Source organism: Pseudomonas sp. GZD-222 (assembly GCF_049310525.1).
Lineage (GTDB): Bacteria > Pseudomonadota > Gammaproteobacteria > Pseudomonadales > Pseudomonadaceae > Aquipseudomonas.
Genome location: NZ_JBMOWO010000080.1, coordinates 115,343 through 230,685, shown reverse-complemented (window position 1 = coordinate 230,685; position 115,343 = coordinate 115,343). Strand labels below are relative to the sequence as shown.

Below are 115,343 nucleotides of genomic sequence, written 5' to 3'. Positions count from 1 at the left end.
ATAGGCGCTTGAAATGTCAGTTGCACAAATGGGGTTGCGCGAAGTATTGGGTAAAAATGTTGAGTCGGCAATAGTCAATCGATCGGGTAGTGCAATTGAAAGTAAAGGCTCAAGTCAGCTTGTTATTATTGTTGAACGCAAGGAGGACTGGAGTAAGTACTTCCCCAGTGAAGATCTGGTAACCGCCCAGGAATACCTGGAGCGACCGCGGAACAACGAGTCGGGCAAGCGAGTGCAGGTCATTAACCTGTGTCGTAGCTACAAGTACCTCGGTCACGGTTATTATTGTTCGCTATTGGCCGAGGCGCGGGGCCATAAAGTAATTCCGTCGGTGAAGACCATCAGCGAACTTGCCCGCAAGTCACTCTATGGGTTGGCCCTGGATGATGTGGAAAAGACCCTGGAGAAAAGCTTAAATAATAATGTATATGCCAGTGCCGAAGGTTTTACCTTGAGTCTTTATTTTGGCTGGACTCATCTGGAACCGTTGCAGTCTATTGCCCGGCAGCTGTTTGAGGCTTTTCCCTGTCCGATACTTCTGGTCGAGTTTCGCAAAGCCGATGGCTGGCAGATTGCCGGGGTAAAAGCCGGGTCGCTGCACAAGTTGCGCGAAGATCAGGAAGATCAGTTCGCCAATGCGCTGGACGGATTCAGCCGAAAGATCTGGCGTGTGCCCCGATCCAGGCGCATGGCGCGCTACGACCTGGCCATCCTGCATGACCCCGAAGAAGTGCTACCACCCTCGAATGCCAAGGCACTGGAGAGTTTCGTGCGGGTCGGCAAGGGCATGGGCATCGATGTCGAAATGATCGAGAAGAAAGACTACTCGCGCCTGGCCGAATATGACGCGCTGCTGATTCGCGAAACCACCAGCGTCGACAATCACACCTACCGCTTCGCGAAAAAAGCCGAGAGCGAAGGGTTGGTGGTGATGGACGATCCCACCTCGATCCTGCGTTGCACCAACAAGGTCTACCTGACCGACCTGCTGCGCAGCAACAAACTGGCCATGCCGTCCAGCGAGATCCTCTACAAGGACAACCTTCAGGAACTGCAGCAAGTGGGGGAGCGCCTGGGCTTTCCGCTGGTAGTGAAAATCCCTGACGGTTGCTTCTCCCGCGGCGTGATCAAAGTGGAGAACCAGAAGCAATTGCTGCAGGCAACGGCGGAACTGTTCGAGCACTCGGTGCTGCTCCTGGCGCAGGAGTACCTCTACACCGAGTACGACTGGCGCATCGGCATCCTCAACCGCAAGCCGATCTTCGCCTGTCAGTACTTCATGTCCAAAGGCCATTGGCAGATCTTCAACCACAAGGCCAACGGCGCCGATGTCATTGGTGAATGCCGCACCTTACCGGTTCACGAAGCGCCGCGCGCCGTGGTCGAGCTGGCGGTAAAAACGGCCGGGCTGATTGGCGACGGTTTGTACGGGGTCGATCTCAAGCAGGCGGGTGACAAGGTGGTGGTCATCGAAGTGAACGATAACCCCAACCTCGACGCCGGTATCGAGGACGCTTACTTGCAGGACGACCTCTACACCCTGGTGCTGGAAGAGTTCGTGCGTCGGCTGGAACACAAGCGCCGTGGCCAGATCTGGTAGCTGGCCGGTATCGATCCAGGAGTGCTGCGATGATTAAAAGCTTTCTGCTTGCCCAAGGGGCGCTGCAGCCGAGTGAAAGCCTCGACAGCCAGGTATTGCTGTTCGTCGATCCGGACGCTGCCGAGCGCGAATTGCTCAAGCGCCGTTTCCGCATTGATGAGCATGCGCTGGCCTCAGCGCTTGACCCTGATGAGGTATCACGCATCGAGTTCCATCCCGATAGCCTGTTCCTGATCTGGAAGCGTCCGGAGAACTACTCGGGTGGTGACAGTTTCTCCTTTGAAGTGTCTTCCTTCGGCCTGTTGCTACACGCCGAGCGCCTGGTGCTCATCGCCCCGGATGACTCGCAAGTGCAAGGTCTGGGTTCCCGGCATAATTTGCAGACCCCGCTGGATGTGTTGCTCGACATGCTGTTCAGCAATATCCATCACTACCTGGGGCATCTGAAGGTGATCAAGATGGTCGCCCGCGAACTGCAACAGCGCTTCAACAGCTCAATGCACAACAACCACCTGATCCAGATGTTCAACCTCAGTGAAAGCCTGATCTATTACATCAACGCCATCCACAGCAATGGCACGGTGCTTTCGCGGCTGCGCAACCATGCGCAGAAAAACCACTTTGACGCCCAGCTCATCGAGTTGATCGACGATCTGATCATCGAAAATACCCAGTGCTACAAGCAAGCGGAGATTTACTCCACGGTGTTTGCCGGGTTGATGGATGCACGTGGCAACCTGGCCAACAACACCATGAATGAAATGCTGCGCAAGTTGACCTTGATCAACGTGGTGTTCCTGCCCCTGAACCTGATCGCCAGCATCGGCGGCATGTCCGAATTCAGCATGATGACCAGCGCTGTCCCGTGGTGGCTTGCCTATCCGGCGCTGGTCCTGGCGATGCTGCTGTTGGGTGGGGTGATGGTCTTGTTCCTCAAACGCATGGCCCGGGATTTTCGCGGGGAAAAGCGCGCAGGGGGCGTGGCTACAGCCCCGCGTCCAGGCTCTGCAAAGCGATTGTTTACCCGGGTTTTCTCGTGACCAAGGAGCTGTAGATGGATAATAACGTGATTGGTTTGCTCGTGGTCACCGCGATTCTGCTGGTTGGCGCTGTGGGTTTCTATCTCGATTTCATCAGGAACAAAGATAAGTCCAGTTGATATTCGCAGATAAAGCTGTGAACGCCGGCAGAGATTGCTGCTGGCTCGAATCTCTCGTCTATGACCGCCGTGAGGTGGCCGGTTGAGGTTAAAGCTTGAGCAGCAGGGTGGCTGCTAGCACCAGGACAAGCGTGATGCCAACTGGGACTGCAACGCAGATGATGAGTAGCATTCGGTTGGAAGCTTGCTGCTGTTTGATGATCGCTTCCAGGCTGCGATCAAGGGCTTTCAATTCTGAAGCGTGGGTATCTACCTTGTGGCACAGGCTTTCAAGAATCGGTTGAGCGTCCGACGCTTGTGCACCTCTAACTGACGAAGCGGTCTGCGGTTTGTGCAATGGGGCCTCAGTCGCAGTCCGGTCGCTTTCGACCGCAATCAGGCTACCACCGGCGCCAGCGCACGCAAGGTTGATGAAGTTCACGAGGACCTTAAACACTGACGCGCCCACCGACAAGGTGGCTGCTTGACTCCACCCCGTCCAAGACGATAACAATTCTGTATCTGATGGCACTTTGCCATAAACGGGGTCAAGGCAGAGCTCTTTAAAGGATAAAGTCAGTACTGCTATCCCCAAAAGGAAACCCCCTTTTTGCATCCGCTTAAGCGGCGCGATTATCACGAGAGCGAGGAGGACGGTAGAACTACCAATCAGCAGGCTCCCACCGATGATTGGTTGTAAGTGGTTTACGGAGACAGGGATAGTGGCCAGGAAGGCAACGGCGGCTAAGAACGCCGCGAATAGTTTACCCATATCGTTTTTAAACGGGCGGAGCATGGTCAACATTCAGTTCGTCCTTGAGATTCTAATTTAGGTAGGGATGTCGCGGCGGCGGTAAAGGCTGGCGTGGTGGAAATGATACCGCAAGGATGCGCTTATCTGTTTACCCTCCACGAGCGTGGTTAAGCTTCTCGAGTCGATGCCAAGTGACCTCTTGCCGCCTCCTTATCTCCGTTCCTAGACACGTGTAAACGCTCGTGTCGCCTTCGCGTTTTAACGTGATCGATGCAGCGTTCTGCCAAGTCAGGTTGCCCCGGATGTCGATCGCAAGATAGCCTTTTGCTATCACGCAAAACCTTCTAGAATCCGCCCGGCTTTACACGCAAAAGGCACCCCGCAACTATTCAAGGAATGCGACATGCAGTTAGGAAGAGTCCTGGGCCTGGCCCTGGTATTGAGTCTCGGTGGATGCGCCAGTTTCACCAAGGATGAAGTGGCGCCGGTAAATCTGCCATCGATGGCAAACTATGAGAACAAGCCGAACGTCTACGTCGACTTCGACTTCTATCAGGGTGACCCCAGCGATACCCAGGCCAACGAAGTCCCTCAGGCCCGCGACATGCTCAAGCCCGATCTCAAGCGTGCGTTCAATGAATCCGGCCTGTTCGGCCGCGTGACCTTCGATGAGTTCGAGAAGCAGCCGGGCGACTACAACCTGCGCCTGAAGGTCTACAACCATGCACCGGGTGGCGGACAAATGGTCCTGGCGTTCATCAGCGGCCTGACTTTCACGGTAATCCCCGCGCTGGCCACCGACCAGTACACCATGAGCCTGGAAACCTTCGACGAGCGCGGCCAGTCGCTGGGCAAGAACAGCAACCATGACGCGGTCAACACCTGGATGGGCATCCTGTTCCTGCCGTTGGTGGGCAATACCCCGAAAGAAGCGGTGCACGACACCTTCAACCGCCAGGTCAATGCGCTGTTGAAAACCTGGGTCGACAGCAATCGCACCAAATACTCGGTAATCGAAGCGCAAACTCCTCGCGCTTGAGCCGAAACAAAAAGAGCCGCAGTCGCGGCTCTTTTTCATTGCATTACTTCACTTCAATGCGCCAACGAACTGCGGGTCGCTGTACAGCGACTTGAGCAGCGCCTGCAGCATCGGGTTGTAGTTGTTCGCGGCCGCCGGAATGGCGATTGGTCCGAAGAAGCTGCTGCTCCACTCACGCTCGACGTCCTTGGTCGCTTCGTATAGCACCTGATCACCCTTGCGCAGGGTGAAGCGCGCCGCCAGTTCGCCGTGGCCGTTGATGATGCCGGTGTTGAGCTGGCTCTTGATCAGATGCACCTGCAACTGTCGATCCGCGCTGCTGTCGAGTAGCCCGGCATGGCGCAGCTCATCGTTGATAGCCGCTTGAATGTGCAGCGGGATGCTGCCGCTAGGGGAGGAGATCGGGTTCAGGCGCACCATCAGCGAGCCCTGACCGGCGTCGGACTGCACCTGCACTTCGCGCATCGATTGCATGGGCTCATGCTGCTTGAGCTGCTGGACATTCTGATAATCGGGTTCGTAACGGGCCATGGTGACACCACAACCTTGCAGCAGCAGGGCGAAGAACGGAATGGCCAGGTAGAGCTTGTTCACGGCAGATCCTTGCGTGAGTGAGTAAGGGGCGAGATTATCGGTAGATGGCTATGTGCCATCAAGCTTTTTGTGAGGCATGACTTTTCCCTTTCAAACGCAAAAAGGGGTTGACCTTCCTAACGTGGCAAGTCGGATAACCGCTTCGAAAGCTGATTCGTCTCAGCACATTCAAGTCGACTCCAGCCCAGGAAGGCTCAATGATGAAAGTCAAACGCGTAGTTCCGGCCCTTGCGACGTTAGGCGTCGCGCTCATTCTCGCGGGATGCAAGGAGACGGCGACGACTGCCGCTGCCGCACCACCACCGAGCGTCCCCGTGGCCGAGGTGGTGGTGCGTCCGGTGACCCCCTTTGTCGAGTTCACCGGCTCGTTGACCGCAGTCAAGCGGGTCGAGCTGCGCCCGCGCGTTGCTGGCTACATTCAGGATGTCAGCGTGCCGGAAGGGCGCCTGGTTGAAAAAGGCAGCAGGCTCTTTCTCATCGATCCACGGGTATTCCAGGCCGCGGTGGATGCCGCGACGGCGCGCCTGCGTGAGGCCGAGGCCGCTTCGATGCTGGCTCAGGCCGAACATGCACGAGCCGAGCAGCTGTTCGCGAAAAAGGTCGTTGCCCGCGATCGCCTGGACAGCGCAATCGCCTCGCGCAACGCCGGAAAGGCACAGGTCGACGCGGCCAAGGCGGCGTTGGAGGCTGCGCAGCTGGACCTGAGCTTCACCCGCGTGACTGCGCCAATCAGCGGCCGGGTGGGCCATGCCCAGGTGACCGAGGGCAACTACGTGACCAATGGCGTGACCGCACTCACGACCATCGTCTCGGTCGACCCGCTGCATGTCTATTTTGATGTCGACGAACGCACCTACCTGCGCTCACTCGCCCCTGGCAGAGCCAAAGGGGGGGCGCAGCAGGCGCCCAAGGTCCGGGTAGCGCTGCTCACCGACAGCACCCATTCACGGCTCAGCCGTCTCGACTTTCTTTCCAACGCCGCCGACCGCGGAACGGGGACGGTGAGGGTTCGCGCGGTGGTCGATAATCCCGATGGGCAATTGACCCCGGGCCTGTTTGCCAAGGTCAAACTGGAAACCGGCGCGGCCCAGGACCAGGTCATGGTCTCCGATCAATCCATAGGCACCGATCAGGGCAGCCGCTACGTGCTGGTGGTCGGCGAAGGTGACAAGACCCAATATCGCCCCGTCGAGCTTGGCCCGATGGTCGATGGCTTGCGCGTTATCAATCAAGGTCTGCAAGCCGGTGAACGCATCGTCGTCAAAGGCCTGGTGCGCCCGGACATGCAGATCACACCGAAGCTGGCTGCGATTGATGGAACGCCGCTCGACATGACCCACGCCCTGGGAGTCGCGCCATGAGCTTCCCACGTTTCTTTATCGATCGTCCGATCTTCGCCATCGTCCTTTCGGTGCTGATGGTGATCGCCGGCATCGTTGCTTTCTTCCAGTTACCGCTCAGTGAATACCCTTCGGTGACGCCGCCCACCGTGCAAGTGACCGCGGCCTATCCGGGGGCCAACCCCAAGGTCATCGCGGAAACCGTCGCCGCACCGCTTGAGCAGGCAATCACCGGCGTGGAGGGCATGTTGTACATGTCCTCGCAGTCGGCCACCGATGGCCGCATGATCCTGACCGTCACCTTCGCCCAGGGGACCAATGCCGACATGGCCCAGGTCCAGGTGCAAAACCGTGTCTCGCGGGTGCTGTCGCGGTTACCTGAGGAGGTGCAACGCCAAGGCGTAGTCACCCAGAAGACCTCGCCGGACATTCTGATGGTGGTTCATCTGCTGTCACCCGATAAACGCTACGACCCCCTGTATATCTCCAACTATGCCTATCTGCAGGTGCGTGACGAGCTGTCGCGTATCCAGGGGGTTAGCGACGTTCTGGTGTGGGGGGCGGGTGAATACAGCATGCGCCTGTGGCTCGATCCGCACCTGATCGCCGCGCGCGGACTGACCGCAGGCGACGTGATTGCTGCCGTGCGCGAACAGAACGTGCAGGTGGCGGCCGGCTCGGTTGGCCAGGCACCCGATTCCACTGCCGCCTTCCAGGTGACGGTGAATACCCTTGGGCGGCTGACCGACGAGGAGCAGTTCGCTGACATCATCATTCGCACCGGTGACAACGGCCAGGTGACCCGTTTGCGCGACGTCGCCCGCATCGAGATGGGCGGCGACGCCTACGCCTTGCGCAGTTTGCTGGACGGTGAACCAGCCGTGGCCTTGCAGATCATTCAGAGTCCAGGGGCCAACGCTCTCGATGTGGCCCAAGCGGTGCGCGAAACCGTTCAGCGACTTGAAGGCAACTTCCCAGCAGGCCTGACCTCACGAATTGCCTACGACCCTACGGTGTTTGTCCGCGCCTCGCTGGAGACTGTGGCAATCACCTTGCTGGAAGCGATTTTCCTGGTGGTCATCGTGGTCGTGGTGTTCCTGCGCAGCTGGCGCGCTTCGCTGATCCCGCTGATGGCGGTGCCGGTGTCGCTTATTGGTACCTTTGCAGTCATGCACCTGATGGGCTTTTCGCTCAACACCTTGTCGTTGTTTGGCCTGGTGCTTTCGATCGGCATCGTCGTGGATGATGCGATCGTCGTTGTCGAGAACGTCGAGCGCCATATCGAAAACGGCGAGCCACCTACCCAGGCCGCGCGGCGGGCGATGGACGAGGTGACCGGGCCGATCATCGCGATTACCTCCGTGCTCGCTGCAGTGTTTATCCCGACCGCGTTCCTCAGCGGTTTGCAGGGTGAGTTCTATCGCCAGTTTGCGCTGACCATCGCCATCTCGACCATTCTCTCGGCGGTCAACTCACTGACCCTCAGCCCGGCCCTCGCCGGACTCCTGCTGCGCCCGCGCAAGGCCGGCATCGCCCCCAACCCGCGCAGCGTGCTTGGTCGCGCCACACGATTGCTGCAGACACTTGGGCGGCCGTTCCAGCGCGCCCCGAATGCCTATGGCAACACGGTCCGCAAGGTGGTGCGGGTCAGCGGTGTGGCACTGGTGGTCTATGGCGGGCTGCTCGGGCTGACGTACTTCGGCTTCCAGGCGGTGCCGCCGGGCTTCGTACCGATGCAGGACAAATATTACCTGGTCGGTATCGCCCAGTTGCCGAATGGGGCCTCGCTGGACCGCACCGAAGCCGTGGTCAAGCAAATGTCCACGCTCGCGCTGGCAGAGCCCGGCGTTGAAAGCGTGGTTGCTTTCCCGGGGCTGTCGATCAACGGCTTCGTCAACGTACCGAACGCGGCGGTGATTTTCGTCATGCTCGACCCGTTCAAGGACCGTACGACGCCTGATCTGGGCGCGAACGCCATCGCCGGGCGCCTGCAAGCGCAGTTCGCCAGTATCCCCGATGGCTTCCTCGGCGTGTTCCCGCCGCCACCGGTGCCGGGCTTGGGCGCTACGGGGGGCTTCAAGCTGCAGGTCGAGGATCGCAACGGCGCCGGGCTCGAAGCGCTGATGCAGCACACCCAGGTCCTGATGATGAAAGCCACCGAGTCAGGGCAGGTCGCCGGGCTGATGACCAGTTTCGACATCAATGCACCGCAACTCGATGTGGTGATTGACCGTACCCAGGCAAAAAGCCAGGGGGTGAAGCTGGCGGATGTCTTCGAATCACTGCAGGTGTACCTGGGCTCGCTCTACATCAATGACTTCAACCGCTTCGGCCGCACCTACAAAGTGACCGCTCAGGCCGATGCCGATTACCGCATGCAGGCCGAAGCCATCGGCCGCTTGCAGGTACGCAATGAGGCCGGGGCGATGCTGCCGTTGTCGTCGTTTGTCACTGTTACGCCGAGTTCCGGGCCGGACCGGGTGATTCGCTACAACGGCTACCCGTCGGCCGATATCACCGGCGGGGCGATGGCGGGCGTCAGTTCCGGGCAGGCGGTTGCCGTCATGGAGCGTCTGGCCAAAGAGGTGCTGCCTGAAGGCATGAGTGTCGAATGGACTGACCTTACCTACCAGCAAAAACTCGCTGGCGATTCGGCGCTGTTCATCTTCCCTCTGTGTGTGCTGCTCGCCTATCTGATCCTCGCTGCGCAATACAACAGCTGGCTGCTGCCGTTGGCGGTGCTGTTGATCGTGCCGATGTGCCTGCTCAGCGCAATCATTGGGGTGTGGCTGGTGGACGGCGATAACAACGTCTTCGTCCAGATCGGCCTGGTGGTACTGGTCGGTCTGGCGGCGAAGAATGCCATTCTCATTGTCGAGTTCGCACGAACGCTTGAAGCCCAGGGACACAGCACGCTGGAGGCGGTGGTCGAGGCGTGCCGATTGCGTTTGCGGCCGATTCTGATGACCTCGCTTGCGTTCATCGCCGGCGTGGTGCCACTGGTACTGGCCAGTGGCGCCGGGGCTGAGATGCGCCAGGCCATGGGCGTTGCCGTGTTCGCCGGGATGCTCGGGGTGACCTTGTTCGGTTTGTTCCTGACCCCGGTGTTTTATGTGCTGGTCCGCGGTCTGGCGGCGCGCTTCGAGCGGCACAGTCCGGCTCTGGAGCTGGGTATGGAGGAGAGCAGGTCATGAAAGGTCTATTTCAAGCAGTTCTGTTGCCGTTGAGTGTGCTTTTCTTGCTGGCCGGATGCTCGGCAGTAGGGCCGGACTATGCACGGCCTGCGCCGGCGCATATCCCGACCAGCTTCGGCGCGGCTTCCGCAGGCTTCGGCGCAGGGGGCGTGGAGATCGAATGGTGGCGGGCTTTCGACGAGCCGGCGCTGACGACTTTGATCCAGCGCGCGCTGGCCGCCAACCATGACATTGCCATCGCGGCCGCGCGGCTCGACGAGGCCAAGGCCATACTGCGCGAGAACCGCCAGGACTTCCTGCCCCGCGGCGGGCCTGCCTTCGGTTACGAGCACGCGCAACGCAGCGAAGTCGAGACGCCGCCCGGGCAGACGCGTCATATCGAAACCTATCGCGGTGCGGTCGACGCCTCCTGGGAAATTGATCTGTTTGGCCGTGTGCGGCGCTCGGTGGAGTCCGCCCAGGCGCAAGCGGGCTCGCGCGAGGCACTGTTGCGCGGGGTGCAAGCGGGTGTTGCGGCCGAGGTGGCGGCGACCTGGTTCGAGTTACGCGGTCTTGAGGCCGAACTGGCCGTTGTATACGACATCAGCCAAAGTCAGCGTGACAGCCTGGAAATGGTCGAACGCCTGATCAGTGCCGGCTCGGCTCACGAGTTCGACCGGCTGCGTGCCGAAGCGTTGTTACGCAGTGTTGAAGCCGCCGCGCCAGAACTTGAGCGTCGCCGCGCGGCTTCCAGCAACGCCTTGGCGGTGCTGCTGGGGGAAACGCCGCAGACGTTCAGGCCACCGGTTGCCACGCCTGCTGGGGAAACATTGGCAGTGCGAAACATCGCGGTAGGCGACCCGGCAGGGCTGCTGTCACGGCGCGCCGATATTGCCGCCGCTGAACGCAACCTGGCGGCCGCGACGGCGCAAATTGGCGTAGAGACGGCCGGGCTGTATCCCGAGGTTCAGGTACGCGGTTCGCTCGGTCTGGTGGCCGGGAGTCTGGATGCCTTGGATGATGCCGGGGCACCGTCCAACTTCATCGCCCCGGTGATTCGCTGGTCGCTGCTTGACCGCGGCCGCGTGCGCGCGCGGATAGCCGCCAGCGAGGCACGCAGCCAGGAGGCGTTGATCCGCTACGACCAGACGCTGTTGCGTGCCTTGCAGGAAACCGATGATGCCTTCCACAGCTATGGCGCCGCAGGCAATACCCTTGGATTGCGCCTGCTGGAGTCGGCGGCGAATCGCGAGGCGGCGCGTCTGGCGCGGGAACGGTTTGCCGAAGGCGAGGGCCTTTACCTGGATGTGCTCGAAGCTGAACGCTCTGACTTTACCAGCCGGCGTGCGCTGACCATCGCGCGGACCAACCAGCGGCTGGCCATTGTCAGCATCTATAAGGCTCTGGGTGGCGGTTGGGAGATTTGTGCGCAGCCTGGCCAGGACTGCAGCGGCGCCGATGGCCTTGAAAACTGGCCTGCGACAAAACAAATCAGTTCAAGGTCTTGACCTTCCCCTCTTGGGAGGCTTCAAGCTTTGTTCAACAGACACTGAAAGGGGTAGTTCAATGGCTTCCGTTGCCGTCCAACCAGGCTCCAATCCGCCCTCGTCCGCAAGCAGTCGCTTGAGCCTGCCGGTCGAAGGCATGACCTGCGCGTCCTGCGTCGGTCGGGTCGAGCGCGCGCTGAAAGCGGTACCCGGCGTGCATTCGGCCGCCGTCAACCTCGCCACCGAACGTGCCGACATTACCTTTAGCGCCGAGGCTGATCCACAGGCCGCCGTACGGGCTATCGAAGGAGCCGGTTATAACGTTCGCGAAGAGGCTAGCGAACTTGCGATCGAGGGCATGACCTGCGCGTCGTGCGTTGGCCGGGTCGAGAAGGCACTGGCAAAGATCCCGGGTGTGATTGAAGCCAACGTCAACCTGGCCACCGAGCGCGCCCGGGTGCGCCACCTGGCCGGCGTTGTCTCCAGCGCCGACCTTGAAGCAGCGATCAAACAGGCGGGCTACAGCGCCCGTAGCCTGTCTGCGGAAAACGCCAACGCTGGTGATCAGGACAGCGAGCGCCGCGAAAGCGAGTCACGTTCGTTGCGGCGTGCATTGCTGATTGCCGCGATCCTGACCTTGCCGGTGTTCATCCTCGAGATGGGCTCGCACCTGATTCCCGGCATGCATCACTGGGTGATGGAAAATATTGGGCAACAGACCAACTGGTACCTGCAGTTCGCCCTCGCCACCCTGGTGCTGTTCGGTCCGGGGCTGCGTTTCTTCCAGAAGGGTGTACCGGCGTTGTTGCGCGGTGCCCCTGACATGAACTCGCTGGTCTCGGTCGGTACCGCGGCAGCCTACGGCTATTCGGTGGTCGCCACCTTCGCACCGCAAGTGCTGCCGCAAGGCACGGCGAACGTCTATTTCGAAGCAGCCGTGGTCATCGTCACCTTGATCTTGCTGGGCCGCACCCTAGAGGCGCGGGCCAAGGGCAAAACCTCGCAGGCGATCAAACGCCTGGTTGGGCTTCAGGCCAAGACTGCGCGCGTCGAGCGCAACGGCACCAGCATCGAGATTCCGCTCGATCAGGTCACCACCGGTGACATCGTCTTCGTGCGTCCGGGCGAGAAGATTCCGGTCGATGGCGAGGTCGTGGAAGGCGCCTCGTATGTTGACGAGAGCATGATCAGCGGCGAACCGGTGCCAGTGTCGAAAGGGGTGGGCGCCGAAGTCGTCGGCGGTACGCTGAACAAGACCGGTGCCTTCAGCTTCCGCGTGACCAAGATCGGCGCCAATACCGTACTCGCGCAGATCATCCGTCTGGTCGAAGAAGCGCAGGGCTCGAAACTGCCGATCCAGGCCCTGGTCGACAAAGTCACCATGTGGTTCGTCCCGGCGGTAATGGCCGCCGCCACACTGACCTTCCTGATCTGGCTGGTGTTCGGTCCGGACCCGGCGCTGACCTTCGCCCTGGTCAACGCCGTCGCCGTGCTGATTATCGCCTGCCCATGTGCCATGGGGCTGGCCACGCCGACCTCGATCATGGTTGGGACGGGCAGGGCGGCTGAGCTCGGCGTGCTGTTTCGCAAGGGCGAAGCCCTGCAAGCGCTGCGTGACGTGAGCGTTGTTGCGCTGGACAAGACCGGTACGCTGACCAAAGGCCGCCCCGAGCTGACCGACCTGATTACCGCTGATGACTTTGCCTACGATGAAGTCCTGGCGCTGGTCGCCGCTGTCGAGACGCGTTCGGAACACCCGATCGCCGAAGCGATCGTCGCCGCCGCACAGCAGCGTAACCTCACGATCGCAGCCGTCGAAGGCTTCGACGCAACCCCGGGCTTTGGCGTCTCGGCCAAGGTCGCCGGACGCACCGTCTCTGTCGGCGCGGACCGCTTCATGACGCAGCTGGGGCTTGATGTGGCCAGCTTCCTGTCGACCGCCAAGCGTCTTGGCGAGCAAGGCAAGAGCCCGCTCTATGCCGCGATTGACGGACGCCTGGCCGCAGTGATCGCGGTCGCCGACCCGATCAAGGAGTCGACGCCTGAGGCGATCAAGGCGCTACACGCCCTCGGCCTCAAGGTGGCGATGATCACCGGTGACAATGCGGCGACGGCGGCGGCGATTGCCAAACAGCTGGGCATCGATGAAGTGGCGGCCGAAGTGCTGCCCGATGGCAAGGTCGCGGCGCTGAAGAAGTTCCGCAGCGAGGGCGCGCGGGTGGCCTTCGTCGGAGACGGTATCAACGATGCGCCGGCGCTCGCCGAAGCGGATGTCGGTCTGGCCATTGGTACCGGTACCGATGTGGCGATCGAAGCGGCCGATGTGGTGTTGATGTCCGGCGACCTGCGTGGCGTGCCGAATGCCATTGCCCTGAGCCAGGCCACCATACGCAATATCAAGCAGAACCTGTTCTGGGCCTTTGCCTATAACGCGCTGTTGATCCCGGTCGCTGCGGGGGTGCTGTATCCACTGAACGGCAGCTTGCTGTCGCCAATCTTCGCCGCCGCCGCCATGGCACTCTCCAGCGTATTCGTGCTCGGCAACGCGCTGCGGCTCAAGCGCTTGCAGGCGCCCATGGCGATTGAATCGCGCGCCGAGGCACCGCGCAGTAACGTAGGGGCCGTCGCCTCTGCTGAATGATCGTTGAACCCGGCGCCTGGCCAGGCGCCGGTTCTTTACGCCCACACAAACCGTCGCGAGTCACTCAATACCAGTGTTTCGGTGGGCGTTCGTTCGCGCTTGAAAAGCGCGAATGGCTAACTATGCAAGGAGACATGGCATGAGAAAAATAGCCTCTACGTTGGTTGTCATCACACTGGCACTGGCCGCCACTGCGGTTTCGGCAAAAGGTGGTAACCCGAAAAACAACGGTAACTACGACCTGAATAATTTCAGTACTACGCCTTTGTATGTGTGGAGCAATGGCAAGTTGGTGAAAAATCCGCAGTTCGCCATCGAACGCAGCACTGTAAAAGAGCGTAACCAGGAAGTAATCAGTGCTACGGATGACGTTAAACACTACGAATAGTTAGTGTTAAAGCATTTGACCTTGCCACAGGGGCAGGCTCTATCTTTTCTGGACTTCATCATTGATCAGGAGATCGACATGTATAGTTTTACTATTCCGAACATGACCTGCGGTGGCTGCGCCCGATCGGTCACCAATGCACTACTGAGTGTCGATCCGGACGCGCGTATCAAGACCGATCCACCCTCCCGCAACGTGACGGTCGAGAGCAACCTGGACGAAGCTGCGTTCCTTACCGTGCTTAGCGAAGCCGGGTACCCTGGCAAGCAGTAAGCTGAAGCGCTGAAGCTTCTGTAAACCGCGGATGCCGTTGTTTTTCAATTTGTAACCAAGTGAAGACATCGGCATTCGTCGGGCGGCCTGATCCTGGCGTCGCAACCCCTTGCCGGGCGGGTTCGGGCCCGCATGAGCAGTACTAGTGCGTAATTTTTACCGATTGTGAATGTGCGCAAAAAAATTCAAATTCAAAGCTTGACCTTTCCACTATGGGAAGCTTTACGTTTCCCACACAACAACAAAGAAAGGGTAGTTACATGATTTCTCTTGAGTTTCAACAACCGCGCAATACCTCCTCTGACTTAGTTCTCCGCACTCACGGTGTGGACGCCAACGTTCTATTCCCCTGATCAAACTCATAACTTCGCACGCCTCGGCGTAGGCGAAGAGTGCGTCATGCTCACGATCAAGGAATCACCGTAACCTTGTTTGTGAGGTCGATGGTTAAAAGGAATGTTTTTGTAAGCAATGGAGATCGATATGGAAAAGATCAGCGCCTACCGCGATGCCGTTAACCCAGACACTTTTTTCGGCCAGACTCACGCGGCTGTTCCGTCAGTACCTGCGCTATTAACCGAGGCATTGAAGCCCGGTGCCAGCTACGCTCAGCTCACGTTTGCCCTGGAGGCCCTGCTTGCGCTCACCGAGAAAGGCCTGGCAGGGGATGCCACAGCCTACGCGCAGTACCAGGCGTCGCTCCTGGAACTGCATATTCCCGGTGACCCCCGTACCGAGCCGACCCGCCGCTGGATGGCGAGCCAGGTCTATCTGATCGAGGATAAATTCGCCCCCAAACTGCCAGACTTCAAGCTGCTGCCTGTGGACGAATTTCGCAAAAAAGTCGACGCTGAAATCGAGGCGCGCAGCCGTGTGACGCACCCGATGTCGGTTCACCTGTTTCACGGCACGCCGCCGCTTGAGGACGTGCGATTCTTCCTGGAACACCACTGGACGCGCTCCTACAATTTCTACAGCCTCCTGGCCGAGCTGGCGTTCCGCTTCGAAGCCATCGAGGATGCCTCGGTGTTTTATCGCAACCTGTATGGCGAAGCCGGGGCGGAGACTCCAGAGCGTTCGCATCCGGCGTTGCTGTCCCACCTCATGACCTACTTCGATATCCCCCTGTGTATCGATTTCCCGGCGCTACAGCCGCTGGAAAAGGCCTACCTGAACAATCGCATCCGTTGCGTGCGTCATACCGATGTCGCCTGGGGCCTGGCGCTGCTCTATGCGGTTGAGTCGGTCAGTTGCGTCAACCACCGGCGGATCTACGAAATGCTCCAACGCCTCGGCGTTCCGGAGCAACCCAGCGAGTTTCATCGCCTTCACGGTACTCAGGATGAGATCGATACCGAGGAGATGTGGGCACTGATCGCCAAGTTCGCCCCCAGCGAAGCCTTCCAGCGCACGTTCATGCAGGCGCTGGCGCGGCACTTCGAAATCAACAAGGCGTACTTCGACATGTTGTGGCAGCAGATGCAGGGTCAGTCCATCCACACCGCCTGAACCACCACCGTGCACGTAGAACAAAATAAGGAGCACACAGGATGAGTACTCGTAATTTTTCTCTGCAGCAACTCCAGAGCCTTCACTCCAGCGAAGCGCGCAGTGTCGCCGATGCGCTGGCAGCCAACGCAACCTCCAGCCAGATCGAAACTGCGGCGAACAGGCTGGCCGCGCTGACCGAAACGGCGCACAAGGGCGACGCCAAGGCCTTCGCCGAGTATCAGCAACTGCTCTATATCCTGTCGCTGAGCGATGACGTGGCAACCGCGCTGACCCGACGTTGGCTGGCCAATGCAATCTATCGCGTGGAAGAGCGTTTCATGCCTGCTGCCGACCTGTCCTCTGCGCTGTCCGAAGAGGCCTTCGAGCAGCGTCTGAAACAAGAGATTGCTGCGCAATCCCGCGAAAACCACCCGATGTCTCAGTACGTCTTCGCCGGCTCCGCCTCGCGCGCGCAGCTCCAGGTCTTTCTGCGCCACCAGTGGTTCCGTACCTTCCGCCTGTATCGGGACGCGGCGGATCTGCTGGTGAACTTGACCGATGTTGACGAGGCCGCAGCACTCAGCCGCTACCTGTACGGCGAACTGGGGGAAGAGGACGAACGCAGTTCGCATCCGCGCTTGCTGGCCAAGCTGCTCAACGCCATTGATCTGGAGGCCGACTTCGAGGCGATCTCGACGATGCCCGAAGAGATCGCCTACCTCAACAACCGCGCCCGTAGCTTCCGTAATCCCGACGTCGGCTGGGGCCTGGCGGTGTTCTACATCACTGAACTGGTGGTGCCGGGCAACCATGAGAAGCTCTATCGCGCGCTGCTTCAGGCCGGCCTCAGTGAGGACGCGGCGGAGTACTACAAGATACACATCAGTCTCGTGCCGCCTCGCGCCAAGCGGGAATGGCAGCTGATCGCTCGACGCATCCCTGATGTGGCGTTCCAGAACGCGTTCCTGACCTCATTGGCGCAGCACTTCCGTGTCGAGCGGGCCTATTACGACGCCGTCTGGCAACACCTGCAGAACGTCAAGTAACCGCCCCGGGACAACGCGAGCGAAACAACATGCCGAGTCACATAACAGAATCTCGTCTCCACGGGGGCGCTTACTCGTCCCCGGAATTTGCCGCGATCTTCTCTGATAGCAATCAGTTGCAGAAGTGGCTTGATGTCGAACGGGCGCTGGCGGCGACCCAGGCAGAGATGGGCATCATTCCACTTCAGGCCGCGCGCGAGATTGCCCGCGTAGCCAAGGTGGAGATGTTCGATCTCGACGCACTGGGTCGCGAGAGCATGGCCACCGGGCACATTCTGGTGCCCACCCTCCGTGCATTGGCATGGTCCTGCACAGGACGTTGGGGTGAATACGTGCATTACGGCGTAACCACCCAGGACATCCTCGATACAGGGCTGATGCTGCAGATCAAGGAGGCCTGGACGCTGGTGCTGAGCCGCTTGCAGTCGATTCGCGCTCATCTGCGGGTGCTTGCCCAGCGTTACCAGCACACCCCGATGGTGGCGCGAACCCATGGCCAGCAAGCTCTGCCGACGACGTTCGGCTACAAGGTGGCGGTCTGGATCGATGAGCTTGACCGTCACCTGGAGCGCTTTGACGAAGCCTATGCGCGGGTAATGGTGGGCAACTTGACCGGGGCCGTGGGCACCATGGCAGCGTTTGGCCAACAGGGCTTCGAGATCCAGCGCCGAACCCTGGCCAGACTCGGGCTCGCCGCCCCCTTGACCAGTTGGCACAGCGCCCGGGACCGGGTGCTGGAGGCCGCCTGGCTGCTGGTTCAGACCTCAGTAACCTTGGGCAGGGTGGCCAATGAGATCTATCACCTGCAACGCACCGAAATAGACGAGGTACGCGAGTACAGCCGGCCGGGGCAGGTCGGCAGCAGCACCATGCCGCACAAGCAGAACCCGTCGACGGTAGACCTGATCAGCGCGCTGTCGCGGCTGGTGCGGGCGCAGATGGTCGCGCTCACGGACGCTGCGTTTCAGTTGCACGAGCGAGATGGTACGACCTGGCGCATCGAGTGGGCGGCGTTGCCGGACCTGTTCATCTATGCCGGTGCGCTGCTCACCCGCATGGACGGCGTGCTGGCGGCCGGGCTTGAGGTCCGCGAGGAGCGCATGCGCAGCAATCTGGACATGCTTGGCGGCCTGATGCTGTCGGAGCGGATCATGCTCGCGCTGGCGGCGCAGTTTGGCAAGCAGACCGCCCATGAGCTGCTGCATGAGGTGTCCCAGGCATCACGGCGCAACAATGTCTCGTTCCGCTATGCACTGCTCAACGATGAACGCTTGCGCGACTGTTTCACCCCGCAAGCGCTCGAAGACCTGCTCGACCCCGCCACCTATACCGGGCTGGCGGCGGAGATGGTCGATCTGGTCGCTGGCAATTCGCTGTCCGACCCTTCAAGCGATGACCTTGAAAGGGCGATGTCAACGCAAGGAAATCCCAGTCAGTCTCAGCGCGTGATGGAGGATATGTGATGGATGCACAAACGCTTGAAATGGTTGCCCGTTCTTCCTGCAGCGCACCTTCGGGTGACATTGCTGCACTGCAGTCCGAGGCAAGTTGCCAGCACGAACACAGTCATATTGTCGACTCGAAAACCCACGGGGGAGGCTATGCCGGTCCGGTGAGCCGGCGGATTTTCTGCAGCCACTGCCGTCTGCAGCGTTGGCTTGATGTCGAAGCGGCGCTGGCACAGGCTCAGGCGGATGTCGGCATCATCCCCCGCCAGGCCGCGCTCGACATCGAGCAGGCTGCCCGGCTTTCGGCGATCAATTTGCGCCAGATTGCCGATGGCGTTGCCACCACCGGGCACTCGCTGATGCCGTTGCTCAGTGCCTTGCAGAACAACTGCAACCCGAGTTCCCGCGAGTACGTGCACTTTGGCGCTACCACCCAGGACATCCAGGACACCGCCCAGTCCCTGGAAATGCGCGATGTACTGGATGCGATGGAGCACGCGCTGGATATCCTCCTGGCCAGACTCACGGCGTTGGCGAACGCGCAACGCGACTCGCTGATGGTCGCAAGAACCCACTCGATTCCGGCATTGCCCACTACCTTCGCGCTTAAGGTAGCGGGGTGGATCGATGAACTGATGCGCCATCGCCAGCGCCTTGGCGAGGCACGCAAGCGGATTCTGGTGGTGCAGCTGTTCGGTGGCGTTGGCACGATGGCAGCCTTTGGCCCTGAGGCCATGGCCATGCTCGAGCGCTTTGCCCTCCGGCTGCAGCTGGATGCACCGCTGGCGGGCTGGCATGTGTCGCGCGATCGTGTTGCCGAGTTCGTCAGCACCCTGGCCATGGTCACCGCTTCGCTGGCCCGGGTTGCCGATGAGATCCGCACTCTCAACCGCTGGGAGATCGGCGAGCTGGAGGTCGGCTGGACGCAGCAGCAGATAGGCAGCAGCACCATGCCGCACAAGCGCAATCCCGAGGGTTGCGAGCAGGTGGTGGTGCTCGCGCGGCTGGCCAAGGCCCAGGTCATGCTCGCGCTCGATGCCATGATCCTGGAGCACGAACGCGACTACCGCGGGACGCGCCTGGAGTGGTGTGCGGTCGCGGATGTCTCGCACTATGCGTTGATGGCGTTGTCGTTGCTGACCGAGACGATCAGTAGCCTCACGGTCAACAACAAGACCATGGAAAACACTGCAAACGCCTACAGCGATGCCATCTGCACCGAGGCTTTCGTCTTTGAAATGGCGAAGAAACTCGGCAAAAGCAGCGCTTACGCAATCATCTTCGAGATCACTCAGGCCAGCCAGCGCAACCGCGTGTCGATGCGCGAGGCGATCGAATCCGACCCGCGGGTTACCGCGGTCATGGACGAGGACACACTGACGAGGCTGTTCGAGCCCAGAAGCCATCTGGGAATGGCCGGGACAATCGTTGACAACGTGCTGGACAAGGTTGCCAGCCATTACTGAGAACCCACCGCAGGCGACATGCGGTCATGCTGTAAAACAGGGAGAAACAAATGACAAAGGGTATTGAAACTGACATCGCCAAGGTCGAGCAATTTTCTGCACGGATCATGGAAGATTACGGCAACACACTGCGCGGCGCGATGCTCTACATCGGCGACCAGCTGGGCTTGTTCAAAACACTTGCGCACGGTGACTGGGTGACCCTGGAGGAGCTGGCCGAACAGTCCGGCTACAACGCCCGTTATCTGCGTGAGTGGCTGGGCAGCATGGTGACCGGCAGTTACCTCAGCTACGACCCGCAGACCCGGCGCTACCGCATGCCTGCCGAGTTTTTCCCGGTGCTTGCCGACGAGGATTCACCGTACTTCGCCGGTGGCATCATCCAGTTGAGCGTGCCGTTCGTGAGCATGGCGCCCAAGGTCATCGAGGCTTTCCGCAACGGTGGCGGTTGCGCCGAAGAAGCGTTCCCGCTGGAGACCTGGGAGGGCATGGAGCGCATGACCATGCCCTGGTACAAGCATTACCTGGTGCAGCACTGGATTCCGTCGCTGGACGGTGTCGAAGAAAAGCTGCGCGCAGGCGGCAGCGTCCTCGATTTTGGCTGCGGCAGTGGCCTGGCCGCGATCACCATGGCCAAGGCGTTTCCCGAGGCGCGGGTCTATGGCTGCGATTTCCACCCACCGTCAATTGAACGCGCACGGGCCAATGCCCGGGCCGCCGGGGTTGCGGACCGGGTGCAGTTCGAGGTCAGTGATTCCGATGCGCTGGTGGGCAAGAAATTCGACTTCGTCACCACCTTCGTGGTCATCCACGATGCCACCGACCCGCAGCAAATGCTCAAGGACTTGCGCGAGTCGACCGCCGACGACGGGACCTTCCTCATGGTTGAGCTCAACCTCTCGGAAGAGCTGCACGAGAACATGAACCTGTTCGGGCGGGTGATGTACCCGCAGAGCACGCTGTATTGCATGACCTGCTCGCTGTCGCACGGCGGAGAAGGGCTTGGCGCCTTCATGGGCGAAGGCCGTGCAAGGCAGATGGCCGAGAAGGCCGGGTTCAGCCGCTTCCGCAAGGTGCCTTCGGCGCGGCCGGCGATGCCTGCATTGTTCGAACTCAGACCTTGAGGTGAAACTGCCCGGGATTGCGCTCTGCGCGATCCCGGGCAGCGGCGAACGCTGAAGACAGATTTACGGTGCTACCGGGATTAGCCTTGTGAAACTACCCTCGAAGCTATCGGTGGTCGTTAGCGTGTGTGAGCAGCTACCCACTGTTTCATTCTTGAAGCATAAGAGGTCTGTTCAATGAACACGCCCACTTGGGTACTGCTGGCATTCGCCGCCTGGACACTGCTCATCCTGCTGGGAACGGTCGGTGTCTATCGCTGGTCGATGATCTTGACCGGTCGCGCAACCGTCCGTGAATGGCAGCCAGGCACGCCGCAAGGCAGCGCCTGGTATCAACGGGCGATGAATGCCCACCGCAACTGCATCGAGAACCTCCCGGTCTATGGCGCTATCGTCCTGGTGCTCAATGCCTCGGGCTTGACCAGCAGCACATTGGACATCCTCGCCCTGGTGCTGATCACCGCCCGCGTCCTGCAGAGCCTGGTTCATATCTGCTTTGAGCAAACTGAAGCGGTGGCGATCCTGAGGTTTGTGTTCTTCCTAATCCAGATCATCATGATGTTCTGGATGGGGCTGTGGATTGTGCAGGGCGTTTGAACGCGTCGGCGCTTGCGGCTGGGTCAGCCCGCCAAGGCCTGGGAGGTATCGTCAATGACCTCTCTGAGTGTCTGCACCAGTGCTTGCGCGGCAGGGGACAAGGTGACACCTGGAAGCCGCGAGATGCCAATCTGACCCAGCAACAACGGTTCGAACGCGGGAAGGCGAACGATCTCGGCGCTGTACACGGGATCGAACGCCACCGACTGCGGCAGTATTCCCAACAGATCGGTCTGCCTCAACAGCCAGAGAATATTGAACAGAGAAACCGTTTCGATGGTTGCATGCGGCGGGTCGATGCTCTGCCGATAAAACAGGTTGTCAAACTGCTTGCGCAAGGTGGTCTCTGCATGGGGCAGCATCCACGCCGCACCTGCAAGTGTTTCGAGGGTGGCGTCCGGTTGCTGCGCCAGTGGGTGATCGTGCCTGCCGACAATAATGGCGTTCTCGCTGAACAGCGCTTCCTGTGCAACCACCGGGCTGCTGCCGACATCGGATAGCCGACCGATCAGAAAGTCCAGTTCGCCCGCGATCAACCGCGGGATCAGTTCCGCGCTGACCCCATCGACAATCTTGATCCGTATGTCAGGCCGAGATGACCGGAGTCGGGCAATCGCGGCGGGCACCAGGTAACTGGAACCTGTCAACACACAGCCGACGGTGACCCGCCCGGAATAACCCCGGCCCAGTGCATCAATGGCGTGGGATACATGGTCGATCTGGGCAAGCACGCCATGACTGCGTTCGACAAAAGCCCGTCCGAGTTCGGTAGGCGTCACCCCGCGGCGGCTACGCATGAATAGCCGTGCGCCAACGGCCTCCTCGAGGTCCTGTAGCAGTTTGCTCGCAGTCGGTTGCGAGAGGTGCATTGAGCGCGCCGCATGCAGGATGCTGCCGTATTCAACCAGGGCGATGGCCAGCCTGAAATGTCGAACCGTGGCCCAGCGCTCGAGCCTGTCCAGCTTCATGTGGTATTCCATTTATTGATATCACCTTAAATATACTGGTGATTTACCGATAAAAATACCCTCCCTAGAATGCGCGCTACAGAGGCCGCTGCGCGGTGCTTCTGGAAACTCCAGCACTTCAAACTTGTGTTCACATTGATGAGGTAACTGTCATGGGTCTTAACAATCTCGAAACGGTAAAGCGCTATTTCAAATACTGTGTCGATGGCAAAGATATTGAGCGTGTAGATGAGTATTTTGATGCTGATGTAGTGGTGCACCGACCCGATTGTGCCGCGCCCATCGTTGGCGTCAGCAACTTCAAGCGCGCGTTGTCCGAGCATGTCCTGGATCGCTATGCGTCAATCGAAACGACGTTCAGCAAAGAGGTGGTAACCGACGATGTGGTTGTCGTTCATTTGACCCACCGTGCAACAGGTTCAAACACCTGGCATGGATTCGATGTGCAAGGCAAAGATGTGAACTGGACGGCATTGACCTATTTCCGTTTTAACCCGGCAGGCAAGGTCGTGGAGGAGATCGTTGAGCGCAATGAATTGTTCATGGCCAGGCAGCTTGGGATTATCTAATCCCATGGCCTGAGGTTTGTGTTCTTCCTTATCCAGATCATCATGATGGTCTGGATGGGCCTGTACATTGTGCTGGGCGGCTGGACTGCGCTCGCTTCAGCGCAGTCCGAAGGCGTAGAAGGCTGTGATTCAGGGCGCCGCCAACCACTGATTGACGATACCGTCGTACACCCCGGTGGCCCTGCTCAGGTGCAACCATTGGTCTACATAGCTTTTCCACGCAACATCACCGCGGGGCAGCAGGAAGGCTTTTTCGCTGTACTGCATTTCGCGCTCAGGGTTCACCGCGCACAAGCCCGGCTTGAGCTTCTGCTGATAACGCGCTTCGCTGGCGTCGGTGATCATCACGTCGGCCTTGCCCGCCAGCAGTTCATCGAAAATCGTTACGTTGTCGTGCAGTCGCAATTGCGCCTGGCCCAGGTGCGTACGGGCGAATACTTCGTTAGTGCCGCCGGCAGGCTCTATCACCCGCACCTGGGGCTGGTTGATCTGCTCGACCGTCTGATAGCGCTGCACATCGGCGCAACGTACCAGCGGGATCTTGCCGTCGACGCCCAAGGAGTGGCTGAAGAATGCCTTTTTCTGCCGCTCCAGGGATACCGAGATCCCACCGACCGCAATGTCGCAGCGTTGGGCGAGGAAGTCTGGCATCAGGGTTTTCCAGGTAGTGGGTACCCAGTGGATTTTCGCGTTGAGGCTCTTGGCCAGGGACTCGGCCATCGCAATGTCGATGCCTTCATAGCTGCCATCGCCGCGCAGGGAGGTGTAAGGCTTGTAGTCTCCGGTGGTGCAGACAGTCAGCGTGCCGCGCTGGAGTACGTCGTCGAGGCGCGAGGGGGCGCTGTCGGCCAGGGCGTTGCTTGCCAGACTTGTCAGTACACAGAGGGCGAGGGGAGCTTTCATGCGGTCGAGTCCTTGGGGGCATGGTCGGGACCACCATTATTTCCAGTGGGTGGCGGCTTGGCAAAACTTTGAGATGTCAGACAGTAATCACCGATTTCGAGCTCTTTTGCCCGGTAACTTTGAACTTGGCTGAAAGTTCGCCTACACCCTCTAACGAGGGCGCGTACTGTGCAACGGTTCGTTGTTCTGGCGTTGGCGTGTCTGTGACTTAATCCATTCAAAGGAATTCGAGCATGACAAGCAAACTGATTGGCAAAGTAATGTTACTTGGGCTCCTCAGCACTGCCGCGATTTCTGTGCAGGCAGCCCAAGCGGGAGGCAATGGGTGCGGTTGGGGCAACATGCTGTTTGAAGGAGACAGCGGTCTGGGGCCCCACCTGCTGGCCACTACCACCAACGGCACCTCTGGCAATGCCACCTTTGGCCTGACTTCCGGCACCAATGGCTGCGATTCAAAAGTGAAGCTGGGCTACGGCGGTCGCTCGATGCTGGCGATGAACAACATGCTTGAAGGCATTTCCGAAGACATGGCCAGGGGCGGTGGCGAATCGCTGAGCGCCTATGCCACGTTGCTGGGGGTCCCCAGCGATGATCGTCAACACTTTGCCAGCGTTACCCATAGCCATTTCGATGAGATCTTTGCCAATCAGGATGTCACCGCAGACCAGGTCTACAGCAATACCCTGGCCGTCATGAGTCGCGATCCCCGCCTGGCGCGCTATGTGCAACAACCTGGCTAACGACCGGTAACCAGTGGTTCAAGCCCTCTTTGGAGGGCTTTCTTATGCTCTAAATGTTATGTTATAACCTATTTTTGTCTTGAGCAGGCACCCTGACCATGTCCGTAGTACTTACCTCGGCCGAGCTGCTCGCCCAGCCGGCGGATGCCTATATGAATGCCGCGCAGCAGCAGTTTTTTCGCACCTTGCTGCTTGACCAGCGTGCCGAGCTGCAAGGGCGGATCGCCGAAGAGTTCGAAGCCCTGCGCGAACGCGATACCAGCAGTGATCCCGCAGATATCGGCAGCGCTGAAGAGCAGCGCGAGTGGCAATTGCGTGTGCTGGAGCGGGAGAAAAAGTTGCTCGACAAGATCGATGAAGCCCTTGAGCGCCTGGCCAGCGGCGAGTACGGCTGGTGCCGGGAGAGTGGTGAGCCGATCGGCCTGAAACGCCTGCTGCTCAGGCCGACCGCAAGCCTCGGCATCGAAGCCAAAGAGCGCCAGGAACAACGCGAAAAACACCTGCGACATGCCTGATGCTGACGGAGCCTGAAACCATGCATGATCGTCAGCCGTTACAGCAAATAGGCAGCGAGGAGATCAATGTACTCTGCGAGGTGCTGCGCGATGAGGTCAACCTGGCCGTCTGGCAGCGCCAGTTGCCGGCACAGATCAGTGATTTCGCCACGGCCTTGCTGGCACAGGGCGATTCGCTGGGACAATCCATCGTGCTGGAGCTGCCAAGCCCGGAGAGTCCGCCGAATTTGAGTGGTCTGGTCGAGGCTTATAGCGATCTGCCTGGGCAAGTCGCTTTTCTGCAGGACCTGAGCTGGCTGGTCAGCGCCTTTGCCTGCCTGTTCGACACCAAGCGCATCGGCCTGCGCTTGCGCATTCTCGACAAGGCCATGTGCCCACGTTTTCATGTTGATCATGTGCCGGTCAGGCTGATCACCAGTTACGCCGGGGTGGGCAGTGAATGGCTGCGGGAAGGGCGGATGGCGCGTGAGCGTTTGGGCGAACCGGCGGCCGAGCCTTGCGATGTGGCGTTGATAGAGCGCGCCGAGGCCGGCCATGTGCTGCTGGCAAAGGGCGAGAAGTGGATCGGCAATGAAGGCGGTGGGCTGATTCACCGCTCGCCGCAACCGCCAGCCGGGGAAAGGCGCTTATTGGTGACACTCGACTGGTTGGGCTGAGCCCGGGATGTAGGAGCGGATTTATCCGCGATGGGGGCGTAGCGGCCCCAAAGATGGGCCTGCTGAGCAGGCCATCGCGGATAAATCCGCTCCTACAGAGCTGAGGTCGCTCTCAAGGTTGTGTGTTTTTCAGATAGTTCTTACAGATCTCAGAGGGGATCAACGTTAGTTTTTACCCGCTCGCCCGATTCAAGGGATCTTTACCGACGCATGGAATGCAGGGCCTTTGCGTCGGGCGAGCACCTTCAGTCAATCGCTCATCTGCATCTGGAGTACCCCATGTTTCTCTTACCCATCGCCGCACCGCTCTACATGGCCTGGCTCATCTGCAAGGCACGAAAGTAATTCGGCCTTCTTGGACTTATTGGCGCTGATGTGCGAGCCGACTAGTGGGGTGTGAAGATCCGCTTCACGCCCACACCATCAAGCACGGCATCGATCAGCGCCCGCGCCGTCTCGATATGCTGGCCAGCGCCGCAGACCAGGGAGCGGTCGTTGAGTGTAAGGTGATCGACCGCGTCGCTCACCGTCGCCTCGGCACATTGCAGTAGATGGCAAGCATGCAGCAGCGCTTCTTCGGCGGGAACGCCGGCGCGGACCGTGAACATGCGATTGGTGCCGAACGGGGTGTTGGCGGTGGTTGCGTTGGAAAGGTCGAAACTGGGGGGATCGGGGACAAGCTTTTTCATGGTCAACCTCTGTCAGTGAAGCAACCACCCTTCGCTGCTAAACGAAGGTGGCAGCTGTACGCGGGTTAGCAGACCGGTGACAGAGAACCGGCGCACCCGAAGGTGCCCCACGTACAACCGCCATAACAGCGGTGCTCGTAGATCTCTGTCATATCCGGACTGCTAAATCCGATCGCTGGATTTTCCAACGACGGCAGCAGCCTAGAGCCATGAACGGCCCGGCACAACAGAGCAACGGCGGCGCAAGTATGAATCAGAACCGTCTGACAGAAAACGCCTACAACATCGCGATTTATCGCCGGTGGCTGTGGGAGAAACTGACTTGAAGCGGCGTCGGCGCTATTCTGAATTCATAGTCCCTTGGGGCAGTAATCATGCGCAGGTTAATGTTGTTACTTGCAGCCAGTGTCGTTGCGGGTTGTCAGGCGCCGATGCCAACCGCTGATCCGCAGATGGCCTGGGTCGATCTCTCTACGCCATTTCCCAACGACCGATTGCTGTTGGCCGAACGCCTGGACAAACAGCGCCTGCGCGACGGGCGCTTTTTTCAAGTCACCCCCGGCAGCCATGAGCTGATCGTCCGCTTCGACTTCGAAGTCGCCGGTGGTGGGGGTATGGGCGACCTGGGCGGGCCCACAGAACGCCTGTGCTACCTGACCCTGAACTATGAGCATTTCACCGCGGGCCAACGCTATGTACTCGAAGCCCGCTCGATGGCCTTGACGCCCGAGGCGCGCTTGTACAACGCCAAGCGCGAGATCGTTGCAGAAGTCAGCGATTTTTATTGCTTGATGTAAGGTGTTAACCAACGCAAAGCGCCGACATTATCGTCGGCGCTTCGGAAGTGGAAAGTACTCCGACTTACGCTTGCACAACCTCAATCCTGGCACTCGCAGCCGCCTCACGGAACTCGGCGATCTGGTCGAAGCTCAGGTAGCGGTAAACGTCGGCCGCCATGCTGTCGATGTTTTTCGCGTACTCCATGTATTCCTCGACGGTAGGCAGTTTGCCAAGGATCGAGGCAACAGCAGCCAGCTCGGCCGAAGCCAGGTAGACGTTGGCGCCATCACCCAGACGGTTGGGGAAGTTACGCGTCGAGGTCGACACCACCGTCGAGTTCGCCGCGACACGTGCCTGGTTCCCCATGCACAGCGAGCAGCCCGGCATTTCCATGCGTGCACCGGCCTTGCCGTAGATGCCGTAGTAGCCTTCTTCGGTCAGTTGGTGAGCGTCCATCTTGGTTGGCGGGGCCAGCCACAGACGGGTCGGCAACGAACCTTTGACCTTTTCCAGGAGCTTTCCGGCAGCGCGGAAGTGGCCGATGTTGGTCATGCACGAACCGATGAACACTTCGTCGATCTTCTCGCCCTGAACGGTGGTCAGCAGACGGGCGTCGTCCGGGTCGTTCGGCGCGCAAAGTACAGGCACGGTCACTTCGGCCAGGTCGATTTCGATGATCTCGGCGTATTCAGCATCCTTGTCGGCTTCCAGCAGTACCGGGTTGGCCAGCCAGGCTTCCATCGCCTGGGCGCGACGCTCCAGGGTACGGGCGTCGCCATAGCCTTCGCTGATCATCCAGCGCAGCAGGGTGATGTTCGAGCGCAGGTACTCGGCCACGGCCTTTTCAGGCAGTTTAATGGTGCAACCGGCAGCGGAGCGTTCGGCGGAGGCGTCGGACAGCTCGAAAGCCTGTTCGACGGTCAGTTCGTCGAGGCCTTCGATTTCCAGGATGCGGCCGGAGAAGGCGTTGATCTTGCCTTTCTTCTCGACGGTCAGCAGGCCTTGCTGGATGGCGTAGTAAGGGATGGCATGGACCAGGTCGCGCAGGGTGATGCCCGGTTGCAGTTTGCCTTTGAAGCGCACCAGTACTGACTCCGGCATGTCCAGCGGCATCACGCCGGTAGCCGCGGCGAAGGCGATCAGGCCGGAACCGGCCGGGAAGGAAATGCCGATCGGGAAGCGGGTGTGCGAGTCACCACCGGTACCGACGGAGTCCGGCAGCAGCATGCGGTTCAGCCAGCTGTGGATGATGCCGTCGCCAACCTTCAATGAAACACCGCCGCGGGTGCGGATGAAATCCGGCAGGGTGTGATGGGTTTTGACATCCACAGGCTTGGGGTAGGCCGCGGTGTGGCAGAACGACTGCATCACCAGATCAGCGGAGAAGCCCAGGCACGCCAGGTCTTTCAGCTCGTCACGGGTCATCGGCCCGGTGGTGTCCTGGGAGCCGACGGTGGTCATCTTCGGCTCGCAGTAGGTGCCTGGACGAACGCCAGTCACGCCGCAGGCTTTACCGACCATTTTCTGCGCCAGGCTGTAGCCTTTGCCGGTGTCGGCAGGCTGCTCCGGCTTCTGGAACAGCTCGGAAACCGGCAAGCCCAGCTCGGCGCGGGCCTTGTCGGTCAGGCCACGGCCGACGATCAGCGGGATACGGCCGCCGGCGCGGACTTCGTCGAGCAGCACCGGGGTCTTCAATTCGAAGGTGGTAATGACCTCGTCGCTGCCGTGTTTGCAGACTTTACCGGCGTGCGGGTAGACGTCGATAACGTCGCCCATGTTCAGGTTCGACACGTCGAACTCGATCGGCAGGGCGCCGGCGTCTTCCATGGTGTTGTAGAAGATCGGGGCGATCTTGTTACCGAAGCAGAAGCCGCCAGCGCGCTTGTTCGGAACATATGGGATGTCGTCGCCGAAGAACCACAGCACCGAGTTGGTGGCGGATTTGCGCGAAGAACCGGTACCGACCACGTCACCGACGTAGGCCACCGGGAAGCCTTTGGCTTTGACTTCTTCGATCTGCTTGAGCGGGCCGACGGCGCCGGGTTGCTCGGGATTGATGCCGTCACGGGCCATTTTCAGCATGGCCAGGGCGTGCAGCGGGATGTCAGGGCGCGACCAGGCGTCCGGGGCAGGGGACAGATCGTCGGTGTTGGTTTCGCCTGGGACCTTGAACACGGTCAGGCTGTATTTGTCAGCGATGGCCGGCTTGCTGGTGAACCACTCACCGGCGGCCCAGGACTCCAGCACAGCCTTGGCGTGGGCGTTGCCAGCCTTGGCTTTCTCGGCGACATCGTGGAAGGCGTCGAACATCAGCAAGGTGTGTTTCAGCTGTTCGGCGGCAACGGCGGCCAGCTCGGCGTCGTCCAGTAGCTCGACCAGGGTGGCGATGTTGTAGCCGCCCTGCATGGTGCCCAGCAGCTCTACCGCGCGCTGTTTGTCGATCAGCGGGGAAATGGCCTGGCCCTTGGCGACAGCGGAGAGAAAACCCGCTTTGACGTAGGCGGCTTCGTCCACGCCCGGTGGCACGCGGTGGGTGATCAGCTCGACGAGGGTGGCTTCTTCGCCGGCAGGAGGGTTCTTCAGCAGCTCGACCAGGCCTGCGGTTTGCTCGGCGTCCAGCGCGAGGGGTGGCAGGCCTTCTTCGGCGCGCGCTTGTAGGTGGCGGGCATAAGCTTCGAGCACGGTTTATCTCCTACGTGAGTAAAAAAGCAGGGGCAGATTCTTGGTAATTGAGAGTGACCACTGACAGACCACCAAAAAACAGCCTGCCCCTGCTGAAATTGTTTTTGTTGACACATTGGCAAGTAATGCGCGAAATCTAAAGGATAAAAATCGACAATACAACAGGATTGTCGACACATCGTTACCGGCTATCTATTCGTAGTGGGTTCGAAACGCTCTACGTCGGGCCATATCAGCCGTACCGCCTCTGCGTCGGTACGGGAGGCATGGCAAGTACCGATTACAGGGTGCGGGTGTCCACTTCGTGCTCATCTTCAAAGGCCATGAACCGTTGCAGATCGAGCACATCGAGTTTCACCCGGGCGATAAAGGCAGAGAAGGCGAGGTTGGCAGCGAGCCGCCGCAGGTCGCTGGCCCAGGCAGGAATATAGGTGGGACCCACCAGCCAGCCCGACTCGAACAGCGGCGCCAGGTGCAGGGTATCGCCCAGGCTCAGGCGCCCGGCAAACAAATGCCCGACCAACTCGGGGCGGTTGTCGCGGATCGCCACGCGCAGCAGGGTGTGCACACCGAGCAGGCCGGTGAGGTATGCGGCATCCTTGGTAAACGCCGATCCCCCGCGCACATCGGCGCCGCGGAAAATCCGCTGCGTTGAGCGAAAGGATTCTTCCGGCGACTGACCGGCCTTGTGAAAACCCTCAAACACCTGGATGAAGTCGGCGCCATCGAGTGCCTGCTGTACCGCCAGCACGCGCAAGGCGAGACGCCGCAAGCGGTTGATGTCCATGCTGCCGGTGAACAGCTCGGCCAGCGTGGCAATGCCTTCTTGTGTCTGGGTGGTGCGTGGCGCTCCCAGGGCCAGGCATTTGAGGTTGGGCTGGCGCGCACCGTTCTGCGCGGTGGCCACATGCACAAAGGCTTCGTGTTGCAGCAACTGCTGCTTGTCCAGTTCAGTAAACAAGGCGCTGGCCCGCAGGCGAATACGGCTTGTCCCGGCAATCGCCTTGGCGGCCAGGTCAGGTTCAAGCTTGATGCTGATCTGGCCTGCACCAAAAAAACGGTCCAGCTCGGGTTGCAGCCAGGCGGCAAACACCTCGGCCGGAATGTCGGCAGGGCTGGGAGCAATGCAGTCGCCACCGAGCAGGGCGTCGGTGGTTTTCAGAAAGAAATGGGCGGCATCGAGCATGCTCAGCTTTTGCTTGGGGTAGTAAAAGTCCGGGCGCCGGTACAGTGCTGACGAATACCGGGTAAATGCTGGGGTACCCATGGCGCCCAGCATGCGCCCTGCGGTGGCATAGCTGTGCGCAGTTCTGGCGAGAAACTGTCCGGCCGGATGGCCCTGGTCGCACTGCTCGACAAAGCTGTCCAGCACCGCGATGTCGGTGCTGTGGTCGTGCGGGCTGAACTTGACCTTGGGCAATTGCGCTTTGCCGCTGCGCCATTGGGCCAGGAAAACCTCTTCGACGCCCTCGGGCCACGCCAGCGCATCGAGTACGCGGATCTTGCGGGTCAAACCGGGCAGTGCGGCATCAAGCTCAGCCAACGACAGGGCACTCATGGCATTCACCTTGGGAGACGAAGATCCATCGCACCAGCTTAGTCCTTGCCGGGGAAGGGTGGTGAAGCCCGTCGTCCTTAGTAGAGCGCCTTAGAACTTTTCTTTATTTAGCGGTCTATGTGGATAGGCACATCAGCGCGATGGCCAAACACTCAATTGCCGATCAGAGGTCGACTTCGCTCATGAAATTCCATGTCCCCCGGATGGTGCTCTTCGGCCTGTTCGCGTTCGCGGCGATGGGCTCGGCATCCGCAACACAAATGCAAACGCCAACGCCTGCGTTGGCAACTGAAGTCGCCGCCGTTGAGGCGCCCGAGCGGGTTGCGGTCAACCCTTGGCCGACCGTGGCGAGTATTGCCGAGAAGCACAATGGCACCTTGCTAGCCCATGACGACCGCTACTGGCATGATCACCGAGACGATTGGCGCCGTGAGAACTGGCGCCGCGACCAATGGCGCAGAGAGCAGGCCCGCCGGGAAGCGGACCGTCGTCGTGACTGGGAACACCGTCGTGATTGGGAGCGCCGTCATGACCGGGCCATGCGCTACCGTTACGAAAACGACCACCGCTACTACCGCCGCTGAGGCGGTGCTGCGGCCATCGTGAGCAGGGTGCCTGTATTGATGGCCGCTGAGGCCTGGCGTCAGGGCGCCAGGTTCAATGCTTGTGTTTGTGCTTGTTCTTATGCTTGTGGCTGGACTTGTGGCTACCGTGATGGCCGTCGTCATCCGCCAGGCTATTACCGATAGCGCTACCAGCCGCACCACCCAGGCCGGCACCCACGGTACCGCCGGTAGTGCCGCCGACGCTGCGACCGACCACCTGGCCGCTTGCGGCGCCAAGCCCACCGCCAATCGCGGCTTCGGTTTTCTTGCCATCTTTCGCGCTCACCGCGCCACCGGCCGCACCCCCGACACCGGCGCCGATCGCCGCGCCGGTGCTACCGCCAACCGCCTGGCCGACGACACTGCCCAAGGCACCACCCAGGCCACCACCAACGGCGGTGGAGGCTGTTTCCCCGGCAAAAACGCCTGGTGCCACGGCCAGGGACAATGCTAATGCAGCGACTGTTTTTCGCATTTCGTTAACCTCAAAGGGTGTACAGCGTTTGAGTCTGGCAGATGCGAAAAGTGCGGGCAACGCGCTTTCCAGGGTTCTTAGACGTGAGTCAACAATCAGGCCCGCAAGCTTGCCCGCTTATCGTTACTTGCAGTTGCCAGCTTTGCGATAGCCCGCCGCCTGAGCTTCGGCCTCTGATGCAAACGAAACCTGATTTTTAGCAGACACCTGCGCATAGCCTGGGCATCCGGCGGGCAGATGATAGACGTGGCTTTTCTGGTTGCCGATGATCACACCGAAGGCCGTAGACGAACTTGCCAGGGTCGGCTTTGGTGTCGGTTGTGAGGCGCGCACAGGGACCGCAACACCGTCACCCACAGGCTTGTAACCGGTCGTCCAGCTACGTTGGCCGGTCACGAACGGGTTGGAGTGCCCCATGATTGCAGCGATACGGCGATCGCGCTCTTTTTCCCAGGCAGTGACGGGGTGCTGCTTGTCCCAGGCCATGAGCAGCTGTTGTTGCTGACGGGACATGCTCAGCTTGTAGCGATCGAACATGTAGAAGGTCGTGCGAGCCACCAGACCTTTCACCTCGTCGCGCGGTTCGGCCGTTTTTTGCTCGAAGTCGATTTTTGTCGTGCACTGACCGTACTGGCGGGTACCCCCCGTGTTCATGCCGTAGTTGAAGTTGCTGCGATCACCGTTCACTTCGCCAACGGACGGGTACAAGTTGAACAGATTGGCTTCCATGGCACGGAACACTGGATCTTCGTCAACGCAGTGCTCGCGCCCGCCGTTCTTCCAGCACTGGCGTTGGTGACCGAAAGTCCAGGCTGGAACGATGTGTTCCCATTCGGTTCGTTCCGCGCGGGTTTGCTGCTTGCGCGTTTCATAGCCGCAGGATTCGGGATCGACGCGGCCACCGGATTTGCCTACCCACGTCCATTTGCAGCCACAGTAGAGCTCGCCCATGGCGCTGTTGGCCTGGTCGAGATAGACCTTCTGTTTGGCGATAACCTTGGCTTCAGTAAATGTCGCAGGCGGTGAGGAGAGGGCGGGAGTTGTTACGCAAAACAGCAGCGCTACCACAGACAACAGCTTTTTCATGAATAAAATCATCGACTTAAGGATTGCGCATTATAACTGTACGCACTGCTGCCGCAGCAGGTTTCAGGCTATTCGCTTAGGCAGGGGAAGCTGAGGCAGGAAATAGCCAAATGATCAGTCGATCATTGGAGTGGCGGCGGCGAAATGCCTACGCTTGCATGAACACGTCATCACTCGGGTGACTAACGCCTTTTTCAAGGAGTTTCGATTATGTGCAACCGTAATCCTTACCATTGCATCATCCCACCCTGTATTACCGAGCATCTGGCGCGCTCCGATGATCCTGAAGTTCGGGCGCGGGCCATTGCTAACCTCAAAGCCGGTGCCACGTTTCGGGCTACTCGATTGAGTTCCAGGGCCATGCCAACCCTGATGGTCTCGATGTCACCCGATAGCAATCGCAACCGCCTGGTCTATAGCGCCAATGGCACGGCGGAGCTCCCCGGCAAGCTGGTCCGGTCAGAGGGGCAGGGTGAAACCACCGATGTTGCTGTGAATGAGGCTTACCACGGTGCAGGCGCTACTTACGATTTCTACGATGAACTGTTTGGCCGCAATTCACTCGACGATAACGGCATGTCGCTCGTTTCAACTGTGCATGTCGCAGAATGGAATTACCGCGATCAACGCTACGAACCCTTGGATAACGCCTTCTGGAACGGTGAACAGATGGCCTATGGCGACGGCGATGGTCTCTGGTCGCAGCGTTTTACGGGTTCTTTGGAAGTCATCGCGCATGAACTGACTCACGGCGTTCAGGCATTCACCAGCAACCTGACTTACTACGGTCAATCGGGCGCGCTCAACGAACACTTCGCCGATGTGCTTGGCATCCTGGTAAGGCAATGGAAAAACGCCGAGACTGCCGAGAGTGCAAACTGGGTCATCGGCGCTGAAGTGCTGGTGCCAGCAGCTACCCGGCGCGGCATTCGTGATATGGAGTTTCCAGGCTCGGCGTACAAGGACGATCCCTATATTGGCAGTGACCAACAGGTGGGTCACATGAGTCATTACAAAGACACAGATGAAGATAACGGTGGTGTTCACTACAACTCCGGGATCCCCAACAAGGCATTCGTACTGGTAGCCAAGGCACTCGGAGGCAATACCTGGGAGGTAGCGGGTCGGATCTGGTACCAGACCATGCTGCAGCTCAGCAGCAATAGCCGATTTGAAGATTGCGCACGGGTTAGCGTGCAGATTGCCGGCCAGTACGGGGCGAACGTGAAAAAAGTAGTCCGTGCGGCCTGGAAGCAAGTGGGGATTACGGTCTGACTACGGCGCAAACGAGGTCAACTGATGAAAGTTCAATTGCTGGTTTCTGGAGGCTTCGTCGGGGTCACGAAAAGGTGCGAACTCGACACTGATACGCTTGATCAACATGAGGCAAGTGAACTCGAGCGCCTGGTAAAGCAGAGTGGTGTCAGCATCTCGGGGACTCATTTGAAAGCAGGCGCGCGCGATGTTCGCCAGTACAAGATCGTTATCGACGATGGTGATCAGGTTTCAGTGACTTTTGATGACTTGAGCATCCCGCAGCCAGTGGGAGAGCTGGTTGATTTCTTGCAGAAATATACCCAGCCAAACGGTCGCAATTAGTCCTCTCACAATAGAACGTGGCTGCGTAGCCATCTGACAAGTCATCTTCGCTGAACTAGGCTGCGATCTGTACGTACTGTCCTCATACCTGTGGCGGAAGGAACCGATACATGCGAAGCGGGTTGCTCGCCGTCCTGTTTGTGCTTTTCAGCCTATCCTGGTCAGCGCTGTCGACGGCTGCGGACGAGGTGAAACCCAGTGATGATTTCGTCGAACTGAAAGTGGCCAACCGCAGCATCATGGTGTTCCGTGCCACGTTGCTGGGAGAGGCACCCGCCTCGCGGGTGAAGCGCGCAAAAGCCGTGATCAGTGAAGCACTGGACGAGTCGGATGCCCCCACGGTGACCGTTGAACCTACCCAGGACAATTACCTGGTGCTGTTGGGCGCCAAGCGTGCCTTTATCGTTTCGCCCAAGGATGCCGACGAACTCGAATACGCCTCCGTGCAGCAGGCCGCCCAGGGAGCGGCTGAAAAGCTGCGCCTGGTGGTGGCCGAAACCCGGGAAGCGCGCAGCCTGCAGCTGATGTCGCGTTCAGTCGGTGCGGCGGCACTCGCTACGGTCATTTACTTCACCTTGCTATGGGGGCTCGCCTGGCTGCGGCGCCGAATGCTCCAGCGATTACCCGAATTGATGCAGCGCCACACTCCTGCGTTGAAAGTGGGGCCGGTTCCGGTGATCGATGCCAACTACCTTTACCCGCTGGTGACGCGGGTGTTCTGGGTGCTGCGCTGGCTGGTCATCCTGTTGCTGAGCTATGAATGGCTAGGGTTTGTGCTGTCGAGGTTCCCTTACACGCGGCCCTGGGGTGAAAGCCTCAACAATTACTTGTTCGAAGTCGCCAGCTACTTGCTTGAGGCCATCGTCGGCGCGATCCCCGGACTGGGTGTGGCGCTGGTGATATTTTTCATCGCCCGTGGTGCATCGGCGTTCAGTCGCCGGGTGCTCCGGCGTATGGCAACACCCGGAACCTTCAGCTGGCTGAACCACGAAACGTTGCAGCCCACGCAGCGCCTGACGTCGCTGGCGATCTGGCTGTTTGCCTTGGCGATGGCCTATCCGTACCTGCCCGGTGCGGGCACCGACGCTTTCAAGGGCTTGTCGGTACTGATCGGCTTGATGATTTCGTTGGGTGCCACCAGCGTGGTGGGGCAGGCGGCTGCCGGGTTGATCCTGACCTACACCCGAACCTTGCGTCCCGGTGAGTTCGTGCGCATCGGCGAGTATGAAGGCACGGTGACCGAACTGGGTATGTTCACTACCAGCATCCGCACAGGGTTGGGTGAAGTGTTGACCCTGCCCAACTCGATGATCACCGGCACGGTCACCAAGAACTATTCGCGCACCGTGCAAGGCCCGGGTTATGTGGTCGATACGGTGGTGACCATTGGCTACGACACGCCGTGGCGCCAGGTGGAAGCGATGTTGCTGGAGGCGGCCAGGCGCACACCCGGTGTACTGCAGGAACCCCCTGCGCAGGTGTTCCAGACCGCGTTGTCCGACTTTTATCCCGAATATCGTTTGGTCGCACAGGCCATTCCCAGTTTGCCGCGTCCGCGCGCGGAGCTGCTCAGCGTGCTGCACGCGAACATTCAGGATGTGTTCAACGAGTACGGCGTGCAGATCATGTCGCCGCACTACCTGGGTGATCCCGAGGAAGAAAAGCGTGTGCCCAGGGACAACTGGTTTGCGGCACCGGCCAAAGAACCGAAGGATACATAGTGGGTGCAACTGTCTGTCACCTGGTTAACTGTGGGAGCAGGCGCATGATTTAGCGCCGGTTCAGGCCGTACAGCACTCAATGCATATGCGCATGTGAATGAATGGTCAGCGCCCCCGGTACCTTGGTGCGCTCAAGCCCCCCACGTTCCAGCCAGCGAAGCGTCTGCTCATAGGCTCGCTGCAGCAAAGACTCGGTCTGTTCAAAGTTGAACACCGAGACATCCACTGGGCACAAGGGCGGGACGATATGCAGGCTGGTGAGGGTGCGGAAGTGTTCGATGTCGCTGACCAGTTGACGCATGCTCATCAGATTGACGGTGTGCAGGGCCAGGGCGACCAGACCTCGGGGCGGTTGTGTCAGGGCGCAACTCACGCCGGTGGGAATGACTACGACGTTGGTGGCGCCCAAGGCTACGGCAGTCGAAATAGGGGTGTTGCTTGCCACGCCGCCGTCCACCAGAAAGCGATCGGCGATTTGTACGCAGGGGAACACCAGCGGGATGGCGGCACTGGCCAGTAACGCCTGTTCGAGTTCGCCACTGGACAGAACGGTCTCGGCACCACTGAGCAGATCGGTGGTGACGATGTGCAGGGGCAGCGCCGCCTCCTCGATGCGATGGATAGGCAGTGCCTTACCCAGCAGTCGGTTCAAGGCTGCTGGTTGCAATAGAAAACCACGGCGTTTGATCAGGCCTTTACAGGTATCGAGCCAGGAGAGGGGGAAGATGTCGGTTTTACTTAGCCCGCGCCAGAAACTTGCGAGCGCTTCGACGCCATCGGAATCGGGCCTCGCGGCAAAGTACGCGCCGTTGATAGCGCCTACCGAAGCGCCAACCACCATGTCGAAATGGACATTGGCCTCGACCAGGGCCCGTAACATGCCCACCTGCACCGCACCCAGGCTGCCGCCGCCAGCAAATACGATTGCGGTTTTGGTCGCCATGCTTGAAGTCTCTGTGCAGCAATGTATCGACGTAGTGTAGTTGAGCGGCCCGGCTGTGCCGGACATCGCCGGCAAGGCCAGCTCCTACAGGGGTTATGGCTATTTTTGATTTTCAGGCAGCGACAGGCACTTTCAAGGTTACCTGTGCCTCGAAGCGCAGATCGTCATCCTCTGCTATCACCAGATCGCCGTGCAGCAGAGCACTGATCTTGGTGGCCAAGGCCAAATAAATTACCGGTGTGCTCCGGTTCAGGTTCGGGGCGATACTGGCGCTTACCTGCAGTGTCCAGTCAAAGTGTCCGGCGTCGCGTTCTATCGCGCGGGCATGGATCGACACCTGATCCGCGCCTTCGTGCTTGAGGTGGAGCATCAAGGCCTTGAGCAGGCTGGCGTAAGGCGTGGCGTCTATCCAGCCCCGACGGTCCGGGGAAGCCTTGAGGAATACGCTGGAGGGCATGCTGTTGTCAGTCAGGGTGTTGAGGACAGTGTCGGTCAGCGCGTTCAAGTTCTGCGGGAACGGCGTGTACCTGACGTTCCCTTGTTCAAGGTCGACCATCTCGCTGACCATCCGCACGCTTTCGCTGATGCGCTCAAGGAGTCCGAGCAGGGCAAGGCTGTCGTCACTCTCCTGGTAGTGGGCGACAATTTTTCTGGCGGTGATGATGTAGTCCGTTACTTCTTGTCCTTGCTGTATCAGGTACGCACCCCGACGACTGTAGATGGACGACATATATGCCAGCTGGTCGCGCAGGGCCTGTATCTGGCCTTCCTCTTCACCGATGTCCATGAACGAGCAGAGCATCCCGATCAGTTCGCCATTTTCACCCAGCACAGGACAGCCACCATGCTTGATGACCCGGCGCTCGCCTCGCAGGCTGACGACAACCACCATCATGTAGGGAATGCGGTTTTCTACCGCAGCACTGTAGGTTTTGCGCGCGTAGTCCAGGTGTTCGGTCTCGATAACGCCGATATCGCATTGCCGGGCATTGATTACCGACTCCAGCGTCAACCCGAGATAGTCGAGAAACGCTTGATTCGCGGCCAGGATTCGGGCGTCCGGCGCTCTGAAGCAAACAGGAAAGGGGATCTTGTCGAGCAGGGTGTTGAAGTTCAGTTCTGCTGCTGACAATGAGGTGTCGATAGCAGTCGGCGTGTTCTTCTCCAGCAGTCCCCTGTTGGCAGCGACTTGAAGCAGGTCTACCAGTGAGTGGGTCCCGGTTTTTTCCAGCAGTCTCGACTTGTAGGTACTGACGGTGCGATCGCTGATCGCCAGTTCCCCGGCAATCTGCTTGACCCGGTAACCTTCCGCCAGATAGTGCAGTACCGTGATCTCTCTGGCCGTCAATTGGTGAGACAAGTTGTCGTCCGAAGCAGGCGAGGGGCTGTTGCGCAATGCCGAGACCTGGAAGTAGGTTTTGCCGCGCAACACCTTGTTTACCGCATCGCAGAACGCTGTCGGCGATTCTGTTTTATCGACGAATCCTGAGGCACCGGCAGCAATGCACAGCGGCTCGTAGACTTCTGCAGGCAGTGCGGTGAACACCAGCAAACGGGTGGCGGTTTTGCGCGCAACGATTCGCTTGATCAGATCCAGTCCACCGAGCCGGGGCACCTCCAGATCCAGGACAATCAGGTCTGGCGATGTGCTACGAACCAGATCTAGCCCCATAAGCCCGTTGTGAGCTACGCCCACAACACTGTGCCCGGCCTGGGTCAGGGCCGAGGCTATGCCCAGGGCATTGAGCGGGTGCGGATCGATGACAAGCACTGTGGCCATGTCCCTGGCTACCTCGATTAAAGGTTCACAGTGTTGATCATAGCCGCTCAGGCGTCGTGCACGTCTCCCCGGGCGTCGTTGGCTTTACCTTTGATTTCGAGTCCTCGGGCGGTCACGCACCTGCATGACCCAGCACAGGTTTTGTTCCTCGATTTGCTGCAGGGCTTCAGCCAGGCGGGCGTCTGCTTTGCGACCGCCATACCCGCAGATGCCGGCGCCGAAGGCGGCCTGGTAGGCACGTCGGGCTTTTTGAAAGATCTCTACGAAATACGTGTTCATGGGCATTCTCCTGGATCCGACGTTGTCATTTCCAAGGCCCATGATCGCGCCTCGCATGGCTGCGACAACATCAGGGAACCACGAAACTTCTGTAGTGGGTGCACTACAGAAGCGTGGGTTGCTGTTCAGAAGTGGGGCACGGCGGGCGTGGTTAGAGCATCTGCTGGTCGTCAGCCTGTTGCACGGCGGCTTTGCGGGCAACGCGTCTTGCTTTCACAAGCTTGGGCGTCTTGGTCTTGACGGCCTGAAGCGCCACGGCCTGCATTTCCTCGTAGGAATCCCTCAGGCACTGCGCGAGAAAGTCCGGATCGGGAACGACGTTCGGTGAGCTGGTCAACGAGATGAACATCTTCCCGCAGTAGCTGGTGGGGTTCCAGATCAACGACAGGCCATCGACCAGCGGACCAACACCGCACCAGTACACGAGCTTGGCGCCGAGCATGTACAGCGGCACATTGGGTCCCGGGACGTTGGTCACCATACAATTGTGCAACACCACCGGGCCTTTGCCGCCCATGCCCATCAGCGTCGCCAGGCGCCCGGCGAGCCCCAGGGTAGCCGGGGGCGCGAATTTCTGCAGATTGGTCAGGTCGTTGGCACCGACCGCATTCTGGATCGCTTTCGATTGCGACGTGGCGGCCTGCAGTGCTTGCAGCCGCTCCAGCGGATCCTCAATGTCGGTGCGCAGCGGGAAGGTGAGCATCGATACGGTGTTGCCGGCGGCGACGGATTCATTGCCCTGGCGGGTGTTGACCGGTGCCAGGGTCACCAGCGACTTCTCCGGCAGTTCATCTTTCGCCAGCAAGTAGCGACGCATCGCCCCACCGACCATGGCCAGCACCGCATCGTTGACGGTCGCCCCGGGCACCAGGTTTTTGATCTGTTTCACCACGCCCAGATCGAGGGTGACCGAATCCCAGACCCGGCTGGAGGTCACGTTGCTGTTGAAGCGTGTGCGCGGTGCGCCACCTTCAGCGCTCAGCACTGAACGCGCCACTTTTTGCAGGCTGGCTATGGCCAGCTTGGGCAGCACGCGGGCCAGCGGCAGGGCCATGCGTGCGGAGGCGGTGATGTTGTCGGTGAGCATCCGGCTTACGGTGTCGAGCATGCCCCAACGCTGCGCCACGCGGGAGGCCGCTGGCGCGTTATCAACCACCGCGACCGGTTTGCCCTGCGCGCCGGCCAGATCGTGCAAGGCCCAGGTCAGCTCGGCGGCCGCGGCGCCGTCCATGGCGGCGTGGTGCGACTTGGTCAGGATGGCAAAGCTGCCCTTGGGGATGCCTTCGATGTTGTCGAGTCCCTCGATCACATACATCTCCCAGGGTGCCCGGGAAAGATCCACGGAGCGGGCGTGGATGCGCGACACCAGGATGCAGAACTGGCGCCAGTCGCCGGGCTTGGGCAGGGCGAAATGGCGAACGTGGAAGTCGATGTCGAACAGGTCGTCTTCAACCCAGTAGGGATAACCGAGGCTAAAGGGCACCTGGATGATCTTGCGCTTGAACACGGGCGAAACGTCGAGGCGATCGGAGATATGGTTGACGATCTCCCGAAAGCCGAGTCGTTGCCCCTCTACCGTGGACTGATCGTAGATGTAGATCATGGTGCAGTGCGACGCGGCATGGGGACGATCGACTTTGAGGAACAGGGCATCTTGCCCGCTGAGTTTGCTCATCGTTAACGCTCTCGCAAGGTGGTGGCGCAGTAGGGGTGGCTCAAACACTTGAGCTGGCATGCAGGTGCTTTGCGTTTCATCAATACGACCAAGGTCGATGGAGGGCAGATTCATCGATCTGCCGTTGCATCGTCCCCCTGCAAAAGGGGGGGAGTGCGCGGTCGGTGCGGTCTTTATGCTGGAGGCTATCGGAGGGTCGTGTGCGCGCCGTCGGGGCGTACCTGCTGACCCCCGCCCGGGGAGGGGATCCTGCGTGTGGCGTAAAGAACAGTGCGTGAGTGAGGACGGGGCAGCTGATCCACAGCGGCCCTGGTGGGAACGTTTGTCCGCAGACTTCTGGCGGCAGGCCGATGGCACCGAGCTGGATGCCCGACACCGCCTGAAAATCCATGGCAGCGCTGCGATCGAGCGGGTGATGCGCACCTCCTTGTCGGCGACAGTGGCGGCGACCGCCCTTACCACGCTACGCAAGCCCGGCCGTTTGCAGCGCGAGTTCGAGGCGCTACACTTCTACGAACCGCTGGCGCGCGCGGGAGATGCCTCCCAGGTGTTTCTGCCACCGCCGAAGGACATCGTCATCTCAGAAAGCGCGTTGCCTGGCGACGACATCCGTCGTTTCCAGCTGCGTTTCGCCAGTCCGTTCAAACCGCTCAACCCTTTCGCACGCACGCAGTTCGAGGCCATGCAACGCAATGCCTTCGCCCATGCCCAGCACTGGTGTCATGGCGACCGGCCGCGACCGACGCTGATCGTCATCCACGGCTTCGCCGCCGACCCGCACTGGCTCAACGCCCACGCGTTGTCGCTGGCCGATTTCTATCAGCGGGGTTATGACATCCTGCTGTTCACGTTCCCGCACCATGGTCGGCGCGCAGAGCGCAGCGACTGGTTCAGCGGCCAGGGCTTGTTCGGCAGCGGGCTGGTGGCCTTCAACGAGGCGCCGCTGCATGCGATCCACGACCTGCGGGTGTTCATCGGCTACCTGCAGGAGCGCGGTGTCGAGCACATTGGGGTGACGGGCATTTCCCTTGGCGGCTACACCGCAGCATTGCTGGCGGCCGTTGATGAGCGCCTGGCCTATTGCGTCCCGATCGTACCCGCGGTCAGCCCTATCGACGCCTTCCTTGAGTGGCAGCCCACAGGGCTATTGCTCTCCCGGCTGATGCGCAACCAGGGCATTGGCGTGGCTGAAATGCGCGGCTTGCTTGCCGTACACAACCCGCTGACCTACGCCCCGTGCCTGGAGGGCGAACGCATGCTGATCATCGGTGGTGCCGGAGACCGAGTCACCATGCCACGCCACCTGCGGCTGCTGCACCAGCATTGGCCGGGCAGTGCGTTGCACTGGTTTCCCGGCAATCACATCTTGCACCTGGGGCGCAGTGAGTACCTGGCGTGCATGGGGGCGTTGATGGACAGGTACTCAGGTCTGTAGTCGATCAACTGCAGACCTGAATCATTACAGCACCTCAAACAAGCCCGCAGCCCCCATGCCACCGCCTACGCACATGGTCACCACCACGTACTTCACACCGCGTCGTTTACCTTCCAGCAGTGCGTGGCCGACCATCCGCGCACCGCTCATGCCGTACGGATGACCGATAGAAATAGCACCGCCGTTGACATTCAGTCTGTCCGGATCGATGCCCAGGGTATCGCGGCAATGCAGCACCTGGCACGCGAAGGCTTCGTTAAGCTCCCACAGACCGATCTCATCGACCCTCAGGCCATGCTGTTTTAGCAGCTTTGGTACTGCCAGAACGGGGCCGATACCCATTTCTTCCGGCGCCAGGCCGGCGACGGCAATGCCGCGATACAGCCCGAGCGGTTGCAGGTTGCGTTGTTCGGCCAGGCGCGCCTCCATCAGTACACAGGCGCTGGCACCATCGGACAGTTGGCTGGCATTGCCGGCGGTGATGCAGCCACCGTCGATCACCGGTTTGAGTTTGCTCAGGTCGGCAAGCACGGTATGGGGGCGATTGCCTTCGTCCTGATGCAAGGTGACCTGTTCGTAGGTGACGTTGCCCGTGGTTCTATCGAGCACTTGTTTGCTGGCTGTGATCGGTACGATTTCGTCGGCAAACAAACCGGCCTGCTGGGCGGCGGCAGTGCGCAACTGCGATTGCAGGGCGTAAAGGTCCTGGGCTTCGCGGCTTATGTGATAGCGCTGCGCGACGAACTCGGCGGTTTCCAGCATCGGCATATAGGCGTGGGCGGCATTACGGATGACCAGTTGATCGCGCTCGGCCATTGCCCATTCGACATTGCGCTTCTGCACCAGGCTGATCTGCTCCTGCCCCGCGCCAATCGTGACGCGCATGCCATCTACCATGATTTGCTTGGCGGCGGTGGCAATCGCCATCAGGCCGGAGGCGCACTGGCGGTCGAGCGTCTGGCTGCTGACCGACAGCGGCAAACCGCTGGCGAGCACGCTCATGCGGCCCAGGTTCCAGCCAGCGGTACCGGACGGCATGCCCGTGCCCATCACCAGGTCGTCGATTTCGTCGGCCTCGATGCCGGCGCGCTCGACTGCGGCCCTGATCGCAAAGGACGCCATGGTCGGTGACGTGGTGTTGTTGAACGCACCGCGAAACGCCTTGGCGATGGGGGTGCGTGCGGTGGAGAGAATTACGGCTTCTTTCATATGGGGAGTCCTATTGTTTGTAGCCGACCGCTATCGTGATCCGGTCCTTGAGCTCGCGTCGGCCTGCTGCGTGCCCCGGTAAACCGGTATTGCGGTCTTGGGTATTGGGGTGTAGATGACCCCAAAAAACACCGCTTACAAAGCCACTCGTGTTGAGGGGGGCGACTGTGGGTAACGGTGGCGCGCGGCCTGTTGAGCAATGTTTATCGGGGAACAACGGTCTAAACCAACCATGACGTAGCCCCCCCTCACCTGGAGGGGGGGAAGGGGCTGGCCCCGAGCCCGCACTATCACCCCCTGAGTCCGAAGGCGCGCGCAGTCCGAATTGACGCTGTCTGCTAAAATTCATCACCTGCCCGGTGCTTGCGATGCCCTCCCGCTCAGGCCGGTGAGGGGTGAGAACGTGACGCCTGAGGCCAGGCGTTGGACCAATCAAACCGCGCTGTTTTCATCAATGCCCCGGCCTGTACGGGCTTTCACAGGCTGCAGGGAACCGGAGATTCGGTTTGGAAATGCATACCGATAAAATGCTTGTATCCACCAAATTCGCGCCCCCGAGAATCGGCACACAAACGATTCCCCGGAGTCAGTTGATTGAGCAACTTCAGCGCATGGGGCGCTGCACGGTCGGTCTGGTCACTGGCAGTCCGGGCTTTGGCAAGACCACCTTGCTGGTGCAATGGCGCCAGACGATGATGGGCGCCGGGGCCGAGGTGGCCTGGTTGTCGCTCAGTGCGGATGACCAACACCTGTCGACCTTTTTCGCCTACTTGCGGGGCGCGCTCAATCGGCTGGGTGTCACGATTGACACGGGCACGCCCTTGGAGGGCGCCAGCAGCGAATCGATTGACGAAGTCGTTGCTGCCATCGTCGACGGCGCGTCAAACGTCAACAAAGAGTTGTTCCTGGTGCTCGACGATTATCATCATATTGCCGACCCACGTTCGCATCGGTTGATCCAGAAACTGCTCGATCACAGCCCGGCAAACCTGCATTTTGTCATCGCCGCCCGCGTTCAGCCGCCGCTCAGCCTGAGTCGCCTGCGCCTGATGGGGCAGGTGGTGGAACTGGACTGTGCGGCGTTGCCGTTCGACCTGGTGGAAACCCGTGCGTTTCTGGACATGAACCTCAGCGCCCTGAAGCTGAAAGAGGAAGAGATTCACCTGATCCACGAATTGACCAGCGGTTGGCCAGCCAGCCTGCAGTTGATCGTGATTCTGTTGCGCAGCAATCCGGGTGCCCGGGCGAGTTTGCGCGAACTGGGCTGGCGATCAGACGACCTGCAAAACTACCTGGCCGAAGATGTCATGGCACATTTGCCGCAGGAGCTGGTGGACTTCATGGAAGCCATCAGCATTTGCCGGCGCTTCAGTGCCACGTTGGCGGAGGCGGTGACCGGTAACAGCAACGCAGCGGCAATGCTCAACAAACTGGAAGAGGAAAACCTGCTGATCTTTCGGGTCGAAGCCGATGACCGCTTGCTCTGGTATCGCTTTCATCCTCTTTTCAGTGAATTTCTTGCGACACGGTTGATACGGCGCAACAAGCAAAACATCGCGCAATTGCATCGCCGTGCCTCACACTGGTTCGCTGAACGCAAACTGTTAGCCGAGGCCATGCGCCATGCGACATTGGGCGGTGATCTTGAATTCGCCGTCGAAGTCATTGAGCGCACGGCGCCGAAAACCTGGAGCCTGGACCAGTTGAGTCCGCTTCTGCGTTTGCTCGACCGGCTGCCGCAAGACGTGCTTTTTTCCCGGCCCCGCTTGTTTTTCCTCGGTTGCCTGGCCTATGCCTTGACTGCTCGACCGGCAAAGGCCGAAGCGTGGCTGGAACAGTTCCAGCGCAGTGGCGCCGCGCAACACGAGGACGTGGCGTTTCGTCTTCCGTTGGTTCAGGCGGCGATACTCATCCAACGCGACCGGACTGACCCGGTCATTGAGTTGCTCGAAGGCTTCAAGCCACCGCTCGACGACTATTCCATCGTTCGCTATGGAGCTTGGGCGTTGTTGGCGCTGGCCTATTCCGCAGCAGGAAGACACGCTGATGCGATTCGCTGTCTCGACGAACATCCAGTGCCGGAGCACGATCGCAATGACGAGCTGGCGTTGCTCGCGGAAGGCACACGCACCCTCTGTTGCTTGATGGAAGGCAAGATGGGCGAAGCTGAGCGAAGGGGCCTGGCGCAATTGACGCGTGCGGTCTCGGAGCATGGACATCGCTCAGCCAGTGCGTATGCTGGCGCGGCGATGCTGGCTGAAGTCTATTGCGAGCTGAACCGCATAGACGAGGCCAGCGAAGTCTTGGCCAATCGCAATGGTCTGCTGCAATGGACCATGCCCGACTCCATGATGCGGGCCAGCATTTGCCGGGCCCGGCTGGATCTGTTGCAAGAGTCGCCAGCGTGCGCCTTGGCTTTTCTCGAGCGGCAGGAGCGGCACTTTCGCAGCATTGGTCAGGACCGCGCCCTGGTGCATTGCCTGGCTGAGCAGGTGCGCATCGGCTTGCTCGACAACAATCGCACAATGGCCCAGGCACTCGTCGCTCAGCTCGATGTCCTGGGGCGGGCGTATCAGGGGGCGGGAGGATTCCAGGCGGAAATACCGGCAATGGTGGCGTTGGCCAAGGCGCGCTGGCTGTTGGCGAACAACGAACCGGACAAGGCCATCCAGGCGTTGGAGCACGTGCGCAACTATGCTCGACGTCACCTGCGTGGCCAGTTGGGTGTGACCGCACTGTTGCTGCTGGCCATTGCCCAATTCGCTTTGCACCAGGAGGACACAGCCAATGAATTGCTCCTGGAGGCGCTGGAAAACGGCAATCAGTTGGGCCTTGTGCGCACGTTCCTGGACGAGGGGGCGGCGCTGTATCCGCTGGTGGTTTTCGCGGCAGACAAGTTGGTGGCCGATAGCGATAGTCCAGTGAATGTTTATCTGACTGATCTGTTGTCCAGTCTGCAGCATGACAGGGATGGCGCGCCCTCGGGCGATACCGCACTGTCAACGACGCGCTCGACCTTGACCCCTCGAGAGGTGGCGATCCTGCAGTTGATCAGCCAGGCCATGTCGAATAAGCGAGTGGCCCTGACCTTGAACATTTCGCTGGAAACGGTGAAATGGAACTTGAAAAACGTCTTTCTCAAACTCGGTGTTTCCAGCCGCTACGACGCCGTGTCCTGGGCGCGCAAGCATGACTTTATCGAGTGATCGCAGGGTTGCCCACGGGCGTCGTTGACGCGCTGCGGTCCTAGCCTAAAGCAATCACCCTTGGCGCAACGCCTCCCCGTTTCAGGGAGGCTTGTCGCTGTTCGTCTTTGATTTCACCTCGCCCTTCAAAACCTGCAACTGAGTGGCCATTCCCCCTCACCGTGAGGGGTAGAGCGGCCTGAAGGCATTTCCCTATCGTGGCATCACCCAGCCGGAAATATCCGGCGCGTCGATGCCGATTCGAGGAGATGCTTGATGATTCCGCGCACCCTGTTTGACCAAGAGCATGAGGCGTTTCGCACCACCACGCGACGCTTTCTTGCCGACGAATGCATGCCCTTCCACGCGCAGTGGGAAGAGGCTCACCAGGTCCCGCGTGAGGTGTGGAGAAAGGCTGGCGAGCTGGGGCTGCTCAATGCCACCACCCCCGAGGCATATGGCGGCCTTGGCCTGGACCGACGCTTTTCGCTGATCGTTGGCGAAGAAGTCACCCGCGTCAGTGCCAACGGCCTGATCGGCTTCGGCGTGCATGACATCGTCGCCGGCTACTTGATCAACTTCGGTACTGAAGCGCAAAAACTCCAATGGCTGCCGAAAATGGCCACGGGCGAGGCCATCGCCGCCGTGGCGATGACCGAGCCAGGTACCGGTTCCGACCTGCAGGGGGTCAAGACCCGTGCCACGCTGGTCGGCGATGAGTATGTGATCAACGGCGCCAAGACATTCATCTCCAATGGCACCCACTGCGACCTGGTCGTAGTGGTCGCCAAGACCGGCAACAGCGGCAAGGGCTCCCAAGACATCTCGCTGATCATCGTCGAAGCGGATCGTCCGGGCCTGAGCAAATCCACACCGTTGCGCAAAGTCGGTCTGCATGCGCAGGACACCACCATGCTGTTCTTCGAAGACTTGCGGGTACCGAAAGAAAACGTGGTCGGCGGTATAGCCGGGCAGGGCTTTTTCCAGTTGATGAAAGAGCTGGCCTGGGAGCGCCTGGGCATCGCCGGCAACAGCATCGCCGGTGCCCGCGCGGTGCTCGAACACACGCTGGACTACACCCGTGGTCGCAGTGTGTTTGGCAAGCCGATCTTCGACTTCCAGAACAGCCGTTTCAAGCTGGCCGAGATGAAGATCAACATCGAAGTTGGCCAGAACTATGTCGACCGCTGCATGGCTCTGTGCCTGCAACACACCCTCACTCCAGAGGCTTCAGCTGCAGCCAAGCTGTGGTGCTCGGAGCTCTACTCCAAAGTCGTTGACGAATGCGTGCAGCTGCACGGCGGCAACGGCTACATGCTCGAGTACCCGGTGGCACGCCACTACCTCGATCACCGCGTCCTGCGTATTGCCGGCGGCGCCAACGACATCATGAAAGAACTGGTCGGGCGCACGCTCTGATCACCGCCGAATCGAGGAATTTGTCATGGACTATCTGATCCCCCGCACGTTGTTCAGCGCCGAACATGAAGACTATCGTCGGCTCGCCCGACGCTTCCTGGCCGATGAAGTACTGCCGTTTCACGCCCAATGGGAAAAGCAAAAGCGCGTCCCGCGCGAGATCTGGCGCCGTGCCGGTGAACTGGGCTTGCTGTTGCCTTGCATTGCACCAGAGTACGGCGGCCATGGCGCGGACCGCCTGTATGCAATGGTCATCGGTGAGGAATACATGGGCTCCGGCGCTTCGGGCTTGGGCATTGGCTTCGGCGTGCATGCGCTGGTAGCCGGCTACATCCTGCATTACGGCAATGAGCAGCAGAAACAGACCTGGTTGCCGAAGATGGTTTCTGGTGAAGCGATTGGCGCAATCGCCATGACCGAGCCTGACACCGGCTCCGACCTGCAAGCCGTCAAGACACGCGCCGTACGTGATGGCGACGAGTACGTGATCAACGGTTCCAAGACGTTCATTTCCAATGGTGTGCAGTCGGACCTGGTGGTGGTGGTGTGCAAGACCGGCACCACCGGCACCGCCCGGGACATCTCGCTGATCATTGTCGAGAGTGGCCGCGAGGGTTACGCCAAGTCCCAACCGCTGGAGAAAATCGGCCTGCATGCACAAGACACCTGCATGTTGTTCTTCGACAACGTGCGTGTGCCGTGCAGCAATCTGCTGGGCGCGGAGGAGGGCAAGGGTTTCGGCCAGTTGATGCGCGACCTCGCCTGGGAACGCATCAGCGGCGCCATTGGTTTCCAGGCCCAGGCCGAAGCCGCGTTGTGTCACACCATCGAGTACACCAAAGGCCGCACGGTGTTCGGCAAACCCGTGATCGATTTTCAGAACTCGCGCTTCACCCTCGCCCAATTGAAGACCGAAATCCAGATCGGTCGCTCCTGGGTCGACAGCTGTATGGAATTGGCCTTGCGCAATGAACTAACGCCCGAAGCGGCGGCGATGGCCAAGCATTGGACCGCCGAGCTGAGCCTGCGCGTGGTCGAGGAATGCCTGCAACTGCACGGCGGTAACGGCTACATGACCGAGTACCCGATCGCCCGCTTGTTCCTCGATACCCGCGGCAATCGCATCTGGGGAGGCAGCCGTGAAGTCATGAAAGAAATCATCGCCCGAACGCTGTAAGGCGGGAGAGCCCCTAGCGTCACAACCTGTTCTCGCGTCCACGCGAATGCGCTGTCAGCGGTGCCCGGCTCTGGAGAGTCGAGTCACCGTTTACCAATAAAAAAACCCTTTTGGGGAAGGAGAGTTATCGTGTCACAAGAACTTCGATTCGACGGTAAAGTTGCCATTGTCACGGGGGCCGGCAACGGTCTGGGTCGTGCCCACGCGTTGCTGCTGGGCGCGCGCGGGGCCAAGGTGGTAGTCAACGATCTGGGCGTGAATCTCGAAGGCCTGGGCGTTTCGTCAGCGGCCGCCGACGCAGTGGTTGCCGAGATCAGGGCCCTGGGTGGCGAAGCCGTGGCTGACTACCACTCGGTGGCCGAGGGCGAAAAAATCGTCGCTACCGCACTGCAAGCCTTCGGTACCGTCGACATCCTGATCAACAACGCCGGCATCCTGCGCGACATTTCGTTCGCCAAGATGACCGAAGAACAGTGGGACCTGATCCAGGAAATCCACGTCAAGGGCGCGTTCAAGCTGACGCATGCCGTCTGGCCGATCATGCGCGAGAAAGGCTACGGGCGCATCATCATGACGGCCTCCGGCGCCGGCATTTTCGGCAACTTCGGTCAGTGCAACTACTCCACCGCCAAGTCCGGGTTGATCGGCTTCGCCAAGTCCCTGGCTTTCGAAGGCGGCTCGAAGAACATTCGCGTCAATACCATCGCGCCGATCGCGGCCTCGCGCCTGGTCATCGCCAGCGGGATCCTGCCGGAAGACGTTCACGCCAAACTGGCTTCCGAGCACGTCGCGCCGTTGGTTGGCTGGTTGTGCCATGAAGACTGCCAGGACACCGGCGGCCTGTTCGAAGTCGGTGGCGGCTTCCACGCCAAATACCGTTGGGAGCGTTCCCAGGGGCGTGTGCTGCACACCGATACCCTGAGCCCGGAGCTGGTTCGCGAGAACTGGGAACGTATCAGCCAGTTCGACGAACACAGCGTGCACCACGTCAATGGCGGCGAAGGCTTCCAGGAACTGTTCGCGCGCCTGGATTCGACCGCCAAGGGCGGCAACCAGTATGTCGACATGGAAGTGGCCAGCAATGCCGTGTCGACGCTGGAAACCCAATACACCCAGACTGACGCCGCGCTCTACGCCTTGGCCGTAGGCGCTGCCAAGGATCCGCTGGACGAAACCGAGCTGCTTTACATCAACGAGTTCAAGGACGAAGAGTTCCGGGTGCTGCCGACCATGGCGGTGCTGCCGGCGACCCAGGTTTTCCTGCAAGCGATCAAGTCCGGTAAACCAAGCCTGGAAGGCCTGGAATTGCCATTTGCCAACGGCCTGCATGGTGAGCAATACACCGAGATGTACCGTCCATTGCCGCCGGCCGCCAAGCTCCAGCACACCATGCGCTTGAAGCAGGCGATCGACAAGGGCCGCAGTTCGGTGTCGATCCTGGCAATCGAGACCACCGACGAGAATGGCGTACCGCTGTTCTATAACGAGATCACCAGCTTCTACGCCGGCGTGCCCGGTGCAGGGCTGGAAAAAGTACCGAGCACGCCACTTCCCGAACTGCCCGCCCGTGCTCCGGATGCGCTGATCGCCGAGCAGACCGAAGTCAACAGGCCCTGCTGTATCGCCTGTGCGGTGACTGGAACCCGATGCACGTCGACCCGGACTACGCCAAGGCCGCAGGCTACGAGAAGCCGTTCCTGCACGGTCTGTGCACCTTTGGCTACGCTGGTCGTCATGTGATCAAGGCGTTCTGCAACAACGATTCGCGCCTGTTCAAGAGCATCCGTGTACGTTTCGCTGCCATCGTCATGCCTGGCGATACCCTGGAAACCCGCATGTGGCGTGAGTCGCCGACGCGTGTTCTGTTCGAGATGCGCGCAGTGGAGCGTGACGTTGTCGTGCTCAAGGGTGGCGTCGTGGAAATCTTCGACAAGGTCCCGGATATCACTTCCCTGACCAGTGCGTCGAAGGAAGAGCCCAAGACCCTGACCGCACATGACGTGTTCGGTGTGTTCAAGGCCCACTTGCAGTCTCACCCGGAAATCGCTGCCGAGTCGCAGATGATCATGCAGTTCGTGGTCAAGAACCGCGAATCCAACTGGGTACTCGACCTGAAAAATGGCCAGGGTGACCTGTACGAGGGCGTTGCCAGCAACGCGGACGTGACCATGACCATTCAGGAAGCGAACATGCCGGAACTGGCCTCGGGCGAGGAGCCACAGCTGCAAAAGCTGTTCTTCGCCGGCAAGCTGAAACTGAGCGGCGACACCATGGCCTCGAAGAAACTCGAAGCTTTCGCCGGTATCGACAAGCAGCTTTACGCCGTCGCCACTGCCGAGCGCCTTGCCAAAGCCGCCTCCGCTTCATAAGCACCGCTGCGCAACCCGATCGGCTTTCGCTGATCGCTGATGCGCGGCCCTGCCGCTTGCGTCTCAGGCGCTAGCGGCAGTCCCCTGTTTCGGGAGACCCACTACATGAATCGTCGCGTCAATGTGATTGGCGTAGGCATGACCAGGTTCACCGACCTCGGTGTCGGTGGTCGTTTCCATGACCTGGCTGGCGAGGCAGGCCGCCTGGCCTTGGAGGATGCCGGTATCGAGCGTTGCAGGGTTGAAGCCGCTTATGCGGGTTCTGCCTACGGCGACTACCTTTGCGGCCAGCGCGGTATTGCCGAGCTGGGCTTGAGCGCAATTGCGCTTTTCGCTGTCAGCAACCACAGTGCCAGTGGTTCGACGGCGCTTTACCGGGCGCGTCAGGCCATTGAAAACGGCATGGCCGACTGTGTGCTGGCAATTGGCATTGAGGCGCCGTTACCGGATTGGGCCAGAGACCGCTGGCAAGATCACCCGGAACTGGACCCCCTAGCTACCGGGCTATCCGTCAGCACGCAATTGTTCGCCAGGGCTGCACGTGAATACATGCAGCGCTACGGTGCCTGCAAGGAAACCTTCGCGATGGTCGCCGTGAAGTCACGCGAACATGCCGCGCCCAATCCCTACGCGCTGTACCGCCAGCCGTTAACGCTTGAAGCGGTGCTCGCAGAGCAGGTCTGTGAACCCTTGACGCGCTTGCAGTATTGTCGGCCTGCCTGTGGCGCGGCAGCGGTGCTGTTGTGTTCCGATGAATTCGCCAGAAAACACGCAATCGTCGATCCGGTTTACATTGCGGCGCAGGCCATGAGTACTGATTCGGCAAGCCTTTGCAACGATACGGCTATTTGCGCGGTCGGCTATGACATGGGATTTGCCGCCGCCCGTGATGTGTATGAACAGGCAGGCATCGGGCCGGAGGAGGTCGATGTGTGCGAGCTGCATGACTGTTCTACGGCCAATGAAATCCTGCTTTACGAAGCGCTCGGTTTCTGTCGCGAGGGCGATGCCGAGAAGCTTGTTGAAGATGGCGATAATACCTATGGCGGCAATCGGGTGATCAACCCCTCGGGCGGACTGTTGTCCATGGGGCATCCTCTGGGGGCGACCGGACTTTCCCAGTGTGTTGAACTGGTTTGGCAACTGCGCGGGGCGGCGGCGAATCGTCAGGTCCCACACGCCCGTATTGCCTTGCAACACAACATGAGCCTAGGTGAGGCCTGTGTGGTGACCATGTATCGCCGCGGCTAGGCAATATCAGCACAACAGCTGAAGGCCATGGGGTAACCCAATTACAATAATCAGGCGGGTGCACCGCCATCGAATCGTAGGACCTGTCATGAACAATGAACAAGAACAAATGACACTGCTGCACTGGTTTGACCACTGGATGCGCACCCGGCCCGACACTGTATACCTGACGCAACCGTTGGCCGATGGCACGGTGGTCGATTACACCTGGCGCCAGGTGGCTGACGAGGCCCGGCGCATGGCGGCGTATCTGAAGTCGCTGGAGCTGCCGGCCGGTTCGACCATCGCAATTCTGGGCAAGAACAGTGCGCACTGGATCATCGCCGACCTTGCCATCTGGATGAGCGGGAACATCAGCGTACCGCTGTACTCGACGGCCAGTGCCGAGACCATCACCTATGTGCTGGAGCACGCCGAGGCGCAACTGCTGTTCGTCGGCCGGCTCGACGGCGACGCGCTGGCCTGGCAAACCGCAAGCAAAGGCGTGCCTGCGCACCTGCCGACAATCAGTCTGCCGTTATCCGCCCGCCAACAGGGCCTGCAGTGGGATGACATCGTCGCAGCGACGGCTCCGCTGGCAACGGTTGACTTGCCTGGCGCCGATGAACTGGCAACGGTGATTTACACCTCAGGCAGTACCGGGCAACCCAAAGGGGTGATGCACAGCTTCGCCACCATGTGCCGGGCGGCGCAGATCAATGCTTCGGTGTTGTACAACGATGGTCAGGGACCCGGGTCCGAAGAGCGTCTGCTGTCGTACCTGCCACTGGCTCATGGTGCTGAGCGCCAAGGGGTCGAGTCGGCTTCCTTGCGTTACGGCATGCAGGTTTTTTTCAACGATTGTCTGCAAACCTTCAGCGCCGACCTGCGCCGGGCGCGCCCGACCTTTTTCATTTCGGTCCCGCGGTTATGGGTCAAGTTCTATCAAGGCGTCAGCGCGCAGATCCCCCCCAGCGTGCAGCAAGCAGCGTTCGCCGACCCGCTTGCAGCGGATGCCATGAAAATGAAGATTCTCGTCGCGCTCGGCCTTGACCAAACGCATACCGCGGTCACCGGCTCAGCAGCATTGCCGGTGCCGATCATCAACTGGTACCGCCAGCTCGGCCTGGAGCTGCTCGATGGCTACGGCATGTCGGAAAACTTCGCCTGTTCGCATTTCAGTCGCGTCGGACGCGTGCGCGCGGGGTATGTCGGTGAATGCCTTCCGGGCGTCGAGTGTCGAATTGCTGAAAACGGCGAGATCCTGGTGAAAAGTCCCGGGCAGATGCTGGGCTACTACAAGCAGCCGCAACTGACGGCCGAAAGCTACCTGGCCGATGGCTTCTTCATGACCGGTGACCGTGGTGAAGTCGATGATTCGGGACGGTTGCGTATCACCGGTCGGGTCAAGGAGTTGTTCAAGACCGCCAAGGGTAAATATGTTGCACCGGCCCCTATCGAGGCCAGGCTCAGCGGACATCCACGGATCGCTGAGGTCTGCGTGACGGGCGTCGGGCTGCCGCAACCTTTTGCGTTGGTAACGCTTTCGGAGGAAACCCGCCAGGCTCTGTCCAATGGGCTGCAGGGCAGTGACCTGGTGGCGGAACTCGAAGGTTTGCTGGCTCGGGTCAATGAGCAATTGGAAGACCATGAACGCCTGGACTGTCTGGTGGTAGTCAAGGATCCCTGGACCATCGAAAGCGGGCTGCTTACCCCGACCATGAAAATCCGTCGAGGTGCGATCGAAGAGCGCTATGTCGACAACGCCGAGGCCTGGTGCAGCAGTCATCAGAAGGTGATTTTCGAATAACGCACCCTGAACCGTGATGCTGGCGAGAGGACAATCTGCCTCGCCAATCGATAGTGATCGAGGAAATCCATGAAGCACTTTGAAGGCAAGGTAGCAGTGATCACCGGTGCCGCCTCAGGCTTGGGCAAGGCGTTCGCCGAGCACGCAGCCGAGCTGGGCATCAGGCTGGTTTTGGCCGATATTCAAAAAGACGCGCTCGAAGCTGCGGTGGCCGAGCTCAAGGGCCGGGGCGTGACAGTGATAGGCCTTTGCACCGATGTCAGCAAGGCCGAGCAAGTCCAGGCGCTGGCCGATACAGCGCTGGCGGCGTTCGGCCAGGTCAACCTGTTGTTCAACAATGCCGGCGTTGGCGCAGGCGGGCTGATCTGGGAAAACAGTGAGCAGGACTGGGACTGGGTCCTGGGCGTCAACCTGCGCAGCGTGATCCACGGGGTGCGCATTTTCACGCCGTTGATGCTAAACGCTGCCGCCAAAGACCCGACCTACGAGGGCCATATCGTCAATACCGCCTCCATGGCGGGGCTGGTCAATGCACCGGCGATGGGCGTGTACAACGTCACCAAACACGCTGTGGTCTCGTTGAGCGAAACGCTGTATCAGGACTTGAGCCTGGTCAGTGAGCAGGTGCATTGCTCGGTGTTGTGTCCGTTTTTCGTGCCAACCGGCTTCAGCGACTCGAGTCGCAACCGTCCTGCAGACCTTGCCGACAATACTCCGCCGACGCGTTCGCAATTGGTCGCGCAAGCCAATTCACACAAAGCCACCAGTGCGGGCAAGGTCAGCGCCGAAGGCATTGCCCGAATCACCTTCGACGGGATTGGCGAGCAGCACTTTTACATCTACTCGCACCCACAGGCACTGGCATTGGTACAGGAGCGTTTCGAGGCCATGCTTGGCCAGCACCACCCGGGTGATCCGTTTGCCGGCAAGCCACAGGTGCGCGCCAAGCTGATGAGCGATCTTCGCGGCTGAGCCGAAAAGCCGGGGCGGGTGGCTTGCTGGCGACCATCGTTGTATGGGTTACGGGATCACCAGTTCGATCAGGAATGGTCCCGTTTGGCGATTGGCCATGGCAAACAGCTCATTGAATTGCGCCATGCTCTCGGCCCGCGCTGCGGCCACGCCCATGCCGGTAGCGAGAGGCACCCAGGCCAGGTCCGGGTTGCCGATATCGAGCATATCCAGAGCGGTCTTGCCGGTGGTGGCGCCGACGCTGGCCAGTTCATGCTGAAGAATGGCGTACTTGCGGTTGGCCAGGACGACCACGGTGACATCGAGTTTTTCCCGGGCCATCGACCACAATGCCTGCAACGTATACATGCCAGAGCCGTCGGCCTGCAGGGCGATCACCCGTCGCTGGGGTGCGGCGATCGCCGCCCCGAGTGCCAGGGGCAGGCCGTCGCCAATCGCGCCGCCGGTGACCTGCAACCAGTCGTGCGCTGCAGCGTTGACCGTGCCAGGGTAAAAGGCGTGGCCGAAGCTGACGCTTTCATCGACCACTATCGCGCCTTCCGGCAACAGCGCATTGAGGCTTTGCGCCACTGCCGCAGAGGTGATAGCACCGCTACCGGGCTGCGGATTGACTAGTACGGCGGCAGGCGCTGGCAGATGCGGCGCATTCAGTTCGTCTGCCAGGCGCGCCAAGGCATCGGCCAGGTCTTCTTCGGCACGGGCCAGCACATGGACCGCGGCGTCTTGCGGATACGGCCGCGGCGATTTTCCCGGATAAGCGAAGAATGTCGCCGGCACCGGCGTACCGACCAGGATCACGTTGGCGATACCCGTCAGCAGTTCCCGCGCCTTGTCGCCGAAGTAGGGCAGGCGTTCGACGGCAAAGCGCCCGCGACCACGCGCCACCCGCGCGTTAGACGTTGTCGAGAGCAGGCGGGCATCGGTGGCTGCAGCGATGCGCTGGGCGCTGGCCAGGGCCTCCTGTTCCAGTGCGCGTCCTGCCAGTAGCAGCAAGGTCGGTTGACCGCTACGTAGCACCCGTGCCATTTGCGCCACCACATCGGGCGCGACCCTGGGCGTCGGCAGCGGCGCAAGAGGGGCGGCGACCAGGCCGCCAACGTCCCAACAGACGTCCGAGGGCAAGATCAGGCTGGCCACGCCGCCCGGCGCGGTGCAAGCAGCCTGTATTGCGGCAGCGGCTGCGCTGCCAACGGAACCTGCGGTGGTGGCAGTGCGCGTCCAGACCGACACCGGGCGGGCCCAGCCCTCGGTGTCGGCGGTCAGCGGTGCATCGAACGGGCGATGGTAGGTGGCCTGGTCACCGACTATGTTGATCACCGGTGTGTTGGCGCGGCGTGCGTTATGCAGGTTCGCCAGGCCATTGGCCAGGCCCGGGCCACAATGCAGCAGGGTCGCGGCAGGTTTACCTTTGATGCGTGCATAACCGTCGGCTGCACCGGTCACCACACCTTCGAACAGCCCCAGGACACAGCGCATACCGGGGATGCGATCGAGGGCCGCGACGAAGTGCATTTCGCTGGTGCCCGGGTTGGCGAAGCAGGTGTCCACGCCGCAATCGAGCAGAGTCTGCACCAGACTTTCGGCACCATTCATTGAGGTTTCGTTCATGCTTGTTCCTTGACTGTTAGGAGCGTTGATGGCGCGAACAGAGCCGCCGCCGCGTTGGGCGCCATGCGCGTTACGGCGGTGCTGGTAAAGCAGACTGAGTATGGGGACGATGAGCCGATTTTTATTCCGGATTCAGGCGTCTGCGGCTTTAGCCTAATGCATTGAAAAACATAGAAAAAACTAGTCTTGCAGACAGGAGCGCGTGGCACATTCTGCGTTTGCGCCGAGCGTGCCTGCTGGGTCGAAGGTGCTGGCTATCCCCACTCCGAACGAGGGGACGCCGAAATCCTCCCCGGTCATTAGTCTGATGTGGTTTGCGTTCACCCTTCGCTGACAGGCCGCACTGAGTGAAGCCACACCATGATCAAGCCAGACCGTGACAACAAGCAGGCCGGCAATGGCGGTCTTGTGTATGTGCAAGTTCCCGCTCAGCCGCGCAAGGAGCCGCGCCAGGCGCGTTCGATTGCGCTGGTGGCGGCCTTGAAGCAAACCGGGCGGCAGATTCTTCAACAGGAAGGGCGGGAGGCGCTGAGCGTCCTGCGCCTGGCCGAAGAGGCCGGGGTGTCGACCAGTTCCATCTATGAATACTTCCCGACCATTGCGGCGTTGATTGCCGCGATCTTCGAGGATTATCGGCGGCAGGTGCGTGCAGAGTTACTGGCCGGCATTGCCGCGTTGCCGGCCACAGCCTCCTTGCTGGACGGGATTGTGCTTACCCTGAGAATCGGCCTGCCCGTCCTTTACCAGAAAACCCTGTTCGATCCGCTGTTCAGCGTGCGTTCGACGCACTTTGACGAACTGGTGCGTCTGGATCTGGTCAAGGCCAAACAGCTGTGGAGCACCAGCGCGACTTCGGCCCTGATGAGCCGATTTGCCAGCGAAATCACGATCAAGGATCGAGAAAAGGTTGAGTTTCTGGCTTATCACATGCTACTGGCGCTCCCTCGGGCGATGCTATTGGAGCAGCCGGATTACCTGACCGATGAGCGCACGCCCGTGTTGATGGCGCGCATGCTGCATGCGCTGTTGGCCACTCCGGATCATTGAACCGGCTTGCGCCGGAGCAAACCTGGTCCGACAAACAGCGACGCCCCGCAAGCGGGGCGTCAGTGTTACAGGTCAATGATCAGCGTATGCCGGCGTTACGCAGCGCCGAAGGGGTGTAGTCAGCCATTTTCGACAGTTCACCGTAGGAAGGGCCTTGAGCGGACTCGTTGTACATACCGGATGCCACGTAACGTCCGGCCACCAGGTCGACCACAGTTTGTAGGGCATAACTGGCAACGCCGTGTGCGTAGTCGTTGACCAGGTAGCCTTCGGCGACACGCCACAGTTCACCACGGCCATCGTAATGGTCGATTTCCACCAGGGCCCAGGTGTCCTCATCGAAATACAGATCGCGCTTGGCGTAGATGTGGCGTTGGCCCGGTTTCAACGTTGCCTCCACGTGCCAGACACGGTGTAGCTCATAACGCGACAGGTCCTGGTTGATATGCCCGGCTTTGAGAATGTCGGCGTATTTCACACTAGGCGATTGCAGCTTGTAATTGTTATAGGGAATGTAGATTTCCTTTTTCCCGAGCAACTTCCAGTCGTAGCGATCCGGTGCACCGTTGAACATGTCGGCGTTGTCCGAGGTGCGCATGCCGTCAGAGGCCGAGCCCGGGCCGTCGTAGGCCAGTTGCGGTGCACGACGTACACGGCGCTGGCCGGCATTGTAGACCCAGGCCTGGCGTGGATCCTTGACCTGGTCGATGGTTTCATGGACCAGCGATACGGTACCTGCCAGGCGTGCCGGTCCGGTGATGGTGTTCTTGTAGAAGTACAGCGCGTTGGCCGCCTTGCCGGGGTCGACACCCTCCATTTGTTGCGGGAAGCCGGTTTCTTCGGAAATCTGAACCAGGGTATAGGAGCCGTTGGGTTGCGGTACTGCCTGCGCGGTCTGCTTTTTCACGTTGCCGCCGCGATAACGGCTCGCATGGTTGAAATACACCTCCACTCCGTTCTTCGGAATTGGAAAGGGGTAGTAATGGTTATCGGCAAAATTGGCCAGGCCATTGCCACCATTGACCAACTCCGTGGCGACCGCACTTTTTTTCACCGTGTCGTAAATCTGCTGTGGGAACGAACTGCTGCGATGGGTGGGGTATACCGGAATTTTGTAGCTGTCCGGAAAGCGCTTGAGCATCGCCATCTGGCCGGGGGTCAGCTTGTCTTTATATTGCTCGGCGTTTGCCTGGGTGATCACCAACAGCGGCTTTTCATTCGCGTACGGGTCACCCAGAAAGCCTTTTGTCACAGGCGCGGCATCGGTTTTCAGACCGCCAGTCCAGGCTGGAATGCTGCCGTTGGCATTGCCTTCCTTTTGCGCCCCCATCGGCGTCAGGGTAGTACCCAGTTGCGCGGCTTCCTGCGGGGACACGGCGGCCATCACGTGGGTGGTCAACAAGGTCAGCGCCAATGCGCCGGTTTGCATCATGGATGTGATTTTCATGCTGTATTTCCTCCTTCTGAGACCTGTCAGAAATTCACGCCGAAGCTGAGCGATACGAAGTCGCGATCGGTCTGGGTATTGAAATCACCGCCAAAGAAATTGGTGTAATTGAGGCTTGCGGTGTAGGTGCTTTGGTAGTCCGCATCCAGCCCCACGCTGATCGCCTTGGCACCTTCCTCGAAGGTCGGGCTGCGGCCATTGACGTCATGGGACCAGGCCAGGTTCGGTGTGAGGTTGACGCCGGCGATAGCGTTCGGGTAGTTCAGGCTGGCGCGGGCGCGGTAGCCCCAGGAACTGGAGCTGTAGAAGCCCTTGCCGTTACATTCCTGTTGCGGGTTGCTCGGTCGGGTTGTGCCTGCCGCAGCGCCAGGAACCTGCGATTGACTACCCGCGCAGGTGGCCGCTCCGGCAGTGCCGGGGAGAATGCCGGCACCGTAGGTGGTGCTACGACCGAAGCGCAGGTCGGTGCCGTCGGTCGCCCCCAGACCACCGATGTGGGTATAGCCCACATCGCCAATCAGGGTCAGGCGTTCACCGCCCAGGACCTGGTTGAAGAAGCGGGTGGCAGTCAACTGCGCCTGGGTCACCGGCATGCGCTTGTAGCCCGAGAGCTCGGCACCTGGCGAACGGCTGGCAAAGCCGGTGGTGAATACGGGCGTGAGCGGCGAAAGGCCGACCGCTGCGTAGTTGAGGTCGGCACCGTTGAGGCTCAACGGCATATTGGGGCGGTAGCTGACTTCACCACCCAGGGAAGTACCTTCGTAGTTGGTCGCGAAACTCAACCCGTAAAGCCGGATGTCTTCGGGGTATTCGACAAAGTAGCGGGTAGCGCGGATCTGCTGGGCGAGGCCCGGCACGGTCGAGGTGTTTTGCAGGAAACTGACCGAGGGGCTGCGACTGTGGTAGTTCAACGCATAGGCACCGAACTCGGTTTCGTTCAGTTCGGGCACGTTCCAGCGCAAGGCCAGGCCGAACTGACCACTGTCACGGGCATCCTTGTCCTTGGCGCGTGGCAGATAAACATTATCCAGCGCGCCGGCGTTGATCTGGGCGACGGTTGCCGTGTTGCTGGCCACACCAGGGGGCAGGTCCAGGCCGGCGAGGACGTTGCGGTCATTACACCCCTTGGCCACCGGGTCGACGCTGAAGAACGTGCCGCAGTTATCGACGACCGATTTTTTCCATTCCAACTGGTAGAAGAACTCGGCGTTGAGGTTCTCGCTCAGGCTTTGCGACACATACAACAGATTGACCGGGATCAGGCCTTCCTTGACCTCGGCGCCGGGGCGACGCAAAGCCGCCACATCGACCGGGTTGATCGCGTTGATGCCGTTGCTGATAAAGGTGCTCTCGCCCCAGCTCACTACCTGCTTGCCCAGGCGTACGTTGCCCGCCAGGTCGCCGATGGCATAGTTGTGGTAGATGAAGCTGTCGAGAAACATCGCACCCGACGACTTGGCGGCACGATCCCGGCCATGGTCGTCGATGTCATAGAAGGACTGGTGCTCATCCATCAGTTCGAAGTCGTACCAATACTTGCCGCGCACGAAGGCTCCACTCTCACCGTACTTCAGCTCCAGGTCGTGAACACCCTTGAAGATTTTCGAGAAGGTCTCGCCTTTCTTGAAATTGAGTCGGCCGTCGTCAGCGTTGCGCGCCGAAGAGTCGCCGTTTGCACCCACTGAGTTGAAGTTGGAGACGAACTTGGCGTCCGGATCGGCGGCGGCCCAACTGGCACCGATCGAAAGAGACGAATCAAACTGACCCTGAATCTCGCCAATATTGAACTCGACGGCGTGTGCCTGGGCGCTGGTGGCGAGGGCGACCGCCAGGGCGAGCAACTGTGGCTGGAATGCTTCGAATGTTCGTGTAGTCATATGGCGCTCCGATGACCTCTGGTTGTTTTTGTTGTTGTTCTTGAGCTGGAGGCCACGCTAATCGCTGCACCGCAAAACCATCACCCCCTCGGGGTGAGGGGTACCGCCTGTACGCTTGCGATCGTTGTGCAAACCCGCAATTCAGGGCATTCGGGCCTGAGCCGGGTGGGTAATCCCCCTCATCGGGAGGGGGCAGTCAAGCCGTTTGTTTTACGTAAACATCGATTCAAGGGTTGCTGTGATCGCCGCCAGTCAAAGCAGCGAGCGGAGCCTTTCAACTGTCCTTGGAGAAAATGATGTCGCAGAAAACTTACGTCGCCGGCGTCGGCATGATTCAGTTCACCAAGCCGGGTGCCAGCGCCAGTTACATCGAGATGGGCGCACAGGCCATTCGCCAGGCACTGAAGGATGCCAATCTGGATTACAAGCATGTGCAGCAGGCGTACGCCGGTTATGTGTATGGCGACTCCACCAGCGGCCAGTCGGCGCTCTATGAAGTGGGCCTGAGCGGTATTCCGGTGATCAACGTCAACAACAACTGCGGCAGCGGTTCCACGGCCCTGTACCTGGCTCGCCAGGCGGTGGAAAGCGGGGCGGTCGATTGCGCCCTGGCCTTTGGATTCGAGCAGATGCAGCCCGGTGCGTTGAAGGACCACTGGACCGATCGTCCGGGCACCTACGGCAAGGGCAATGACGTGGTCAACCGCATCTTCACCGAAGGCGACGGCATGCCGCCGGCGTTGCGCTTCTTTGGCGGCGCAGGCAAGGAGCACATGGAAAAGTACGGCACCAGGATGGAGACCTTCGCCGCCATTCGCGCCAAGGCCAGCCGCCATGCCGCCAACAACCCGCTGGCGGTGTTCAAAAAAGTCATCACCACCGAAGAGGTGATGGCTGACCAGGTGATCTTTCCGGGTGTAATGACCCGCCTGATGGCCTGCCCACCGACCTGTGGCGGCGCGGCGGCGATCATCGTTTCCGAGCGTTTTGCCAAGAAGCATGGCCTGCGTACCGACGTGACCATCCTCGCTCAATCGTTGGTCACCGACACCCCGGACGCATTCGAGCCGCCATCGCTGATCAGTGTGGTCGGCGTCGGCATGACCCAGCGCGCTTCGCAGGAAGTCTACGAAAAGGCCGGTGTAGGCCCTGATGAAATTCGCGTTTGCGAAATGCACGACTGCTTCGCCCAAAACGAACTGTTGACCTACGAAGGCCTGGGCTTCTGTCCAGTAGGTGGCGGCGAGAAGTTTGTCCTTGATGGCGACAACACCTACGGCGGCCAGGTGGTGGTCAACCCGTCGGGTGGTCTGCTATCGAAGGGGCACCCGCTGGGGGCCACCGGCCTGGCGCAATGCTACGAGCTGACCCACCAGCTGCGCGGCACTGCCGAAGCCCGTCAGGTCGAAGGCCTGCAGCATGCGTTGCAGCACAACCTCGGCCTCGGCGGCGCCGGCATTGTGACCCTGTTCGGACGCGGCTGATTCGCCGTACGCGCGCTCGAGGACAGCGCGCGTTTTCCCATTCACCTGAGAGGAACACAGTGCAATGGCAGACCACAGTCTGATCGGCTGCTCGCTCGGCGTGACCACGGCCGAAGTGGAAAAGGGCCGTTTGCGCTTCTTCGCCAAAGCCATCGGCGAAACCGACCCGGTGTACACCGACGAATCGGTGGCCAGGGCCGCCGGCTACAGATCGTTGCCGGTACCGCCGACCTTCCTGATGTGCCTGGAAAGCGAAGGGCGCGACACCGACCATATCGTCCAGCGCATTTTTGGTTTCGACCTGGGGCGCATCCTCCATGCCGAACAAGGCTTCGTTTATCACGGCATGGCGTTCGCCGGCGATGTGTTGACCTTCGATACCCGGGTTGTCGATGTGTATGAAAAAAAAGGCGGTGCGCTGACCTTCGTGGTTCAGCAAACCCGCGTCACTAACCAGGACGGCGAGCACATTGCCGACATCCGCTCATCCCTGGTTCAACGCTGAGGCAAGCTCGATGCACATTTACCCTGAAGGTGGCCCCCGTTACAGCGAGGTGGAGCCGGGCTTCGAGTTGCCAGCGTTGCAACTCGAACCGGTGAATCGCACCGTGCTCGCGCTCTACGCCGGTGCGTCCGGCGACCACAACCAAGTGCACATCGACCTCGATTTTGCCCGCCAGGCGCGACAGCCCGACGTGTTCGCCCATGGCATGTTGTCGGCTGCTTACCTCGGCCGCCTGTTGACGCAGTGGGTGCCGCAATCCCAGGTGCGGGCCTTGTCGACGCGCTTTGTCGGCATCACCCAGCTCGGTCATGTCCCGCATTTGAGCGCACGCGTCGTCGAGAAATTCGTAGCTGACGGCGAGAAACGCGTGCGCTTGCACATTCAATGCTTCAACCAGTACGGCGATCCCCGCCTGGTCGGTGAAGCCGTCATCGCCCTGGCTTGAGTTCTATCACCTAACAACAAAGGAGCACAGCAATGAAAAAGCTCGAAGGTAAAGTCGCCCTGGTCACGGGATCCGGCCGTGGCATTGGCCGTAGCGTGGCGCTGAAACTGGCCAGTGAAGGTGCCAGTGTGGTGGTCAATGACCTGGACGCCGGGCCGGCCGAAGAGGTTGTTGCCGCCATTCGCGCGGCAGGTGGTGAAGCGGTTGGCTGTGTCGGCAGCGTGACCGCCGTCGACTTTGCCGAACGCTTCGTCAAGACCGCGATAGACAGCTACGGCGCGATCGACATTATCGTCAACAACGCCGGCTACACCTGGGACAGCGTGATTCAGAAGATGACCGACGAGCAGTGGTACGCGATCATCGACTGCCACATCACCGCACCGTTTCGCATCCTGCGCGCGGCCCAGCCGATTATTAGCGCGGCGGCGAAGCAGGAAGCCGCCGAAGGCCGCGTCGTCAATCGCAAGATCGTCAATATCTCTTCGGTATCGGCCAGCGGTAACGCCGGTCAGGTCAACTATTCCACCGCCAAGGCGGGTGTCCTGGGCATGACCAAGGCCCTGGCCAAAGAATGGGGGCGCTACAAAGTCAACGTCAACGCCGTTGCCTTCGGTCACATCGAAACCCGTCAGACCCTGCCGGTCGAGGGCGATCCGAACTACATCAATATCGAAGGCCGGGAAATCAAGGTGGGGATCAGCGCGGCGACCGTAGAGGCCTCCAAGACCCTCATTCCACTGGGCCGTCCCGGCAGCCCGGACGAAGCCGCCAACGCCGTGTATCTGTTCTGCATTCCGGAGTCGGATTACCTGTCCGGGCAGGTATTGGTTTGCGGCGGAGGCCTGGGAACGGTCTGAGGTCGAGGCCGCTAGGACCTGTGCGGCCGGGTTATATCGGTCGCTTTTCTTTTTCTCAAGGCGAGACTGCTCGATGAACGAAGCCCCATCAACCTCGATCACACGGCAGTTGCTGCATACACGCAACGTCACCTGCACGGGGTATCTGCGCAGCGACGGTCTGTTCGAAATCGAAGGCCGGTTGCTGGACACCAAGGGCCGTGAAACCGACATGCCTTTCGCTACCCTGCAGGCCGGCGACGCACTGCATCAGATGCACATCGTGATGACGGTGGATGCCGACTTGGTGATCCAGCATGTCGAGGCTCGTTCAGAGGTGGTGCCGACGCCTTACTGCGCGCACATCAGTCAAGCCTATGCCGCGCTCAAGGGCTTGAAAGTCGGTATCGGTTTCAACAATCAGGTCGCCGAACGAGTCGGCGGTATACAGGGCTGCACCCATCTGACCGGTTTGCTCGGTTCCATGGCAACCACGCTAATCCAGACTACGGCACCCCTTCTTCGGGAACAGCGGCGCTTACACCAGGGCCGGGAAGGCGAGGTGAACACGCCCAGGCACTGGGTGATCGATACCTGTCACGCCTATCGCTCCGATGGCGAAGTGGTGCGCACGCTGTGGCCGGCGTATTACCAAGCGGAGCGTCAGGATGAGGGTGGCCAAGGTTGAGCGTGAGGGGTGCAACCGAACAACAATAGCCACCTGCTGGGTGGCTCTTCAGGGACAATAACAACAATGACGAACAATCTAAGGTTTCTCCAGACGACATTCACTGCCTTGGTTTACAGCGCCTTGCTGACCTTTACGGCAAATGCTGAGCAACTGACGCCGGACGAAGCTCGCGCCATTGCCAGGGACGCCTATATCTACGGTTTCCCGCTGGTCGATCACTACCGTATCCAGCATGCCTATTTCGAAGACCGCAGCGGCCCGGAATACAAGGCGCCGTGGAATCAACTGCACAGCGATGCGCGGGTCTACACGCCGGACGACAAGGCGATCCAGACACCCAATTCAGACACCCCTTACTCGCACCTTGGGGCCGATCTGCGTGCCGAGCCACTGGTGCTGAGCATGCCGGCGGTGGAGGAGGGGCGTTACTACACGGCGCAATTCATCGACGCCTATACGTTCAATTTTGCCTATGCCGGTAGCCGCACCACCGGTAATTCCGCGGCAAACTTCCTGCTCGCCGGGCCGGGCTGGAAGGGTGAAACGCCTGCCGGGATCAAGGCGGTGTATCGCGCCGAAACCGATTTCGTCTACGTGTTTTACCGCACTCAACTGTTTAACCCGGCCGATATCGAGAACGTCAAGAACATCCAGGCGGGCTTCAAGGCGCAACCATTGTCCGCCTACCTTGGCAAACCGGCGCCACCGGCAGCGCCACATATCGACTTCCCCACGCCGCTGAGCGTCGAGCAGGAGCGTACGTCCCTGGAGTTTTTCAATCTCCTGAATTTCGTCTTGAGCCACTGCCCGGTCCATCCCTCCGAGCGGGCGCTGATGGAGCGCTTCGCCAAACTGGGAATCGGGGCAGGGCAACGGTTTGATGCAGGGGCACTGTCGCCGCAATTGCGTAAAGCAGTGGAACAAGGCATGGCCGATGCCTGGCAGGCCAATAGCGAGCTGGATGCGCTGGCTGCCAGCGGCGCATTGACCAGCGGTGACTTGTTAGGTACTCGGGAACATTTGCAAAACAACTACCTCTACCGCATGCGGGCAGCGGCGTCCGGTATCTATGGCAACTCCAGGGAGGAGGCCATTTATCCGCCTTATTACCTCGACGCCGATGGCCAGCGGCTGAGCGGTGATGGCAACCGCTATGTGCTGCGCTTCGCACCAGGCCAACTGCCGCCGGTCAATGCCTTCTGGTCGCTGACGATGTACCAGTTGCCCTCGCGTCTGCTGGTGGCCAATCCGCTGAATCGTTACCTGATCAATGCGCCGATGCTGCCGGACATGACCCGCGATGCCGATGGCGGCCTGACGCTGTACATCCAGCACGATTCGCCGGGCAAGGACAAGCAAGCCAATTGGCTGCCTGCCCCGGATGGCGCGTTTGTCCTGGCCATGCGCTTGTTCTGGCCAAAGCCTGACGCGCTTAACGGCGTGTGGAAAAAACCTGCGCTGCAGCGCGTCAGCCAGGTCTCGGATACACAACAATAAAAAGGGAATGACCATGAACAGATCAACACGACGATGTACCGCAGTGGCACTGGCGTTAATGGCCCCGGCGATACTTCTGGCGCAAACATCCGTTGCCGATACGCTCGTCACCGTCGACAACTTCACCCGTGCCGAATCTGCAAGGTTCTTTAGTGGCGTCGTCAAGCGTGGTGGGTTTGGCCAGTTTGCCCACCATCGCCAGTTGCTGCCGATCGACAAACAGGGGGTCGTGCGGCCTAATCGAGACACCCTGTATTCGTCTGCGGTGTTCGACCTCGATGCCGGGCCGGTCACTGTGACCCTGCCCGATGCCGGTAACCGCTACTTCTCGATGATTGCCATCGATGAGAACCAGAACACCCCGGGCGTTGTGTACAAAGCGGGGAACTACACCTTCAGCAAAGAGCAACTCGGCTCGCGCTATGTGTTGTTGGGTGTGCGCACCCTGGTCGACCCGGCAAGTCCGGAGGATATGAACGCTGCCCATGCGCTGCAGGATGCGGTCAAGGCGCGGCAGGAAGGGGGACCAGGGCATTTCGCGATGCCTGCCTGGGACCCGGTCAGCCAGAACAAAGTCCGCGCCGCGTTACTGACGTTGGCGTCGACGGTGGCGGATTCCAGGGGCATGTTCGGCAGCGACAAACAGGTCGAACCGGTTCGGCACCTCATCGGCAGTGCCTCGGCCTGGGGCGGCAATCCCGAGCAGGATGCCTTCTACCTCAACATCACCCCACAGCGTAATGACGGCACGACCCTGTACCAACTCAAGGTCAAAGATGTGCCGGTGGACGCCTTCTGGTCAGTCAGCGTTTACAACGATGCGGGTTACTTTCAGCAGAATACGTACGGCGCATACACCCTCAACAACCTTACTGCGAAGAAGGCTGACGACGGTTCGGTCACGGTTCAGTTCGGCGGTTGCGACGGCAAGGTCGCCAACTGCCTGCCGACAGTACCGAACTGGAACTACATGATCAGGCTGTACAAGCCGCAACCCGAGATCCTTGACGGCAGCTGGAAATTCCCGGAGGCAAGTCCGCTGGGCTAATCCCTGTTACGCCAACAGGCCGGCTCCAGCAAGGCGTCAGCTTAAATCCCGCCAACCGAGCCGCACCGGTAATAGTCCCCCTCTCCCTGAGGGGGATTAAAAACCGCCTGCTTTTCCTATTGTGAGCTGGCCCGGCCAAGTGTGTTTGGCCCCAGTCCATTGAGGAAAAGCCATGATTCCCCGCGTGTTGTTCGAGCATGAACACGAAGAGTTCCGTAGTACCGTGCGCCGCTTTCTGAGTGAAGCGTGCATGCCGTTTCACGAGCAATGGGAACAGGACCGTTGCGTGCCGCGCGAGATCTGGCGGCGTGCCGGTGAGCTCGGCATGCTCAACGCAACAACCCCGGAAGCCTACGGTGGCATGGGGTTGGATCGGCGCTTTTCGATGATCGCCTCCGAAGAAATTGCCTTTGCCAACACCACCGGCCTGAACGGCTTCTCGGTACATGACATTTGTGCCGGTTACTTCATCAACTTCGGCACTGAAGCCCAGAAGCGTCAGTGGCTGCCGAAAATGGCCAGCGGTGAAGCCATTGCTGCCGTGGCAATGACCGAACCCAATACCGGTTCCGATTTGCAGGCGGTGAAGACCCGGGCGGTGCTCGAGGGGGACGAGTACGTCATCAACGGCGCCAAGACCTTCATCTCCAACGGTACTAACTGCGACATCATTGTTGTCGTGGCCAGGACCGGCAACACCGGCAAGGGGTCGCAGGACATCTCGCTGATACTGGTGGAGGCTGACCGGCCGGGGCTGAGCAAATCCAGGCCGCTGAAGAAGGTCGGGTTGCATGCACAGGACACCACCATGCTGTTCTTCGAGGATGTGCGTGTACCGCGAGCGAACGTGCTGGGCGACGTACCCGGGCAGGGTTTCATTCAGTTGATGAGGGAACTGGCCTGGGAACGCCTGGCCATTGCAGTCAGCAGTATTTCCGGTGCTCAAGCGGTCCTCGATCACACCATCGATTACACCCGTGGCCGCACCGTATTCGGTAAACCGATCATCGATCTGCAGAACTCTCGTTTCAAACTCGCCGACCTCAAAACCGAAATCACCGTCGGCCAGACCTACGTCGATCGCTGCATGGAGCTGTGCCTGAGCCACACACTGACCAGCGAGGCAGCGGCAGCCGCCAAGCTGTATTGCTCGGAACTGTATTCGAAAGTGGTTGATCAGTGCCTGCAACTGCATGGTGGCAACGGCTACATGCTCGAGTACCCGGTGGCCCGGCATTACCTGGATAGCCGTGTGACGCGCATCTATGGCGGTGCCAACGACATCATGCGGGAGTTGGTCGCGCGCACCCTGTGAGGTCGGTGTCTATCAACCGTAGTTGAGGTTGCAATCAGTGGGGCCCTGTAACGGGTCCCACTGTCTGGGGGAATTCGCGCGTGTTCAGCCAAGCCACTCGTGCAGTACTTCGTCAGTGTGCTCGCCACGCTCAGGCAGCGGGCCAGGCCGGCCTGCCGGGGTAGCGCTGAAACGAGGCGCAGGGTTGGCCTGGAGCATACCACTTTCGCGGTCGAATACCTTGCGTGCCTGCAGGTGAGGGTGGTCCGCCGCCTCGTCCAGGTTCAGCACGGGGGCGAAGCAGGCATCAGTCCCTTCCAGAATCGCACACCATTGTTCGCGGGTACGCTGGGCGAAAATCGAAGCGAACTTCTCGCGCAGTTGCGGCCAGGTGCGAGGGTTGTAGCCGTTAGCGGTTTCCGGATCGTCACCCAGGCCGATCAGTTGCCGCAGTACCGCGTAGAAACGCGGCTCCAGCGAGCCCACGGAAATATAGTTACCATCGGCACATAGATAGGTGTTGTACCAGTGCGGACCGTCGAGCCCGCTCTGACCGCGCTCGTTGGGCAACTGACCGCCAGCCTTGGCGCTCAGCAACAGATTCTGCATATGCGCGCAGCCATCGACAATGGCGGCATCGATGACCTGACCCTGGCCTGTGGCACGGGCGTTCATGACGCCCGCCAGCAAACCGATGGCCAGGTACAGCGCCCCGCCACCGACGTCGCCAACCAGGCTGGGCGGCGCAATGGGCGCCTGGCCTGGCTGGCCGGCGTACCACAGCGCGCCAGCCAGCGCGATGTAGTTCATGTCATGGCCGGCCGCTTGCGCCAGTGGCCCATCCTGACCCCAGCCGGTCATGCGGCCATAGACCAGCCGTGGATTGCGCTGCAGACAGACATCCGGTCCCAGGCCCAGGCGCTCCATGACTCCGGGACGCATACCTTCGATCAAGGCATCAGCGTGCTCGACCAGGCGCAGTACTGTCTGAATGCCTTGCGGACTTTTCAGATCCACGCCGACGGAGCGCTTGCCGCGTTTGTAGATAGCCCCTTTGCCCATGTCGATTTCGTCGGCAGTCTGCTCGCCGCGTTCGACCAGCACCACATCAGCGCCAAGATCAGCGAGCAGCATTCCACAAAACGGGCCAGGCCCCAGCCCTGCGATCTCAAGAATCTTGAGGCCGGACAGCGGCCCTTGTTTGGTCTGCATAGTGCGCTCCGGTATACGTTGTGTATTCGCCGATCATAGCGATCGGAGCAAATAACCAACCCCACTCATGGAAGGTGGGTGTGTGGCTTGAGAGGGTAGACGGCAGCCGACCACCACTGAGTTGTGACGTACCACACAGCGTCGCTTACGGTGCAGTTGAACACCTTTCCTGGCCTCTTCAAACTTTCCTTTGGCTAACCCAGCAAAGTTAACGTTTCATGGAAGGAATCGACCCCGCGGCCGGACGGCGAGCGCATGCTGATCATCGGCGGCGCCGGAGAACAGGTCACCCTGAATTCAGCTGTTAAAAGAGGCTGAACGGATAATCAACAAAGACGCGTATCTCGTTGCCGTCCTCGTTGTAGTCGCGAACATCATTCGAAACCCGCAGCCAGGAGCTGCGCAGCCTCAATTTCAGGTCTTTGGCCGGGCCGCCTTGTATGACGTATTGCAGCTGATTGAACAGTTCGCGCTCCGTGCCGCTTGCGTTGCCGACCTGGATATCGCTGCCGCGCAGGTAAGCAATCCGGTACGACAGCCCAGGTAGGCCGTAGGTTGCCAAGTCTATGCCATAGCCAAAGTGCCATGATCGTTCACCTTGTGCATTGAAGTCGGACCAATAGGAGTTGGAGAGAAAAATCGTGCCGCCGCCATCGCCCACGTACCCCGCGCTTTGGTAACCGCCGTAAACATACCCGGCGTCGCCAGTGCTGCGTTGCTGGGCCAGGGTGAACTGATGCGCACCCACTGCATAGGTCAATGCCGCGCTCCAGATCTTGTTGTCTGTACCGGTCCCGAGCGAATCGGCAAAGGTTCGGTCGATGTCGGTTTTGTAGCCATTGAAGTCGAGCGTCACGGATTGTCGAGCATCAAGGGCAATGACCTTGGAAGCCCCCAAGTAGTAGCGTTTAAGATGATCCTTCACGTCAGAGGCATAGACGCTGATCGATGACGACGCAGAGATGTCGTAGCGGCCACCGAGCACATTGATTTCCTGCAAGCCACCGTTGTCGCGGCCGTTGGCGCTTTTGCGCGCCTGCGCGGTGAAATGCCCGGCCGTGAGGGTGGTGTGCGCCAGCGCGTCGGAGGTGACCATCCACCCGGTAAAGCTTTCGGGCAACAGTCGTGAGTCATCCGTGTTCAGCACTGGCAGAGCGGGCTTCAGGTCACCATAGCGAAACACAGTGTTGGCAACCCGCACCTTTATTGAGGCGCCTGCCCGGGCAAGATCTGGTGCCGGGTGGCCAGCAGCATCCTGTTTGAAGAAGTCGATGCCATTGGCCCCGGAACGTCCAGCGCCGCCATCGAGTCGCACAGCATAGGTGGCGAAGCCATCGATACCGAAGCCAACGGGGCCGTTGCTGAATCCCGACTGCAAATCAGCGATTGCCGCCTGACCCCATTCAGCTTTGTCTTGCCGGCCATTTTTATAATCACGACTTATGTAGGCATTACGTAGCAGAACAGTGAGGTGACTGTCTTTTATCACGTCAAGGTCGGCGAATGAGTCCTGCGCATGCGTTTGAAGCGAGATCATTGCCACGCTCAACGCCCACAGCACACGGATTATTTTCATAACGCACCTGGTAGTTGTATTTATTGGAAGGTAACGCTGAAACAGGTAGCCCTCGCTGCCACTGCCTTGTGTCTGCACACAAGGCAGTGGCTACACGATCAAGGCTTGTCTTCGACGATCACGGTGGGCGATTGCACGCCGTTGAGCGGGTGCAGGCCGGAGATTTTCCGGTAGGCCAGGTAGAGACCTAGCAACCAGACGGGCAAGATCAGTACCGAGATTTGCACGGCGGGTATGAACGCCATGGTCAGCAGAATCCCCAGCACTGAAGCGATACAGAAGTAGTTGCTCAAGGGTGACAGCGGCGCAGCAAAGCACTGCTGTTGTACCGCACGCCGGGCTTTCTTGAATTTCAAGTGGGTGAGGCTAGTGAGCACCCAGTTGATCACCGTGATGGAGACGGCGAGGGCCATTAACAATTCAAGGGTGCCATTGGGGTAGAGGAAGTTGAGCCCGACGGCCACGACGGTGATGATCGCCGTGACGATCTGCGCGTTCACAGGAATGCCATGCTTGTTGAGCTTCAGCAGTTTCGCCGGGGCGCTGCCCTGTTGCGCCAGGCTGTGCAACTGGCGCGTGCTGCAATAAACCACTCCGTTGTAAACCGATAGCGCAGCCGTGAGCACCACGAAATTCAGAATGTCAGCAGCGTGGGTACTGCCGATCAGACTGAGGATTTTTACAAACGGGCTGGCGCTGTAGGCATCGCCGCCTGAGTTCAGCGCATCAACGAGACTGTTCCAGGGGGTGAGGGACAACAGCACGACCAGCACACCGATGTAGAAAATTGCAATCCTGAAAAGCACCTGGTTGACGGCACGGGGAATGGTTTTTCTTGGATTCTCGGTTTCTCCAGCAGCAAACCCGACCATCTCCAGCCCACCAAAGGCGAACATGATGAACGGCAACGCCAGCACGATCCCGGAAATGCCATGGGGCATGAACCCGCCATGAGACACGAGGTTGTTCACGCTGGCACCGGGCACCGAGCCTGTACTGAGCAAGTACACGCCGAAACCGATCATCAACACGATGGCCACGACTTTGACCAGGGAGAAGGCGAATTCCACTTCCCCAAAGACTCTGACATGGAGCGTGTTGAGGAGGTTGATGAACAAGAAGAATCCGGCGGCACTCATCCAGAGCGGGATATCCGGGAACCAGTAATGGATGTATTTACCCAATGCCGTCAGTTCGGCCATGCCGACCAACAGGTACATCGCCGCATAGTTCCAACCGGCGAGAAAGCCAAAGAAGCGCCCGCAGTATTTGTCTGAAAAGTGGCTCAGGGAACCGGACACCGGTTCATCAACGAGCATTTCGCCCAATTGCCGCATCATCAGGAATGCGATCAGACCGGCGAACGCATAGCCCAGTATCGCAGCTGGGCCAGCCGCTTGGATCACGCCGGCGCTACCGAGGAATAGCCCGGTACCGATTGCACCACCGAGGCCGATCATCTGGATGTGACGTCCAGAGAGGTTGCGGCGAAGCTGTTGCTCTGGTTGTTGTGGTCCGCTCATGTTTCCTCACTATATTTGTTATATCGCGAACGCAGGTCACCCCTGCGCCGCAAAGGTTGAGGGCAGCGTAAAAGTGCGTTGGTGTGTTCAGTAGGCGCCGGACAGCAACTCGCCGAAGCCGTCAATACGGGTCGGCAAACCCAGTTTCTTCAACATCTGGTAAGTGGTAGCGATCGAGGACGACAGCACCGGGATCTTTTCCCGGTCTTCAATGATCTGCACCGATTGCAGCGAGGGCATCTGCACACAGGCAGAGGCAATGATTGCGTCGACGTTGTGGGTGATGAGCTTCTTGGTGATCTCCGCCGGGGCCAAGGGTGACCGGTTGGCGACCTCAAGGTTGTCGGCAATCTCCAGGGAGATGCTGTCGACAACCTCGATCCCTTCGTTTTCGATGTAGTCGATGACCAGCCGGGTCAAGGGTTTCATGTAGGGCGTGAGCAGGGAAACCTTCTTCGCCCCCAAGGCTTTGATGCCTTCGACCAGGGCGCCGGCGCTGGTAACCACCGGGGCGGCTGCATTGTTCTCTACGGTGCGACTGTGCAGGCGCTGCTCTGATACGCGGTGATAGCCCAAGCCCATGCTCATGATTGCGACCAGGCAGGCATAGCCGAGCACGTCGACTCGGGCATCCGAGAGCTCCAGGGCGCAGCGATCACTGTCGCTGTCCATGCGCTTGAGTTCTTGCGCGGTCACGTGCTTCATGCGCATGCGGCTTGAGTGAAAGGTGAAGCGCTCCGGATAAACGCTTTCCCGAACACGCAGCATCTGCGGGATCTCGGTCTCCATGGTGGTGTTGGAACTGGGGACAATCTGGCCAATACGGATAATCTTGCTAGCTTCCACGCGTGTTACTCCTCTGCAATAACCGATGGCTCGAAGCCTTCAGCGCCGGGCCGGGGGGATTGCTCGACGAACTGCACGGGGCTCAAGGCGCGGCGGTTGACGGTGAGCCCGAATATGTCGAAGCGGTTGTAGTGTCCGGTGATGTCATGCATTTGCCGGGGCTGGATGCACCGGGCCAGATCAATGTCGGCGTAGGCGATACCCTCGCGGTCAATGAGTGGCTCGCCCAGCACCCGCCCGTCTGGGCCCAGAAAGCCGCTGAAGGCACTGTTGGGACGGCTCAGCAGCTGGCGGGCAGCGGGATTGAGCGTCTCCATGTGCTCGATGATTTCCTCGGAGATCGTTGAGCAGGAAACGATGGTGAAGACCTTGCCTTCGAAGGAGTGGGCGGCGGCCCGTACCTTGATTGCATCCGCCATGTCATAGTCAGGCGGTGCGACCGGCAAGGCGATGTAGCTGGCGACATGAACCATCTCGCCCTGGGCGAGCAGCGCGAAGCGCGCAAGCGTGTTGGTGTTTTCACCGCAGGCCAGCGACCCCAGTGCACCGACACTGGTGCGATGAACCTGCAGGGCAGAAGCATCGCCTGCGGCCCAGGTAAGTTTCTCTGCCCAGGTAGGCACCAGTTTTCTGTGCGCGCCCAGTACCACGCCCTGATCGGAAATGGTCACAAGGGTGTTGTAGAGCGTGCCGACACTGTGCGCCGCGCGCTCGTTCACGCCGATTACCACGTTAATCTTGTAACGGGCTGCGGCGGTGGCCAGCTTGGCGATTTCCGGCCCCGGGATCTGGATCGCCGTCCTCACCAGTTTTTCAAACCAGGGGCTTGCTTGTAGCGGGTTGGCAATCCAGCTCCAGTAGGGGTACCCGGCAACGAACACTTCAGGGAAGGCAATCAGCTTTGCACCGTTGTCTGCGGCCTGTTTCATCAGCTCGACAGCTTTATCCAGGGTCGCTTGCACATCCAGGAACACGGGGGATGTCTGCACCGTTGCGGCGCGAAACTCATGAAAATCAGACACAGCTACCTCCGGTAGGAAAAAGGGCCACGAGGCCCGCTCGGTCAGCGATCGCGGCCTGCACGCGGGTCGTTACCCACGGCAACCACCGGGTTGCGCAAGTAGCCAATCTGCTCGATCTGCGCCTCAATGATGTCACCGGGCCAAACCCACTCCTGGGGCGTGCGGCCTGCGCCAACGCCTTCAGGCGTGCCCGTGGCGATGATGTCGCCGGGTTCGAGGGTGATGCCCTTGGAGATATCGGCAATCAGCGTTGCGACATCGAACAGCATGTGGCGGGTGTTGGAGCTCTGCTTGATGACGCCATTGACCTTGAGGCTCAAGTCGAGTGATTGAGGGTTGTCGATTTCGTCCGCCGTCACGATTACCGGCCCGAATGGCGCGTAGGTATCCTGGCCTTTTGAATAGATCCATTGGCCTGCGCGGCGGCAATCCCGGGCGCTCATGTCGATCATCAGGCTGTAGCCGAAGACATGCTTGAGCGCGTGCTCAGCGTGCGTGCGCTTGGCGGTCGTGCCAATGATCACCGCCAGCTCCACTTCCCAGTCCAGTTGATGGGTGATTGCCGCGTTATGCTCGATGGCATCGCCAGGCCCGATGACCGTGGTTGGCGGTTTGGAAAAGATCACCGGTTCCTTGGGCAGCTCCTTGGCGGTATCCAGCGATTCGCTCGACTCCGCGACATGCTCCACGTAGTTCAGGCCGATACCGAAGATGTTCTTGCGCGGCCGAGGGATCGGCGCCAGCAGTTTTACCGTCGACAGCCCATGACTGACACCGGCAGGCAGGTCGTGTTCATAGCGGGCCAGCAACCTGTATGCGGCCTGAAGGCCGGGACGGCCCAGGTCAATGAACGCCAGCATGGAGTCTGGCAGTGGCTCGCCGGCGTGAGTGGACAGCGCGTGCAGGTCAATGACCTGATCGCCAACAAGAACGCCCAGGATGGCGGGCGCGGATACGTCAGTTCTATAGGTAACCAGTCGCATGACTAACCTCTTAACGGCAATTGACGAAAATCAAACCAGGGGTTGCTGACCGTGGTTGTCGAGCAGACCTTCCTCCCGGTACAGCCCCAGAGCGGTGATGACGGGCAGATCGTTGAAGCAGAACAGGCAGGCGTCTTCGCTCGCACTCAGGTTGACGTGCTCGTGCCAGGCCCAGGATGGAACACAGAAAATGTCGCGCGCTTGCCAGTCGAAACGCTGGCCGTTGATGACCGAGTAGCCGTTGCCCTTGGCGACCTGGTACAGGAAGCTGCCGGTATGCCGGTGGGCTTTGCCAACGAAGCCAGGCCGCAACAACTGCATGCTCGCGCCGATCGTGGGCATGACCGGGCCGCCGGTTACCGGGTTGGTGTAATGCATCAGGGCGTCGTCATAGACGCTGCCTGGCGTGCTTTGCGAAAAGCGTCGCAAGGCGTCGTACGTGCTCTGCCACTCGTACTTGAACAGGGGGGAGTAGGGCTTGCTCCAGCCGACGTTATCCGGCCTCAGGCTGTTCGCCCCCCAAATCGCCGAGGAGTCGTTGAGTGGAAAGCCAACGGCTTGCGCCAATTGCGGATGGACCTCATAAAAACCAGCCTCCAGGGCATTGACCAGGGGGATATCAAGCCCGTCCTGCCAGATGCAAACCTCGCCATCGGCCTCGACTCCGTGCTCATGCCACGTGCCGTTGGGCGTGAGCACAAAGTCATTTGCACCCAAGGTCATCTTGTGACCGTCAACAATGGTGTAAGCGCCGCGCCCTTCCATGATGAAACGCAGGGCCGATGCAGAATGCCGGTGTGCCGAGGCCGCTTCGCCGGGGTGCATGACCTGCAAGCCTGCATACAGCCAGCCCACCGCAGCAGAAACCTGCTGGCGCCCGGGGTTGTTCAGATAGATCACCCGCCGCCCGGCTTTTTCGGGTGTGACCAGCTCCACGGAGCGCAACACTTGGGGCCGCAGTTGCTGATAGCGCCAGAGCACGGGAATCGACTCCGAGCGCGGTTGCCAGGGCTCGATCTTGTTAGCCACTGTCCATAACGCCCCGGTGTTCAATGTCTCGAGCGCCTGGTAATAGGCCACGAGCTCAGGCGTTACATCGACATCAGCGCGACCGGCAACCGCTTCGCGGTGCTGTCCGTAATCAATGTTTTCCATTGCTTTCTCCATTCGCTTAATACTTCACGTTGCTCGCTGACAGGCGCGATCAGCCAAACGCCGGGCAGCAGAAACCCATCGCCTCGTAATCAGGGACGAGGCGTCGAGCGAAGGTAATGACGGTGCTAGGAGTTAGGTAAAGTCGCGGCGCTGTTGATGGGCAGGTTTATCCCAGGCGCGGGTGTCCATGATCAGTTTGATTTCGCTGATCAACTCGCGCACATCCTGTTCATTGTTATACAAGGGAGCGAAGCCAAAACGCATGTAGTCAGGTGTGCGGAAATCACCGATGTAACCGCGCAACGCCAGTTCCTGCATGATCCCGTAGCCCTGGTCATGCCGCAGCGAGACATGGCTGCCGCGTTTTTCGGCCTCGCGGGGCGAGGCCAGGTGAAAACCAAAGCTGTCGAGTTCGCTGTCGACGCCGTCGATGAACTGCTCGCTCAGGACTACGCTACGCGCGCGGATTTCTTCCATATCAACGCCATCGAACTCATCAAGCGCCTTGGACAGGGCCGACAGACCGATGACCGGGTTGGTGCCGCAGAGGAAGCGGGCCACACCTTCAGCCGGTTTGTATTCCTGGCTGAAATCGAACGGACGAGCGTGTCCGAACCAGCCTGCCAGGGGTTGCTCGCAGCTGTCGAGATGCCTGGCCGCGGCGTAAAGGTAGGCGGGGGCACCTGGACCGCCGTTGAGATACTTGTAGCCACATCCCACGGCGAAGTCGACATCGTCTGCCTCAAGGTTGCAGGGCACGCCGCCGGCCGTGTGGGAGAGATCCCAGACAATAAGCGCACCGACATCGTGCGCCAGTCGGGTGTACTGGCCCATGTCATAGATCTCGGCACTGCGGTAATCGACATGGGTCAAGACGACGGTTGCGACTTGCACATCCAGGTGTGCAGGAATCTGCGCCGCAGGAACCGCAACCACGTTGAGGTCAAACAGCCTGGCAACTTGATAGACGATGTACAGGTCTGTGGGGAACGCGTCAGCGTCGGTGACGATGGTGCTGCGCCCGGGGCGCAGCCGCACTGCGCTGACCAGCACTTTAAAGAGGTTTGCCGAGGTCGAGTCGCACGCCACTACGTGGGCGGGATTGGCGCCGATCAGCCGCGCGACCTTTTGCCCGACAGTCTGCGGCAGCAAGCGCCAATCGGCCTGGTGCCACGAACGAATCAACCCCTCGGCCCATTGCTTTGTCACCACGTCGTTGACATAAGGTGCAACAGCGTCAGGCATCAAACCGAGGGAGTTACCGTCGAAATAATGGACGCCTTCAGGAACATGAAAGCGTGCCCGTGTGTGTTCGAATTTGTTCATACCCATTCCCCAATAAACAGCCGTTTTTACGCGCCCAACACCGTTCTGATCGTCCACAGCTCGGGAAAGAAACGATGCTCCACGACCTGTTTCAGCCAGCCGACACCCGCCGAGCCACCGGTCCCGGGTTTGAAGCCCAGAATGCGTTCGACCGAGGTGAAGTGCCTCCAACGGTACTGCGCGAAAAGATCGGAGAACTCGATCAGGCATTCGCCGAGTGCGTAGAGTCTGTTTTCCGGGCGGGGCGTCTCATAGACCTGTAGCCAGGCCTGTTCCACGCCTTCATTGAGCGTGTAAGTTTCACTCCAGTCGCGCTCCAGCGCTGAAAGCGGAACGGCGATCCCCTGGCGATGAAGCAGGGCCAGAACATCGTCGTACAAACTCGGTTCGTTCAACGCCTTGAGCAACTGCGGATAGACATCCGGGTTGTTCTCGTGGGCCTTGGCCAAAGTGATCGACTTGTTACCGAGGATGAACTCAACGTGGCGGTACATGTACGACTGTTGCCCGGAGGAGACGCCCAGACAGTTGCGAAATTCATTAAAGCCCTCGGTTGTAATGGTGGACAACACATCCCAGGACTTGATCAGGTACTCAAATAACTTTTTGATTCGAGGAGCCAGTTCCAGAGCACCTTCAATATCGTCATTCTTGATCCGTTGTTGCAGGTTGTAGGCTTCATAGTGGATCGCCTTGAAAATGAGTTCCTTGGTTTGCGTCATGATGATGAACACCATCTCATCATGGCCCTCGCTGCGCATGTTTTGCAGGCTCAGCAGCAGGTCATTGCGGTGGTAATCGATGTACGGATTGCTCTTGCCGGCAAATGCAGTCAGCGGCTCACCGTCAGTGGACTTGACCGTCTCATTGCGTGAGGCGTTGGTTGAAATACTGATGTTTCGCACCAGGCTGAGCTCCAGCTCAGGCGCGCGGACCTCGGGGATGATTCGTTTGCGTTGAATGCTCATTTCAATTTCAGGCTCGCTAAAGTGACACTCAGTAATTGGCTGTCTGGTTTGTCAAACTCAAACAGAATGTCGAAATGATCGACGTCGTTAATTTGATAGCAACCGATACTCACACCTTGCTCGAGAAGGTAATTCGAATAGGTTTCGCTCTGGAGTTTGAACGCCTCGGTTTCGTGCTCGCCGTAGCAGACCGTCACCGGGAATGGCGTCGTGGCCCGCTGTAGCCCCGGGCTGAGCCCGGTGGCCGAGCGCACATCCAGGTGCAGCGGTTCATTGATGTAGGTCTCCACCAACGGGCGCAGGTCGTAAATACCGGAGATCAGCAAGCCCGCGTGTATGGGGCAGGAGGGGGTGCCGAGGCCTTTCCAGTCGACGTGCATCATCATTGCGCACAGGTGGGCACCGGCTGAACTGCCGGCCACCACGATGGGCAGGCCCGGGTGCTGTTGGTGGATTGCCAGGATCGCCGCAGCGCACTGCGTGATCATCTCGGCAATGCTGGCGCGGGGGGCGAGGGTATAGTTGACCGCGGCATAGGCCCAATCGTGCTGCAGGAATGGTCCGGCCATGAAACAGGCGTCAAACGCGGACAATGCCTGCCAATATCCGCCATGAATGAACACCAGGACGGCTTTCGGCGCGCCATGGCCAGGCTCAAACAGCAGGACATACTCCTCGTCCGTCAGGCCGTAGGCGATCTGTCGATTCGGGTAGCGGTGCAGTGCCTGTTCGCTTTGCGATGCGTACAGCTGAACGGTACGCTCGTAACACCTCGCGGCAGTACTGGGCGAGTAGGCTTGTTCAAGGTCGCTGGATTTATTATTTGTGTTCATGACACCTCCCTTGTTGTGCCCAGTTTATGCCTGGTGCGCAGAACGTTTTTTTCTATTTCTGCCTGATAGAGATGCCTGCCGGAAATGATTTTGCTGATCGGAGGCTTCTGGCGTAAATTCATCTCTTTGCCAACCAGCGCATCCGAATTTGTCCATCGAGGCCTGTCATGAGCGAGACGTTATCCCCGTTTGACCTCAGCATTCTGGCGAACCTGCAGACCGATCCGAGAATGTCGATGACCACCCTGGCCGAGCGTATGAACAGCTCGGTATCGCCTTGCTGGCGACGGGTCAAGCGTATGGAAGAGCAGGGGATTATCCGCGGATACACCCTGCAACTGGACAGAAAGGCGCTGGGCCTGGGAATCGAGGCATTTGTCTTCGTCAACATCACCTCGCACCTTGAAAAGGACGCGGCCGAGTTTGAAGCATCGCTGCACTCGATCGATGAAATCCTCGAGTGTTATATCCTCTCGGGTAACGAGGACTATTTGTTGAAGATTGTCGCGGCGGACCTGGATGCATTTGCAAGTTTCAGCCGCAAGGTCCTCGCAGCTCTTCCTCATGTCGAAGAAGTGCGTAGCGCCTTTGTCATGCACAAAATCAAACAGAGCAACAGGTTGCCGCTACCGCGCAGCTGACTTTAACCACGAACTCGAAAGGCGTGCACTGCCTCGCCCCTTTCTGGGGCGTCGACACTGGCAAGTGCACTATCAGCGACCACTGAATGCGAGCCCGGCATCACCTCGATGTCGCTGAGGTACGCGTTGAATCACATCGAACAGCCGAATCTCTACACCGGAACCATTGGCATGCATCCTGCCTAGAGGTTCAGCCGTTCGATGTCATTTCACTTTGCATCGACCGCCGTTCAAGGATGTGACCGGCACATCCTTTTTCCTGCAAGGAGGCAGGCCGATGACGTTGGTAATGGAAAATCTGACCCGCTTTGAGCGAATTGAATGCTCGAGGGTCAATGCCAGTGGTGCCCGCTACCCCAAGCATACCCATGAAGAATATGTACTCAGCGCGAACCTTCGCGGAGTTGAGCGGATCTGGTTCAACGGCAAGCAGCAAGCCGTGTCAGCGGGCGAGGTGACGCTGTATAACCCGATGACCGTACAGGCGTCGGAGTTCTGCGGCGAGGGCGCGCAGTTCATCAGCGTGCATCTGGATGGCCAGCAGGTGCGCAGCATTCTCGACCAGACCGCGAGCAGCAATGGCCTGCCCACGTTCCAGGAGGGCGTGATCCACGACAGTGCGCTGTTCGGTTCTATTCTCGACCTGCATGAGCAGCTGGACGCCAGCGGCCGCGACGAGGCGTTGCTGGTGCTGTTCAGTGAACTGGCGAGGTTTCGCAGCACGCCCGAGAACGCCGATGAGCCACTGCGGGTGGCACACTTGATCCGTTTCATGAAGGCCAACCTGTACGAAACGATCGAACTTGAAGACCTGTGCGCCGAAGCCAATCTGTCCAGGTTCCATCTGGTGCGAAGTTTCAAGACCCTGAAAAACCTTCCCCCGATGCAATATTTCAAGCAGTTGCGCCTGATCGAAGCGCGTCGGCGTCTGCGCCTTGGCGATGCACCGGCACGCATTGCAGTGGACCTGGGTTTCTTCGACCAGGCCCACCTGAGCAATGCGTTTCGCAAAGTGATGGGCGCCTCGCCGTCGAGCTACAGCTCAATGCTTGGCGCAGTCGGGTTGCCGACAAACTCGGCATAGCCGGTCACCACCACATAGACCGCGAAGTAAGCAAAGATCAACGCCGAAGCGATGTAGGTATACCTGATCAGATTTTGCCCAAGCAGCCGTCCACCCTGGGACGCCAGCAGGCACAGGACAAAAGCCCAGAACACCCCGGCGGCGAAAAAGCCGCTGAGAAATAGCCCGGCGCTGGCGATGTCCGAACCTTGCCGGGCAATGATCGCGCCACCCACCGCCGCGAACCAGAGGATGGCCGTGGGGGAGGACATCGCCAGCATGATGCCGCGGGAAAACAGCGCCAGGTTGCTGTCGCCCCATTGTTTGCCGGCGGCGTCAGGATCGCTGGTCCTGGCTTTGAGGGCACTGAGCAGCATCTTCAGGGTGAGATAACAGAGCACCGCCGACCCGCCAATCCACAGCACCCAGCGCACCCACTCGATCTGTAGCAGGATGGCCATGCCGGCCATGGCCAGGATGGCATAGATCAGATCGCCAACGCAGGTCCCGAGCCCCAACCAGACGCCCTGCGCCACACCGCGGTGCATCGCCAGGGTAATCATCGCCATATTGGCCAGGCCGATCTCCAGGCACAGTGAAAGGCTCAGCAGAAAACCGTTAGTGAACTGCATTGCAGGATCCTTCGAGAATGTGTTGTGTGTAGCCGAGCGTGATGTCGCAGGTGCCCAGGCCGAACTGCAGGTCGCCTTCGATGCGATGCGGGCAATACTGCCCGATGAAGCGCTCGAACTGCTCCAGATCAGCGGTCAACGCGGCGTTGATCAGGTCCTGGGCAATGGCGCGCATGGCCACAACAAAGCCGTCGGTGTCGACCGTCAGACCACTACTGGGCGTACCACCGATCACCCCGGCGTCCTGCAGAAGGCGTAACTGGATGTAGGCCGACCCGGCATCGGGGAACTGCCGCGGCCCGCGGCGCAGGTAACGGAGCAACTCCAGCACATACATGCGGATCAATTTCGCCGGTTCCAGCGCCAGGCTACTGGCAATACGCTCATCGACACTGAGCAGAAAACCGAAAACGTCGGCCAGCGCTTCCTGAATCACCATCGAGCCCCAGCGGTCATGCTTGCTCAACTGACCGAAACGGGTTTGTGCCAAGACGACGGAGTGGCCAAGATCATGGCCCCGGAACCAGGTGATCAGGTAGCGCTCAACCTCATCCGGGGCGGGCAGATCCGAGGCCTGCCAGTTGAACAGCGGGGCTTGCTCCAAGGCGATCTTGTCGTAGAGATTACGGTAGGTATTACTGAACACGATGGTGCGCTTGACGGGTGAGTACTTGACCCCTTGGTCTTCGGGCATGAAGTAGGCGAAATGCTTGGGAAAGTAGTTCGCCTCGCCGGCAATCCCGAACAGGTCGACAATCTTGTAGGCGCAATGTGGCAGCGCCTGCAAAGGCGCGTGCAGCGTACTGGCCAGGCGCTGCAGGGCTTCGCTGAAATGCTCGTCGACACAATCCGACACGCGCTGCAGGGGCCTGTTGGGCGTGCCGAAAAAAGCTGAGTAGAACATCGCTCGCGACTTGCCCAGCCAGGTCGACAGCGGCCCCACATGACAGACCAGTTCCTGTTCATCCAGCCCCGCCAGTGCCTGGCTCATGGTCGCAAACGCATCACCACCCATCAGCCCTTCGGCAATGAAACCAACCGCCTGGCTTGAATCGACGTCTTGCAGGTGTGCGGAAACCGCGCCTAAACGGCTAGCGATGGACTTTTTCAGTTCATTCTCCACGCGCTGTTGCGGATCGCTGCAGTTTTGTACGCTGCGCAATGCATCTACCTGAATCAGGATGTTGCCGATCTGCTCAATCAGCGCGGGGGGCAGGGTGCCAGGCACGGGTAATTCAACCGTGCGAATGACATGCTGCCGACGAGGGGGCCAGAAAATTCCGTTCATTGTGGTACTCCTTGGAAAGGAGTCCATCAAAGCAGTTGGCCATCATCGGTTATTGGAAAAAATTGCTCATTGTTCGACATCGGGACTGCACATTTCTCGCCTCAGCGCAGCTCACAACAAAGGTCCGGGAATAGGTTAGAGTGCGCCTCAGTTATCAATCGTTGTTTGAACAATGAATCGTCCGCTGTTTGTTTCGCTAGACGGGCCCAAGGGCACCGGCAAAACCACACTGTTGGAAGCCATTACCAAAGTACTGAGGGCCGACAACAAAAAAGTGATCCGGCTTTGCGAGAAAAAAAGCGATCCCTACCGGGGTGAAACAATGGTCCTCGTGAACCAATTCGTCAGAAACCCCAGTCGGGATCTGGAGTTGGGCGTTTGTGAGCGCTTTGCCGATAGCCGTACCTGGATTTCCCGGCACGTGCTGACTAAACAGCCAGCTGACAGCATCATCCTGATCGATCGCTGGTACCCGTCGGATGCCGCGTTTCGCCGGATGGTGCCGTTTGCAGAAATTCTTCAACTGAACATGGATCGCAACGTGCAAGTGCCCGACCTGCATGTCGGGGTTGTCACCGACCCTGAAATTTCCTGGGCGAGGGCAGCGGCACGCACGCGCGGGTTGAGCAGTACGGTGATGCACAGGCTGGAAGAACATGTCGCTTCTACCAGGGCGTTCGAGCGCGCGGTTGCAGATCACGGCTGGGTGCTATGCCGTAATGAGGGAACGGTCGAAGAGGCTACGATGCAGGTGGTTTCCGAGATCTATAAAGTCCTTCCAGCACTGCAGCGGCAATCTTATTTGCTTTAAATGTAAAACATTCGCATTTATACTGCGCGGCCACGCCTTCCCCATGGCATCCGTTTCGCGCAGGTCATCGTGCAGGTCGAGCCTCCCAAACCCACACTCCTGGCAGCACTGGTTCGGCATTATGACGAGCTGGTGGATCATGTTCGCCGACGTTTCGGTGAGCGGGTCTTCGCCCGTGAGGTGGTACACGACTTGTGTGTGCAGTTGCTTGAACAGGATGAAAAACAAGGTGTGCGCACGCCAGTGGCCTTGTTGCGCAAGATCGCCCACGATATCGCGATCAGCCGCTACCGGAGCGAGCGTCGACGCCAGGCTTGGGTTGTCGGCGTGCCGACATTGCCTGACGTCGTCAGTGGCGCTCCGAGCCAGGCGCGTCACATTGACGGCGAACGCACCTTGGCGCTGCTGACGGAGGCGATTGCCAATCTGCCGCCGCGCTGTCAGATGGTGTTCGTGATGCACAAACTGCATGAGCTGCCACAAGCAGAAGTGGCCGAACGCCTGGGCATTTCCCTCAAAACCGTAGAAAAGCACCTGCGCCTCGGCATGAGCGCTTGCCGCGCACACCTGGGTACGGAGCTACTGCCATGAGTCGCAATTCAAACAGATCCAAGGATTACAGCCAGGAAGACGAGGCCATTGCCCGGTTTCGCGAGGACCTCAAGCAGCGCTTTCCGCTACCCCCTGCAACGCCAGCCAAGAACAAGCGCGGAACAGGCAAAGTGCTTGGGGCGCTACTGTTGGCAATCGCTGCTGGCGTGGTCTGGTTCGACCCCGCATATAGCACACAAGACCTGATCAGCCAGATCGGTCAACGCCAGGCGCTGCAGTTGGCCGATGGCAGTGAGGTGCTGCTCGACAGCGACAGCGAGATGACCATCAGTTGGCACCTGCGCTCGCGTCAGGTTGTGCTGAAACGAGGGCAGGCACTGTTCCAGATCTCGCCGATGGTGTATCGCCCGTTCCTGGTCGATGCCGGGGGGGCAGGGGTGCGCGTGGTCGGCACCCGCTTCAACGTCAATCGGTATGAACAGGATGTGCAGGTCACCGTGGCTGAGGGTAAGGTAGCTGTCCGAGGGGGCGTCAGCGACACGGTTGCGTTGCTCGAAGCGGGCCAGCAATTGCGCGTGCGAGAGGGTATCCCGGGTCAGGTGACGCGGGTCAACGCCGATGATGTCAGCGCCTGGAAAGACAGCCGCCTGGTGTTTGAAAGTACCCCGCTGGCCGAGGTCATCGCCACGCTGCAGCGCTACCACCGCCAGCCGATCACGCTCATGGACCCGAGTATTGCCCGCTTGCCGGTGTCCGGTGTGTTCGACAGCGACCATGTCGACCGCCTGCTGGCGCTGTTGCCCGACATCCTGCCGGTGAGTGTTTCCACCGCAGCCGATGGTGTGGTGCTGATCAAATCGCGCAACACGAAAAAATAATCGTCGACCGAGGTAGGGTTACGCGGCTGTGCTGGCGGCTATCTCCATGCAACCTTACTTTGTGGAGAATAAAAACGTGAGTCAGCCCTTCCTGCGCCTGTCTTTGCTGACCAGCAGCCTGCTGCTCAGCCAATGGTCGTTGGCGCAATCCGCACCGGTCGATTTCGATGTACCGGCCACCTCGCTGGAGAAGTCCCTCAACGCCGTCGCGCGCCAAGCGTCGGCACAGATCCTGTTCGCCAGTGACATCACTGCCAACAAGACTGCACCCGCGCTGCGGGGCCGCTATACCGTGCAGGAAGCGCTTGAGCGGTTACTGGGCAAGAGCGGGCTGACCGCCCAGGAGCGTGACGAGCACACTTATCTGGTAGTACCGGGCACGTCTGGGGATGTCACCGAAGCTGGTGCTGGCGGAGCTGAAGCGGTGGAGCTGGCGAGCCTGGAGATCAGCTCGTCGCGCCTGAACAGCGATCTGGTGCCGCAAGCCCGGCAGGTCAATGTCATCGAGCGCGAGCAACTGCAGCAGTTGCGCCAGGGTTCCGATGGGCTGGCCACCTTGCTGGCCAAAAGCATTCCCGGTATGGCCGACTCCAGCCGCACCATCACAGATTACGGCCAGACCCTGCGCGGACGTACCATGCTCGTGCTGGTCGATGGCGTTCCGCTCAACACCAACCGCGATTCCTCACGCAACCTGGCGAACATCGACCCGGCGCTGATCGAGCGCATCGAAGTGATCCGTGGCAGCAGCGCTATTTATGGTGCCGGTGCAACCGGTGGCATCATTTCCATCACCACGCGTCCGGCCGGTGGTGAACCGCGTGCGCAGACCACCTTGACCGCCGTATCGCCCCTGAGTGAACTGGACAGTGATGGTCTTGGCGGCCAGTTGCAGCATCACCTGTCCGGCTCTCAGGGCCAGGTCGATTACGCCATGGACTTCGGCGCGCGACACATTGGCGCCTCCTACGACGCCAACGGGCACCGCATCGCGCCAGAGCCCAGCCAGGGCGATCTGTTTGACTCCAATACGTACAACATCGGCGGCAAACTGGGGCTGCGCATCGATGATGTCCAGCGCATCCAGCTGTCTGCCAGCCACTACAACGCCGAGCAGAATTCCGACTATACCTCCGACCCGTCTGTTGCCAAGCTGCCGCCAGGCACGGTGCCAGCGAAGCCGATGTCCGGCCTGTCGCTGGACGAGCAGAACCAGATCAAGAACACGCTGCTCAACCTTGAATACGCGCACTCCGACATTCTCGGCGGCTCCTTGAATGCGCAGCTTTACTACCGGGACTACTTCACCCGTTTCACGCCGTTTGATGCACGGGCGGTGGCTACCCGTGGCCGCAATGTCGATCAGGTGATGCAGAACAGCGAGGTGTACGGTAGCCGGATCACCCTGCGTACTCCGCTCGGCAACGAGGGCAGTACCGAGCTGCTATGGGGTGCCGACTTCAACCAGGAGCGCAGCGACATGCCGATCGACATCTTCGATCCGCGCATCTACGACGCGAGCGGGGGCAGGGTGTTCGACAAGATCGGCAAGCTGACCTACATGCCCGACCTGACCTCACGCAGTGTCGGTGGCTTTGCCCAGCTTCAGCACAAGTTCAATGATCACTGGTCGATGGAAGGCGGCGTGCGTTACGAGTACGCGACCGCCGAATACGATGACTTCATCCCGCTGTCGGAGTCGACCGCCGCGCAGCCGGCCACCGTCCAGGGCGGCGAGGTGCATTACGATTCAGTGCTGTCCAACCTCAGCGTGACCTACTCACCGGTGGCGGGCCAGGAAATCTATGCCGCGTTCAGCCAGGGCTTCCAGTTACCCGATATTGGCGTGCAGCTACGTAATGCCCGCCGCGGGTTCGATATTGACTCTTCGAACCTGGAACCGGTGAAAACCAACAATTACGAGCTGGGCTGGCGCGGCGCAGTGGGTGAGCAGACGCTGGCGTCGCTGGCGCTGTTCTACACCACCTCGAAACTGGGGGATGTGCAGAGCTTCAACAACGGCTTGATCCTGACCCGCACCAAAGAGCGGATCTATGGCGTCGAAGGCAGCGCCGACTGGCTGACCAACGATGAGCGCTGGGGCGCCGGTGGCACCTTTACCTGGATGAAGGGCCGGGAACAGCCGGACGGCGGTGACTGGCAGGACATGACCGGGTATCGCATCCCACCACTCAAGCTGACTGCCTACGTACAGTTCAAACCTAGCGACGCTTGGAGCAACCGCTTACAAGCCACCTATTTCGACGGTGAAGATTATCGTCTGAATGGCGTTGCCAGTTTCGGTCGGCGCGAGGTCGATAGCTACACCACCGTAGACCTGATCAGTCAGTACCAGCTGAGTGAAGACGACCAGGTTAGCGTGGGGGTTCAGAACCTGTTTAACCGGAGTTACTACCCGCTATACAGTCAATTGATGCGCAGCAGTACCAACACCAGTCATTTGCCGGCACCTGGGGCTGTGTTGACGGCGACTTATACGCATCAGTGGTAAAAGGCAGCGAAGCCAGGGATGGCTCTATTCAATCATGCTCAAGTTGAACGTATTCCAGCATTTTCTGACTGCCATCAAGAATGTCACTACAGATCGCTTTGCGAGCTTGCGCGCCATCGCGTTTCTTGAGCGCGTCGAGTACATCCCAGTGATGGTCGATCGCCATGCGCTCGTTGAAGCTTCCATAGGCTCGAGCAATGAGCGGCCCGGTACGCATCCACAAGCCGTCGAGCAGGTTGGCAAGGACCGGCATGTCAGCGATTTGCGTCAAGCTGAAGTGAAACTCGTGATTGAAGGTCAGTGCTGACGCCAGGTCATTGTCTTTAATCGCTGCGAGGTTGTTTTCGATGCAGGTTTCCAGCCGCATCAATTGCTGCGGGGTCGCCAGCGATGCGGCGGTCTCGGCTGCCAATCCTTCGAGCGAGAGACGGATGCTTCTGATCTCCAGGTACTGCTTGGAGGTCAGTACCGGCACACGAATGTCTCTGGGTGTCTTGAGAACCAGCGCCTGCTCCTTGGCCAATTGCAGGATGGCGTCCCGTACAGGCGTGACACTCGTACCCAATTGTTCAGCAAGGTCGCGTATGCGCAGCCGGTCGTTAGGCTGGAAGCGGCCGGTGATCAAAGCTTCCCGGAGCAAGTCATAGATACCGCTGCCAAGGTATGAGTGTTTCAGGTTCTCAATGGGGTAATTCATCGCGTACTCGTGTGCGGCACATGCCCGGCTGGAGAGGGGAGGCTACCGCTAGCGATTATCGAGTAACTCAAACATGTTGCCCACCGTTTACGTGGATTTCTGCGCCATTGATATACGAAGCGCCGTGGGTGCAAAGGAAATGCACCAGTGCGGCGACTTCCTCGGGCTTGCCCATGCGTTTCATCGGGATCGAACGCTCGACTATCAGCTCGGTGCCGGCGGAGAGGATGGAGGTGTCGATTTCCCCCGGAGCGATCGCGTTTACGCGAACACCGTGAGGCCCGAAGTCATGCGCCATTTCGCGAGTCAGGGCGGAAAGCGCCGCTTTCGAACAGGCGTAAGCGACACCTGCAAACGGGTGGACGCGTGACCCGGCAATGGAGGTGACGTTAATAACCGAGCCTCGCGCCGTCTTCAGCTCCTCGAAAAGCCCCCGAGCCAGCAGTGCTGTCGAGAAGATGTTCACATTGAAGACGTTCAGCCATGTCGAATAGTCGGACTCCAGGACCCCTAGTCGCAGCCCATCTGAGCCCTTCGGTGACATGCCGGCGTTGTTCACCAGTGCATCCAGTCGGCCACCGAGCTTTTCCCTGATTTCTGGAAGTCTGCTCTGTACCTCCTCGACGTTCCCGAGGTCGAGGTGAATGTGGTTGGCCAGCCCCTCGGCCCATGGGCAGCCTTCGCCCAGATCCTGTCTTGAAGCGGTAAACACTCTCCAACCCGCGGCGCTGAAATGTTTCACGGTCGCGTGGCCAATGCCCCGACTGGCACCGGTGAGAAGCAAAGTACGTTGATCGGTCATGACGAGATCCCTTTCAGTGGTGAGGATGAGTGTAGATCAAAATATGATGCATCATATTTATTATGTGTTTTAATGGATTTTGTCCCCACCGGGGAAGCGTCACATTTCGATCGATTGCTGCCACTACAAGAAAACTGCCATCCCTTTAAAGCTGCCCACGACCCGTAGCTGACCTGGAGAGACGCATGAATAAGAAAATCGCAGCTGTACTTTTGCTTGGAACACTTGCAGGCCCGCTCAATGCCGCGGAAAAGCTGACCGTGGTGTCCTTTGGCGGAAACAATCGCCAGGCTCAGGAAAAGGCCTTCTACAAACCCTTCACAGCCCAGCACGCCACGACCATCACGGCCGATGACTACAATGGCGAAATGGCCAAGATCAAGGTGATGGCCGACACCGGCAAAACCAGTTGGGATGTTGTCGAGGTCGAATCTCCCGAGCTTATCCGTGGTTGCAGCGAAGGGTTGTTCGAGCCCCTGGACTGGAGCCGGATAGGCAAGAAGGAGGATTTCATTCCGGCTGCAGTGAGCGACTGTGGCGTCGGCATTTTCATCTGGTCGACTGTGCTTACCTACGATCCCAAGAAGCTCGCCGAAAGCCCGCAAGGTTGGGCCGATTTCTGGGACATGAAAAAATATCCCGGTAAGCGCGGCCTTCGTCGCGGAGCGAAATTCACCCTGGAGTTCGCGCTGCTTGCGGACGGAGTAAGCAACCAGGATGTCTACACGCTTCTCGGCACTGAAGCGGGTATTCAGCGCGCTTTCAAAAAGCTCGACGAGATCAAACCCAACATCCAGTGGTGGGATTCCGGCGCGCAGCCGCTGCAATGGCTGGTAGCCGGTGACGTGGTCATGACTTCCGCTTATAACGGTCGTGTCACCTCTGCCCAGGAGGAGGGCCAGTCATTTGCAATGCAATGGAATGGCAGCCTTTACGACCTTGACCACTGGGCGATCGTCAAAGGCTCCAAGAAAAAAGAACTGGCAGAAAGCTTCATCGCATTTGCCAGCGAGCCTGTTCAACAGAAGAATTTCGTCGAAGCCATCCCGTATGGGCCCAGCAACACAAATGCGATGAGCCTGGTAGATAAGCAAGTGGGCGAAAAACTCCCGACTGCACCGGAAAATCTGAAAAACGCCCGGGCTACCGACGCCGAGTTCTGGATCGACCATGGTGAAGATCTGGAGGAGCGATTCAACGCTTGGGTCAATAAGTGATAAATGGCGCCCTGGGAAACCGGGGCGCCATTAGCAAGCCGGATGAGGACGTGAGACATGCCACTTGAAAATTTAGCGGTTGATGACAGCTTACTGGAAGCTGCTCCAGCGCTGGTCACCGATGCGCAAGCGGGCGCGGTGCTCCAGCAGCAATTTGGTTTAAGCGGCAAGCTGGAAAAATTGGGTGGAGAGCGAGACCTGAATTTCCGCGTGATCCTTGAAGACGGCTCATCTCGTTTGTTCAAGCTCTCCCATCCGCTTGAGAACCCCGATGTGGTCGACTTCCACAACCAGGCGATGCGCAGGATCGAGCTTCGAGATCCCGATCTTCCGGTTCAACGCGTGCATCCGTCGCTTGCAGGCCAGTACGCCACCTTTGTCGAGATTGATGGGCAGCGCATGCTGGCCCGGCTCCTGTCTTTTGCAGACGGTATGCCCCTTCACTGCGTGAGTCGCACCACCACGGTGTTTCGCCGAGTCATTGGGCAGTCCATTGCCCGGCTTGATGTAGCGCTGCAAGGTTTCACTCATCCAGCCGCCGGGCATGCGCTGCTCTGGGACATGCAGCATGCCGCGCAGCTGCGACCGCTGCTGATTCACATCGAGCCAGGTCAGGGGCGAAGCCTGGTCGAACAAAGTCTCGAGCTGTACGAATCCGTCGTCTTGCCGCGGATCCCTCAGTTGCGCAAGCAGGTGATTCACAATGACACGAACCCGCACAATATTATCGTCGATGCCAAGCGCCCTGATGTCCTGCGCAGCATCCTGGATTTCGGTGACATGGTGTACGCCCCCTTGGTCAACGAAGTCGCGGTGGCCGCTTCATACCAACTTGGGCAAGACGGCGATGTCCTGGAGCCGGCACTGGATGTCATTGGCGCGTACCACCAACACAATCCGCTTACCCATGACGAGTTGGCGCTGCTGCCGGAGCTGCTGGCTACGCGGTTGGCATTAGCCCTGTGCATCAACTCATGGCGCGCCGAGCTGCATCCTGAGAATCGTCAGTACATCCTGCGAAACGCCCAGCGCGCGTGGGCAAATTTGAATGCAATGGCGTCGCTGTCTCGATCTGAAATTGAAGATCGAATTTCTTCAGCGTGCCTGCGAGAGGTGAAAGCATGAGCATGACCAACGGTTTCACTTCAGAGGACGCAAACCGGCTTTCGCAAACGGAACGACGCTTGATCGAGCGCCGCGAGCGCCTGTTGGGCCCGGCGTACCGTCTTTTCTACGAACGACCGCTGCATACCGTTCGGGGGGAGGGCGTTTGGCTCTTCGATGAGCAGGGGCGTCGTTATCTGGATGCCTACAACAACGTCGCTTCCATCGGTCACTGCCATCCCCGCGTGGTTGAGGCAATGTATCGGCAATCGCTTGTGCTGAACACGCATACCCGCTACCTGCAGGAAGGCATTCTCGACTATGCCGAGCAGTTGTTGGGCACATTCACGGGTGACCTGGATCGCGTCATGTTCACCTGTACCGGCAGCGAAGCGAATGACCTGGCGCTGCGGATCGCCAAGCAGTACACCGGCGGTACCGGCGTGATCATCACCCAGTTTGCCTACCACGGTGTAACGGGAGACATCGCCGAGCTTTCGCCGTCGCTCGGTCGCGCCATGGTGCTCCCGGCGCATGTCCGTACCGTTCGCGCACCTGACGCTTACCGTCTGGGGGCCGAGAACGTTGCGTCGACGTTCGCCGCAGACGTACGTGCCGCGATCGATGACTTGCAAGCCCACGGCATCCGTCCCGCGGCTATTTTGCTGGATGGCATTTTCTCCAGCGACGGCGTCCTGCCTGGGCCGGCGGGCTTTCTCGCTGAAGGTGTGGCGTTGGCCCAGGCAGAAGGCATGCTGTACATCGCAGACGAGGTACAGCCAGGCTTTGCCCGTACCGGTCTGAACATGTGGGGTTTTTCGCGGCATAACGTGCGTCCGGACATTGTCACGCTCGGTAAGCCCATGGGTAATGGCCAGCCGATTGCCGGTATTGTGGGACGCTCCGAGGTAGTCGATGAGTTCGGAAAGAACATGCGCTACTTCAATACGTTTGGCGGCAACCCGGTCTCGTGTGCAGCAGGCCAGGCTGTGCTGGACGTCATAAGGGACGAACATCTGCAGCAGCGATCGCATGACATTGGCGGTTATCTGCTGGATGGCCTGACCAAGCTTGCGCAGCGCCATGAAATGATCGGTGACGTCAGGGGCGCTGGCATGTTCCTCGGTGTTGAGCTGGTCACTGACCGTGCGACGAAGAGCCCCGCAGCCGAGCAGGCGCGCAAGGTGGTCAACGCAATGCGTGAACATGGCGTGCTGATCAGTGCCGCAGGCCCGCTTGAAAACGTGCTGAAGATACGACCGTTATTGGCGTTCACTGAAGAACATGCGGACATTCTTATCGGGGCGGTCGATGTCGCACTGCAGGAAGTTCATTGATGCTCGTTTGTTAGGGGCATAGTCGCGCCAAGCGCTTCCAGCTAAGCTGGGGGCATGGTTCTCCGAGAATGGATTCGATGATGCATCTACCGCTCGCTCTGGGTCTGTTACTTGCCGCTGCCTTGGTCGAAGCGGCTCCGCTGCAGGTGCCCACGCCGACCGAACTCAGGGCCAGGCTCGACAGTCTCAAGCCTGGCCAGTTTCTCTGGTATCCACAGGTCTCGCCGGTGGGACCGGTAACCGTGGTAGTCAGCCTCACCGAGCAACGTGCCTACGTCTATCGCAACGGCATCGCCATCGGCGTCAGCACCGTGAGCAGCGGCAAGGAAGGGCGCGAAACCCCCACCGGGGTATTCAGCATTCTGCAGAAAAAGGTCGAGCATAAATCCAGCCTCTACAACAGCGCGCCGATGCCCTACATGGAGCGTCTGACGTGGGACGGCATTGCCCTGCACGCTGGCCATCTACCTGGCTACCCCGCCTCACATGGTTGCGTGCGCCTACCGCTGGCGTTCGCCAAGAGTCTCTACGAAGTCACCGGTTTCAGCTCGACCACCGTCATCGTTTCCGACACCCATAGTGCACCGGTGGAGGTCTATCACCCCGGTGTGCTCGCGCCTACGGTCAGCGAGGGCAAGGCCCAAGGCCCGCTGGTATTGAGCAACCAACAGTTCTGGAACGATCCGGACCCGACGGCGGGGCCGTTGTCGATCCTGATCAGTCGCGCCGACCTGCGTGCCTACGTGTACCGTGGTGGCCAGTTGATCGGCTCGGCGCCAGCCTCGTCGCTTGAAAGCAGCCAGCATCGCAGTGGCATGGCGGTGTATTCCCTGTTGCAAAAGCCATCCGCTTTGGCACTCGACGCCGCGCTACCATTACGCTGGTCGGTGGTGGGGATGAGCAATCCGGAGTACGGGGATACACCCTATGAACAATTGGGCCAATTGAACATGAATCCGGAATTCCGTCGTCATTTACGCGCGGCGATGGACATCGGTACGACGCTGGTGATCACCGACTGGGCGTCCACCCGGGATACCCGCAGCAATGGAGAATTCACCGTGGTCAGCACCGAAGACAGTGAAGAACCTAAACCATTGGTCAAGAAATGATCGGCAATTCTGGAAAAATCAAGCAGAGTAGTGGACTTTGACTTCGATCCAGCTGATGTTTTCGCTCGGAGAGCGAGCCATAACAACGCCAAGCAACACCGACCACTAGGACTTAACGCCTGTTGACGGCTTCACGAGCGCAGACAGGTCTTTAACAGGATAATCCATGTCGCTGTTCGAACCATTGCGGGGAGCCATCCGGCTTTCAGTGGCCAGTGTTGGCCTGTTTTTCCTGAGCGCCTGGCACACCGCCCAGGCCCAGACGCTGCCTAGCGCTGCCGATCTGCAGCAATTGGCGCCGAACGCCAATCTTTCGACCCTGACCCTGGCACTCACCGCCTACGAGTGCGCCAGTCACAGCGACGCGGATAAATTGCTCACCGTGATCGACTACTCCAAGGCATCGCGTGACAAGCGTCTGTGGGTATTCGACCTGCGCTCGAAGAAACTGTTGTTCGAAGAATGGGTCGCCCATGGCAAGAACAGCGGCGCCGATGTACCGACGACGTTCTCCAACACCCCGAACAGCTACCAATCCTCCATCGGCCTGTATGAAACCGGTCAGACCTACAGCGGCAAGCACGGCCGCTCGCTGCGCCTGCAAGGGCTGGAGCCGGGGTTCAACGACAACAGCATGTCGCGGGCGATTGTCATGCATGCCGCCGCGTATGCCGATCCCAAGGTCGTTGCCGGTCTCGGGCGCCTGGGTCGCAGCCAGGGTTGTCCTGCCGTTCGGCCGGCAATTGCCGGCAAGCTGATCGATTCGCTGCGACGCGGTAGCTATGTGTTCGCCTATTACCCGCAGCAGGACTGGCTGAAAAAATCGCGCTTCCTTAACACGCAGAGCTGTTCGCTGGCCAATCAAGCGCTCGCTCGCAAGTAGTAGCAGTGCCACGTCCCCACCTGCGGCCGGGTGTCGACGCAAGAGAAGGAGGCTGAAGCATTCTCTTGGCCAACTCAGCGCCTGCGGGGGGCTTGCGCGTCCAATCAGCCGCGAACGAACTTCAACAGCTCCTGGTTGATCACCTCGCTATGCGTTGCGCACATCCCGTGCGGGTATTTCTCGAACACTTTGAGGGTGGCATTTTTCAGCAACTTGCTTGATAGCAGCGCGGAGGCGGCAATCGGAACGACCTGGTCGTCGTCTCCGTGCATGACCAGGGTCGGCACGCCGATCGCCCGCAGGTCCTCGGTAAAATCGGTCTGCGAGAAGGCCTTGATGCAGTCATAGTGGGCGTTGGCCGCGCCGGCCATGCCTTGTCGCCACCAGTTGTGGATCAGTCCCTGTGAAACCACAGCGCCCGGGCGGTTGAAGCCGTAGAACGGGCCGCTGGCAACCTCCAGATAGAATTGCGCTCGGTTGGCAGCCAGTTTCCTGCGGAAACCGTCAAAGACCTCGAGGGGAATACCGCCCGGATTCGCCGCGGTCTTCACCATGATCGGCGGCACCGCACCAATCAGCACCAGCTTGGCCACGCGCTTCTGTACTTGTCCATACCGGGCTACATAGCGCGCCGCCTCGCCGCCACCGGTCGAATGACCGATATGCACCGCGTTGCGCAGGTCCAGCTGTTGCACCAGTTCCGCGACGTCCGCCGCGTAGTGGTCCATGTCGTGGCCGTCGCTTACCTGGGAAGAGCGGCCGTGACCGCGCCGGTCATGGGCGATGACCCTATAGCCATGGGCAACGAAGAACAGCGCCTGGCTGTCCCAATCGTCACTGCTCAGGGGCCAGCCATGGTGGAACACGATTGGCTGGGCGCTCTTCGGCCCCCAGTCCTTGTAGAAGATTTCAACGCCCTCTCGGGTGGTCACTTTGCTCATGGTCATGATTCCGTGGTCAGGGGGGGATGAGAGTGCAGCGAAGATCGTCGAGGGTATGGCGGCGAGGGCCGCGACTCCCACGCCGAGCAACAGGAAATCCCGCCTGTCTGGGCTGTGGGGCCCAAGGTTCGTGGTATCGCTCATGGGTAACTCCGCGTCAGTCAGCGGGCTCAGGCGCCATTGAGGCTCCCGTGTCCGCTCAGTAGATGGGGCGGTCCGGTGATCAGCGACCTTCCAGCTTTTTCACCACCTCGTCGGTGGTCACCAGGCCGTTGGCGATGTAGCGGAAGTTGATCAGCGCACTGCCGTAACCGTCGCCGTCAGGCAGCTTCGGCCCGGCGATGGCGTCACGTACGACGACCACCTCGAAACCGCGCTCGAGGAACTCGCGAAGGTGCGACTCGACGCACAGGTTGGCGGCCATGCCGGCCAGCACAATCTTGTCGATCCGTTGCTTGCGCAGCTGCAGCATCAGGTCGTTGCTCTGCGGGCCATACAACTTGTGCGGCGACGCCACGAGCGTCTTGCCGTCTTCGATGAAAGGCTTGAACTCCGGCATGAAATCGGCGCCCGAGTTGCGGAAACCGTCCAGCGTCAGCGCGCCCTTGCGATCGAAGAGGCCAAGCCTGTGCTGTACGGTCTCGGCTGGTGCCTCGAACGCCCACTTGTGGTCGTGGGGATAGTAGTAGTGCGGCGAGATGGCTACGGTTGCACCGGCTTTCTTGAAGGCCGCGAAAAGTCGTCCCAGGTTCGGGACCAGGTGCTGCTCGGTAACGCTCTCGCCGAAGACCGCCCAGCCCGCGCCCTTTGAACTCATGAAGTCGATCTGCGGGTCGATCACGACCAATGCGGTCCGGCCCATGTCCCATTGGTAGGTTGAGGCCGGAAGCGACGGTTTGACCGGATCGGCGTAGGGCGTCCCGCTGCAGTAGCCGATGCCGGGTGCCATAAGGAGGGCGCCCAGCAGGGTGGCGTAGAGCATGGTTGCGCGATGGGGGCTGTTGAAGGTCATCTGCATATCCTCGTGAAGGGTCGCCGAGCGCAATCAGGCCACCGGGATGGCCGGATCTGCCGCAGCCAGGGCAGTGGCACGGTCGGCGGCCGGTGGGTAGATCCAGACCGTGTTGATTTGGCTCTTGAGTGCCTTGGCTTCGTGCTTGACCAGCTTGAGCTGGCGATCCCAACCCTCGGTGAAGGCCGCTCCCCAGGTACCAAGGTCCAGGCAGGTCACGTACTTCGGCTGGCGGTACGGTGTCGGGTCGATGCCCAGCAGGTCGGCGGCGGCGTTATTGCCGGCATGCCGGCCCAGGGCGATGGCGTGCTGGCAGGACATCACCGAGAAGTTGCCAAGATCATCGGTCGCAGCGTTGGCTACATCGCCAGCCGCGAACACGTAGTCCTGCTGGCAGACCTTGAGGTTGCCATCGACGTGCAGTCGTCCTTGCGGGTCGCGCACGCCGCTCAGGCGCTCGGTAAGCGGGCTGGCACGGAAACCGACCGTCCAGATAACGGTACTGGCCTCGATCCGGGTACCGTCCTCAAGGGTCACGCCGTCGGCATCCACGGAGGACACGCTGGCATCGACGATCCATTCGACGCCCAGGTGTTTCGAGGCCTCGAGGATGGGACCGCGAATTTCGTCACCCAGAACGGCGGCCACCTGGGCGCCACGATCGACGATGACGACCCGGACCTGACTGTCGGCACCCAACACTGCACGCAGGCGCTCGGGCATCTCTGTGGCCGTTTCGATGCCGGTGAAGCCTCCACCGGCGACCACCACTGTATTGCGCGCCGGTGTGAACGGGCGGTTCTTGAGGGACTTGAGATGGTTTTCCAGGCGAACCGCGCCTTCGATCTGGTCCACGTCGAAGGTGTGTTGCTCGATACCGTCCAGGTTCGGGCGATGCAGCTGGCTGCCCGCCGCCAGCACCAGGCGATCATAGCCCAGCGCGACCAGGTCGCCGGCTTCGTCATGGTAGGTAACGGTGCGGTACTGTTCGTTGATGGCCTGGGCAGTGCCCTTGATGAAGCGGATACCTACGGCGTCGAACAGGTCACCCAGCGGGGCGAACATCTTGTGCACATCAGGCTCGTAGAAGCGCGGGCGCATCCGCAGTTCCGCCTGCGGAGCGAGCACGCTGATCTTCACGTCGTTGCGATCATGCATGTCCAGCAGGCGGGCGGCGCTCAAGGCACTCCAGACACCGCCAAAACCCGCGCCGATGATCAGAATATGCTGTTTCATAACGTGCTCCCCGAATAAGAATGATTGAACTTGGAGACTGTCCTTCAAGTCAGTCGCTACGGAAAAATCTTATTCGAGAGTCTTTTTTCGGGCACTTCTACATGAGGATTGAACAACCGCGCCTAGGTCTCGTGGATATATACCAAAGTCTTTTCAGGCGCAGTCGTCATGCAATCCGAGCGCTTGCCCCATGCGTACCAGATCGGCAAAGGTGCGCGCATTCATCTTGCGCATGGCTTGGCCGCGATGGGTCTTCACCGTGATTTCACTCAGCCCCAGGACCCCGGCGATCTGTTTGTTCATTAGCCCGGACACGGCGAGCGCCATGACTGTCCGCTCCCGGCTACTGAGCATTTCATAGCAACTGCGCAGTGCCTGTCTGCCCTGTTCCGTCTCGCGACGTTGGCGGTCTTTGGCAATGGCAAAGGCAACGGCGTCGATCAGGTCCTGGTCACGGAAGGGCTTGGTGAGGAAGTCGATGGCGCCGGCCTTCATGGCGCGCACAGTCATCGCGATATCGCCGTAGCCGGTCATGAAGATGATCGGCACGTGGATGTCGGCCGCGGCGAGGTAACCCTGGAAGTCCAGGCCGCTGGCGCCTTGGAGGCGTACATCGAGGACCATGCAGCCAGGTACATCGGGGCGGGGGAAGGACATGAAGTCGTCCACGCTGGCGAACAACCCGACCCGCAGGCCGATGGAACGCAACAGGCTGCCCACGGACTCTCGGATCATGCTGTCGTCGTCCATGACATAGATGAAGGGTTCGGCGCCGGCGGTACTGCTGTTCATGGGGGGACGGTGTTCCTTGTTGATAGGGGCCGATGGCAGCTCGGTTGGGCAAATCCTAGGGGCAATGCATTCGACCGCCAATGCCAAATACCCCTTGGTTATTGCCAGCACACCGGTGCGGGCGTCCCCATGTTCAACTGGCGCGGGAGAAGCGGCTGCGGTAATCCCGCGGAGAGATGGAGAGATTGCGCTGGAAGGTAGTGCGCATGCGCTCCTCGTCACCGAAGCCACAGAGATAGGCGATCCGGTCGATATTTCGGCGTGAGTTCTCCAGCATCCGCCGAGCCGCCTCCAGACGAAACAGTTCCAGCGCCTTGCCGGGGGTACGGCCGGTTTTCAGCTTGTAGACCCGGGAGAAGTTGCGCGGGCTCATCTGCACCTGCTGGGCAAGGTCCTCCACCGTAAGCTTTTCATCGCCCAGGTTTTCCATCATCCACAGGTGCAGGCCATCGAACACGGCCGCATCGCGAGACTGGCTCTGCAGCAGCGTGCTGTACTGGGCCTGGCCGCCGGGGCGCTTGAGGTACACCACCAGTTGCCGGGCCACATACATGGACACCTCCCGACCGCAATCACCCTCGACCATGGCCAGGGCCAGGTCGATCCCGGCGGTCACCCCGGCGGAGGTCCATATCTGGTCCTGCTGGATGAAGATGGCATCGTCGTCCACCTCGACTTCGGGAAACCGTGCGCGCAGGTCTTCGCACATGGCCCAGTGGGTGGCAGCACGGCGGCCGTCGAGCAGGCCGGCCTTGGCCAGCAGGAAGGCGCCGCTACAGACCGAGGCAATTCGCCGTGCCCGGCCAGCGGCACCGCGAAGCCAGTCCACCAGCGGCTGGTAGTCGTCGAGGGTCTTGCAGATATCGGGAGCGCCGGGAACGATGAGCGTGTCCACCGGTTGGTCTGGCGACTGCTCGAGGGGGAGTGTATCCACGAACATGCCTTCCACCGTCTCGATCAACCCGCCTTCCAGGCTGCAGGTGTGCAACCGGTAGCCTGGCAGCCCCCGTTTCACCATGGCCCTGGAAGCCGCCCAAAACACGGTTTGGGCACCGCTGAGGTCCAGTAGTGCCATTTTCGGATAGACCACGCAGACCACCAGTCGAGGCTGGTTCGCGGGCTGAAGCGAAGACTCGAGGCTGGGCATGTTCATAGGCCTGCCATGGTCGGACTCGCGAAGAGAACTGCAATTTTATCATTGATCGGCGACACCGACAGCCGCGCTTGCGAATTCGGCATCGGGGGCCAGCACATGACGTATCCTCGCAACCAGCAGCCGGCAGGCCTCTCGGGTGTCCTCCAGCCGAAGGCTATCGGGCCATTCGCCAGTGATCGAAGCGCCCTCCAGCAACCGGTTGAGGCAATCTGCCAAACGCTCCAGTTCTTCGAGATCCCGTAGTACCTGGGCAATACAATCGGAGAATCCAAGGGACGCGATGTTGTCGAAAACCAGCGTGTTGGCACAAGGCAGATAGCCGCCCAGCCCGGTAATGGGATGGGCAAGCCGGGAAAGCTGGCTGGCCGCCATGAGTGCCATGCTACGCAGTACTTTGCGCAGGGCTCTAAAGCTGAAGCGGCGCAAAAGCCATTGGGCCAGCTGCAGATTACAGTGCAGCTGGGCAGTGAGCATGTACTGCTGCTGAAGCAGCACCACCAGCTCTATCCGGGTGGCGACCGACATCGCCCCGGCGAGACTGTCAATGGCATGGTTCATGACGTTCATTCCTCTGCACCCGTTGACCGACGCCCCTCCACAGGCAGGGCGAGCGTTGCTCAGTGAAGACACTCCAGCGCTCGGCAATCACGATAAGCCTTCGGATACTCAGGAGCACTTCTACCTGAAGTTGGTGAGTTCATACCCTCGCCTGGTGTCTTGATACTTTGGTTCAACGTCGTCGAAGGGCGGACTCAACACAGATAAGAAGCTTGTCGGCCTCGAACGGCTTGGGCAGCAGGCAGGCGACCAGCGCCGGACAAAGATTACCGATGAGCGACGGTGCCTCGGGGTATGCGGTGATGAATACCGTTGGCAGGCGTAACCCCAGCAGCACCAGCCGGTCATGGAGTTCAAAACCGCTCATACCTGGCATTTGGATATCCGAAATCAGACAGTGGGCTTGGCAAGGGCCATCGGAACTCAGGAAGTCCTGGGCATCGCTATAGGTTCGCGCGCGGTATCCGCTGGATCTCAATAAGGTAGCCAATGCCGCACGAAAAGATTCGTCGTCATCCACGATTGCAATAACGGCCGAGTTGCGGGTTTTAGTTTCCGGCATTTTGCGGGGCTCACGACGGCGTCTTCGTTCCTTTCACGATACGCGCTCCTGTCCGCTGGCAAATGACACCTAGGTATTGCTGGCGCATGGGTCGACGCGAACAGGACGCCCACGGTTCGTGGCAGAAATTCCGGGATGGTTGTCCTAGCCGCTGACTTCCCAGGCGCGATAGCCTCACCGCAGACCTTGCCGACGCCCTGAAAGGCTGCGCAGACAAGCAACCACAGGGGGTACTTGCAACGATGGGTAATAGGCTGCAGACACTGTGGGACGATGGAGAGCGCGCGTTATCTCGAGAGCAGGGAATGGGGCAAGGGGCTGCCGTGATCGACATCCGCTGCCTGATGAATACCAATATCATTGGCATCGTGCTGTGGCGCAACGATGGCGAGATCACCGAGGCCAATGATGCGTTCCTGCGCATGGTGGGTTATCGGAGGGAGGATGTAGCCTTCGGCAGCATGAGCTGGCGGGATCTGACACCCGCGGAACTGTTCGAGGAGACCGAGCAGGCCATGCTAGAGGCGGTCAGGGTCGGCTGGGCGCAGCCTTTCGAGAAGGAGTACGTGCGCAAGGGTGGCGGTCGGTTGCCGGTGATTGTCGGTGTAGCCACCCTCGATGCCAGCCGCCGGGAGGGTGTGGCGTGCGTCCTTGATCTTACCGAGCGAAAGCAGGCCGAAGAGAAGGTGCGTGAAGGCGAGCGGCGTTATCGTGAAGTGCAGACGGAACTGGCTCATGCCAATCGCGTAGCCACCATGGGGCAACTCGCCGCCTCAATTGCCCATGAAGTCAACCAGCCCATCGGCGCTACCGTCACCAACGCCCATGCCGCGCAGCGCTGGCTGGCGGCCCAGCCACCTAACCTGGAGGAGGTGGGACTGGTGCTCGGCAACATCATTCGGGACGCCAACCGCGCGGCAGATGTGCTGGGCCGGATTCGCGGAATGATCCGCAAGACGCCGCAGCAGAAAGAGCCGGTGGACATCAACGAGGCAATCCGCGAAATGGTCGAGTTCACCCATTGCGCAACCTGCAAGCATGGTGCTCAGGTGCATATGCAACTGGCGGATGCCTTACCCCTGGTAGAGGGTGATCGGGTGGAGCTGCAGCAGGTGCTGCTCAACCTCATCCTCAATGCGTTGGAAGCAATGGATGACGTTGAGGAAGGGGGTAGGGTGTTGTGGATCGGTACAGCGCTGAATAGCGAGGGCTGTGTGCAGGTGAGGGTGGTCGACTCGGGGCCGGGGTTCGCCTCGGGGTCGGCCGATCAAGCACTTGAGCCATTCTATAGCACCAAACCGTCTGGCTTGGGCATGGGGTTGTCTATCTGTCGAACCATCATCGAGAGCCATTGTGGACGGTTGTGGGTCAGCGCCAATGAACCGAGGGGGGCGGTAGTGCAATTTACGCTGCCGACACTGTAGGACCTGCCTTTATCACGGGATGCAAGACCTGCGAGAGGGGCTTCATTTCTGCGACACCTGCACTTTCGGCGCACACGCCGGGGTGTACGGCGAATAGCGGAAGGGGAAATTTCCTCTTCGTCGTTATTTATTTAGGAAAAATAATGGCACCGGTGGTCCGGTATAAGCTTCGTTCAAACTTATGACGCGCATACTCCAAGCAGCTCAGAAACTCTGAGCAATTGAGAGGTAGGTATGACCATCGAAAAGAATGGAAATGGAAATATTCCTCAAGGCACTGAAAAACAGGATGAGAAGGAGCTTTCATCTAGTGCCAAAGGCCATCAGTTAAAACATCAACCTGAAGAGCAGGACGACAACCTCGGCTACACGCCTGACGAGCCTGAAAAGACTCATGGAAATAACCGTATCACGTTCATCGCTGCCTCAAATGCGGAGCGATACAGTTACGAGAGGGCTCCATCGCCCAAGCGGCGTGATCATTAGGCAACTTAGCCATATTCCTGATCTTAGTTCACTGCAGCTTTGAATAGTGTCGTGTTCCAAGGATATGACGCCTGAGTCAGCGTCACACTGACAAAGCGCTGTAGCACAAGCACGAAACCGCCTCCAGCCCCTTGCGGTCGACGATTGTAATCTCACCTCTGGTGTAGTGAATCAGCCCCTGATGCTGCAGCAACCCGGCCGCTAGCGTCACGCCGCTGCGACGTACCCCCAACATGTTTGCCAAACATTCGTGGGTGAAGTGGAAGTGGTCGCAATGGACGCGGTCGTGGGTCATCAACAACCAGCGCGCCAAGCGTTGTTCAATGTCGTGAAAATGAATGCACGCCGCAGACTGGGCCAACTGCATGACCTGCAGATGCAGATAGTGATTGAGGGTGGTGCGTAGCTCGGGAATTTCACTCAGCGCGGCTTGCAACTGCACACGGCTCAGGCGTAAGCAACTGCCGGGACTATGCACCGAAGCCTGCATTGGCGCGCTCGACACACCCAGAACCAGGCTGGCACCCAGCATACCTTCGTTGCCAACAAGGCTCATCTCCAGAGGCTGGTGGTCGGGTAGGGTCGCCATCAGGCAGATGACAGCACTGCGTGGGAAGTAGGCGTGTTCAATCGCGTGCCCGGATACATACAACACACTACCGTGCGACAGTTCAATGCAATCGCTTTGAGCGCCGATCCTGTCGCGCTCCGTTGGCGACAGGCGCAGAAGCAATTGGTTTTCTATCGTGCTAGGTCGGTTGACTGACACGTGCAATTCCTGTGGCACCGAGAACTTTGGGCTGGGTGACGACAAGTACCTTGCCGCCCTTTAGCAATAGTGTGAAGGCTGCAGGGTCATGAGTCTGTTCGCTAGAGCACCTAGTTGGCCAGTCCGCCAGAGGAGGGGCGTGGGGGTAAATAGGGCAGCAGACGCTCGGTTTCCTTCTTCACAACGGCATAGCATTCGCAACTGAGTTGTTCCAGGTGGGCCCTGTCCAGCACCTTGATATGTCCGCGACTGTATTCGATCACACCCAGGCGCTGCAGCTTGCCTGCCGCGTCGGTTACCCCTTCGCGGCGAACTCCGAGCATGTTGGCGATCAGTTCCTGGGTCATGCACAGTTGATCGCCTTGCAGACGGTCCAATGACAACAGCAACCAACGACACAGTTGCTGGTCGATGGAGTGATGGCGGTTGCAGACCGCGGTCTGCGCCATTTGGGTGATCAGCGCCTGGGTGTAGCGCAACATCAACAGCAGCATCTCGCCATGACGATTGAACTCGTCCTTGAGGCGTTGCCCCGGCAAGCGGTAGGCATATCCGGCACTTTGCACAATGGCGCGACTTGGCGTGCTTTCACCGCCCATGAACACCGCGATGCCGATCAGCCCCTCATTGCCCACCACGGAGATCTCCGCTGAAGCACCGTTTTCCATGACATACAGCAGAGAGACGATGGAGTCGGTAGGAAAGTAGACGTGGCGTAAGGCATCGCCGGACTCGTAGAGCACTTTGCCCAAAGGCAGGGGCGCCAGCTCCAGGTGCGGTCGCAGGCGCTCCAGCGCTGGCAGGGAGAGGGCTGCCAGCAGGTGGTTGTGGCGTGGCTCAGGTGCAGCAGACATATTCACCACCCTGCGAGATTCAGTTGGCTGACAGCCCAAGACTACTCCAATGCCGGTAGTGACGTTATCGCGTCGGACGGATCGTTCCCCCTAAGCGGTCTGGCGCACCGACTCGCAGGCACCGATCAACGATGATCCAGAGGATACGTAACCTTTGTTGCGGTGAGCTCTGGAGATCATCATGAACAGACACAATGACCCGAATCTGGTCCAGGGGCCAGGCAAACCGCTTGCCCGCCACCCCCAATCCCTGCCGATTCCCGGCGAGCATGTATTCAATCGCGGGCAATCGGCCAATGAGGCGCTGCGCTCCACCCAGAGCGGCAATGAACCACCTCGTCGTGAGCGGCCACGGCCATGAGCCACGATTGGGACACGCCGATGAACCCATACTATTTCGTCATCGCTAGGGACACCGGTAATGTGATTCGGGTGATCCAGCGCGACAGCCGCCCGGCCAACACCCGCACGCTGATCCACCGTAGCGCATCGATATGGCACCGTGACCGTTACGCGGACTTCTTTGCCTCCGGAAAAAATCTTATCCACGCCTCCCAGGTGCTGGAGGATTTCAACAGCAGTGAGCTACAGACCTAAGGCACCGGTAACGCGCACCCCTCATACTGGGCAATCACCCGATGTTGCTGGCCATCATCCTGCAACTGCAGGCATGGCTCGGTGAGCATTATTCCATCAAGGCTCAGCCTCAGATCGTCGCCTTCGCCGTTGATTACCTCGATGTGATAGTACGCAGTGCCGAAGCGGTAATGGAGGGTGTAGCCAGGCCAGTCAGCCGGCAACAGCGGCTGAATACGCAAGGAATCGCCAGTACGCTGTAGTCCGAGCAGATCCTCCACGATCAGTCGGTACATCCAGCCTGCCGAACCCGTGTACCAGCTCCAGCCACCTCGCCCTGCGTGCGGTGGCACGGCATAGACATCGGCGGCCATCACGTAGGGCTCGACCTTATAGGTGTCGATCAACCCTGCAGTGCCCTGGCGAACCGGATTGATCAGGCGCAACAGCTCCCAGGCCTTGGCCCTGTCGCCCAGACGGGCGAAGGCCATGCTGGCCCACACCGCGGCGTGGCTGTATTGCCCGCCATTCTCGCGGACACCCGGTACATAGCCCTTGATGTAACCTGGGTCGAGCGTGCCACTGTCGAAGGGCGGATCCAGTAGTTGCACAATACCGATATCGCGGCGTACCAGGTAACGGTCCACGGCGCTCATGGCCATGCGGCTGCGTTGCACCGGGGCGGCGCGGGACAGCACAGCCCAGCTTTGGGCGATGGAGTCGATCCGGCATTCCTCGTTGCTCGCCGAGCCCAGCAGCTGGCCGTCATCGAACCAGGCGCGGCGGTACCAACCGCCATCCCAGGCATGCGTTTCGAGGTTGCTGGCCAGGCTTGCCGCCTGCCGGGTGCAGTGCATTGCGAATTCACTGTCACCGTGGCGCTGGGCGGCACCGGCGAATTGCTGCAGTACCTCTATGCCGAAGAATCCCAGCCAGACACTTTCGCCCAGCCCTTGTTCACCCACCCGATTCATGCCGTCGTTCCAGTCGCCACTGCCAATCAGCGGCAAGCCATGGCGCCCGCATTTGAGCCCCTGGCCCAGGGCGCGCTGACAATGTTGGTAGAGGCTCTCGACTAACGGCGAGCGCCCGGGCAAATCGTAGTAGGACTCTTCGCCAGCATTGAGCAAACGGCCTTCGAGATAGCTCACCTGTTCGTCCAGCACGCTGCTGTCGCCGGTAATCTGCAGGTAACGGCTGGTGGCCAGCGGCAGCCACAGCAGGTCATCGGAGCAGCGGGTGCGCACCCCGCGCTGCAGCGGTGGATGCCACCAGTGCTGCACGTCGCCTTCGGCATACTGATGGGCGGCGCACACCAGCAAGTGCTGACGCGCGCTAGCAGGATCGGCGTAGAGCATGGCCATGCTGTCTTGCAACTGGTCACGAAAGCCGATGGCGCCACCCGATTGATAGAAGCCACTGCGTGCCTGGAAGCGGCAGGCAATCACCTGGTACATCAACCAGCCGTTGGTGAGGACGTCCAGCGCTGGCTCCGGCGTTTCGATGCGCACGCGGTCCAGGGTATGGCGCCAGTGTGCGCGTACCCGTTCCAGTTCCACAGTTGCCGCTCTTAGCCCGCGGTACTGCTGGACACGGCGGGTGGCGGCGGTAGCGTCCTGTTCGGCACCTAGACGGAACACCACTTCACGGCATTCGCCATCTTCCAGCATCAGGCCGACCTGCAGTGCTGCGCAGGGGTCCAACCCGCCACCGGTACGGCCAGACAAGCGCGCCCGGCGCAAGGCGGCTGGCGAATGCAACGTGCCGTTGCGTCCCAGGAACTCACTGCGGTCGCAGGTGATACTGCGGTAGGGCAAATCGCTGTCGAGAAACGCCACTCGCTCGGAAAACTCGATGGAATAGGCGTTGCGTGCAAACAGGGCACCGCTGAAAGGGTCCGCTTCGCTGACCACGTGCATGGCCGACTTGCTGCGCAGGTCGCCCAGTACCCACTCGACAAAGCAGGTTGCCGACAGCCGCCGTGGCCGCCCGCTGCTGTTGGTGACCTTGAGTCGGGAGAATTTGACCGGCGCGTCCAGCGCGACAAAAACCCACAGCTCGCAGCTCAAACCGTCGTCGACATATTCGAAGACGCTGTAGCCAAAGCCGTGACGGGTGCGATAAGTGCCCGGGCCCGGGCAGGGTTGCGGGGTGGGTGACCAGTATTGACCGCTGTCCTCGTCACGCAGGTACAAGGCTTCACCACTGGGATCGCTTACCGGGTCGTTGTGCCAGGGCGTGAGTCGGAACTCGTGGGCATTCTCGCTCCACGTGTAGGCACTGCCAGCCTCCGACACGATGCTGCCGAACTGCGGATTGGCCAGCACATTGATCCACGGCGCTGGCGTTGGCCGACCGGGGATGTGGGACATGATGTACTCGCTGCCATCGGCACTGAAACCGCCATAGGGATTGGCGAGTTGCAGGGCCGGCTGGCGTACTTGTCCGGGCATTGTATTGGGTGGCGCACTGTAGGTGGGGCTGGGTTCGAACGCCGCCAGCGAGGGTTCGGCGCGGTGCCGGTGCAATTGTTCGGCAAGGCTGCCGTGGCTGTCGCTGAGCACCAGCCGCGCCGCCGCGAGCATCAAGGTGCGGTCTTCGCTGGACAACTGCTGTGCCGGGCGTACGAACAAGCCGCCGGGGCGGTCGAGCAGGCCGGCTTCGCTGCCAGAGGTCACTACGCCCATGATCAGCTCCTGCAGTTGCTGGCGGTAGCCGGCCTGGTCTTCGTTCCAGATCACCAGGTCGACCACCAGACCTTTTTGCCGCCAGTAGGCATGGGCGTTGACCATTTGTTTGACCAACTGGATATTGCCGGGGTCGCTGATCTGCACCAGCACAATCGGCAGATCGCCGGAAATCGCCTGGCCCCAGAGGCCGGACTGATTGCGTCGGTTGCTGGCCAGCAGTGTGCTGTTAGCACGCAGGGTGGCGTTGGCGTAGATCACCGAGGCGGCCATTTGCTCGAACAGCCGCGCATCGACCAGAGAACCGTTGAGCTGACGCAGCAGCACCTGGCTGTGGGTCCACGCGAGGTCGAAGACCCGGTCGGCCAGATGACGGTCGCGGTACTTGGCAATTTGCTGCAGGCAGGCTTCACGGCTGCCGGCTACACCGGTGACCAGGTCGATGGTCGCCGTTTGCCCGGGCTCCAGGCTGATGCGACAACGGATCGAGACAATCGGGTCGAGCACCGCACCGGCGCTGTTACTAAGCTGGACCAGATCTGGCGCCAGCGCCGCCGGGGCGACCAGGGTACGGCCGCGGCCGATGAAGCGGGCGCGATCGGTTTCATAGGAAATGGCATCAATGTCGACACCATGGGCGGCCAGCAGATGACACATCCACGGCGCGGGTTCTTGCTGCGAGCGCGGGCGTCGGCTACACACGATGGCCTGCAACGCCGGTAGCAGTTCGGTCTGTACAAACAGCTTGCTGAAGGCCGGGTGCAGCGCGTCGCTGATGGCTGGCGCCAGTACCACCTCGGCGTAACTGGTCAGCTCCAGGGTGCGGCGACTGTCATCATGATTGGTCAGATGCAGGCGGCGCAGCTCGATGTCGTCTTCGGGGGATACGACGATCTCAGTGTGGCAATCGAAGTCCAGCTCACGCACCTTGAACTCTGCCCGGGCATCACTAAACACCGCTTCCTGGCTCTTGGGCTTGTGCAGAGTCGGTTGATGGGCGGTAGACCAGTAGGCGCCGCTGGCCACGTCGCGCAGGTAACAGAATATTCCCAGGTTGTCGCAGGCGATATCCTCACGCCAGCGTGTCACCGCCAGGTCGTTGCAACGGCTGTAGCCACCACCAGCGTTGTTGACCATCACATGGTAGCGGCCATTGGACAGTAACTGCACCGCCGGGCGCCGCCGATCCGGCTCTGTGAACACGCGCAAACGGCTTTCGTTGGCCTTGACCGCCTCGTCGCTGGGCGGCGCCTCGGAGGCATGCAGGTATTGCGCTGCGGTTTTTGGCACGCGCTCCTGCAGCAACAGCACACTGGCCTGAAACTGCGGATCGGATTCAAAGCGGCGCTGCATCGGCCTGTCCAACAGCAGCGAGGTCAGGGCGAGGAAGCTCATGCCCTGGTGATGAGCCATGAACGAGCGCACGATCACCGCACTTTGTCCCGGTGGCAGCCGTGCTTCACTGTAGTCCACCGCCTCGTAAAGTCCGAAACGTCCGCCCAAGCCCTGTGCCGCCAGGCGCTGCAGGTTATCGCAGGCCGCAGCCGGTGCCACCATCAGGGCCAAAGCGCTGGCGTAAGGGGCTACCACCCGGTCTTCTCCCAGGCCACGCTTCAGGCCCAGGCCCGGCACCCCAAAGGCCCGGTACTGATAATTGAAATGGGTATCGAGGGCGTTATAAGCCGACTCGGACACTCCCCACGCAATACCCAACTGATTGCCATAATCGATCTGCCGGGTGACGGCGGCCTGGCAGGTCTGATCGAGCAGGGTGCCTTCATAGCTGGGCATCACCAGCATGGGCATCAGGTACTCAAACATCGAGCCCGACCAGGACAGCAGCACCGGCACCCCGGCATTGCTGGTGAGCAAGCGGCCGAGGGCAAACCAGCTGTCCTGGGGCACTTGGCCCAGGGCGATCAGCACAAAGTTGGTCAGGCGCATCTCTGAGGCGAGCAAGTCATAGCAGGCGGCATCGAGGCGATGCTCGTCGGCGTTGTAGCCGATCACGAATAGATCGCGCTGGGTGTCATACAGGAATCTGAAGTCCATCTGCGCAATTTCAGCAATCCGGCCGGCCAGGCGCGAGCAGGTCGCTATACGTTCCTGGGCTAGCGCTTTGACAGCTGCAACAGCCGGCTGGTCGGCTGCCAGCCAATCGCAGAGTTCCAGTTGCGCCAACTGCCGCCAGCTCTGTGGCGTTTGCAGGGCAGGATCATTGCCAGATGGCAGCGCAAAGCGCAGGACTTCGGCTTGCATATCCAGACACTGCGCGAGCACGGCCTGGCGCCAGTAATCTGCTTCGCTGTTCGCTGTGGGGTCAATGGGCACGGGACTGGACACCGCGACGGCACGCTGCAGCAACTCTAGTAACTGCGCTGTGTGAGCCGGCGAGTTGGCCGGCAGTTGCTGCAGTTGCAAGGTGTCGTGGTACAGCGACTGCACCTCGCCAGCGTTCACGCCTTCGTCGTTCAGGGTGTGCAGCCAGACGTCCAGCGCATCCAGAAGTCCGTGTGTCAGCCGTCTGTCGAGCAAGGGTGCATCGGCCAGCGCCAGCAAGCCAGGTTTCAACGTCAGCAGCAGACCCACCAGGTTTCCGCTGTCCACGGTCGACACGTACAAGGGTGACAGTGGCTTCAGGGTCTGGGTGTCGTACCAGTTGTAAAAGTGGCCCTGGTAGCGCGCCAGGCGGCTCATGCTGTCGAGCATCAGCGTAAGGCGGTCAAGCAACCGCTCGGCACTGAGGTAGCCGAAATCCTGCGCGGCCAGGTGCGAGAGCAAGGCCATGCCCATGTTGGTCGGCGAGGTACGGTGGGCGACGCTGGCATAGGGCGCCTCCTGGAAGTTATCGGGCGGCAGCCAGTTATCGTCGGGGCGCAGATACTGATCGAAAAAAGCCCAGTTGCGGCGCGCCAGGCGATGCAGGAAAGCCAGATCCGTAGTCGAAGGATTGAAATCGACGCCAGCGCTTGTGCGACTGAGCCACCAGGCGAGTGCCGGGCTGGCCAGCCATAACAACAGAATCGGCGCGGCGAGCACCAGCACCAGCGCTTTGAACGACAACAGGCCGGCTAGCAGCAGCGCAAGCGCCGGCGCAATCCACAGGCTTCGGTACAAGCCATACAGGTCGTTGACACTGCTGCGCTCAACTTCGCGCGACGGGCTCCACTGCAGCAACCGCCGCTTGCTGACAAACATACGCCAGAGGGTGCGGGCGACCGCATCCAGGCTGTAATAGGCTTCGAACGGTAACCACGCCAGGGAAAGGCCAGCGCGAAGAAAATGCAGGCCCGAACTGCGCAATACCGCCGCCAGGTGCTGGTGCAGGGGCACTTCCAGCGTTCTTGCGCGTAGCTCCAACAGCGAGCTCAGGAGCGGCTGGACCAGTAACAGCACCAGCACCGCGAGCATCCACAGCAACGGTGCCGATGACGCCAGCCAGCCCCACAGCAGCACCGATAGAAAAGCCGCCGACTCAAGGCTACGGCGCAAGTTGTCAAAGATTTTCCAGCGCGAGAGGGCGCTCAGGCGCTGGCATGTCTGCCCGTCAGCCGCCGGTGCCGTCCACGGCAGCAACCAGGGTAGCAATTGCCAGTCGCCGCGTATCCAGCGGTGGCGGCGTTTGACGTCTGCGCTGAAATGCGCCGGATACTCCTCGAACAACTCGACATCGCTGAGCAACCCGGAGCGGGCATAGCAGCCCTCGATCAGGTCATGACTGAGAATGCGGTTTTCGGCAAAGCACCCGTCCAGCGCCTGTTCAAACGCGTCCACGCTGTAGATGCCCTTGCCAATGAACGAGCCCTGCAGAAACAGGTCCTGATAAACGTCAGAAACTGCACGCGTGTAGGGGTCGACGCCGGCATCGCTGCCGAATAACCGGGCATAGGCCGAGCGCGAGGCGCTGGGCAGACTGATGCCCACCCGCGGCTGCAAAATGGCGTAACCCGCGCTGATACGCCCCGTTTGCGCATTTGAACGCGGGCGGTTCAACGGGTGTTGCAAGGCGCCGATGAACTGCCGCGCCGCATCACGAGGCAGCTGGGTATCGGTGTCCAAGGTGATTACGTACTGAACGTCGCGTAGTTTGCCGACATCCCCGACGATCCGCATAAAGCGATCCTGGCCCCGGCTGCGTAACAAGGCATTGAGCTCGGCGAGCTTGCCGCGTTTGCGTTCGTAGCCCATCCACACCTGTTCCGCAGCGTTCCAGCGTCGCGGGCGATGCAACAGGAAAAACCGTTCGGCCCCGTCAGCCGAATACTTATGGTTCAAAGCTGCGACCCGCTCGGCAGCCAGCTGCAGCAAAGCCTCATCCTCGGGCAGCGACTCCTGTGCAGCGTCTATGAAATCGCTGAGGAGCGCGAAGTGCAGGTGCTCGTCGCGGTTGGCCAGAAAGCGTACCTCCAGCCCTTCAACCAGCTCCTCGACATCACGGGTGCTGGCCATCAGGCAAGGGATTGCAACCAGGCTGCGGGCCTGGGCAGGAATCCCTTGCCGATAGTCCAGACGCGGCAGAAAGCAAGGCACAACGGTCAGCGTTACCAGCCAGTTGACCAGGCCGATTGCCAGGCGGCTGGTCATCAGCAGTATCGGTATGGCCAGCCCTGCCAGAACGGGTATGGACCAGCCATCATCGTAGATCGCCTGGAGGAAGACCCCGGCAAAGATCAACGAGAGCAGCAGCACCGGCCCCAGGTAGAACGTCAGGGGTGCTTTGCGCAACAGCCGTTGCCAGCGTTCGCCAAGCGACACTGTTGCTGTCAGGCGCTGTTCCAGCAGTGCCAGCCCCGGACCGATCAGGTAGAAGCCTACATGGTCTGCTGGCTCCTCCAGGGCGGCGGGGGAACTGGCCAGCTCGATGGCGATATGGGCGATGTCCGCTTCGCTGTGCGTGCAGTGACGTG

At 60.0% G+C, this 115,343-nt stretch carries 98 protein-coding genes and 1 pseudogene (1 of these 99 cut by a window edge); 58 read left to right on the top strand and 41 right to left on the bottom strand.

Annotated elements, in window-relative coordinates; genetic code table 11:
* Positions 1–13: 13 nt before the first annotated feature.
* Positions 14–1,600, top strand: a complete 1,587-nt coding sequence (locus tag ACO6VD_RS16525; protein WP_422420623.1) for a RimK family protein — start codon at positions 14–16, stop codon at positions 1,598–1,600.
* A gap of 29 nt (positions 1,601–1,629) precedes the next feature.
* Entirely contained in the window at positions 1,630–2,640 is a 1,011-nt protein-coding gene (locus ACO6VD_RS16520) for a magnesium transporter CorA family protein (protein WP_422420621.1), read from the top strand.
* 207 nt (positions 2,641–2,847) lie between these two features.
* On the opposite strand, the gene ACO6VD_RS16515 is transcribed toward ACO6VD_RS16520, so the two are convergent.
* Positions 2,848–3,543, bottom strand: a complete 696-nt coding sequence (locus ACO6VD_RS16515; protein WP_422420619.1) for a hypothetical protein — start codon at positions 3,541–3,543, stop codon at positions 2,848–2,850.
* A 352-nt stretch (positions 3,544–3,895) separates the two neighbouring features.
* Here ACO6VD_RS16515 and ACO6VD_RS16510 point away from each other — a divergent pair, with 352 nt between their 5' ends.
* Complete coding sequence (locus ACO6VD_RS16510; RefSeq protein WP_422420618.1) at positions 3,896–4,531, top strand: hypothetical protein; 636 nt, start codon at positions 3,896–3,898, stop codon at positions 4,529–4,531.
* 48 nt (positions 4,532–4,579) lie between these two features.
* On the opposite strand, the gene ACO6VD_RS16505 is transcribed toward ACO6VD_RS16510, so the two are convergent.
* Complete coding sequence (locus ACO6VD_RS16505) at positions 4,580–5,125, bottom strand: hypothetical protein (RefSeq protein WP_422420617.1); 546 nt, start codon at positions 5,123–5,125, stop codon at positions 4,580–4,582.
* Positions 5,126–5,325: 200 nt separating this feature from the next.
* On the opposite strand from ACO6VD_RS16505, the gene ACO6VD_RS16500 reads away from it, so the two are divergent.
* The 12 genes from ACO6VD_RS16500 (at position 5,326) to ACO6VD_RS16445 (ending at position 21,599) form a co-directional block, all read left to right on the top strand.
* Positions 5,326–6,486, top strand: coding sequence for an efflux RND transporter periplasmic adaptor subunit (locus ACO6VD_RS16500; RefSeq protein WP_422420651.1), 1,161 nt, complete (start codon positions 5,326–5,328; stop codon positions 6,484–6,486).
* Complete coding sequence (locus ACO6VD_RS16495; protein ID WP_422420616.1) at positions 6,483–9,659, top strand: efflux RND transporter permease subunit; 3,177 nt, start codon at positions 6,483–6,485, stop codon at positions 9,657–9,659. Before ACO6VD_RS16500 ends, ACO6VD_RS16495 begins: the two co-directional genes overlap by 4 nt.
* Positions 9,656–11,146 (top strand): efflux transporter outer membrane subunit, encoded by a 1,491-nt coding sequence (locus ACO6VD_RS16490; RefSeq protein ID WP_422420614.1) that lies wholly within the window; start codon positions 9,656–9,658, stop codon positions 11,144–11,146. Before ACO6VD_RS16495 ends, ACO6VD_RS16490 begins: the two co-directional genes overlap by 4 nt.
* A 58-nt stretch (positions 11,147–11,204) precedes the next feature.
* A complete protein-coding gene (locus ACO6VD_RS16485) occupies positions 11,205–13,766 on the top strand; it encodes a heavy metal translocating P-type ATPase (protein ID WP_422420613.1) in 2,562 nt (853 codons plus the stop codon).
* Positions 13,767–13,905: 139 nt separating this feature from the next.
* Entirely contained in the window at positions 13,906–14,154 is a 249-nt protein-coding gene (locus ACO6VD_RS16480) for a hypothetical protein (protein WP_422420612.1), read from the top strand.
* 78 nt (positions 14,155–14,232) lie between these two features.
* Complete coding sequence (locus ACO6VD_RS16475) at positions 14,233–14,427, top strand: heavy-metal-associated domain-containing protein (protein WP_422420611.1); 195 nt, start codon at positions 14,233–14,235, stop codon at positions 14,425–14,427.
* A gap of 483 nt (positions 14,428–14,910) precedes the next feature.
* Positions 14,911–15,936, top strand: a complete 1,026-nt coding sequence (locus tag ACO6VD_RS16470) for an HOASN domain-containing protein (protein WP_422420609.1) — start codon at positions 14,911–14,913, stop codon at positions 15,934–15,936.
* A gap of 41 nt (positions 15,937–15,977) precedes the next feature.
* Positions 15,978–16,964 (top strand): HOASN domain-containing protein, encoded by a 987-nt coding sequence (locus ACO6VD_RS16465; RefSeq protein ID WP_422420608.1) that lies wholly within the window; start codon positions 15,978–15,980, stop codon positions 16,962–16,964.
* 29 nt (positions 16,965–16,993) lie between these two features.
* Positions 16,994–18,427, top strand: a complete 1,434-nt coding sequence (gene purB, locus ACO6VD_RS16460; protein WP_422420606.1) for an adenylosuccinate lyase — start codon at positions 16,994–16,996, stop codon at positions 18,425–18,427.
* A complete protein-coding gene (locus tag ACO6VD_RS16455; RefSeq protein ID WP_422420605.1) occupies positions 18,427–19,878 on the top strand; it encodes a class-II fumarase/aspartase family protein in 1,452 nt (483 codons plus the stop codon). The genes purB and ACO6VD_RS16455 overlap by 1 nt, the downstream gene beginning before the upstream one ends.
* A gap of 50 nt (positions 19,879–19,928) precedes the next feature.
* Positions 19,929–21,002 (top strand): class I SAM-dependent methyltransferase, encoded by a 1,074-nt coding sequence (locus ACO6VD_RS16450; protein WP_422420603.1) that lies wholly within the window; start codon positions 19,929–19,931, stop codon positions 21,000–21,002.
* Positions 21,003–21,179: 177 nt separating this feature from the next.
* Positions 21,180–21,599, top strand: a complete 420-nt coding sequence (locus ACO6VD_RS16445) for an MAPEG family protein (RefSeq protein WP_422420601.1) — start codon at positions 21,180–21,182, stop codon at positions 21,597–21,599.
* Between the two features lie 23 nt (positions 21,600–21,622).
* On the opposite strand, the gene ACO6VD_RS16440 is transcribed toward ACO6VD_RS16445, so the two are convergent.
* Complete coding sequence (locus tag ACO6VD_RS16440; RefSeq protein WP_422420599.1) at positions 21,623–22,567, bottom strand: LysR family transcriptional regulator; 945 nt, start codon at positions 22,565–22,567, stop codon at positions 21,623–21,625.
* A 152-nt stretch (positions 22,568–22,719) separates the two neighbouring features.
* Here ACO6VD_RS16440 and ACO6VD_RS16435 point away from each other — a divergent pair, with 152 nt between their 5' ends.
* A complete protein-coding gene (locus ACO6VD_RS16435) occupies positions 22,720–23,136 on the top strand; it encodes an ester cyclase (protein WP_422420597.1) in 417 nt (138 codons plus the stop codon).
* 129 nt (positions 23,137–23,265) lie between these two features.
* Here ACO6VD_RS16435 and ACO6VD_RS16430 read toward each other — a convergent pair whose 3' ends face one another.
* On the bottom strand, positions 23,266–24,039 hold the full coding sequence (locus ACO6VD_RS16430; RefSeq protein WP_400171134.1) for a transporter substrate-binding domain-containing protein: 774 nt from the start codon (positions 24,037–24,039) through the stop codon (positions 23,266–23,268).
* 233 nt (positions 24,040–24,272) lie between these two features.
* Between ACO6VD_RS16430 and ACO6VD_RS16425 the strand changes: the two genes are divergently transcribed.
* The 3 genes from ACO6VD_RS16425 (at position 24,273) to ACO6VD_RS16415 (ending at position 25,950) form a co-directional block, all read left to right on the top strand.
* The gene (locus ACO6VD_RS16425) at positions 24,273–24,779 is read left to right on the top strand and encodes a DUF3015 domain-containing protein (RefSeq protein WP_422420595.1); all 507 of its coding nucleotides are present in this window, start codon (positions 24,273–24,275) and stop codon (positions 24,777–24,779) included.
* A gap of 98 nt (positions 24,780–24,877) precedes the next feature.
* A complete protein-coding gene (gene dksA, locus ACO6VD_RS16420) occupies positions 24,878–25,294 on the top strand; it encodes an RNA polymerase-binding protein DksA (protein WP_422420593.1) in 417 nt (138 codons plus the stop codon).
* Between the two features lie 20 nt (positions 25,295–25,314).
* Positions 25,315–25,950 (top strand): DUF1826 domain-containing protein, encoded by a 636-nt coding sequence (locus tag ACO6VD_RS16415; RefSeq protein ID WP_422420591.1) that lies wholly within the window; start codon positions 25,315–25,317, stop codon positions 25,948–25,950.
* 386 nt (positions 25,951–26,336) lie between these two features.
* Here the strand turns inward: ACO6VD_RS16415 and ACO6VD_RS16410 are convergent, their stop codons facing one another.
* On the bottom strand, positions 26,337–26,639 hold the full coding sequence (locus ACO6VD_RS16410) for a DUF6124 family protein (protein WP_422420589.1): 303 nt from the start codon (positions 26,637–26,639) through the stop codon (positions 26,337–26,339).
* 374 nt (positions 26,640–27,013) lie between these two features.
* On the opposite strand from ACO6VD_RS16410, the gene ACO6VD_RS16405 reads away from it, so the two are divergent.
* Complete coding sequence (locus tag ACO6VD_RS16405; protein ID WP_422420587.1) at positions 27,014–27,436, top strand: hypothetical protein; 423 nt, start codon at positions 27,014–27,016, stop codon at positions 27,434–27,436.
* A 64-nt stretch (positions 27,437–27,500) separates the two neighbouring features.
* Here ACO6VD_RS16405 and acnB read toward each other — a convergent pair whose 3' ends face one another.
* Positions 27,501–30,101, bottom strand: coding sequence for a bifunctional aconitate hydratase 2/2-methylisocitrate dehydratase (gene acnB, locus ACO6VD_RS16400; RefSeq protein WP_422420584.1), 2,601 nt, complete (start codon positions 30,099–30,101; stop codon positions 27,501–27,503).
* A 280-nt stretch (positions 30,102–30,381) separates the two neighbouring features.
* Entirely contained in the window at positions 30,382–31,659 is a 1,278-nt protein-coding gene (locus tag ACO6VD_RS16395; RefSeq protein WP_422420582.1) for a flavohemoglobin expression-modulating QEGLA motif protein, read from the bottom strand.
* 182 nt (positions 31,660–31,841) lie between these two features.
* Here ACO6VD_RS16395 and ACO6VD_RS16390 point away from each other — a divergent pair, with 182 nt between their 5' ends.
* Positions 31,842–32,243, top strand: coding sequence for a hypothetical protein (locus tag ACO6VD_RS16390; RefSeq protein WP_422420580.1), 402 nt, complete (start codon positions 31,842–31,844; stop codon positions 32,241–32,243).
* Positions 32,244–32,316: 73 nt separating this feature from the next.
* On the opposite strand, the gene ACO6VD_RS16385 is transcribed toward ACO6VD_RS16390, so the two are convergent.
* Together ACO6VD_RS16385 and ACO6VD_RS16380 are read right to left on the bottom strand one after the other, a co-directional pair.
* Positions 32,317–32,739, bottom strand: coding sequence for a glycine zipper domain-containing protein (locus ACO6VD_RS16385; protein ID WP_422420578.1), 423 nt, complete (start codon positions 32,737–32,739; stop codon positions 32,317–32,319).
* 123 nt (positions 32,740–32,862) lie between these two features.
* On the bottom strand, positions 32,863–33,825 hold the full coding sequence (locus ACO6VD_RS16380; protein ID WP_422420576.1) for an endonuclease: 963 nt from the start codon (positions 33,823–33,825) through the stop codon (positions 32,863–32,865).
* A gap of 210 nt (positions 33,826–34,035) precedes the next feature.
* On the opposite strand from ACO6VD_RS16380, the gene ACO6VD_RS16375 reads away from it, so the two are divergent.
* From ACO6VD_RS16375 to ACO6VD_RS16365, 3 genes are all read left to right on the top strand, one after another.
* Complete coding sequence (locus tag ACO6VD_RS16375; protein ID WP_422420574.1) at positions 34,036–35,100, top strand: M4 family metallopeptidase; 1,065 nt, start codon at positions 34,036–34,038, stop codon at positions 35,098–35,100.
* Positions 35,101–35,124: 24 nt separating this feature from the next.
* Positions 35,125–35,424: a protealysin inhibitor emfourin gene (locus tag ACO6VD_RS16370; protein WP_422420572.1), complete on the top strand. Its 300-nt coding sequence runs from the start codon at positions 35,125–35,127 to the stop codon at positions 35,422–35,424.
* 110 nt (positions 35,425–35,534) lie between these two features.
* Positions 35,535–37,145 carry a mechanosensitive ion channel family protein gene (locus ACO6VD_RS16365; RefSeq protein WP_422420570.1) on the top strand — a complete coding sequence of 537 codons (1,611 nt, stop codon included), beginning with the start codon at positions 35,535–35,537 and terminating at the stop codon, positions 37,143–37,145.
* Between the two features lie 76 nt (positions 37,146–37,221).
* On the opposite strand, the gene ACO6VD_RS16360 is transcribed toward ACO6VD_RS16365, so the two are convergent.
* The 4 genes from ACO6VD_RS16360 to ACO6VD_RS16345 all read right to left on the bottom strand — a co-directional run bounded on the left by ACO6VD_RS16360 (position 37,222) and on the right by ACO6VD_RS16345 (position 41,822).
* Positions 37,222–38,088, bottom strand: coding sequence for a patatin-like phospholipase family protein (locus tag ACO6VD_RS16360; protein ID WP_422420569.1), 867 nt, complete (start codon positions 38,086–38,088; stop codon positions 37,222–37,224).
* 112 nt (positions 38,089–38,200) lie between these two features.
* Positions 38,201–39,868: a response regulator gene (locus tag ACO6VD_RS16355; protein WP_422420568.1), complete on the bottom strand. Its 1,668-nt coding sequence runs from the start codon at positions 39,866–39,868 to the stop codon at positions 38,201–38,203.
* Positions 39,869–39,952: 84 nt separating this feature from the next.
* Complete coding sequence (locus tag ACO6VD_RS16350; protein ID WP_422420567.1) at positions 39,953–40,147, bottom strand: hypothetical protein; 195 nt, start codon at positions 40,145–40,147, stop codon at positions 39,953–39,955.
* Between the two features lie 151 nt (positions 40,148–40,298).
* A complete protein-coding gene (locus ACO6VD_RS16345) occupies positions 40,299–41,822 on the bottom strand; it encodes a wax ester/triacylglycerol synthase family O-acyltransferase (RefSeq protein ID WP_422420565.1) in 1,524 nt (507 codons plus the stop codon).
* A 274-nt stretch (positions 41,823–42,096) separates the two neighbouring features.
* Between ACO6VD_RS16345 and ACO6VD_RS16340 the strand changes: the two genes are divergently transcribed.
* Complete coding sequence (locus tag ACO6VD_RS16340) at positions 42,097–43,257, top strand: alpha/beta hydrolase family protein (protein ID WP_422420564.1); 1,161 nt, start codon at positions 42,097–42,099, stop codon at positions 43,255–43,257.
* Between the two features lie 24 nt (positions 43,258–43,281).
* On the opposite strand, the gene ACO6VD_RS16335 is transcribed toward ACO6VD_RS16340, so the two are convergent.
* A complete protein-coding gene (locus ACO6VD_RS16335; RefSeq protein ID WP_422420563.1) occupies positions 43,282–44,466 on the bottom strand; it encodes an acetyl-CoA C-acyltransferase in 1,185 nt (394 codons plus the stop codon).
* Positions 44,467–44,978: 512 nt separating this feature from the next.
* Between ACO6VD_RS16335 and ACO6VD_RS16330 the strand changes: the two genes are divergently transcribed.
* The 8 genes from ACO6VD_RS16330 (at position 44,979) to ACO6VD_RS16295 (ending at position 56,628) form a co-directional block, all read left to right on the top strand.
* Positions 44,979–47,672 carry a LuxR C-terminal-related transcriptional regulator gene (locus ACO6VD_RS16330; RefSeq protein WP_422420562.1) on the top strand — a complete coding sequence of 898 codons (2,694 nt, stop codon included), beginning with the start codon at positions 44,979–44,981 and terminating at the stop codon, positions 47,670–47,672.
* A gap of 255 nt (positions 47,673–47,927) precedes the next feature.
* On the top strand, positions 47,928–49,070 hold the full coding sequence (locus ACO6VD_RS16325) for an acyl-CoA dehydrogenase family protein (RefSeq protein WP_422420560.1): 1,143 nt from the start codon (positions 47,928–47,930) through the stop codon (positions 49,068–49,070).
* Between the two features lie 34 nt (positions 49,071–49,104).
* A complete protein-coding gene (locus ACO6VD_RS16320; RefSeq protein ID WP_422420649.1) occupies positions 49,105–50,247 on the top strand; it encodes an acyl-CoA dehydrogenase family protein in 1,143 nt (380 codons plus the stop codon).
* 129 nt (positions 50,248–50,376) lie between these two features.
* Positions 50,377–51,987 carry an SDR family NAD(P)-dependent oxidoreductase gene (locus ACO6VD_RS16315; protein ID WP_422420559.1) on the top strand — a complete coding sequence of 537 codons (1,611 nt, stop codon included), beginning with the start codon at positions 50,377–50,379 and terminating at the stop codon, positions 51,985–51,987.
* On the top strand, positions 51,894–52,616 hold the full coding sequence (locus ACO6VD_RS16310) for a MaoC/PaaZ C-terminal domain-containing protein (RefSeq protein WP_422420558.1): 723 nt from the start codon (positions 51,894–51,896) through the stop codon (positions 52,614–52,616). The genes ACO6VD_RS16315 and ACO6VD_RS16310 overlap by 94 nt, the downstream gene beginning before the upstream one ends.
* A gap of 105 nt (positions 52,617–52,721) precedes the next feature.
* The gene (locus ACO6VD_RS16305; RefSeq protein WP_422420557.1) at positions 52,722–53,867 is read left to right on the top strand and encodes a thiolase C-terminal domain-containing protein; all 1,146 of its coding nucleotides are present in this window, start codon (positions 52,722–52,724) and stop codon (positions 53,865–53,867) included.
* Between the two features lie 88 nt (positions 53,868–53,955).
* Positions 53,956–55,656 (top strand): AMP-binding protein, encoded by a 1,701-nt coding sequence (locus tag ACO6VD_RS16300; RefSeq protein ID WP_422420555.1) that lies wholly within the window; start codon positions 53,956–53,958, stop codon positions 55,654–55,656.
* Positions 55,657–55,725: 69 nt separating this feature from the next.
* A complete protein-coding gene (locus ACO6VD_RS16295; protein WP_422420553.1) occupies positions 55,726–56,628 on the top strand; it encodes an SDR family oxidoreductase in 903 nt (300 codons plus the stop codon).
* Positions 56,629–56,676: 48 nt separating this feature from the next.
* Here ACO6VD_RS16295 and ACO6VD_RS16290 read toward each other — a convergent pair whose 3' ends face one another.
* Positions 56,677–58,236, bottom strand: a complete 1,560-nt coding sequence (locus ACO6VD_RS16290; protein ID WP_422420551.1) for an acetolactate synthase large subunit — start codon at positions 58,234–58,236, stop codon at positions 56,677–56,679.
* Positions 58,237–58,596: 360 nt separating this feature from the next.
* On the opposite strand from ACO6VD_RS16290, the gene ACO6VD_RS16285 reads away from it, so the two are divergent.
* Positions 58,597–59,283 (top strand): TetR/AcrR family transcriptional regulator, encoded by a 687-nt coding sequence (locus ACO6VD_RS16285; protein ID WP_422420549.1) that lies wholly within the window; start codon positions 58,597–58,599, stop codon positions 59,281–59,283.
* Between the two features lie 79 nt (positions 59,284–59,362).
* Here ACO6VD_RS16285 and ACO6VD_RS16280 read toward each other — a convergent pair whose 3' ends face one another.
* Both ACO6VD_RS16280 and ACO6VD_RS16275 read right to left on the bottom strand, forming a co-directional pair.
* Complete coding sequence (locus ACO6VD_RS16280; protein WP_422420548.1) at positions 59,363–60,730, bottom strand: DUF1329 domain-containing protein; 1,368 nt, start codon at positions 60,728–60,730, stop codon at positions 59,363–59,365.
* 26 nt (positions 60,731–60,756) lie between these two features.
* On the bottom strand, positions 60,757–62,607 hold the full coding sequence (locus ACO6VD_RS16275; RefSeq protein WP_422420547.1) for a DUF1302 domain-containing protein: 1,851 nt from the start codon (positions 62,605–62,607) through the stop codon (positions 60,757–60,759).
* A gap of 296 nt (positions 62,608–62,903) precedes the next feature.
* Between ACO6VD_RS16275 and ACO6VD_RS16270 the strand changes: the two genes are divergently transcribed.
* From ACO6VD_RS16270 to ACO6VD_RS16235, 8 genes are all read left to right on the top strand, one after another.
* Positions 62,904–64,091 carry a lipid-transfer protein gene (locus ACO6VD_RS16270; protein ID WP_422420545.1) on the top strand — a complete coding sequence of 396 codons (1,188 nt, stop codon included), beginning with the start codon at positions 62,904–62,906 and terminating at the stop codon, positions 64,089–64,091.
* Between the two features lie 64 nt (positions 64,092–64,155).
* Positions 64,156–64,596 carry a MaoC family dehydratase N-terminal domain-containing protein gene (locus tag ACO6VD_RS16265; RefSeq protein ID WP_422420543.1) on the top strand — a complete coding sequence of 147 codons (441 nt, stop codon included), beginning with the start codon at positions 64,156–64,158 and terminating at the stop codon, positions 64,594–64,596.
* A 10-nt stretch (positions 64,597–64,606) separates the two neighbouring features.
* Positions 64,607–65,041 (top strand): MaoC/PaaZ C-terminal domain-containing protein, encoded by a 435-nt coding sequence (locus ACO6VD_RS16260; RefSeq protein WP_422420541.1) that lies wholly within the window; start codon positions 64,607–64,609, stop codon positions 65,039–65,041.
* A 32-nt stretch (positions 65,042–65,073) separates the two neighbouring features.
* Entirely contained in the window at positions 65,074–65,901 is an 828-nt protein-coding gene (locus ACO6VD_RS16255) for an SDR family NAD(P)-dependent oxidoreductase (RefSeq protein WP_422420539.1), read from the top strand.
* Positions 65,902–65,974: 73 nt separating this feature from the next.
* Complete coding sequence (locus ACO6VD_RS16250) at positions 65,975–66,568, top strand: DUF2889 domain-containing protein (protein WP_422420537.1); 594 nt, start codon at positions 65,975–65,977, stop codon at positions 66,566–66,568.
* A gap of 66 nt (positions 66,569–66,634) precedes the next feature.
* Positions 66,635–68,068, top strand: coding sequence for a DUF1254 domain-containing protein (locus ACO6VD_RS16245; protein WP_422420535.1), 1,434 nt, complete (start codon positions 66,635–66,637; stop codon positions 68,066–68,068).
* A 13-nt stretch (positions 68,069–68,081) separates the two neighbouring features.
* A complete protein-coding gene (locus ACO6VD_RS16240; RefSeq protein ID WP_422420533.1) occupies positions 68,082–69,116 on the top strand; it encodes a DUF1254 domain-containing protein in 1,035 nt (344 codons plus the stop codon).
* A 172-nt stretch (positions 69,117–69,288) separates the two neighbouring features.
* On the top strand, positions 69,289–70,431 hold the full coding sequence (locus tag ACO6VD_RS16235) for an acyl-CoA dehydrogenase family protein (protein ID WP_422420531.1): 1,143 nt from the start codon (positions 69,289–69,291) through the stop codon (positions 70,429–70,431).
* An 84-nt stretch (positions 70,432–70,515) separates the two neighbouring features.
* Here the strand turns inward: ACO6VD_RS16235 and ACO6VD_RS16230 are convergent, their stop codons facing one another.
* The 10 genes from ACO6VD_RS16230 to ACO6VD_RS16185 form a co-directional block, all read right to left on the bottom strand.
* Positions 70,516–71,622 carry a CaiB/BaiF CoA transferase family protein gene (locus ACO6VD_RS16230; protein WP_422420529.1) on the bottom strand — a complete coding sequence of 369 codons (1,107 nt, stop codon included), beginning with the start codon at positions 71,620–71,622 and terminating at the stop codon, positions 70,516–70,518.
* Positions 71,623–71,926: 304 nt separating this feature from the next.
* Positions 71,927–73,198: an OprD family outer membrane porin gene (locus ACO6VD_RS16225; RefSeq protein WP_422420527.1), complete on the bottom strand. Its 1,272-nt coding sequence runs from the start codon at positions 73,196–73,198 to the stop codon at positions 71,927–71,929.
* A 98-nt stretch (positions 73,199–73,296) separates the two neighbouring features.
* Positions 73,297–74,721, bottom strand: a complete 1,425-nt coding sequence (locus ACO6VD_RS16220) for an amino acid permease (RefSeq protein ID WP_422420525.1) — start codon at positions 74,719–74,721, stop codon at positions 73,297–73,299.
* A gap of 87 nt (positions 74,722–74,808) precedes the next feature.
* Positions 74,809–75,567, bottom strand: coding sequence for a maleate cis-trans isomerase family protein (locus ACO6VD_RS16215; RefSeq protein ID WP_422420523.1), 759 nt, complete (start codon positions 75,565–75,567; stop codon positions 74,809–74,811).
* 5 nt (positions 75,568–75,572) lie between these two features.
* Positions 75,573–76,589 carry a carbon-nitrogen hydrolase family protein gene (locus ACO6VD_RS16210; protein WP_422420521.1) on the bottom strand — a complete coding sequence of 339 codons (1,017 nt, stop codon included), beginning with the start codon at positions 76,587–76,589 and terminating at the stop codon, positions 75,573–75,575.
* A gap of 41 nt (positions 76,590–76,630) precedes the next feature.
* Complete coding sequence (locus tag ACO6VD_RS16205) at positions 76,631–77,572, bottom strand: fumarylacetoacetate hydrolase family protein (RefSeq protein ID WP_422420519.1); 942 nt, start codon at positions 77,570–77,572, stop codon at positions 76,631–76,633.
* 30 nt (positions 77,573–77,602) lie between these two features.
* Positions 77,603–78,727 carry a cupin domain-containing protein gene (locus ACO6VD_RS16200; RefSeq protein ID WP_422420517.1) on the bottom strand — a complete coding sequence of 375 codons (1,125 nt, stop codon included), beginning with the start codon at positions 78,725–78,727 and terminating at the stop codon, positions 77,603–77,605.
* A 132-nt stretch (positions 78,728–78,859) separates the two neighbouring features.
* Complete coding sequence (gene kynU / locus ACO6VD_RS16195; RefSeq protein WP_422420515.1) at positions 78,860–80,053, bottom strand: kynureninase; 1,194 nt, start codon at positions 80,051–80,053, stop codon at positions 78,860–78,862.
* 26 nt (positions 80,054–80,079) lie between these two features.
* The gene (locus tag ACO6VD_RS16190; protein ID WP_422420513.1) at positions 80,080–81,021 is read right to left on the bottom strand and encodes a tryptophan 2,3-dioxygenase; all 942 of its coding nucleotides are present in this window, start codon (positions 81,019–81,021) and stop codon (positions 80,080–80,082) included.
* Positions 81,018–81,854 (bottom strand): alpha/beta hydrolase, encoded by an 837-nt coding sequence (locus ACO6VD_RS16185; protein ID WP_422420511.1) that lies wholly within the window; start codon positions 81,852–81,854, stop codon positions 81,018–81,020. The genes ACO6VD_RS16190 and ACO6VD_RS16185 overlap by 4 nt, the downstream gene beginning before the upstream one ends.
* A gap of 167 nt (positions 81,855–82,021) precedes the next feature.
* Here ACO6VD_RS16185 and ACO6VD_RS16180 point away from each other — a divergent pair, with 167 nt between their 5' ends.
* Positions 82,022–82,495 carry an Lrp/AsnC family transcriptional regulator gene (locus ACO6VD_RS16180; RefSeq protein WP_422420508.1) on the top strand — a complete coding sequence of 158 codons (474 nt, stop codon included), beginning with the start codon at positions 82,022–82,024 and terminating at the stop codon, positions 82,493–82,495.
* A 277-nt stretch (positions 82,496–82,772) separates the two neighbouring features.
* Complete coding sequence (locus ACO6VD_RS16175; RefSeq protein WP_422420506.1) at positions 82,773–83,579, top strand: AraC family transcriptional regulator; 807 nt, start codon at positions 82,773–82,775, stop codon at positions 83,577–83,579.
* On the opposite strand, the gene ACO6VD_RS16170 is transcribed toward ACO6VD_RS16175, so the two are convergent.
* Positions 83,531–84,190, bottom strand: coding sequence for a LysE family translocator (locus ACO6VD_RS16170; RefSeq protein WP_422420504.1), 660 nt, complete (start codon positions 84,188–84,190; stop codon positions 83,531–83,533). The two genes, ACO6VD_RS16175 and ACO6VD_RS16170, sit on opposite strands and share 49 nt — an antisense overlap.
* A complete protein-coding gene (locus tag ACO6VD_RS16165; RefSeq protein ID WP_422420502.1) occupies positions 84,177–85,478 on the bottom strand; it encodes a hypothetical protein in 1,302 nt (433 codons plus the stop codon). Before ACO6VD_RS16165 ends, ACO6VD_RS16170 begins: the two co-directional genes overlap by 14 nt.
* A gap of 172 nt (positions 85,479–85,650) precedes the next feature.
* Here ACO6VD_RS16165 and ACO6VD_RS16160 point away from each other — a divergent pair, with 172 nt between their 5' ends.
* The 4 genes from ACO6VD_RS16160 to ACO6VD_RS16145 all read left to right on the top strand — a co-directional run bounded on the left by ACO6VD_RS16160 (position 85,651) and on the right by ACO6VD_RS16145 (position 90,231).
* Positions 85,651–86,289, top strand: coding sequence for a dTMP kinase (locus ACO6VD_RS16160; protein WP_422420500.1), 639 nt, complete (start codon positions 85,651–85,653; stop codon positions 86,287–86,289).
* A 69-nt stretch (positions 86,290–86,358) separates the two neighbouring features.
* Positions 86,359–86,880, top strand: coding sequence for an RNA polymerase sigma factor (locus tag ACO6VD_RS16155; RefSeq protein ID WP_422420498.1), 522 nt, complete (start codon positions 86,359–86,361; stop codon positions 86,878–86,880).
* On the top strand, positions 86,877–87,719 hold the full coding sequence (locus tag ACO6VD_RS16150) for a FecR family protein (RefSeq protein WP_422420496.1): 843 nt from the start codon (positions 86,877–86,879) through the stop codon (positions 87,717–87,719). The genes ACO6VD_RS16155 and ACO6VD_RS16150 overlap by 4 nt, the downstream gene beginning before the upstream one ends.
* 76 nt (positions 87,720–87,795) lie before the next feature.
* Positions 87,796–90,231, top strand: coding sequence for a TonB-dependent siderophore receptor (locus ACO6VD_RS16145; RefSeq protein WP_422420494.1), 2,436 nt, complete (start codon positions 87,796–87,798; stop codon positions 90,229–90,231).
* Positions 90,232–90,259: 28 nt separating this feature from the next.
* Here ACO6VD_RS16145 and ACO6VD_RS16140 read toward each other — a convergent pair whose 3' ends face one another.
* Both ACO6VD_RS16140 and ACO6VD_RS16135 read right to left on the bottom strand, forming a co-directional pair.
* Positions 90,260–90,928, bottom strand: coding sequence for a GntR family transcriptional regulator (locus ACO6VD_RS16140; RefSeq protein WP_422420492.1), 669 nt, complete (start codon positions 90,926–90,928; stop codon positions 90,260–90,262).
* Between the two features lie 67 nt (positions 90,929–90,995).
* On the bottom strand, positions 90,996–91,730 hold the full coding sequence (locus ACO6VD_RS16135) for an SDR family NAD(P)-dependent oxidoreductase (protein ID WP_422420490.1): 735 nt from the start codon (positions 91,728–91,730) through the stop codon (positions 90,996–90,998).
* Between the two features lie 185 nt (positions 91,731–91,915).
* Between ACO6VD_RS16135 and ACO6VD_RS16130 the strand changes: the two genes are divergently transcribed.
* From ACO6VD_RS16130 to ACO6VD_RS16110, 5 genes are all read left to right on the top strand, one after another.
* Entirely contained in the window at positions 91,916–92,947 is a 1,032-nt protein-coding gene (locus ACO6VD_RS16130; RefSeq protein WP_422420488.1) for a polyamine ABC transporter substrate-binding protein, read from the top strand.
* 57 nt (positions 92,948–93,004) lie between these two features.
* Positions 93,005–94,072 carry a phosphotransferase gene (locus ACO6VD_RS16125; protein WP_422420486.1) on the top strand — a complete coding sequence of 356 codons (1,068 nt, stop codon included), beginning with the start codon at positions 93,005–93,007 and terminating at the stop codon, positions 94,070–94,072.
* The gene (locus tag ACO6VD_RS16120; protein ID WP_422420484.1) at positions 94,069–95,388 is read left to right on the top strand and encodes an aspartate aminotransferase family protein; all 1,320 of its coding nucleotides are present in this window, start codon (positions 94,069–94,071) and stop codon (positions 95,386–95,388) included. The genes ACO6VD_RS16125 and ACO6VD_RS16120 overlap by 4 nt, the downstream gene beginning before the upstream one ends.
* A 77-nt stretch (positions 95,389–95,465) precedes the next feature.
* Entirely contained in the window at positions 95,466–96,500 is a 1,035-nt protein-coding gene (locus ACO6VD_RS16115) for a L,D-transpeptidase (protein WP_422420482.1), read from the top strand.
* A gap of 166 nt (positions 96,501–96,666) precedes the next feature.
* The gene (locus ACO6VD_RS16110) at positions 96,667–97,383 is read left to right on the top strand and encodes a murein L,D-transpeptidase catalytic domain family protein (protein ID WP_422420480.1); all 717 of its coding nucleotides are present in this window, start codon (positions 96,667–96,669) and stop codon (positions 97,381–97,383) included.
* Positions 97,384–97,487: 104 nt separating this feature from the next.
* Here the strand turns inward: ACO6VD_RS16110 and ACO6VD_RS16105 are convergent, their stop codons facing one another.
* The 6 genes from ACO6VD_RS16105 to ACO6VD_RS16080 form a co-directional block, all read right to left on the bottom strand.
* Positions 97,488–98,324 carry an alpha/beta fold hydrolase gene (locus tag ACO6VD_RS16105; protein WP_422420479.1) on the bottom strand — a complete coding sequence of 279 codons (837 nt, stop codon included), beginning with the start codon at positions 98,322–98,324 and terminating at the stop codon, positions 97,488–97,490.
* A 223-nt stretch (positions 98,325–98,547) separates the two neighbouring features.
* The gene (locus tag ACO6VD_RS16100) at positions 98,548–99,273 is read right to left on the bottom strand and encodes a cysteine hydrolase (RefSeq protein WP_422420647.1); all 726 of its coding nucleotides are present in this window, start codon (positions 99,271–99,273) and stop codon (positions 98,548–98,550) included.
* Positions 99,274–99,369: 96 nt separating this feature from the next.
* Positions 99,370–100,572, bottom strand: a complete 1,203-nt coding sequence (locus ACO6VD_RS16095; RefSeq protein WP_422420478.1) for an NAD(P)/FAD-dependent oxidoreductase — start codon at positions 100,570–100,572, stop codon at positions 99,370–99,372.
* Between the two features lie 153 nt (positions 100,573–100,725).
* Positions 100,726–101,364 carry a response regulator transcription factor gene (locus tag ACO6VD_RS16090; RefSeq protein ID WP_422420477.1) on the bottom strand — a complete coding sequence of 213 codons (639 nt, stop codon included), beginning with the start codon at positions 101,362–101,364 and terminating at the stop codon, positions 100,726–100,728.
* A 133-nt stretch (positions 101,365–101,497) separates the two neighbouring features.
* Positions 101,498–102,517: a GlxA family transcriptional regulator gene (locus ACO6VD_RS16085; protein WP_422420476.1), complete on the bottom strand. Its 1,020-nt coding sequence runs from the start codon at positions 102,515–102,517 to the stop codon at positions 101,498–101,500.
* Positions 102,518–102,559: 42 nt separating this feature from the next.
* Entirely contained in the window at positions 102,560–103,078 is a 519-nt protein-coding gene (locus ACO6VD_RS16080; protein ID WP_422420474.1) for a hypothetical protein, read from the bottom strand.
* On the opposite strand from ACO6VD_RS16080, the gene ACO6VD_RS16075 reads away from it, so the two are divergent.
* Positions 103,077–103,241, top strand: coding sequence for a hypothetical protein (locus tag ACO6VD_RS16075; protein ID WP_422420473.1), 165 nt, complete (start codon positions 103,077–103,079; stop codon positions 103,239–103,241). The two genes, ACO6VD_RS16080 and ACO6VD_RS16075, sit on opposite strands and share 2 nt — an antisense overlap.
* A 9-nt stretch (positions 103,242–103,250) precedes the next feature.
* Here ACO6VD_RS16075 and ACO6VD_RS16070 read toward each other — a convergent pair whose 3' ends face one another.
* Positions 103,251–103,640 carry a response regulator transcription factor gene (locus ACO6VD_RS16070; RefSeq protein ID WP_422420471.1) on the bottom strand — a complete coding sequence of 130 codons (390 nt, stop codon included), beginning with the start codon at positions 103,638–103,640 and terminating at the stop codon, positions 103,251–103,253.
* A 332-nt stretch (positions 103,641–103,972) separates the two neighbouring features.
* Between ACO6VD_RS16070 and ACO6VD_RS16065 the strand changes: the two are divergent.
* Together ACO6VD_RS16065 and ACO6VD_RS16060 are read left to right on the top strand one after the other, a co-directional pair.
* Positions 103,973–105,064: pseudogene (locus tag ACO6VD_RS16065) on the top strand (sensor histidine kinase); the annotation flags it as partial.
* Positions 105,065–105,298: 234 nt separating this feature from the next.
* Positions 105,299–105,550: a hypothetical protein gene (locus ACO6VD_RS16060; RefSeq protein ID WP_422420469.1), complete on the top strand. Its 252-nt coding sequence runs from the start codon at positions 105,299–105,301 to the stop codon at positions 105,548–105,550.
* A gap of 82 nt (positions 105,551–105,632) precedes the next feature.
* On the opposite strand, the gene ACO6VD_RS16055 is transcribed toward ACO6VD_RS16060, so the two are convergent.
* Positions 105,633–106,319: a Crp/Fnr family transcriptional regulator gene (locus tag ACO6VD_RS16055; protein WP_422420467.1), complete on the bottom strand. Its 687-nt coding sequence runs from the start codon at positions 106,317–106,319 to the stop codon at positions 105,633–105,635.
* 110 nt (positions 106,320–106,429) lie between these two features.
* Complete coding sequence (locus ACO6VD_RS16050) at positions 106,430–107,173, bottom strand: Crp/Fnr family transcriptional regulator (protein ID WP_422420465.1); 744 nt, start codon at positions 107,171–107,173, stop codon at positions 106,430–106,432.
* A 181-nt stretch (positions 107,174–107,354) separates the two neighbouring features.
* On the opposite strand from ACO6VD_RS16050, the gene ACO6VD_RS16045 reads away from it, so the two are divergent.
* Together ACO6VD_RS16045 and ACO6VD_RS16040 are read left to right on the top strand one after the other, a co-directional pair.
* Entirely contained in the window at positions 107,355–107,534 is a 180-nt protein-coding gene (locus ACO6VD_RS16045) for a hypothetical protein (RefSeq protein ID WP_422420463.1), read from the top strand.
* Between the two features lie 20 nt (positions 107,535–107,554).
* Positions 107,555–107,770, top strand: a complete 216-nt coding sequence (locus tag ACO6VD_RS16040; RefSeq protein WP_422420461.1) for a hypothetical protein — start codon at positions 107,555–107,557, stop codon at positions 107,768–107,770.
* Here the strand turns inward: ACO6VD_RS16040 and ACO6VD_RS16035 are convergent.
* Positions 107,767–115,343, bottom strand: the 3' portion of a protein-coding gene (locus ACO6VD_RS16035; protein ID WP_422420459.1) for a GH36-type glycosyl hydrolase domain-containing protein. 1,063 nt of this gene lie beyond the right edge of the window; the window shows 7,577 of its 8,640 coding nt (coding positions 1,064–8,640); its start codon lies off the right edge, out of view; the stop codon is at positions 107,767–107,769. The genes ACO6VD_RS16040 and ACO6VD_RS16035 overlap by 4 nt on opposite strands.

What these genes read in the sequence shown, in the direction of transcription:
- ACO6VD_RS16525 (WP_422420623.1), top strand. Translation starts at nt 14, where the DNA reads ATGTCAGTTGCACAAATGGGGTTGCGCGAAGTATTGGGTAAAAATGTT.
- ACO6VD_RS16520 (WP_422420621.1), top strand. Translation starts at nt 1,630, where the DNA reads ATGATTAAAAGCTTTCTGCTTGCCCAAGGGGCGCTGCAGCCGAGTGAA.
- ACO6VD_RS16515 (WP_422420619.1), bottom strand. Translation starts at nt 3,543, where the DNA reads ATGTTGACCATGCTCCGCCCGTTTAAAAACGATATGGGTAAACTATTC.
- ACO6VD_RS16510 (WP_422420618.1), top strand. Translation starts at nt 3,896, where the DNA reads ATGCAGTTAGGAAGAGTCCTGGGCCTGGCCCTGGTATTGAGTCTCGGT.
- ACO6VD_RS16500 (WP_422420651.1), top strand. Translation starts at nt 5,326, where the DNA reads ATGAAAGTCAAACGCGTAGTTCCGGCCCTTGCGACGTTAGGCGTCGCG.
- ACO6VD_RS16495 (WP_422420616.1), top strand. Translation starts at nt 6,483, where the DNA reads ATGAGCTTCCCACGTTTCTTTATCGATCGTCCGATCTTCGCCATCGTC.
- ACO6VD_RS16490 (WP_422420614.1), top strand. Translation starts at nt 9,656, where the DNA reads ATGAAAGGTCTATTTCAAGCAGTTCTGTTGCCGTTGAGTGTGCTTTTC.
- ACO6VD_RS16485 (WP_422420613.1), top strand. Translation starts at nt 11,205, where the DNA reads ATGGCTTCCGTTGCCGTCCAACCAGGCTCCAATCCGCCCTCGTCCGCA.
- ACO6VD_RS16480 (WP_422420612.1), top strand. Translation starts at nt 13,906, where the DNA reads ATGAGAAAAATAGCCTCTACGTTGGTTGTCATCACACTGGCACTGGCC.
- ACO6VD_RS16475 (WP_422420611.1), top strand. Translation starts at nt 14,233, where the DNA reads ATGTATAGTTTTACTATTCCGAACATGACCTGCGGTGGCTGCGCCCGA.
- ACO6VD_RS16470 (WP_422420609.1), top strand. Translation starts at nt 14,911, where the DNA reads ATGGAAAAGATCAGCGCCTACCGCGATGCCGTTAACCCAGACACTTTT.
- ACO6VD_RS16465 (WP_422420608.1), top strand. Translation starts at nt 15,978, where the DNA reads ATGAGTACTCGTAATTTTTCTCTGCAGCAACTCCAGAGCCTTCACTCC.
- purB (WP_422420606.1), top strand. Translation starts at nt 16,994, where the DNA reads ATGCCGAGTCACATAACAGAATCTCGTCTCCACGGGGGCGCTTACTCG.
- ACO6VD_RS16455 (WP_422420605.1), top strand. Translation starts at nt 18,427, where the DNA reads ATGGATGCACAAACGCTTGAAATGGTTGCCCGTTCTTCCTGCAGCGCA.
- ACO6VD_RS16450 (WP_422420603.1), top strand. Translation starts at nt 19,929, where the DNA reads ATGACAAAGGGTATTGAAACTGACATCGCCAAGGTCGAGCAATTTTCT.
- ACO6VD_RS16445 (WP_422420601.1), top strand. Translation starts at nt 21,180, where the DNA reads ATGAACACGCCCACTTGGGTACTGCTGGCATTCGCCGCCTGGACACTG.
- ACO6VD_RS16440 (WP_422420599.1), bottom strand. Translation starts at nt 22,567, where the DNA reads ATGAAGCTGGACAGGCTCGAGCGCTGGGCCACGGTTCGACATTTCAGG.
- ACO6VD_RS16435 (WP_422420597.1), top strand. Translation starts at nt 22,720, where the DNA reads ATGGGTCTTAACAATCTCGAAACGGTAAAGCGCTATTTCAAATACTGT.
- ACO6VD_RS16430 (WP_400171134.1), bottom strand. Translation starts at nt 24,039, where the DNA reads ATGAAAGCTCCCCTCGCCCTCTGTGTACTGACAAGTCTGGCAAGCAAC.
- ACO6VD_RS16425 (WP_422420595.1), top strand. Translation starts at nt 24,273, where the DNA reads ATGACAAGCAAACTGATTGGCAAAGTAATGTTACTTGGGCTCCTCAGC.
- dksA (WP_422420593.1), top strand. Translation starts at nt 24,878, where the DNA reads ATGTCCGTAGTACTTACCTCGGCCGAGCTGCTCGCCCAGCCGGCGGAT.
- ACO6VD_RS16415 (WP_422420591.1), top strand. Translation starts at nt 25,315, where the DNA reads ATGCATGATCGTCAGCCGTTACAGCAAATAGGCAGCGAGGAGATCAAT.
- ACO6VD_RS16410 (WP_422420589.1), bottom strand. Translation starts at nt 26,639, where the DNA reads ATGAAAAAGCTTGTCCCCGATCCCCCCAGTTTCGACCTTTCCAACGCA.
- ACO6VD_RS16405 (WP_422420587.1), top strand. Translation starts at nt 27,014, where the DNA reads ATGCGCAGGTTAATGTTGTTACTTGCAGCCAGTGTCGTTGCGGGTTGT.
- ACO6VD_RS16395 (WP_422420582.1), bottom strand. Translation starts at nt 31,659, where the DNA reads ATGAGTGCCCTGTCGTTGGCTGAGCTTGATGCCGCACTGCCCGGTTTG.
- ACO6VD_RS16390 (WP_422420580.1), top strand. Translation starts at nt 31,842, where the DNA reads ATGAAATTCCATGTCCCCCGGATGGTGCTCTTCGGCCTGTTCGCGTTC.
- ACO6VD_RS16385 (WP_422420578.1), bottom strand. Translation starts at nt 32,739, where the DNA reads ATGCGAAAAACAGTCGCTGCATTAGCATTGTCCCTGGCCGTGGCACCA.
- ACO6VD_RS16380 (WP_422420576.1), bottom strand. Translation starts at nt 33,825, where the DNA reads ATGAAAAAGCTGTTGTCTGTGGTAGCGCTGCTGTTTTGCGTAACAACT.
- ACO6VD_RS16375 (WP_422420574.1), top strand. Translation starts at nt 34,036, where the DNA reads ATGTGCAACCGTAATCCTTACCATTGCATCATCCCACCCTGTATTACC.
- ACO6VD_RS16370 (WP_422420572.1), top strand. Translation starts at nt 35,125, where the DNA reads ATGAAAGTTCAATTGCTGGTTTCTGGAGGCTTCGTCGGGGTCACGAAA.
- ACO6VD_RS16365 (WP_422420570.1), top strand. Translation starts at nt 35,535, where the DNA reads ATGCGAAGCGGGTTGCTCGCCGTCCTGTTTGTGCTTTTCAGCCTATCC.
- ACO6VD_RS16360 (WP_422420569.1), bottom strand. Translation starts at nt 38,088, where the DNA reads ATGGCGACCAAAACCGCAATCGTATTTGCTGGCGGCGGCAGCCTGGGT.
- ACO6VD_RS16355 (WP_422420568.1), bottom strand. Translation starts at nt 39,868, where the DNA reads ATGGCCACAGTGCTTGTCATCGATCCGCACCCGCTCAATGCCCTGGGC.
- ACO6VD_RS16350 (WP_422420567.1), bottom strand. Translation starts at nt 40,147, where the DNA reads ATGAACACGTATTTCGTAGAGATCTTTCAAAAAGCCCGACGTGCCTAC.
- ACO6VD_RS16345 (WP_422420565.1), bottom strand. Translation starts at nt 41,822, where the DNA reads ATGAGCAAACTCAGCGGGCAAGATGCCCTGTTCCTCAAAGTCGATCGT.
- ACO6VD_RS16335 (WP_422420563.1), bottom strand. Translation starts at nt 44,466, where the DNA reads ATGAAAGAAGCCGTAATTCTCTCCACCGCACGCACCCCCATCGCCAAG.
- ACO6VD_RS16330 (WP_422420562.1), top strand. Translation starts at nt 44,979, where the DNA reads ATGCATACCGATAAAATGCTTGTATCCACCAAATTCGCGCCCCCGAGA.
- ACO6VD_RS16325 (WP_422420560.1), top strand. Translation starts at nt 47,928, where the DNA reads ATGATTCCGCGCACCCTGTTTGACCAAGAGCATGAGGCGTTTCGCACC.
- ACO6VD_RS16310 (WP_422420558.1), top strand. Translation starts at nt 51,894, where the DNA reads ATGCACGTCGACCCGGACTACGCCAAGGCCGCAGGCTACGAGAAGCCG.
- ACO6VD_RS16305 (WP_422420557.1), top strand. Translation starts at nt 52,722, where the DNA reads ATGAATCGTCGCGTCAATGTGATTGGCGTAGGCATGACCAGGTTCACC.
- ACO6VD_RS16300 (WP_422420555.1), top strand. Translation starts at nt 53,956, where the DNA reads ATGAACAATGAACAAGAACAAATGACACTGCTGCACTGGTTTGACCAC.
- ACO6VD_RS16295 (WP_422420553.1), top strand. Translation starts at nt 55,726, where the DNA reads ATGAAGCACTTTGAAGGCAAGGTAGCAGTGATCACCGGTGCCGCCTCA.
- ACO6VD_RS16290 (WP_422420551.1), bottom strand. Translation starts at nt 58,236, where the DNA reads ATGAACGAAACCTCAATGAATGGTGCCGAAAGTCTGGTGCAGACTCTG.
- ACO6VD_RS16285 (WP_422420549.1), top strand. Translation starts at nt 58,597, where the DNA reads ATGATCAAGCCAGACCGTGACAACAAGCAGGCCGGCAATGGCGGTCTT.
- ACO6VD_RS16280 (WP_422420548.1), bottom strand. Translation starts at nt 60,730, where the DNA reads ATGAAAATCACATCCATGATGCAAACCGGCGCATTGGCGCTGACCTTG.
- ACO6VD_RS16275 (WP_422420547.1), bottom strand. Translation starts at nt 62,607, where the DNA reads ATGACTACACGAACATTCGAAGCATTCCAGCCACAGTTGCTCGCCCTG.
- ACO6VD_RS16270 (WP_422420545.1), top strand. Translation starts at nt 62,904, where the DNA reads ATGTCGCAGAAAACTTACGTCGCCGGCGTCGGCATGATTCAGTTCACC.
- ACO6VD_RS16265 (WP_422420543.1), top strand. Translation starts at nt 64,156, where the DNA reads ATGGCAGACCACAGTCTGATCGGCTGCTCGCTCGGCGTGACCACGGCC.
- ACO6VD_RS16260 (WP_422420541.1), top strand. Translation starts at nt 64,607, where the DNA reads ATGCACATTTACCCTGAAGGTGGCCCCCGTTACAGCGAGGTGGAGCCG.
- ACO6VD_RS16255 (WP_422420539.1), top strand. Translation starts at nt 65,074, where the DNA reads ATGAAAAAGCTCGAAGGTAAAGTCGCCCTGGTCACGGGATCCGGCCGT.
- ACO6VD_RS16250 (WP_422420537.1), top strand. Translation starts at nt 65,975, where the DNA reads ATGAACGAAGCCCCATCAACCTCGATCACACGGCAGTTGCTGCATACA.
- ACO6VD_RS16245 (WP_422420535.1), top strand. Translation starts at nt 66,635, where the DNA reads ATGACGAACAATCTAAGGTTTCTCCAGACGACATTCACTGCCTTGGTT.
- ACO6VD_RS16240 (WP_422420533.1), top strand. Translation starts at nt 68,082, where the DNA reads ATGAACAGATCAACACGACGATGTACCGCAGTGGCACTGGCGTTAATG.
- ACO6VD_RS16235 (WP_422420531.1), top strand. Translation starts at nt 69,289, where the DNA reads ATGATTCCCCGCGTGTTGTTCGAGCATGAACACGAAGAGTTCCGTAGT.
- ACO6VD_RS16230 (WP_422420529.1), bottom strand. Translation starts at nt 71,622, where the DNA reads ATGCAGACCAAACAAGGGCCGCTGTCCGGCCTCAAGATTCTTGAGATC.
- ACO6VD_RS16225 (WP_422420527.1), bottom strand. Translation starts at nt 73,198, where the DNA reads ATGAAAATAATCCGTGTGCTGTGGGCGTTGAGCGTGGCAATGATCTCG.
- ACO6VD_RS16220 (WP_422420525.1), bottom strand. Translation starts at nt 74,721, where the DNA reads ATGAGCGGACCACAACAACCAGAGCAACAGCTTCGCCGCAACCTCTCT.
- ACO6VD_RS16205 (WP_422420519.1), bottom strand. Translation starts at nt 77,572, where the DNA reads ATGCGACTGGTTACCTATAGAACTGACGTATCCGCGCCCGCCATCCTG.
- ACO6VD_RS16200 (WP_422420517.1), bottom strand. Translation starts at nt 78,727, where the DNA reads ATGGAAAACATTGATTACGGACAGCACCGCGAAGCGGTTGCCGGTCGC.
- kynU (WP_422420515.1), bottom strand. Translation starts at nt 80,053, where the DNA reads ATGAACAAATTCGAACACACACGGGCACGCTTTCATGTTCCTGAAGGC.
- ACO6VD_RS16190 (WP_422420513.1), bottom strand. Translation starts at nt 81,021, where the DNA reads ATGAGCATTCAACGCAAACGAATCATCCCCGAGGTCCGCGCGCCTGAG.
- ACO6VD_RS16185 (WP_422420511.1), bottom strand. Translation starts at nt 81,854, where the DNA reads ATGAACACAAATAATAAATCCAGCGACCTTGAACAAGCCTACTCGCCC.
- ACO6VD_RS16180 (WP_422420508.1), top strand. Translation starts at nt 82,022, where the DNA reads ATGAGCGAGACGTTATCCCCGTTTGACCTCAGCATTCTGGCGAACCTG.
- ACO6VD_RS16175 (WP_422420506.1), top strand. Translation starts at nt 82,773, where the DNA reads ATGACGTTGGTAATGGAAAATCTGACCCGCTTTGAGCGAATTGAATGC.
- ACO6VD_RS16170 (WP_422420504.1), bottom strand. Translation starts at nt 84,190, where the DNA reads ATGCAGTTCACTAACGGTTTTCTGCTGAGCCTTTCACTGTGCCTGGAG.
- ACO6VD_RS16165 (WP_422420502.1), bottom strand. Translation starts at nt 85,478, where the DNA reads ATGAACGGAATTTTCTGGCCCCCTCGTCGGCAGCATGTCATTCGCACG.
- ACO6VD_RS16160 (WP_422420500.1), top strand. Translation starts at nt 85,651, where the DNA reads ATGAATCGTCCGCTGTTTGTTTCGCTAGACGGGCCCAAGGGCACCGGC.
- ACO6VD_RS16150 (WP_422420496.1), top strand. Translation starts at nt 86,877, where the DNA reads ATGAGTCGCAATTCAAACAGATCCAAGGATTACAGCCAGGAAGACGAG.
- ACO6VD_RS16140 (WP_422420492.1), bottom strand. Translation starts at nt 90,928, where the DNA reads ATGAATTACCCCATTGAGAACCTGAAACACTCATACCTTGGCAGCGGT.
- ACO6VD_RS16135 (WP_422420490.1), bottom strand. Translation starts at nt 91,730, where the DNA reads ATGACCGATCAACGTACTTTGCTTCTCACCGGTGCCAGTCGGGGCATT.
- ACO6VD_RS16130 (WP_422420488.1), top strand. Translation starts at nt 91,916, where the DNA reads ATGAATAAGAAAATCGCAGCTGTACTTTTGCTTGGAACACTTGCAGGC.
- ACO6VD_RS16125 (WP_422420486.1), top strand. Translation starts at nt 93,005, where the DNA reads ATGCCACTTGAAAATTTAGCGGTTGATGACAGCTTACTGGAAGCTGCT.
- ACO6VD_RS16120 (WP_422420484.1), top strand. Translation starts at nt 94,069, where the DNA reads ATGAGCATGACCAACGGTTTCACTTCAGAGGACGCAAACCGGCTTTCG.
- ACO6VD_RS16115 (WP_422420482.1), top strand. Translation starts at nt 95,466, where the DNA reads ATGATGCATCTACCGCTCGCTCTGGGTCTGTTACTTGCCGCTGCCTTG.
- ACO6VD_RS16110 (WP_422420480.1), top strand. Translation starts at nt 96,667, where the DNA reads ATGTCGCTGTTCGAACCATTGCGGGGAGCCATCCGGCTTTCAGTGGCC.
- ACO6VD_RS16105 (WP_422420479.1), bottom strand. Translation starts at nt 98,324, where the DNA reads ATGAGCAAAGTGACCACCCGAGAGGGCGTTGAAATCTTCTACAAGGAC.
- ACO6VD_RS16100 (WP_422420647.1), bottom strand. Translation starts at nt 99,273, where the DNA reads ATGGCACCCGGCATCGGCTACTGCAGCGGGACGCCCTACGCCGATCCG.
- ACO6VD_RS16095 (WP_422420478.1), bottom strand. Translation starts at nt 100,572, where the DNA reads ATGAAACAGCATATTCTGATCATCGGCGCGGGTTTTGGCGGTGTCTGG.
- ACO6VD_RS16090 (WP_422420477.1), bottom strand. Translation starts at nt 101,364, where the DNA reads ATGAACAGCAGTACCGCCGGCGCCGAACCCTTCATCTATGTCATGGAC.
- ACO6VD_RS16085 (WP_422420476.1), bottom strand. Translation starts at nt 102,517, where the DNA reads ATGAACATGCCCAGCCTCGAGTCTTCGCTTCAGCCCGCGAACCAGCCT.
- ACO6VD_RS16075 (WP_422420473.1), top strand. Translation starts at nt 103,077, where the DNA reads ATGACGTTCATTCCTCTGCACCCGTTGACCGACGCCCCTCCACAGGCA.
- ACO6VD_RS16080 (WP_422420474.1), bottom strand. Translation starts at nt 103,078, where the DNA reads ATGAACCATGCCATTGACAGTCTCGCCGGGGCGATGTCGGTCGCCACC.
- ACO6VD_RS16070 (WP_422420471.1), bottom strand. Translation starts at nt 103,640, where the DNA reads ATGCCGGAAACTAAAACCCGCAACTCGGCCGTTATTGCAATCGTGGAT.
- ACO6VD_RS16060 (WP_422420469.1), top strand. Translation starts at nt 105,299, where the DNA reads ATGACCATCGAAAAGAATGGAAATGGAAATATTCCTCAAGGCACTGAA.
- ACO6VD_RS16050 (WP_422420465.1), bottom strand. Translation starts at nt 107,173, where the DNA reads ATGTCTGCTGCACCTGAGCCACGCCACAACCACCTGCTGGCAGCCCTC.
- ACO6VD_RS16045 (WP_422420463.1), top strand. Translation starts at nt 107,355, where the DNA reads ATGAACAGACACAATGACCCGAATCTGGTCCAGGGGCCAGGCAAACCG.
- ACO6VD_RS16040 (WP_422420461.1), top strand. Translation starts at nt 107,555, where the DNA reads ATGAACCCATACTATTTCGTCATCGCTAGGGACACCGGTAATGTGATT.